The organism is Agromyces sp. NPDC060279 (genome assembly GCF_042726785.1).
Classification (GTDB): domain Bacteria; phylum Actinomycetota; class Actinomycetes; order Actinomycetales; family Microbacteriaceae; genus Agromyces.
Genome location: NZ_JBHXBK010000003.1, coordinates 166,487 through 279,186 on the forward strand (window position 1 = coordinate 166,487; position 112,700 = coordinate 279,186).

At 72.2% G+C, this 112,700-nt stretch carries 107 protein-coding genes and 1 pseudogene (2 of these 108 running past the window's edge); 29 read left to right on the forward strand and 79 right to left on the reverse strand.

Annotation, left to right across the window (positions count from 1 at the left end):
- The 6 genes from ACFWE1_RS11890 to ACFWE1_RS11915 all read left to right on the forward strand — a co-directional run.
- Positions 1–97, forward strand: the 3' end of a protein-coding gene (locus ACFWE1_RS11890; RefSeq protein WP_376933646.1) for a DsbA family protein. Its footprint begins 569 nt before the window's first position; only the last 97 of its 666 coding nucleotides appear in the window; its start codon lies beyond the left edge, outside the window; it ends in the stop codon at positions 95–97.
- A complete protein-coding gene (locus ACFWE1_RS11895) occupies positions 94–264 on the forward strand; it encodes a hypothetical protein (protein ID WP_376933647.1) in 171 nt (56 codons plus the stop codon). The genes ACFWE1_RS11890 and ACFWE1_RS11895 overlap by 4 nt, the downstream gene beginning before the upstream one ends.
- Positions 265–335: 71 nt before the next feature.
- Positions 336–899: a PadR family transcriptional regulator gene (locus tag ACFWE1_RS11900; protein WP_376933648.1), complete on the forward strand. Its 564-nt coding sequence runs from the start codon at positions 336–338 to the stop codon at positions 897–899.
- Between the two features lie 4 nt (positions 900–903).
- On the forward strand, positions 904–2,634 hold the full coding sequence (locus tag ACFWE1_RS11905) for an ABC1 kinase family protein (RefSeq protein ID WP_376933649.1): 1,731 nt from the start codon (positions 904–906) through the stop codon (positions 2,632–2,634).
- 20 nt (positions 2,635–2,654) lie between these two features.
- Positions 2,655–3,995 carry an SWIM zinc finger family protein gene (locus ACFWE1_RS11910; protein WP_376933650.1) on the forward strand — a complete coding sequence of 447 codons (1,341 nt, stop codon included), beginning with the start codon at positions 2,655–2,657 and terminating at the stop codon, positions 3,993–3,995.
- Positions 3,992–7,276: a hypothetical protein gene (locus ACFWE1_RS11915; RefSeq protein ID WP_376933651.1), complete on the forward strand. Its 3,285-nt coding sequence runs from the start codon at positions 3,992–3,994 to the stop codon at positions 7,274–7,276. The genes ACFWE1_RS11910 and ACFWE1_RS11915 overlap by 4 nt, the downstream gene beginning before the upstream one ends.
- Before the next feature lie 35 nt (positions 7,277–7,311).
- Here ACFWE1_RS11915 and ACFWE1_RS11920 read toward each other — a convergent pair whose 3' ends face one another.
- Both ACFWE1_RS11920 and recO read right to left on the reverse strand, forming a co-directional pair.
- Positions 7,312–8,118 carry an isoprenyl transferase gene (locus ACFWE1_RS11920; protein WP_376933652.1) on the reverse strand — a complete coding sequence of 269 codons (807 nt, stop codon included), beginning with the start codon at positions 8,116–8,118 and terminating at the stop codon, positions 7,312–7,314.
- Positions 8,115–8,912 carry a DNA repair protein RecO gene (gene recO, locus ACFWE1_RS11925; protein WP_376933653.1) on the reverse strand — a complete coding sequence of 266 codons (798 nt, stop codon included), beginning with the start codon at positions 8,910–8,912 and terminating at the stop codon, positions 8,115–8,117. The genes ACFWE1_RS11920 and recO overlap by 4 nt, the downstream gene beginning before the upstream one ends.
- 98 nt (positions 8,913–9,010) lie before the next feature.
- On the opposite strand from recO, the gene ACFWE1_RS11930 reads away from it, so the two are divergent.
- A complete protein-coding gene (locus ACFWE1_RS11930) occupies positions 9,011–9,679 on the forward strand; it encodes a trimeric intracellular cation channel family protein (protein WP_243570852.1) in 669 nt (222 codons plus the stop codon).
- 117 nt (positions 9,680–9,796) lie between these two features.
- On the opposite strand, the gene leuA is transcribed toward ACFWE1_RS11930, so the two are convergent.
- The 13 genes from leuA to hrcA all read right to left on the reverse strand — a co-directional run bounded on the left by leuA (position 9,797) and on the right by hrcA (position 23,075).
- Positions 9,797–11,569 (reverse strand): 2-isopropylmalate synthase, encoded by a 1,773-nt coding sequence (gene leuA / locus ACFWE1_RS11935; RefSeq protein ID WP_376933654.1) that lies wholly within the window; start codon positions 11,567–11,569, stop codon positions 9,797–9,799.
- A 220-nt stretch (positions 11,570–11,789) separates the two neighbouring features.
- Positions 11,790–13,187, reverse strand: coding sequence for an FtsX-like permease family protein (locus ACFWE1_RS11940; protein ID WP_376933655.1), 1,398 nt, complete (start codon positions 13,185–13,187; stop codon positions 11,790–11,792).
- Positions 13,187–13,948 (reverse strand): ABC transporter ATP-binding protein, encoded by a 762-nt coding sequence (locus tag ACFWE1_RS11945; protein ID WP_376933656.1) that lies wholly within the window; start codon positions 13,946–13,948, stop codon positions 13,187–13,189. The genes ACFWE1_RS11940 and ACFWE1_RS11945 overlap by 1 nt, the downstream gene beginning before the upstream one ends.
- Positions 13,949–14,048: 100 nt before the next feature.
- A complete protein-coding gene (locus tag ACFWE1_RS11950) occupies positions 14,049–14,708 on the reverse strand; it encodes a response regulator (RefSeq protein ID WP_376933657.1) in 660 nt (219 codons plus the stop codon).
- The gene (locus tag ACFWE1_RS11955) at positions 14,705–15,898 is read right to left on the reverse strand and encodes a sensor histidine kinase (RefSeq protein WP_376933658.1); all 1,194 of its coding nucleotides are present in this window, start codon (positions 15,896–15,898) and stop codon (positions 14,705–14,707) included. The genes ACFWE1_RS11950 and ACFWE1_RS11955 overlap by 4 nt, the downstream gene beginning before the upstream one ends.
- Positions 15,899–16,004: 106 nt before the next feature.
- Positions 16,005–16,898: a GTPase Era gene (gene era, locus ACFWE1_RS11960; protein WP_376933659.1), complete on the reverse strand. Its 894-nt coding sequence runs from the start codon at positions 16,896–16,898 to the stop codon at positions 16,005–16,007.
- Positions 16,891–18,204: a hemolysin family protein gene (locus ACFWE1_RS11965; protein WP_376933660.1), complete on the reverse strand. Its 1,314-nt coding sequence runs from the start codon at positions 18,202–18,204 to the stop codon at positions 16,891–16,893. Before ACFWE1_RS11965 ends, era begins: the two co-directional genes overlap by 8 nt.
- A 2-nt stretch (positions 18,205–18,206) precedes the next feature.
- A complete protein-coding gene (gene ybeY / locus ACFWE1_RS11970) occupies positions 18,207–18,668 on the reverse strand; it encodes an rRNA maturation RNase YbeY (protein WP_243568487.1) in 462 nt (153 codons plus the stop codon).
- Positions 18,669–18,675: 7 nt separating this feature from the next.
- Positions 18,676–19,770 (reverse strand): PhoH family protein, encoded by a 1,095-nt coding sequence (locus ACFWE1_RS11975; protein ID WP_376933661.1) that lies wholly within the window; start codon positions 19,768–19,770, stop codon positions 18,676–18,678.
- 4 nt (positions 19,771–19,774) lie between these two features.
- Positions 19,775–20,134, reverse strand: coding sequence for a histidine triad nucleotide-binding protein (locus tag ACFWE1_RS11980; RefSeq protein WP_189086477.1), 360 nt, complete (start codon positions 20,132–20,134; stop codon positions 19,775–19,777).
- Between the two features lie 24 nt (positions 20,135–20,158).
- Positions 20,159–20,893 (reverse strand): 16S rRNA (uracil(1498)-N(3))-methyltransferase, encoded by a 735-nt coding sequence (locus tag ACFWE1_RS11985; RefSeq protein WP_376933662.1) that lies wholly within the window; start codon positions 20,891–20,893, stop codon positions 20,159–20,161.
- A 1-nt stretch (position 20,894) separates the two neighbouring features.
- On the reverse strand, positions 20,895–21,995 hold the full coding sequence (gene dnaJ / locus ACFWE1_RS11990) for a molecular chaperone DnaJ (protein ID WP_376933663.1): 1,101 nt from the start codon (positions 21,993–21,995) through the stop codon (positions 20,895–20,897).
- Between the two features lie 57 nt (positions 21,996–22,052).
- Positions 22,053–23,075: a heat-inducible transcriptional repressor HrcA gene (gene hrcA / locus ACFWE1_RS11995; protein WP_376933664.1), complete on the reverse strand. Its 1,023-nt coding sequence runs from the start codon at positions 23,073–23,075 to the stop codon at positions 22,053–22,055.
- 181 nt (positions 23,076–23,256) lie between these two features.
- Between hrcA and ACFWE1_RS12000 the strand changes: the two genes are divergently transcribed.
- Together ACFWE1_RS12000 and ACFWE1_RS12005 are read left to right on the forward strand one after the other, a co-directional pair.
- Positions 23,257–23,664, forward strand: coding sequence for a DUF4870 domain-containing protein (locus ACFWE1_RS12000; RefSeq protein ID WP_243568492.1), 408 nt, complete (start codon positions 23,257–23,259; stop codon positions 23,662–23,664).
- Positions 23,665–23,799: 135 nt separating this feature from the next.
- Positions 23,800–24,219 carry a DUF4870 domain-containing protein gene (locus tag ACFWE1_RS12005; protein WP_376933665.1) on the forward strand — a complete coding sequence of 140 codons (420 nt, stop codon included), beginning with the start codon at positions 23,800–23,802 and terminating at the stop codon, positions 24,217–24,219.
- A 79-nt stretch (positions 24,220–24,298) separates the two neighbouring features.
- Here ACFWE1_RS12005 and hemW read toward each other — a convergent pair whose 3' ends face one another.
- The 3 genes from hemW to lepA are packed head-to-tail and all read right to left on the reverse strand — an operon-like array spanning position 24,299 to position 28,055.
- Positions 24,299–25,522, reverse strand: coding sequence for a radical SAM family heme chaperone HemW (gene hemW, locus ACFWE1_RS12010; RefSeq protein ID WP_376933666.1), 1,224 nt, complete (start codon positions 25,520–25,522; stop codon positions 24,299–24,301).
- 3 nt (positions 25,523–25,525) lie between these two features.
- The gene (locus ACFWE1_RS12015; RefSeq protein ID WP_376933667.1) at positions 25,526–26,170 is read right to left on the reverse strand and encodes a DUF1990 family protein; all 645 of its coding nucleotides are present in this window, start codon (positions 26,168–26,170) and stop codon (positions 25,526–25,528) included.
- A gap of 10 nt (positions 26,171–26,180) precedes the next feature.
- The gene (lepA, locus tag ACFWE1_RS12020; RefSeq protein WP_376933668.1) at positions 26,181–28,055 is read right to left on the reverse strand and encodes a translation elongation factor 4; all 1,875 of its coding nucleotides are present in this window, start codon (positions 28,053–28,055) and stop codon (positions 26,181–26,183) included.
- An 80-nt stretch (positions 28,056–28,135) separates the two neighbouring features.
- On the opposite strand from lepA, the gene ACFWE1_RS12025 reads away from it, so the two are divergent.
- The 4 genes from ACFWE1_RS12025 to rpsT all read left to right on the forward strand — a co-directional run bounded on the left by ACFWE1_RS12025 (position 28,136) and on the right by rpsT (position 31,197).
- Positions 28,136–29,350 (forward strand): sensor histidine kinase, encoded by a 1,215-nt coding sequence (locus tag ACFWE1_RS12025; protein WP_376933669.1) that lies wholly within the window; start codon positions 28,136–28,138, stop codon positions 29,348–29,350.
- Entirely contained in the window at positions 29,347–29,988 is a 642-nt protein-coding gene (locus ACFWE1_RS12030; protein ID WP_376933670.1) for a response regulator, read from the forward strand. The genes ACFWE1_RS12025 and ACFWE1_RS12030 overlap by 4 nt, the downstream gene beginning before the upstream one ends.
- Positions 29,989–29,990: 2 nt before the next feature.
- Positions 29,991–30,788, forward strand: a complete 798-nt coding sequence (locus ACFWE1_RS12035) for an alpha/beta fold hydrolase (RefSeq protein ID WP_376933671.1) — start codon at positions 29,991–29,993, stop codon at positions 30,786–30,788.
- A gap of 148 nt (positions 30,789–30,936) precedes the next feature.
- A complete protein-coding gene (gene rpsT, locus ACFWE1_RS12040) occupies positions 30,937–31,197 on the forward strand; it encodes a 30S ribosomal protein S20 (RefSeq protein ID WP_189086488.1) in 261 nt (86 codons plus the stop codon).
- A gap of 258 nt (positions 31,198–31,455) precedes the next feature.
- Here the strand turns inward: rpsT and holA are convergent, their stop codons facing one another.
- The 9 genes and pseudogenes from holA to ACFWE1_RS12085 form a co-directional block, all read right to left on the reverse strand.
- Positions 31,456–32,484, reverse strand: a complete 1,029-nt coding sequence (gene holA / locus ACFWE1_RS12045; RefSeq protein WP_376933672.1) for a DNA polymerase III subunit delta — start codon at positions 32,482–32,484, stop codon at positions 31,456–31,458.
- Between the two features lie 430 nt (positions 32,485–32,914).
- Positions 32,915–34,612 (reverse strand): annotated as a pseudogene (locus ACFWE1_RS12050) (ComEC/Rec2 family competence protein); the annotation flags it as partial.
- Positions 34,613–34,989: 377 nt separating this feature from the next.
- Entirely contained in the window at positions 34,990–35,712 is a 723-nt protein-coding gene (locus ACFWE1_RS12055) for a helix-hairpin-helix domain-containing protein (RefSeq protein ID WP_376933673.1), read from the reverse strand.
- Positions 35,713–35,842: 130 nt separating this feature from the next.
- Positions 35,843–38,419, reverse strand: a complete 2,577-nt coding sequence (leuS, locus tag ACFWE1_RS12060) for a leucine--tRNA ligase (protein WP_376933674.1) — start codon at positions 38,417–38,419, stop codon at positions 35,843–35,845.
- Between the two features lie 77 nt (positions 38,420–38,496).
- Positions 38,497–39,885: an aminodeoxychorismate synthase component I gene (gene pabB / locus ACFWE1_RS12065; RefSeq protein WP_376933675.1), complete on the reverse strand. Its 1,389-nt coding sequence runs from the start codon at positions 39,883–39,885 to the stop codon at positions 38,497–38,499.
- 58 nt (positions 39,886–39,943) lie between these two features.
- The gene (gene cydC / locus ACFWE1_RS12070; protein ID WP_376933676.1) at positions 39,944–41,614 is read right to left on the reverse strand and encodes a thiol reductant ABC exporter subunit CydC; all 1,671 of its coding nucleotides are present in this window, start codon (positions 41,612–41,614) and stop codon (positions 39,944–39,946) included.
- Positions 41,601–43,241 carry a thiol reductant ABC exporter subunit CydD gene (cydD, locus tag ACFWE1_RS12075; RefSeq protein ID WP_376933677.1) on the reverse strand — a complete coding sequence of 547 codons (1,641 nt, stop codon included), beginning with the start codon at positions 43,239–43,241 and terminating at the stop codon, positions 41,601–41,603. The genes cydC and cydD overlap by 14 nt, the downstream gene beginning before the upstream one ends.
- 1 nt (position 43,242) lies before the next feature.
- Positions 43,243–44,247: a cytochrome d ubiquinol oxidase subunit II gene (cydB, locus tag ACFWE1_RS12080; RefSeq protein ID WP_376933678.1), complete on the reverse strand. Its 1,005-nt coding sequence runs from the start codon at positions 44,245–44,247 to the stop codon at positions 43,243–43,245.
- A gap of 12 nt (positions 44,248–44,259) precedes the next feature.
- Entirely contained in the window at positions 44,260–45,672 is a 1,413-nt protein-coding gene (locus ACFWE1_RS12085; RefSeq protein ID WP_376933679.1) for a cytochrome ubiquinol oxidase subunit I, read from the reverse strand.
- Between the two features lie 122 nt (positions 45,673–45,794).
- Here ACFWE1_RS12085 and ACFWE1_RS12090 point away from each other — a divergent pair, with 122 nt between their 5' ends.
- The 3 genes from ACFWE1_RS12090 (at position 45,795) to ACFWE1_RS12100 (ending at position 47,964) form a co-directional block, all read left to right on the forward strand.
- Positions 45,795–46,172, forward strand: a complete 378-nt coding sequence (locus ACFWE1_RS12090; RefSeq protein ID WP_376933680.1) for a BlaI/MecI/CopY family transcriptional regulator — start codon at positions 45,795–45,797, stop codon at positions 46,170–46,172.
- 3 nt (positions 46,173–46,175) lie between these two features.
- Positions 46,176–47,102 carry a M56 family metallopeptidase gene (locus tag ACFWE1_RS12095; RefSeq protein ID WP_376933681.1) on the forward strand — a complete coding sequence of 309 codons (927 nt, stop codon included), beginning with the start codon at positions 46,176–46,178 and terminating at the stop codon, positions 47,100–47,102.
- 112 nt (positions 47,103–47,214) lie between these two features.
- Entirely contained in the window at positions 47,215–47,964 is a 750-nt protein-coding gene (locus ACFWE1_RS12100; protein WP_376933682.1) for a DedA family protein, read from the forward strand.
- A 27-nt stretch (positions 47,965–47,991) separates the two neighbouring features.
- On the opposite strand, the gene ACFWE1_RS12105 is transcribed toward ACFWE1_RS12100, so the two are convergent.
- From ACFWE1_RS12105 to ACFWE1_RS12125, 5 genes are all read right to left on the reverse strand, one after another.
- Positions 47,992–48,921 carry an ABC transporter substrate-binding protein gene (locus tag ACFWE1_RS12105; protein WP_376933683.1) on the reverse strand — a complete coding sequence of 310 codons (930 nt, stop codon included), beginning with the start codon at positions 48,919–48,921 and terminating at the stop codon, positions 47,992–47,994.
- A complete protein-coding gene (locus ACFWE1_RS12110) occupies positions 48,918–49,661 on the reverse strand; it encodes an ABC transporter permease (protein ID WP_376933684.1) in 744 nt (247 codons plus the stop codon). Before ACFWE1_RS12110 ends, ACFWE1_RS12105 begins: the two co-directional genes overlap by 4 nt.
- Complete coding sequence (locus ACFWE1_RS12115) at positions 49,658–50,350, reverse strand: ABC transporter permease (protein ID WP_376933685.1); 693 nt, start codon at positions 50,348–50,350, stop codon at positions 49,658–49,660. Before ACFWE1_RS12115 ends, ACFWE1_RS12110 begins: the two co-directional genes overlap by 4 nt.
- Entirely contained in the window at positions 50,347–51,159 is an 813-nt protein-coding gene (locus tag ACFWE1_RS12120) for an ABC transporter ATP-binding protein (RefSeq protein ID WP_376933686.1), read from the reverse strand. The genes ACFWE1_RS12115 and ACFWE1_RS12120 overlap by 4 nt, the downstream gene beginning before the upstream one ends.
- 97 nt (positions 51,160–51,256) lie before the next feature.
- The gene (locus ACFWE1_RS12125) at positions 51,257–51,919 is read right to left on the reverse strand and encodes a TetR family transcriptional regulator (RefSeq protein ID WP_376933687.1); all 663 of its coding nucleotides are present in this window, start codon (positions 51,917–51,919) and stop codon (positions 51,257–51,259) included.
- Between the two features lie 115 nt (positions 51,920–52,034).
- On the opposite strand from ACFWE1_RS12125, the gene ACFWE1_RS12130 reads away from it, so the two are divergent.
- Positions 52,035–53,120 carry an App1 family protein gene (locus tag ACFWE1_RS12130; protein ID WP_376933688.1) on the forward strand — a complete coding sequence of 362 codons (1,086 nt, stop codon included), beginning with the start codon at positions 52,035–52,037 and terminating at the stop codon, positions 53,118–53,120.
- A gap of 36 nt (positions 53,121–53,156) precedes the next feature.
- Here ACFWE1_RS12130 and ACFWE1_RS12135 read toward each other — a convergent pair whose 3' ends face one another.
- The 24 genes from ACFWE1_RS12135 to ACFWE1_RS12250 form a co-directional block, all read right to left on the reverse strand.
- Entirely contained in the window at positions 53,157–54,215 is a 1,059-nt protein-coding gene (locus tag ACFWE1_RS12135; protein ID WP_376933689.1) for a quinone-dependent dihydroorotate dehydrogenase, read from the reverse strand.
- A 41-nt stretch (positions 54,216–54,256) separates the two neighbouring features.
- Complete coding sequence (gene nrdR, locus ACFWE1_RS12140) at positions 54,257–54,730, reverse strand: transcriptional regulator NrdR (protein ID WP_189086504.1); 474 nt, start codon at positions 54,728–54,730, stop codon at positions 54,257–54,259.
- A 36-nt stretch (positions 54,731–54,766) separates the two neighbouring features.
- Positions 54,767–56,077, reverse strand: coding sequence for a histidinol dehydrogenase (hisD, locus tag ACFWE1_RS12145; RefSeq protein WP_376933690.1), 1,311 nt, complete (start codon positions 56,075–56,077; stop codon positions 54,767–54,769).
- A 43-nt stretch (positions 56,078–56,120) separates the two neighbouring features.
- Positions 56,121–59,591 carry a DNA polymerase III subunit alpha gene (gene dnaE, locus ACFWE1_RS12150; protein ID WP_376933776.1) on the reverse strand — a complete coding sequence of 1,157 codons (3,471 nt, stop codon included), beginning with the start codon at positions 59,589–59,591 and terminating at the stop codon, positions 56,121–56,123.
- Positions 59,592–59,726: 135 nt separating this feature from the next.
- Positions 59,727–60,647 carry an RluA family pseudouridine synthase gene (locus tag ACFWE1_RS12155; RefSeq protein ID WP_376933691.1) on the reverse strand — a complete coding sequence of 307 codons (921 nt, stop codon included), beginning with the start codon at positions 60,645–60,647 and terminating at the stop codon, positions 59,727–59,729.
- A complete protein-coding gene (gene lspA, locus ACFWE1_RS12160; RefSeq protein ID WP_376933692.1) occupies positions 60,647–61,297 on the reverse strand; it encodes a signal peptidase II in 651 nt (216 codons plus the stop codon). The genes ACFWE1_RS12155 and lspA overlap by 1 nt, the downstream gene beginning before the upstream one ends.
- On the reverse strand, positions 61,287–61,973 hold the full coding sequence (locus ACFWE1_RS12165; RefSeq protein WP_376933693.1) for a DivIVA domain-containing protein: 687 nt from the start codon (positions 61,971–61,973) through the stop codon (positions 61,287–61,289). The genes lspA and ACFWE1_RS12165 overlap by 11 nt, the downstream gene beginning before the upstream one ends.
- Positions 61,974–62,097: 124 nt before the next feature.
- Positions 62,098–62,415: a YggT family protein gene (locus tag ACFWE1_RS12170; RefSeq protein ID WP_376933694.1), complete on the reverse strand. Its 318-nt coding sequence runs from the start codon at positions 62,413–62,415 to the stop codon at positions 62,098–62,100.
- A gap of 6 nt (positions 62,416–62,421) precedes the next feature.
- Positions 62,422–62,910 carry a cell division protein SepF gene (locus tag ACFWE1_RS12175; protein ID WP_243568521.1) on the reverse strand — a complete coding sequence of 163 codons (489 nt, stop codon included), beginning with the start codon at positions 62,908–62,910 and terminating at the stop codon, positions 62,422–62,424.
- 33 nt (positions 62,911–62,943) lie between these two features.
- Positions 62,944–63,615: a YggS family pyridoxal phosphate-dependent enzyme gene (locus tag ACFWE1_RS12180; protein ID WP_376933695.1), complete on the reverse strand. Its 672-nt coding sequence runs from the start codon at positions 63,613–63,615 to the stop codon at positions 62,944–62,946.
- A complete protein-coding gene (gene ftsZ, locus ACFWE1_RS12185) occupies positions 63,612–64,817 on the reverse strand; it encodes a cell division protein FtsZ (protein WP_376933696.1) in 1,206 nt (401 codons plus the stop codon). The genes ACFWE1_RS12180 and ftsZ overlap by 4 nt, the downstream gene beginning before the upstream one ends.
- 181 nt (positions 64,818–64,998) lie before the next feature.
- Complete coding sequence (locus ACFWE1_RS12190; RefSeq protein WP_376933697.1) at positions 64,999–66,063, reverse strand: FtsQ-type POTRA domain-containing protein; 1,065 nt, start codon at positions 66,061–66,063, stop codon at positions 64,999–65,001.
- 13 nt (positions 66,064–66,076) lie between these two features.
- Positions 66,077–67,480, reverse strand: coding sequence for a UDP-N-acetylmuramate--L-alanine ligase (gene murC, locus ACFWE1_RS12195; RefSeq protein ID WP_376933698.1), 1,404 nt, complete (start codon positions 67,478–67,480; stop codon positions 66,077–66,079).
- Positions 67,481–67,566: 86 nt separating this feature from the next.
- A complete protein-coding gene (locus tag ACFWE1_RS12200) occupies positions 67,567–68,646 on the reverse strand; it encodes a glycosyltransferase (RefSeq protein WP_376933699.1) in 1,080 nt (359 codons plus the stop codon).
- Entirely contained in the window at positions 68,643–69,911 is a 1,269-nt protein-coding gene (gene ftsW / locus ACFWE1_RS12205; protein ID WP_376933700.1) for a putative lipid II flippase FtsW, read from the reverse strand. The genes ACFWE1_RS12200 and ftsW overlap by 4 nt, the downstream gene beginning before the upstream one ends.
- Complete coding sequence (murD, locus tag ACFWE1_RS12210; protein ID WP_376933701.1) at positions 69,874–71,409, reverse strand: UDP-N-acetylmuramoyl-L-alanine--D-glutamate ligase; 1,536 nt, start codon at positions 71,407–71,409, stop codon at positions 69,874–69,876. Before murD ends, ftsW begins: the two co-directional genes overlap by 38 nt.
- Positions 71,409–72,503 carry a phospho-N-acetylmuramoyl-pentapeptide-transferase gene (gene mraY, locus ACFWE1_RS12215; RefSeq protein WP_376933702.1) on the reverse strand — a complete coding sequence of 365 codons (1,095 nt, stop codon included), beginning with the start codon at positions 72,501–72,503 and terminating at the stop codon, positions 71,409–71,411. The genes murD and mraY overlap by 1 nt, the downstream gene beginning before the upstream one ends.
- Positions 72,500–73,912, reverse strand: coding sequence for a UDP-N-acetylmuramoyl-tripeptide--D-alanyl-D-alanine ligase (gene murF / locus ACFWE1_RS12220; protein WP_376933777.1), 1,413 nt, complete (start codon positions 73,910–73,912; stop codon positions 72,500–72,502). Before murF ends, mraY begins: the two co-directional genes overlap by 4 nt.
- On the reverse strand, positions 73,909–75,453 hold the full coding sequence (locus tag ACFWE1_RS12225) for a Mur ligase family protein (protein ID WP_376933703.1): 1,545 nt from the start codon (positions 75,451–75,453) through the stop codon (positions 73,909–73,911). The genes murF and ACFWE1_RS12225 overlap by 4 nt, the downstream gene beginning before the upstream one ends.
- A gap of 13 nt (positions 75,454–75,466) precedes the next feature.
- Positions 75,467–77,236, reverse strand: coding sequence for a peptidoglycan D,D-transpeptidase FtsI family protein (locus tag ACFWE1_RS12230; protein WP_376933704.1), 1,770 nt, complete (start codon positions 77,234–77,236; stop codon positions 75,467–75,469).
- Positions 77,237–77,258: 22 nt separating this feature from the next.
- A complete protein-coding gene (locus tag ACFWE1_RS12235; RefSeq protein ID WP_376933705.1) occupies positions 77,259–77,834 on the reverse strand; it encodes a hypothetical protein in 576 nt (191 codons plus the stop codon).
- Positions 77,831–78,784, reverse strand: coding sequence for a 16S rRNA (cytosine(1402)-N(4))-methyltransferase RsmH (gene rsmH / locus ACFWE1_RS12240; protein WP_376933706.1), 954 nt, complete (start codon positions 78,782–78,784; stop codon positions 77,831–77,833). The genes ACFWE1_RS12235 and rsmH overlap by 4 nt, the downstream gene beginning before the upstream one ends.
- A gap of 104 nt (positions 78,785–78,888) precedes the next feature.
- Entirely contained in the window at positions 78,889–79,320 is a 432-nt protein-coding gene (gene mraZ / locus ACFWE1_RS12245) for a division/cell wall cluster transcriptional repressor MraZ (protein ID WP_243568533.1), read from the reverse strand.
- A 345-nt stretch (positions 79,321–79,665) separates the two neighbouring features.
- Positions 79,666–80,055: a DUF3040 domain-containing protein gene (locus tag ACFWE1_RS12250; protein ID WP_243568534.1), complete on the reverse strand. Its 390-nt coding sequence runs from the start codon at positions 80,053–80,055 to the stop codon at positions 79,666–79,668.
- Positions 80,056–80,128: 73 nt separating this feature from the next.
- Here ACFWE1_RS12250 and ACFWE1_RS12255 point away from each other — a divergent pair, with 73 nt between their 5' ends.
- Complete coding sequence (locus ACFWE1_RS12255) at positions 80,129–81,241, forward strand: polyprenyl synthetase family protein (RefSeq protein WP_376933707.1); 1,113 nt, start codon at positions 80,129–80,131, stop codon at positions 81,239–81,241.
- 30 nt (positions 81,242–81,271) lie between these two features.
- Here the strand turns inward: ACFWE1_RS12255 and ACFWE1_RS12260 are convergent, their stop codons facing one another.
- Positions 81,272–81,610, reverse strand: a complete 339-nt coding sequence (locus ACFWE1_RS12260) for an Rv2175c family DNA-binding protein (RefSeq protein WP_376933708.1) — start codon at positions 81,608–81,610, stop codon at positions 81,272–81,274.
- Between the two features lie 191 nt (positions 81,611–81,801).
- Here ACFWE1_RS12260 and ACFWE1_RS12265 point away from each other — a divergent pair, with 191 nt between their 5' ends.
- Together ACFWE1_RS12265 and pknB are read left to right on the forward strand one after the other, a co-directional pair.
- Positions 81,802–82,950 carry a LysM peptidoglycan-binding domain-containing protein gene (locus ACFWE1_RS12265; protein WP_376933709.1) on the forward strand — a complete coding sequence of 383 codons (1,149 nt, stop codon included), beginning with the start codon at positions 81,802–81,804 and terminating at the stop codon, positions 82,948–82,950.
- 90 nt (positions 82,951–83,040) lie between these two features.
- Positions 83,041–84,945, forward strand: coding sequence for a Stk1 family PASTA domain-containing Ser/Thr kinase (gene pknB / locus ACFWE1_RS12270; RefSeq protein WP_376933710.1), 1,905 nt, complete (start codon positions 83,041–83,043; stop codon positions 84,943–84,945).
- 126 nt (positions 84,946–85,071) lie between these two features.
- On the opposite strand, the gene ACFWE1_RS12275 is transcribed toward pknB, so the two are convergent.
- The 3 genes from ACFWE1_RS12275 to ACFWE1_RS12285 all read right to left on the reverse strand — a co-directional run bounded on the left by ACFWE1_RS12275 (position 85,072) and on the right by ACFWE1_RS12285 (position 88,232).
- The gene (locus ACFWE1_RS12275; RefSeq protein ID WP_376933778.1) at positions 85,072–86,400 is read right to left on the reverse strand and encodes a class II 3-deoxy-7-phosphoheptulonate synthase; all 1,329 of its coding nucleotides are present in this window, start codon (positions 86,398–86,400) and stop codon (positions 85,072–85,074) included.
- A gap of 121 nt (positions 86,401–86,521) precedes the next feature.
- Positions 86,522–87,211, reverse strand: a complete 690-nt coding sequence (locus ACFWE1_RS12280; protein ID WP_376933711.1) for a lysophospholipid acyltransferase family protein — start codon at positions 87,209–87,211, stop codon at positions 86,522–86,524.
- Between the two features lie 55 nt (positions 87,212–87,266).
- Positions 87,267–88,232 carry an ROK family glucokinase gene (locus tag ACFWE1_RS12285; protein ID WP_376933712.1) on the reverse strand — a complete coding sequence of 322 codons (966 nt, stop codon included), beginning with the start codon at positions 88,230–88,232 and terminating at the stop codon, positions 87,267–87,269.
- 150 nt (positions 88,233–88,382) lie between these two features.
- On the opposite strand from ACFWE1_RS12285, the gene ACFWE1_RS12290 reads away from it, so the two are divergent.
- Positions 88,383–90,215, forward strand: coding sequence for an AMP-dependent synthetase/ligase (locus ACFWE1_RS12290; protein ID WP_376933713.1), 1,833 nt, complete (start codon positions 88,383–88,385; stop codon positions 90,213–90,215).
- Between the two features lie 63 nt (positions 90,216–90,278).
- On the opposite strand, the gene def is transcribed toward ACFWE1_RS12290, so the two are convergent.
- Both def and ACFWE1_RS12300 read right to left on the reverse strand, forming a co-directional pair.
- Positions 90,279–90,770, reverse strand: coding sequence for a peptide deformylase (gene def, locus ACFWE1_RS12295; RefSeq protein ID WP_376933714.1), 492 nt, complete (start codon positions 90,768–90,770; stop codon positions 90,279–90,281).
- A 73-nt stretch (positions 90,771–90,843) separates the two neighbouring features.
- A complete protein-coding gene (locus ACFWE1_RS12300) occupies positions 90,844–94,248 on the reverse strand; it encodes a pyruvate carboxylase (protein ID WP_376933715.1) in 3,405 nt (1,134 codons plus the stop codon).
- A gap of 83 nt (positions 94,249–94,331) precedes the next feature.
- Here ACFWE1_RS12300 and ACFWE1_RS12305 point away from each other — a divergent pair, with 83 nt between their 5' ends.
- Positions 94,332–95,204 carry a ParA family protein gene (locus tag ACFWE1_RS12305; protein ID WP_243568542.1) on the forward strand — a complete coding sequence of 291 codons (873 nt, stop codon included), beginning with the start codon at positions 94,332–94,334 and terminating at the stop codon, positions 95,202–95,204.
- A gap of 56 nt (positions 95,205–95,260) precedes the next feature.
- On the opposite strand, the gene ACFWE1_RS12310 is transcribed toward ACFWE1_RS12305, so the two are convergent.
- The 5 genes from ACFWE1_RS12310 to ACFWE1_RS12330 all read right to left on the reverse strand — a co-directional run bounded on the left by ACFWE1_RS12310 (position 95,261) and on the right by ACFWE1_RS12330 (position 98,259).
- Complete coding sequence (locus ACFWE1_RS12310; RefSeq protein WP_376933716.1) at positions 95,261–95,815, reverse strand: MerR family transcriptional regulator; 555 nt, start codon at positions 95,813–95,815, stop codon at positions 95,261–95,263.
- 109 nt (positions 95,816–95,924) lie between these two features.
- Positions 95,925–96,617, reverse strand: a complete 693-nt coding sequence (locus ACFWE1_RS12315) for a MerR family transcriptional regulator (RefSeq protein WP_376933717.1) — start codon at positions 96,615–96,617, stop codon at positions 95,925–95,927.
- Positions 96,614–97,027 carry an FHA domain-containing protein gene (locus ACFWE1_RS12320; protein WP_243570858.1) on the reverse strand — a complete coding sequence of 138 codons (414 nt, stop codon included), beginning with the start codon at positions 97,025–97,027 and terminating at the stop codon, positions 96,614–96,616. Before ACFWE1_RS12320 ends, ACFWE1_RS12315 begins: the two co-directional genes overlap by 4 nt.
- 116 nt (positions 97,028–97,143) lie before the next feature.
- Complete coding sequence (locus ACFWE1_RS12325; RefSeq protein ID WP_376933718.1) at positions 97,144–97,740, reverse strand: CDP-alcohol phosphatidyltransferase family protein; 597 nt, start codon at positions 97,738–97,740, stop codon at positions 97,144–97,146.
- Positions 97,741–97,809: 69 nt separating this feature from the next.
- The gene (locus ACFWE1_RS12330; RefSeq protein ID WP_376933719.1) at positions 97,810–98,259 is read right to left on the reverse strand and encodes an NUDIX domain-containing protein; all 450 of its coding nucleotides are present in this window, start codon (positions 98,257–98,259) and stop codon (positions 97,810–97,812) included.
- 49 nt (positions 98,260–98,308) lie between these two features.
- Between ACFWE1_RS12330 and ACFWE1_RS12335 the strand changes: the two genes are divergently transcribed.
- Positions 98,309–98,689 (forward strand): RNA-binding S4 domain-containing protein, encoded by a 381-nt coding sequence (locus ACFWE1_RS12335; protein ID WP_376933720.1) that lies wholly within the window; start codon positions 98,309–98,311, stop codon positions 98,687–98,689.
- An 18-nt stretch (positions 98,690–98,707) separates the two neighbouring features.
- Entirely contained in the window at positions 98,708–99,001 is a 294-nt protein-coding gene (locus ACFWE1_RS12340; protein ID WP_376933721.1) for a GNAT family N-acetyltransferase, read from the forward strand.
- Between the two features lie 13 nt (positions 99,002–99,014).
- Here the strand turns inward: ACFWE1_RS12340 and ACFWE1_RS12345 are convergent, their stop codons facing one another.
- On the reverse strand, positions 99,015–99,848 hold the full coding sequence (locus ACFWE1_RS12345) for a hypothetical protein (protein WP_376933722.1): 834 nt from the start codon (positions 99,846–99,848) through the stop codon (positions 99,015–99,017).
- A 143-nt stretch (positions 99,849–99,991) separates the two neighbouring features.
- Here ACFWE1_RS12345 and ACFWE1_RS12350 point away from each other — a divergent pair, with 143 nt between their 5' ends.
- Both ACFWE1_RS12350 and ACFWE1_RS12355 read left to right on the forward strand, forming a co-directional pair.
- Positions 99,992–100,402: a YchJ family protein gene (locus tag ACFWE1_RS12350; protein WP_376933723.1), complete on the forward strand. Its 411-nt coding sequence runs from the start codon at positions 99,992–99,994 to the stop codon at positions 100,400–100,402.
- Positions 100,403–100,565: 163 nt separating this feature from the next.
- The gene (locus ACFWE1_RS12355; protein ID WP_376933779.1) at positions 100,566–101,273 is read left to right on the forward strand and encodes a GTP pyrophosphokinase family protein; all 708 of its coding nucleotides are present in this window, start codon (positions 100,566–100,568) and stop codon (positions 101,271–101,273) included.
- Between the two features lie 6 nt (positions 101,274–101,279).
- Here the strand turns inward: ACFWE1_RS12355 and ligD are convergent, their stop codons facing one another.
- The 4 genes from ligD to soxR form a co-directional block, all read right to left on the reverse strand.
- On the reverse strand, positions 101,280–102,311 hold the full coding sequence (gene ligD / locus ACFWE1_RS12360; RefSeq protein WP_376933724.1) for a non-homologous end-joining DNA ligase: 1,032 nt from the start codon (positions 102,309–102,311) through the stop codon (positions 101,280–101,282).
- A 10-nt stretch (positions 102,312–102,321) separates the two neighbouring features.
- The gene (locus ACFWE1_RS12365) at positions 102,322–102,807 is read right to left on the reverse strand and encodes a nitroreductase/quinone reductase family protein (RefSeq protein ID WP_376933725.1); all 486 of its coding nucleotides are present in this window, start codon (positions 102,805–102,807) and stop codon (positions 102,322–102,324) included.
- Between the two features lie 72 nt (positions 102,808–102,879).
- Positions 102,880–103,788 (reverse strand): lytic transglycosylase domain-containing protein, encoded by a 909-nt coding sequence (locus ACFWE1_RS12370; RefSeq protein WP_376933726.1) that lies wholly within the window; start codon positions 103,786–103,788, stop codon positions 102,880–102,882.
- A gap of 173 nt (positions 103,789–103,961) precedes the next feature.
- Positions 103,962–104,477, reverse strand: coding sequence for a redox-sensitive transcriptional activator SoxR (gene soxR / locus ACFWE1_RS12375; protein WP_376933727.1), 516 nt, complete (start codon positions 104,475–104,477; stop codon positions 103,962–103,964).
- 57 nt (positions 104,478–104,534) lie between these two features.
- On the opposite strand from soxR, the gene fdxA reads away from it, so the two are divergent.
- On the forward strand, positions 104,535–104,858 hold the full coding sequence (gene fdxA / locus ACFWE1_RS12380) for a ferredoxin (protein WP_376933728.1): 324 nt from the start codon (positions 104,535–104,537) through the stop codon (positions 104,856–104,858).
- Positions 104,855–105,358, forward strand: a complete 504-nt coding sequence (locus ACFWE1_RS12385; RefSeq protein WP_376933729.1) for a flavin reductase family protein — start codon at positions 104,855–104,857, stop codon at positions 105,356–105,358. Before fdxA ends, ACFWE1_RS12385 begins: the two co-directional genes overlap by 4 nt.
- Before the next feature lie 169 nt (positions 105,359–105,527).
- Here the strand turns inward: ACFWE1_RS12385 and rlmN are convergent, their stop codons facing one another.
- Genes rlmN through ACFWE1_RS12400 form a run of 3 tightly spaced genes read right to left on the reverse strand, consistent with a single transcriptional unit; the run spans position 105,528 to position 108,232 of the window.
- Positions 105,528–106,721 (reverse strand): 23S rRNA (adenine(2503)-C(2))-methyltransferase RlmN, encoded by a 1,194-nt coding sequence (rlmN, locus tag ACFWE1_RS12390; protein ID WP_376933780.1) that lies wholly within the window; start codon positions 106,719–106,721, stop codon positions 105,528–105,530.
- A 54-nt stretch (positions 106,722–106,775) separates the two neighbouring features.
- A complete protein-coding gene (locus tag ACFWE1_RS12395; RefSeq protein ID WP_376933730.1) occupies positions 106,776–107,567 on the reverse strand; it encodes an ABC transporter ATP-binding protein in 792 nt (263 codons plus the stop codon).
- Positions 107,564–108,232 (reverse strand): FadR/GntR family transcriptional regulator, encoded by a 669-nt coding sequence (locus ACFWE1_RS12400; RefSeq protein ID WP_376933731.1) that lies wholly within the window; start codon positions 108,230–108,232, stop codon positions 107,564–107,566. The genes ACFWE1_RS12395 and ACFWE1_RS12400 overlap by 4 nt, the downstream gene beginning before the upstream one ends.
- Before the next feature lie 282 nt (positions 108,233–108,514).
- Between ACFWE1_RS12400 and ACFWE1_RS12405 the strand changes: the two genes are divergently transcribed.
- Positions 108,515–110,221, forward strand: coding sequence for a 2-isopropylmalate synthase (locus ACFWE1_RS12405; RefSeq protein WP_376933781.1), 1,707 nt, complete (start codon positions 108,515–108,517; stop codon positions 110,219–110,221).
- 87 nt (positions 110,222–110,308) lie between these two features.
- Here the strand turns inward: ACFWE1_RS12405 and ACFWE1_RS12410 are convergent, their stop codons facing one another.
- The 4 genes from ACFWE1_RS12410 to ACFWE1_RS12425 all read right to left on the reverse strand — a co-directional run.
- Positions 110,309–111,055, reverse strand: a complete 747-nt coding sequence (locus ACFWE1_RS12410; RefSeq protein ID WP_376933732.1) for an SDR family oxidoreductase — start codon at positions 111,053–111,055, stop codon at positions 110,309–110,311.
- Between the two features lie 214 nt (positions 111,056–111,269).
- Positions 111,270–111,683 (reverse strand): hypothetical protein, encoded by a 414-nt coding sequence (locus ACFWE1_RS12415; RefSeq protein WP_376933733.1) that lies wholly within the window; start codon positions 111,681–111,683, stop codon positions 111,270–111,272.
- Complete coding sequence (locus ACFWE1_RS12420; protein WP_376933734.1) at positions 111,668–112,129, reverse strand: hypothetical protein; 462 nt, start codon at positions 112,127–112,129, stop codon at positions 111,668–111,670. Before ACFWE1_RS12420 ends, ACFWE1_RS12415 begins: the two co-directional genes overlap by 16 nt.
- Positions 112,130–112,303: 174 nt before the next feature.
- Positions 112,304–112,700, reverse strand: the 3' portion of a protein-coding gene (locus ACFWE1_RS12425) for a CueP family metal-binding protein (protein WP_376933735.1). 248 nt of this gene lie beyond the right edge of the window; the window shows 397 of its 645 coding nt (coding positions 249–645); the start codon falls outside the window, past its right edge; the stop codon is at positions 112,304–112,306.

Sequence of the window (112,700 nt, forward strand, 5' to 3'; positions counted from 1 at the left end):
CGACGGCAAGTACGGCGTCTCCGGCGCCCAGCCCGCCGAGGTGTTCGGCCAGGTGCTCACCCAGGTGGCCGGCGAACGGGACGGGGCGGTCGCGTGACCGCGGCCGACGGGTCGACTGCGGTGGTCGCGGCCGATGCCTCGGCCGGTGCGCCCGCCGAGGCATCCGCCTCGCCGTTCACGATGGTGCCCGGCGCCCCCGGCGCCATGGTCTGCGAGGGCGACGTCTGCTTCGTGCCCGGCACCGACGCCGCCGCCGCCGAGTAGTCGACCCCTTCCCTCGCCGAGCCGAACGATATATCGTTGAGTATCGTTCGTAGCTCAGCATGGAGGTCACCATGAACGGACAACGCCCGAGCGGCGGATTCAGCGGCACCGGGTTCCCCGGCGACGGCCCCGGCCAGCTGCTCTGGGAGGCGATGTCACAGCTGCGCTCCTCCCTCGACCCGCGCGGCGGCGCCTCCCGCATGGCCCGCGGCGACGTGCGCCAGGCGGTGCTCGTGCTGCTCGCCGAGGAGCCGATGCACGGCTACCAGATCATCCGCGAGATCGAGGAACGCAGCGGCGGTCACTGGAAGCCCAGCGCCGGCTCGGTCTACCCGACCCTGCAGCTGCTCGCCGACGAGGGGCTCATCACGGCCGAGGAGCTCCGCGGCCGCAAGACCTACTCCCTCACCGACTCGGGGCGCGCCGAGGCCGAGGCGAACGCCGATCGGCCCGTTCCCTGGGAGTCGGGCACCCGCGGCGCGGCCCCGCACGCGGCGCTGTCCAAGGCCGGCATCGAGCTCGCCTCCGCGGCCGCCCAGCTCGGCCGCACCGGCACGCCGGAGCAGCTCGAGCAGGCGGTGCGCGAACTCGACGACACCCGCCGGCGGCTCTACTCGATCCTCGCCCAGGGCTGACCGGGTGACGCCGCGCGTCGTCGGCGACGAGCGCGCCCGGCGCGCCCGCTCGCGCCGCATCCTGCGCTTCGCCGCCCGGCAGCTCGTGCAGCTCTGGTGGTTCGAACTCGCGCTGCCGAGGCTCGGCCTCGGCAGCATCGCCGAGCGCACCCGCGCCGCACGCATGCAACGGCTCGCCGCGCGCTTCCGCGGTCTCGCGGTCGAGCTCGGCGGTCTGATGATCAAGGTCGGCCAGTTCCTCTCCTCCCGGCTCGACGTGCTGCCGCCCGAGATCACCTCCGAGCTGGAGGGGCTGCAGGACGAGGTGCCCGCGGTCGCCTTCCCCGAGATCCGGGCGCTCGCCGAGCAGGAGCTCGGCGCTCCGCTCGGCGCGGTGTACGCCGCCTTCGACGAGACGCCCGTCGCCGCGGCCTCGCTCGGCCAGGCGCACCGCGCCCGGCTCGCCGCGCCCGACGCCGAGGACGCCGGCTTCCCCGAGGTCGTCGTGAAGGTGCAGCGCCCCGGCATCGACCGCATCGTCGCCGTCGACCTCGCGGCGCTCCGCCGCATCGCGGGCTGGCTGCGCCGGGTGCGGATCGTCGCCGACCGGGTGGATGCCCCGGCCCTCGTCGAGGAGTTCGCGCAGACGAGCCTCGAGGAGATCGACTACCTGCACGAGGCGGCCAACGCCGAACGCTTCGCCGAGTCGTTCGCGGAAGATCCGAGGGTCGACGCGCCCGCCGTCGTCTGGGCGCGCACGACCCGCCGGGTGCTGACGCTCGAGGACGTCACCGCGATCAAGATCAACGACACGGCGGCACTGCGCGCGGCGGGAATCGACCCCTCGGCGGTCGCCCACGTCTTCGCCGAGGTGATGTTCGACCAGGTGTTCACACACGGCTTCGTGCACGCCGATCCGCACCCGGGCAACCTCTTCGTCACGCCCGGCGCCGCCCCGGACCCGTCGGCTCCCGCAGGGGACTCCGCCACGCCCGCCTGGCGGCTCACCTTCGTGGACTTCGGCATGATGGCCGAGGTGCCCGCCGAGCTCCGCAGCGGGCTGCGCACCCTCGTGATCGCCGTCGCCGCACGCGACGGCCGCGGCATGATCGAGGCCGCACGGGAGATCGGCGTGCTCCTGCCGAGCGCGGACACCGGCGAGCTGGAGCGCGCGCTCTCCCAGTTGTTCGACCGCTTCGGCGGCATGGGCTTCGCCCAGCTGAAGGACGTGGACCCGAGGGAGTTCCGGGAGTTCGGCGAGGAGTTCGGCGACGTCGTGCGCTCCCTCCCTCTGCAGCTGCCCGAGCACCTGCTGCTCCTCATCCGGGCCATGGCGCTCACCTCCGGCATGTGCAGCGGGCTCGACCCCGAGTTCAACGTCTGGGACGCGGTCGAGCCGTATGCGACGCAGCTGCTCCGCGAGGAGGGCGGCGGAGTGGCCCGCGGCTTCGTCGACCAGGCGATGTCGAGCGCCGGCATCCTCTGGGGGATGCCGCAGCGGCTCGACTCGGTCGTCACGAAGGTCGAGCAGGGCCGGCTCTCCTTCGATACCTCGCGCCTCGAGCGGCGCCTCGACCGGCTCGAGGGCGTCGCCCGGCGGGTGGTGTCGGCCGTGCTGTTCGCCGCCCTCCTCATCGGCGGCGCCGTCCTCGTGGCGCCGAGCCCGGCCCTCGGCTGGACCCTCGTCGGGCTCTCCGTGCTGCCGCTGCTGCACGCGCTGCTCGCCGGGTTCTTCGCCCGGCGCGGCCCGCGCTAGCGCTCGGCTAGGCTGCCTGCATGGGGCATCGCGGATTCGCGTCGGCGTCGGCGGCGACCGCGAATGGGCTCGCCCTCGCGCTCGCCCCGGGCCTCGCGCCAGACGGCCCCGATCCGCGACCGAGCTTCTTCCACGGCTTCGCCACCGAGCCGCAGCTCGTCGCCCGCGGCCTGCTGACCCTCGCCGACCTCACCGCCACCCGGTACTTCAAGTACACGCCGACGACCCAGCGCGACCCGGTGCTGACGGCCCACGGCGACCGCCTTCGCGCCGAGGTCTTCTCGGCCTGCAACAGCGTCTACGCCCGACTCGACCTGCTCGCGAGCGGGCTCGACGGCGGCGAGGTGTCGCACGGCACGACGAACGTCGACCTCGGGCTCGCGACGAGGCAGGCCCTCACCGCGGTCGGGCGCTCCGAACTGTTCCACCTCGACGTCGGCGTCGACGGGCTCGCGCTCTCGACCCCGCAGGCGACCGCCGTCGAACGCCCGGTCGAGATGCCGGCCCGCTGGATCCCGGCGTTCGGCAACGTGGCCGAGCTGCATCGCCGCCTGCGCCCCGCGTTCGAGCTGGACCGCCCGGGCGCCCGGGCGCTGCTCGGCTCGCTCCCGGCGACGACGGCCGCGGGGGCGAGCGGCTGGCTCACCCCGACCCCGAGCGGGGCCAGGCTCGCCCCGCGCCGAACCGGCAGCGCGGTGCACGTGCAGGGACTGCACCGGCTCGCCGCACTGAAACGACTGCTCCCCCACGTGCAGGGGCTCGCCGTGTACGGTCCGGCGGACGGCGAGCCGGGGCCGACCGCCGTCGAGGTCTCGCTCCCCCACGCGCGCCTGCTCCTCGGACTCACCGTCGAGTCGTGGCGGGGCTTCTCCGGGGAAGGCTCGCTCGTGAGCGCCCTCGCACCCAAGGACGTCGCCGAGCACGCCGCGCTGCTCTCGGCCCTCCTGTCCTTCGAGCCGGTGATCGACGTCGAGCGGTTGCAGCGGGAGTCCGGGCTCGGCCGCGCCCAGACCGAGTCCGGCATCGCGGTGCTCGCCGCCTCTGGCCGCGTCGGCTGGGACGTGCGGACCGGCGCGTACTTCCACCGCGAGCTTCCTGAAGACCCCGAACGCGTCACGCGAGACCACCCGCGGGTACGAACCGCGCGGCGTCTCGCCGCCGAACGGCGCGTCGCGCCCGCCGAGGCCCCCGACGAGTGGCTCGTCGAGGGCGGGAGCGCTGGGGATCCCGTGCAGTACCTCGTGCGGATCGCTGAGGACGGCGGCCGATGCAGCTGCACCTGGCAGCTCGGTGGCAGCCGCGACCGAGGACCCTGCGCGCACGTGCTCGCCGTCCGCATCCTGATGGAGGAGACCGTATGACCGACGCCCTCGCCCGCTCGCTCGAAGTGTTCCGCGAGCTCGGCTGGGACGGCGCCCCGCTCGCCGACGCGCCCACGCTGCCGATCGGCACCGAGGCGCAGCAGCGAGACGCGCGCGCCGGGCTCCGCCGCGGCGACTGGACGGAATGGGCCGAGCACGACGGTGGCTTCGCCCGGGTCTCCCTCGTCGGCGAGACCGACCACGGGATGCTCGCCCTCTTCGCGATCCGCACCGGCGTCGACGCCAGGCGGGCCGAGGACGTGCTCGGCGGCGCCGGCACGGTGCCCGACGAGCTCGCCGCCGAGGTGCTCGCAACCCGCGGGCCCGAGTTCGCGACGGCGTTCATCGCCCGCGCCTGCCGTTCGAACCGGCGCGCCTGGGAGCACTCGACTTCGGTGCACGCCGGACGCGCGGTGCGGCTCGTGCACCACCACGATCTCCCGGTGCCCGAGAGCGTCGAGTACCTGAAGGACTGGTCCGTTTACGCAGCGCTCGCCCTCGGCGAGGAGGCGGAACTCTTCCCGCAGGACCGCGGCGCGATCGACGCCGAGCTGCTCCGCCCTCGCTTCGCCGAGCACGTCCGCGTCGGTATCGCGGTCGGCGCCCCGGCGACCGGCCCCTTCGGGCGCGCGGTCGCAGCGGGGGTCGTGGCAGGCTGGATCGCGCGCGACGAGGCGGTGGCCCTCGTGCTCCTCGCACTGGATGCGGCCCAGCGCCCGGGAGACCGGAAGGCCTGGGCCGGCACGCTCGTCGGAGCGCTCGCCCTGAGCGACACCGAGCTCGTCGCCCACGCCGGCTCCCTGCTGGGCGCGCTGAGCCACGCCGAGGCGCCAGTCGTCGTCGCGCTCGCGCCCGCCCTCATCGAGCACGGCGAGGAGGACGACGCAGCCGAGGCGGTATCGCTCGCCCTCACGACGAAGCCCAAGGCCGCCCGGCGCGCGGTCCTCGACGCCGCAGCCCGGCGCCGCCGGCCGCTCACCGGCACGGCGGCCGAGACGGTCCGTCCCGCCCTCGCGGCCGTGGCGGACGGGCGGGACGCGGGCCTCGCGAAGTCCGCGGCGGCGTTGCTCGCGCGCTGGGGCCTGACCGCCGAGGCGCCGGGGGCACCTCCCGTCGATGCGCCGCCCGTCGCCTGGGGTGCCACGCCGCCGCTCTGGGAGGTGCCAAGGTTCACCCCGGCGCCGGCGACGGTCGAGGCGCTGTCGGCCGCCGCCGAACGGCTCGCCTCCCGCCCCGAGAACGCCATGGACCTCGAAGTGGATCGCTTCCTCGAGCTCGCGAACGCCGTCGCCCGCAGCGATCCCGATCGGGCGCGCCTCGCCCTGCGCGGATTGAAGCCCGGCTGGCGCGCCGGCGTCGGAGCCGTGGCAGACTGGGTGGCCGAAGCGCCGATCCGCTCGCTCGACCGCCTCGTCGGACCCGGCGGCGAAGACTGGCGCCGCGACGTGCACTACCCGCCGGCGACCGCCCGTGAGGCCGCCGTCGCGCAGCGCCTCGGCGAGGTGCCGACGCTCCTGTCGACCCCGAGCTGGGACGACCTCCGGATCGACCCCGAGGAGCTGCTCGCCCGCCTGCGCGCCTACCGCGACGCCGACGCCGCCGCGAGCGAGGCCGACCTGCTGCTCGCCCTGCTCCGGGTCGAGCGCTCGCTCGTCACGCCGGCGCAGCTCGACGAGCTCGCCACGCTCGAGGTGCCGGTGCTGCTGCAATCCGGCGAGCGGATGGCGAGCGACGCGGGCCCCGCCGCTCGCGCCTACCTGCTCGACCCGCTCCGCGAGCCGGCACTCGTGCGGGACGAAGACGGCGACTGGTCGCGCGCCGAGACGGCCCTCCCGGCCTCGCTCAGCGGATTCCCGCCGCGGCTCGACCCGAGCCGCTACGGCTGGGGCTCCCCGGTCGAGCTGCCGGGCTGGGGCGACGGCACGCACTCGGGCGATTGGCTGGAAGCGGCGAGCGGGTACACCTGGCGTCAGCTCGCCCGCCGGGCCCGACCGTTCGGACCACGCCAGGCCGCTGCGCTGATCGGCGGACTCCGCTCACCGCACGAGCAGGCCGCCGGCGACATGTTCGAGGCCGTGCTGGAAGCTTGGGAGCGCGGCCTCCTCGTCCCGGGCGTGGCCGATCTCCGGCTCGTCGACCGCGGCGGCCCGAGCGGCGCGGCGCAGCTCGCCCGCGTCGCCGGAGAGCTCGCCGAGGCCGGACTGGGATCGCTCGTCTGGCCGCTCCTCGACAGCACCGTCGAAGCCTCGCTCGCCGGGGTCCGGCTGATCCCGGGCACGGCGGAGCTCGTCGAGGCGATCGACGCCCTCCTGCCCTCCGCGCAGGCCGCCGTCGCCGCGGGAGTCGCCGAGGCATCCGTGCTCGAACTGCCCGGCACCCGCGCGCTCGCCGCGCGAAGCGGCTCCTCGCGCGCCGTCGCCGCGGCCCGTGCGGTCGTCGCCCGCCTCCCCGAGGCGAGCGAGCACGCCGCTCCCCCTGCGACGGAGACGGAACCCGCGATCGACCTCGACGACGTCTGGCCGGCCGGGGACGGCGAGGGCGTCGCGATCGACGACGGCGTCGAGCCGGGTGCGACGGTGCTGACCCGAGGCTCGAAGCGCTTCGTGCCGCTCGAGTTCGCACTCGCCGAAGATCCGGGCGTGCGCTACCGCGCGCTCATGCCGTGGGCCTACGCCCTCGACCGCGAAGGGCAGCTCGACGCCGAGACGGTCGACGGCGACGAGCGGCGGTGGATCGAGTGGGACGAGGCCGCGGGCCGCCTCTCCGTCTCCGAGTTCCGCGATCGCAGCACCGGCGGGACCGGCCCCCGCAGCGACGGGCTCGAACCGCCGCTCACCTCGCTCATGGTCGCGGTCGTGCTCGCCTCGCTCTGCTCGGACGTCGAGTCGCGCTACAGCGTCGATGCGATGGTGGCGGCGCGCAAGTTCTCCGCGGCCTCGGTGCGGCTCGCCGCCCGACGGCTCCTGCCGCTGCCCGAGCTGACGCCCGCGCGCATGATGGGCTCGATCGAGCGCGAGCTGCGCGCGCTGCCCGTGCTCTGGCCGCTGCTCACCGAATCGGTGCGCTTCGCGGCGGCACAGCCGAAGCCACCGGCCTGGCTGAACCGGGTGCTCGACGTCGCCCTGCTGCGCGCCCCGGTGCTGCGGGCCGCGGCATCCGCCGGGCGGATCCCCGCGGACGACGCCGCCTGGCCCGGTCTCGCCGAGCTCGCCGGCCGGACGGGCTCGTCCGCCGCGCTCGGGAAGGCCCGCACCCTCCTCGCGGAGCTCGGGCTCGGCTGAGCCCGCAGCCGGCGAGCCGGCGAGCCGGCGACAGGCTACTCGGCGCTCGGGGCGTCGACCGCGCCGCCGAAGCGCCGGGTACGGCGGGCGTACAGCTCGATCGCGCGCCAGAGATCGACGCGGGAGAAGTCCGGCCAGAGCGTGTCGAGGAACACCATCTCGGCGTACGCCGACTGCCAGAGCAGGAAGTTCGAGGTGCGCTGCTCCCCGGAGCTGCGCACGAAGAGATCGACGTCGGGCATGTCGGGCTGGTACAGGCGCTTCGCGATCTGTTTCTCGCTCACGGCGGAGGGCCGGAGACGCCCGGCCGCGACGTCGTCGGCGATCGCCCGGACCGCATCCGTGATCTCGTTGCGCCCGCCGTAGTTCACGCACATCGTCAGCGTGAGCACGTCGTTGCCCGCCGTCAGCCGCTCGGCGAACTGCAGCTCCTCGATGACCGACTTCCAGAGCCGGGGCTTGCGCCCCGCCCAGCGGATGCGCACGCCCCACTCGTTCAACTGGTCGCGCCGGCGGTGCAGCACGTCGCGGTTGTAGCCCATCAGGAAGCGCACCTCGTCGGGGCTGCGCTTCCAGTTCTCGGTCGAGAAGGCGTAGACCGAGAGGTGCTTCACCCCGATCTGCACGGCGCCGGCGACGACGTCGAGCAGCGCCGCCTCGCCCGCCTTGTGGCCTTCGATGCGGGTGAGGCCCTGGCGGTTCGCCCAGCGGCCGTTGCCGTCCATCACGACCGCGACGTGCTCGGGCACGGCGCCGCGCGGCAGCTCCGGCGGGTAGAGGCCGGTCCAGTCGATGGGGCGGTACGGCACCGCATCGCGGTGCGTGTAGGGCTTCGGGGTCACGGGGTTCCTGTCTGGGCTGGTGCGCCGCGCGCCGTACGGTCGGTCGCCGCGCGGACGGCCGGCTCGTCGGCGTCTCGGCTGACGTGCGGCAGGGAGCGGAGCCCCCGCTCGAGGTGCCACTGGGCGTAGGCCGCGACGATGCCGGAGGCCTGGTTGCGGTCGCGCTCGGGCGCCGACTCGGCGCGCGCCCAATCCCCCGTCAGCAGCGCGCCGAGGAGCGCGATCGTCGAACGCTCGATGCGCGGCGAGCCGGGCGGCGCGCACTCGTCGCAGACGATGCCGCCGAGCTGCACCACGACCGCGCGGTGCTCACCGGGCCTCGCGCAGCGGGAGCAGTCCTCGAAGCTCGGCGCCCAGCCGGCGAGGGCGAGGGCGCGCAGCAGGTAGGAGTCGAGCGTCAGGCCCGGGCCGTGCTCGCGCCGGGCGAGCGATCGCAGCGCCCCGACGAGCAGCAGGTACTGCTGCAGCGACCCCTCGGCCTCGGTGACGCGGTCGGCCGTCTCGACCATCGCGTTCGCGGCGGTGTACGCCGCGTAGTCCTGCGAGATCTCGGCGCCGTAGGAGCCGAGCGACTCCGCCTGGGTGATCACGTCGAGCGTGCGACCCTCGTAGAGCTGCAGGTCGGCGACCATGAACGGCTCGAGCCGCGCCCCGAACTTCGACGCGGTACGGCGCACGCCCTTCGCGACCGCGCGGATCTTGCCGTGCCGCCGCGAGAGCAGCGTGACGATGCGGTCGGCCTCACCCAGCTTGTGGGTGCGCAGCACGACGGCTTCATCTCGATACACGGGCACCAGACGATTCTCCCACCTCGGGCCCGACGAACCGCCGGAACACGGGGCCATCCGCGGCATCCGCTTGCGAGAATAGGCGGGTGGAGACCTCGCAGTTCATGATCCCGCTCTGGCTGGACCTCACCGCCGTCGGGCTCGGCGGCGTGCAGGGCGCGCTCTTCGCGTCCGGTTTCCGCGGTGAACGCCGGCTCGACCTGCTCGGTGTCGCGATCGTCGGCATCGTGATGGGCTTCGGCGGCGGTGTCATCCGCGACCTGCTGCTGAATCAGCCGATCGGCGCGCTGCAGAGCAACTGGTACCTCGTCACGGCGGTCGTCGCGTCGCTCGTCGGCATGCTGCTCGCCGGCCCCCTCTCCCGGCTGAACGGGCTCATCGTCGGCCTCGACGCCGTCGTGATCGGCATGTTCGGCGCGTTCGGCACCTCGAAGGCGCTCGGCCTCGGTCTGCCGATCCTGCCCGCGGTGTTCGTCGGCGTCGCCGCGGCCGTCGGCGGCGGCATCCTCCGCGACATGCTGATGAGCCTCCCGGTCGCGATCATGCACGTCGGCTCGCTCTACGCGGTCGCCGCGGCGGCCGGATGCCTCGTGCTCGTCGTGCTCGACCTCTTCCACGTGCCGATCTTCATCGCCGGCATCGCCTGCGTCGTCGTGACGAGCATCATCCGCTGGCTGGCCGTGATCTTCGACCTCTCGCTGCCGGAGCAGCGCATGCTCAACCGCCGCAAGGTCGCCACCGAGACCGGCGTGCTCCCCGTCATCCGCCGCTGACCGCCCGCCCAACACCGAGTTGCCCGACTTTCATGAAAGTCGGGCAACTCGGGAAACGGCGAGTCGCCCGCGTCCGGGCGGACGCGGGCGACTCGGACGGACGGCCCGTGAACTCGCTCAGACCGCGGCGAGCTCCGCCTCGGGCTCGACCGCGACGCCGCGCAGCGCCCGGTTCACCGAGGACACCACGGCCTTCAGCGAGGCGGTCGAGATGTCCGCGTCGATGCCGACGCCCCAGAGCACCCGCCCCTCGACCTCGAGCTCGACGTACGCGGCCGCCACGGCGTCGCCGCTCGCGGCGAGCGTGTGCTCGACGTAGTCGCGGAGCTTCACCTGCACGCCCTCGGCACCGAGCACCGCGAGGAACGCCGAGATCGGCCCGTTGCCGCTGGCGTCGGCGTCGACGCGCTCGGCGCCGTCGCGGAGGCCGACCCGCACGTTCACGATGCCGTCGAGGTCGCTCTCCGTGCGGAGGCTGAGCAGCTCGAAGCGGCCCCACTTCTCGTCGGGGCGCGACTCGGGCGCCGGAAGGTACTCGTCGGTGAAGATGCGCCAGATCTCGTCGCTCGTGACCTCGCCGCCCTCGGCGTCGGTCTTGGCCTGCACGACGCCCGAGAACTCGATCTGCAGCCGGCGCGGCAGTTCGAGCGCGTGGTCGCTCTTCAGCAGGTACGCGACGCCGCCCTTGCCCGACTGCGAGTTCACCCGGATCACGGCCTCGTAGCTGCGGCCCAGGTCCTTCGGGTCGACCGGCAGGTAGGGCACCGCCCACTCGAGCTCGTCGACCGTGACGCCGGCCGCCTCGGCCTTCGCCTCCATCGCCTCGAAGCCCTTCTTGATGGCGTCCTGGTGCGAGCCGCTGAACGCCGTGTAGACGAGGTCGCCCGCCCAGGGGCTGCGCTCGTGCACCGGCAGCTGGTTGCAGTACTCGGCGGTGCGCTTGATCTCGTCGAGGTCGCTGAAGTCGATCTGCGGGTCGATGCCCTGCGTGAACAGGTTGATGCCCAGCGCGACGAGGTCGACGTTGCCGGTGCGCTCGCCGTTGCCGAAGAGGCAGCCCTCGATGCGGTCGGCACCGGCGAGGTAGCCGAGCTCGGCCGCCGCGATCGCCGTGCCGCGGTCGTTGTGCGGGTGCAGCGAGAGGATCACGTTCTCGCGGTGCGCGAGGTGTCGGCTCATCCACTCGATCGAGTCGGCGTACACGTTCGGCGAGGCCATCTCGACCGTCGCGGGCAGGTTGATGATGACCTTGCGCTCGGGCGTCGGCTCGAACACCTCGAGCACCTGGTTGCAGACGTCGACCGCGAACTCGAGCTCGGTGCCGGTGTAGCTCTCGGGCGAGTACTCGTAGTAGACGGTCGTGCCGGGGATGGTCGACTCCATCTCGCGGCACTTGCGCGCGCCGTGGAGCGCGATGTCGATGATGCCCTGCCGGTCGGTGCGGAAGACGACCTCGCGCTGCAGCACGCTCGTCGAGTTGTAGAGGTGCACGATGGCCTGCTTGGCGCCGGCGATCGCCTCGTAGGTGCGCTCGATGAGGTGGTCGCGGGCCTGCGTCAGCACCTGGATGGTGACGTCGTCGGGGATGGCGCCGTCGTCGATGAGCTGACGGACGAAGTCGAAGTCGGTCTGGCTCGCGCTCGGGAAGCCGACCTCGATCTCCTTGTAGCCCATCTTCACGAGCAGCTCGAACATGATGCGCTTGCGCTCGGGGCTCATCGGGTCGATGAGGGCCTGGTTGCCGTCGCGGAGGTCGACCGCGCACCAGCGCGGCGCCTCGGTGATGCGCCGGTCGGGCCAGGTGCGGTCGGGCAGCTCGACGCGGAGCTGCTCGTGGTACGGACGGTACCGGTGCACGGGCATCGGGGACGGCTTCTGGGTGTTCTGCATGGTGCTCTCTTCTCGCTTCAGTCCGGTGGCAGCCGACGACGAACTCCGCAGCGAGGGAGGCCTAGAACGAGGACTCGCTGCGGCAGCTAAGGAGAAGCAGGCCGTGAAGCACGGAACCAGGGTAGCACCGCGACGGAGAAGGGCGGAACCGGAGCGTCCCCCACGGAGCCCCGGTCCCGCCCGGCGGGCACCCCCCTGGTGCCCGGTCTGATGGCCGCGCTCAGTCGGTCGCGAGTGCGACGACCGGCGAGACGCGCATCGCGCGCCGCGCCGGCGCGATCGAGGCGATCGCCGTGAGCAGGCCGGCGGCGACGATCAGGATGCCGATCATCGCCCACGGGATGCCCGGGAAGACGAACACCGGCTGCCCCTGCGCCCCGCCGAGCAGCGCCTGCGCGCCCGCCCAGCCGTAGACGAAGCCGAGCACGAGCCCGGTGAGCGTCGCGGCGACCGTGAGCGCGGCCGCCTCGGCGACGATCATGCCGCGCAGCTGCCGCGCCTCGAAGCCGAGCGCCCGCAGCAGGCCGAGCTCGCGAGTGCGCTGCAGCACGCTGAGCGAGAGGGTGTTCACCATGCCGATCGCGGCAATGAGCGCGCTGAAGCCGATGAGCACCGCGAAGATCGCGATGGTCACGTTGAGCATGCCTTCGACGCCCGCGAACACCTCGGGCTGCGCCTCGATCGCCGCGTGGATCATCGCGCGGTAGGACTCCATCGTGACGGAGAAGGTGGTGACGAGGGTGACGCCGATCACGAGGCCGATCGTCATCCGGGAGGCGCGCTCGGGATTGCGCACCGCGTTCTCCGCGGCGATGCGGGCCGCCGGCGAGCGGCCGAACAGCCGCCCCACGAGCCGGAGCACCGGCGGCATGACGACGTGCGCGGCGAGCACGACGCCGGAGAAGGAGAGGATGCCGCCGAGCAGCCCGATCAGCACGCCCTCCGGCCGGACCAGCCCGACGACGATGCCCACGGCGAGCAGCACCGTGCCGAGCACGATCAGCACGACGGCCGCGATGTTCCGGCCGCGGCGGCGGACGAGCTCCTCGCGGTCGGACTCGACCGCCTGCCCGATCGCCTCGATCGGGCGCACCCGCAGCACGCGGCGCGAGCCCACCCAGGAGGCGAGCCAGGTCGTCAGCACGACGGCGATGGCGGGCAGCAGCACCGACGCGTTCAGGTACTGGTAGTCGACCGCGGGCATGACCCCGGTCGCGACCGCGACCCGCTCGAGACCGAACGCGGCGAGCGTGCCGAGCAGGATGCCTGCGGCCGCGCCGGCGAAGCCGACGGCGAGGCCCTCGCGGGCGATCCGGCCGCGCTCGGCGCGCGCCGAGGAGCCGATGAGTCGCAGCAGGGCGATGAGCCGGGTGCGACCCGCGACGACCGTGGCCACGGTGTTCGAGGTGACGATCGCGCTGACGTAGATCGCGATGACGATGAACACCCACGCCACGACCGGCAGCATGAGCGCCACCGTGTCGCTCTCCCCCGTGACGGAGTCCGCGGCGATCGCGACGGCGAGCATCCCGGTGACGTGCAGCAGCAGCACGCCGAAGGTGCCCGCGAGCAGCGCCACGAGGAACGTGGGGATCTGGTCCTTCAGCCGGGCGCGCATCAGGCCGCGGTTTCCATCGAGAGCATGAAGGAGGCGATCTCCTCCGGCGTCGACCGGCCGGCGTCGCGGACGATCCGCCCGTCGGCGAGGTAGAGGATCCGGTCGGCATGGCTCGCGGCGATCGGGTCGTGGGTCACCATCGCGATCGACTGCCCGTAGCCGGCGCTCGCCCCGGCGAGGAGCCCCAGCACCTCGCGCCCGGTGCGGGAGTCGAGGTTGCCCGTCGGCTCGTCGGCGAAGACGAGGTCGGGCCGGGTGGCGAGCGCGCGGGCGATCGCGACGCGCTGCTGCTGGCCGCCGGACAGCTCGTGCGGCCGGTGGCCGAGGCGGCTCGTGAGGCCGAGCACCTCGTAGAGCTCCTCGATCCACATCCGCTCGTCGAGGCTGGGCTTGCGCCCGTCGAGCTCGAACGGCAGCAGCACGTTGCCGCGCACGTCGAGGGTCGGCACGAGGTTGAAGGACTGGAAGATGAAGCCGACGCGGCGGCGGCGCAGCACGGTCAGGGCGCTGTCGGGCAGCGAGGTGATCTCGGTGTCGCCGAGCCACACCTGACCCGAGCTCGGGGTGTCGAGGCCGGCCATGATGTGCATCAGCGTCGACTTGCCGGAGCCCGACGGGCCCATGATCGCGGTGAACTCGCCGCGGCGCAGCCCGAGGGAGACGTCGTCGAGTGCGGTGACCTGGCCGGAGCCGCTGCCGTAGCGCTTGCCGAGGGTGGCGACGCGGGCGATGAGGCCGAGGTCTGAGGGTTGGATCTGCATGACTTCGACGCTACGGACCGGGCCCCGCCCCGGTCATCCGGCCGGCGGATGGTCCGCCGTCATCCTGCAGGATGACCGGCGGCCGGCGGCAGGATGACGTTCAGAGCTCGTGCTCGTACGCGAAGACGACGAGCTGCACGCGGTCGCGCAGCCCGAGTTTCGCGAGGATGCGGCTGACGTGCGTCTTCACGGTCGCCTCGCTCAGGAACTCGCCCGCGGCGATCTCGGCGTTCGAGAGCCCCTTGGCGGCGAGGGCGAAGATCTCCCGCTCGCGCGGCGTCAGCTCGTCCCAGGCGGGCGGCGCCGGGCTGCGCTCGCTGCCCCGGCCGGCGTGCGCGATGAGGTTCCGGGTCGCGTTCGCCGCGATCACGGCGTTGCCCTGGTGCACCGTGCGGATGGCGGCGAGGAGGAACTCCGGGTCGGCGTCCTTCAGCACGAAGCCGCTCGCCCCCGCGCGGATCGCGCGTGCCGCGTTCTCGTCGAGGTCGAAGGTGGTGAGCACCAGCACCCGCGGCGCCGGGTAGCCGCCGCGGTCGGCGTCGGCGAGGATGCGCTCCGTGGCGGCGATCCCGTCGAGCACCGGCATCCGCACGTCCATGAGGACGACGTCGGGCCGCGCCCGGTTCGCGAGTGCCGCGCCGGCGGCGCCGTCGGCGGCCTCCCCGGCGAAGGAGAGGTCGGGCTGCGACTCGATGAGCATGCGGATGCCGGCGCGGAACAGCGCCTGGTCGTCCACGAGGCAGACGCGGATCTCGGTCATCTGGTGCTCCCCTGCTGGGCCGGGATCCGGGCGATCACCCGGAACCGGTCGTCATCGGTCTCGATCGTGAGCTGTCCCCCGGTCAGTTGGGCGCGTTCGCGCATGCCCGGGATGCCGTGCCTGGCGCCGCGGGCGCCGACGGGTTCGGCGTCGGGCCGCACGTGGTTCGTGACGGTGGCGACGACGCCGGTCCGATCCCAGTCGAGCACGACGTCGACGGGCCGGCCGGCGTCGCCGTGCCTGAGCGCGTTCGTCAGCGCCTCCTGCACGATGCGGTACACGGCGATCTGGTGGCCGGTGCCGAGCTCGATCCGCGGGCCGCGTTCGACGAGCTCGACCTCGAGCCCGGCGGCGCGCAGCTGGGCGAGCAGCTCCTCGAGGTCGTCGAGCACGGGCTGCGGGGTGTCCGTCTCGGCGTGGCGCAGTTCGGCGAGGAGCATCCGCACGTCGCCGAGCGCGCCGCGGGCGACGCCCGCGATGGTGCCGAGCGCCTCGACGGCCGTCTCCGGCCGGGTGCGCGCGGCGAAGCGGGCGCCGTCGGCCTGGGCGATCACGACGGCGAGCGAGTGCGCCACGACGTCGTGCATGTCGCGGGCAATGCGGTTGCGCTCCTGCTCCACCACGTAGCGGTACTCGGCCAGCTCGCGCTCGCGGAGCGCGACCTCCTCGCGGCGGCGGATCTCCCGCGAGTCGCGGACGGCGCGCACGAGCAGGCCGGCCGTCCAGCTCAGGACGAGCACGGAGATCGCCGCGATGAAGGTCACGCCGAGCCAGAGCGTCAGCGCGACCGCGTTGTCGGGTGCGAACAGGAATTCGCTCTGGCCGAGCGCCGGCTTCAGCAGCCCGAGGTAGAGCGTCGCGACGACCGAGCCGACGCCGGCGGAGACGAGGCCGAGCCACTTCACGATGGGCGCGCCGTGCGCGGCGGTCGAGTACAGCACGCCGAGCACGGCGATGTCGTAGAGCTGCAGCTCGCGCAGCGTCCCCATCTGCACGAGCGCGGCGATCCAGGCGACGCCGAGCGACCAGCCCGGCGAGAGCCGGCGCACCGCGAGCGCTCCCGCGAAGCCGGCGAGGGCGAGCAGGTCGAAGGCGTTGCCGAGCAGCGCGAGGGGCAGCGAGACGAGCGCGAAGACGGCCGCGAGCACGATATCGGTCGTCAGGCGACCGCGGCTCAGAGTCGTGCGCATCGAACCACCGTACGCCCAGCTCCCCCGGCGGTCACGCCGATCCGGCCGGAATCATCCTGCAGGCGGACGGCCGCGGCATCCGCCGGTCCGCCGAGCGCGCGCGAGCTCAGAATCCGAGCCGGCCGAGCTGCTTGGGGTCGCGCTGCCAGTCCTTCGCGACCTTGACGTGCAGGGCGAGGTAGACCTTGCGGCCGAGCAGTCGCTCGATCTCGACCCGGGCCGCCGCCCCGACCTCCTTCAGCCGGGCGCCGCCCTTGCCGATGATGATGCCCTTCTGGCTGTCGCGTTCGACGACGACGTTCGCGTAGATCTCGACGAGGTCCTTGTCCTCGCGCTCGACGAGGTCGTCGACCGTCACCGCGATCGAGTGCGGCAGCTCGTCGGAGACGCCCTCGAGCGCGGCTTCGCGCACGAACTCGGCGATGCGCTCGGTCACGTCCTCGTCGGTCGTGGTCTCCTCGGGGTACAGCGGATGGCTCGACGCCGGCATGAGCGTCAGCAGCTCGTCGACGAGCACCTCCAACTGCTCGCCGCGCGGGGCGGACACCGGCACGATCGCGTCCCACTCCCGCAGGCCGGAGACGGCGAGCAGCTGCTCGGCCACCTTCGCCTTCGAGGCCGCGTCGGTCTTCGTGACGATCGCGACCTTCTTCGCGCGCGGGTATTGCTCGAGCTGCTCGTTGATGAAGCGGTCGCCGGGGCCGATCGGCTCGTTCGCCGGCACGCAGAAGGCGATCACGTCGACATCGCCGAGCGTCGTCTGCACGAGGGCGTTCAGCCGCTCGCCGAGCAAGGTGCGCGGCCGGTGCAGCCCCGGCGTGTCGACGAGGATGAGCTGGCCGTGCGGCCGGTGCACGATGCCGCGGATGGCCCGGCGCGTCGTCTGCGGCTTCGAGCTCGTGATGGCGACCTTCTCGCCGACGAGCGCGTTCGTGAGCGTCGACTTGCCGACGTTCGGCCGGCCGACGAAGGAGACGAATCCTGCACGGTACTCAGTCACGGTGGTGCTCCTGTTCTGCGTCGCCGAGGAAGGCGGCCCTGGCGTCGATGAGGGCCGCGTCGGCCGAGACCAGCACGGTCGAGATGCGCCGTCGTCGGCCCTCGGTGCGCTCGGCCTCGAGCTCGAGGCCGCTCGTCGACGCGCGGTCGCCGCGCTGCGGGAGACGGCCGAGCGCCTTCGCGAGCAGGCCGCCGACGGTGTCGACGTCGTCGTCGTCGAGCTCCAGGCCGAACAGCTCGCCGAGCTCGTCGACGGCGAGCCGCGCACTCACCCGGTACCGGCCGTCGCCGAGCGCCTCGACCTCGGGGGTCTCGCGGTCGTACTCGTCGGAGATGTCGCCGACGAGCTCCTCGATCAGGTCTTCCATGGTGGCGAGCCCGGCGATGCCGCCGTACTCGTCGACGACCATGGCGAGGTGGTTCGAGGTGGTCTGCATCTGCCGGAGCAGCGCGTCGGCCTTCATCGAGTCCGGCACGAACTCGGCCGGCCGGGCGAGCTGCCCGACCGTGAGGCTCTCGGCGTCGAGCGGTCGTTCGAAGCCGAGCTTCGCGAGATCGCGGAGGTAGAGGATGCCGGTGACGTCGTCGGAGTCGAGCCCGATCACCGGGATGCGGGAGTAGCCCGCGCTCAGGAACACGCTCATCGCCTGCTGCAGGTGCGCCGTCGCGTCGATCGTGATCATGTCGGTGCGCGGCACCATGACCTCGCGCACGACGGTGTCGTTGAACTCGAAGATCGAGTGGATGAGCTCCCGGTCGCCCTCCTCGAGCACGTCGAGCTCGGTCGCCTCGTCGACCATGCTGAGCAGCTGCTCCTCGCTCGAGACGCCCGCGAAGCGGATCCGGCCGGGCGTGACCCGGTTGCCGAGCTGCACGAGCGCGCCCGCGAGCGGGCCGAGCAGCACCCGGAGGAAGTGCACGAGCGGCGCCGTGAGCCGCAGCACCGTCGGGGCGTGCACGCGCCCGACGCTGCGCGGACTCGCGCCGACGAGCACGAACGAGACCGCCGTCATGATGAGCGCCGACCAGAGCAGCACGAGCCACGGGTTGTCGAGGAAGCTCGCGAAGGCGAGGGTCACGAGCACCGCCGCCGTGGTCTCGGCGAGGATGCGCATGAAGTTCACCGCGTTGACGTGCGCGCCGGTGTCCTCGGCGATGGCGGCGAGCGAGCGCTTCGCCCGGGACCCCTCGGCGAGCTCGGCGATGTCGGCGCGCGAGCTCGAGGCGATCGCGGAGTCGACGGCGGCCATCAGGCCGCCGAAGGCCACGAGCACGAAGGCGGCGACGAGGAAGTACCAGGGTTCCATCGTCAGCGACGTCGCTCCTGCATGGCGAAGCCGACGAGGATGTCGCGCTGGATGCCGAACATCTCCTTCTCCTCGGCGGGCTCGGCGTGGTCGAAGCCGAGCAGGTGCAGGATGCCGTGCGCGGTGAGCAGCAGCAGCTCGTCGGTCAGCGTGTGCCCGGCGGTCTTCGCCTGTGCTTCAGCGACCTGCGGGCACAGCACGATGTCACCGAGGAGCCCGGGCGGGGTCGGCTGGTCCTCGGTGCCCGGGCGCAGCTCGTCCATCGGGAAGCTGAGCACGTCGGTGGGGCCCGGCTCGTCCATCCACTGCACGTGCAGCTGCTCCATGGCGCCCTCGTCGACGAGCACGATCGCGAGCTCCGCGTCGACGTGCACGTGCATCGCGTCGAGCGCGTAGACGGCGAGCCGCTGGATCGCGGCCTCGTCGACCTCGATCGCCGACTCGTTGTTGATCTCGATGCTCATGCCTCGCTCACTTCGCCTTTCTCGGCAGGTGGTCTCTGGGGCCGCCGCCCGCGACGCGCCCGCGGCGCTCGGCGCGGTTGGCGAACTCGCGGGCCTCGGCCCGCTCGTAGCGCTGCGCCTGCTGGCGCTGGTCGAACTCGGTGTACGCGTCGACGATGCGGCCCACGAGGGTGTGCCGTACGACGTCGTCGCTCGTGAGGCGCGCGAAGGCGATGTCGTCGATGCCGTCGAGGATGCGCGTGACGATGCGCAGCCCGGACGCCCCGCCCGGCAGGTCGATCTGGGTGATGTCGCCCGTGACGACCATCTTCGAGCCGAAGCCGAGTCGGGTGAGGAACATCTTCATCTGCTCGGGCGTGGTGTTCTGCGCCTCGTCGAGCACGACGAAGGAGTCGTTCAGCGTGCGGCCCCGCATGTAGGCGAGCGGGGCCACCTCGACGGTGCCCGAGGCGAGCAGCTTCGGCACGAGCTCGGGGTCCATCATCTCGTTGAGCGCGTCGTAGAGCGGCCGCAGGTAGGGGTCGATCTTGTCGGTGAGCGTGCCGGGCAGGAAGCCGAGCCGCTCGCCCGCCTCGACCGCCGGCCGGGTGAGGATGATGCGGCTGACCTCCTTGCGCTGCAGCGCCTGCACGGCCTTCGCCATCGCCAGGTAGGTCTTGCCGGTGCCCGCCGGGCCGATGCCGAACACGATGGTGTGCTCGTCGATCGCGTCGACGTAGGCGCGCTGGCCCTCCGTCTTCGGCCGGATCTGCTTGCCCCGGCTCGATACGATCACCTGTCCGAGCAGCTCCGAGGGGCGCGCGCCCGGGTCCTGCTCGAGGATGCGGGCCGAACTCGTCACCTCGGTCCTCGTGGGGTCCTGGTTCTGCCGCACGAGCGCCAGCAGCTCCTCGATGAGGCGCCGGGCGCGGAGCCGCTCGGCCTCCTCGCCGCGCAGCGAGATCTGGTTGCCGCGGACGTGCACGGTGACGCCCGGGTACTCGCGCTGGATCTGCGCGAGCAGGCGGTCCTGCGGGCCGAGCAGACGCACCATCTCGATGCCGTCGATGTGCAGCAGTTCTTCGTCGGGGCGGGGACGCTCGTCGGCGCCCTGGTCATTCATCGGCTCAGCCGGCAAGCGTGCGCTCCTCGAGGCCCCCGGCGAGGACGTGCGCATGCACGTGGAACACGGTCTGGCCCGCGCCCGCGCCGGTGTTGAAAATCAGTCGGAACTGGCCGTCGGCCAGCTCGTCGGCGACGCCGCGCGCGACCTCGACGAGCTCCGCGAGGAGTCCGGGGTCGCCGGCGGCGAGCTCGACGACGTCGCGGTAGCGCCCCTGCTTCGGGGTGACCACGACGTGGACGGGCGCCTGCGGCGCGATGTCCCGGAACGCGATGACCCGTTCGGTCTCGGCGACGATCGTCGCGGGGATCTCACGCGCGGCGATGCGCTCGAAGACGGTGGGGTCAGCGGCCTGGGCGGTCATGGGTCCATCGTAGCGACGGATGCCTCACCACCGCCCGAGCCGGGCGCTGAGCAGCGCGATCGCGGCGGGCCCGGCGGTCGAGGTGCGCAGCACGGTCGGGCCGAGGCGGACGGGCTCGGCGCCGGCCGCGGTGAGCCGGGCGAGCTCCTCGGGGGCGACCCCGCCCTCCGGCCCCACGAGCAGGGCGAGCGGCCGCTCGTCGAGCTCCAGCTGCGCGAGGCCCTGCTCGGCGGTCGGCTCGAGCACGAGCAGGCGGGTGCCGGCGAGCAGTTCCGGCAGCCGCGCCGTCGGCGTCGCCGCCATGACCTCCGGCACCCAGGCGCGGATCGCCTGCTTGCTCGCCTCGCGGGCGATCGTCGCCCAGCGCTGCCGCCCCTTCTCGGCCTTCGCACCGTCCCAGCGCGACACGGAACGCGCCGCGGACCACGGCACGATGCGGTCGACGCCGAGCTCGGTGGCGGCCTGGACGGCGAGCTCGTCGCGGTCGCCCTTCGCGAGGGCCTGCACGAGCACGAGCGCGGGGTCGGCCGGCTGCTCGCGCCGGGCCTCGTCGACCTCGATCGTGAGCTCGCCCTGGCCGCTCTCGAGCACCGGGCCGGACACGACCGTGCCGCGCCCGTCGCCGATCGCGATCCGCTCGCCGAGGCGCACCCGGGCGACCTGGACGGCGTGGCGCGCCTCCTGCCCGCCGAGCCGCACGACGTCGCCGGGGCCGATCGCCGTCAGCTCCGCGCCCTCGTCGAGGTAGAGACTCGCCATCTCAGCCGAGGAACCGGTCGCGGAGCTTCGCGAAGAGCCCCTGCTGGAAGTGCGCGAGCTCGGGCGCCTTCTGCTTGCGCGCGGCGGCCAGCTTCTCGACGAGCTCGCGCTCCTTGCCGGAGAGCTTCGTCGGGGTGACGACGTGCACGCCGATGCGGAGGTCGCCACGACCGTTGCCGCGGAGCCGCGTGACGCCGCGGTCCTTGACGGTCAGCACCTCGCCCGACTGCAGTCCCGGCTTCAGCTCGAGCTCGACGTCGCCGTCGAGGGCGTGCACCGTGGCGCTGGTGCCGAGCACGGCGTCGGTCATCGCGACCTCGAGCGTGCAGAGCAGGTCGTCGCCGTCGCGGCTGAAGACCTCGTGCGTCTTCACCTTCATCTCGAGGTAGAGGTCGCCGTTCGGGCCGCCGGCGGGACCGGCCTCGCCCGAGCCCGGCATCTGCAGCCGGAGGCCCGTGTCGACGCCGGCGGGAATGTCGACCGGCACGGTGCGACGAGCCCGGACCCGGCCCTGCCCCTGGCAGGTCACGCAGGGCGTGGCGATGATCGTGCCGTAGCCGCGGCAGGAGCCGCAGGGGCTCGCGGTGACGACGTTGCCGAGCAGCGAGCGCACGGTGCGCTGGATCTGCCCGGTGCCGTGGCAGATGTCGCACGTGACGGGCGAGGTGCCCGGGGCGCAGCAGCTGCCGTGGCACGTCTCGCAGACGACCGCGGTGTCGACCTCGAGCTCGCGGTGCGTGCCGAAGATGACCTCCTCGAGGCCGAGCTCCACGCGGATCAGCGCGTCCTGCCCGCGTTCGCGCCGCGAGCGCGGCCCCCGGCTCTGCTGGCCGCCGCCGAAGAAGGTCTCGAAGATGTCGCCGAAGCCCCCGAAGCCGGCCTGGCCGCCGAAGCCGCCCTGCCCGCCGAGGTCGTACTGCTGGCGCTGCTTCGGGTCGGAGAGCACGTCGTAGGCGTGCGTCACCTCCTTGAAGCGCTCGGACGCCTCGGCGCCCGGGTTGACGTCGGGGTGCAGCTCGCGGGCGAGCCGGCGGTAGGCCTTCTTGATCTCGTCAGGGGTGGCGTCGCGGGAGACGCCGAGGACCTCGTAGTGGTCTGCCACGGAGGGCGGTTCCTTTCGATGGGTGCCGGGGTGCGGCTGGTCGATGACGGCGGCGGGTCAGTGCTCGCCGAGCGTGCGGGAGAGATAGCGCGCGACCGCGCGGACCGCCGCCATGCTCGTGGTGTAATCCATGCGGGTCGGGCCGACGACGCCGAGCCGCGAGACGTCGCGGCCGGCCACCGCGAACGAGCTCGCGACGACCGAGGTCTCGGCGAGGCCGAAGGGGGCGTTCTCGCGACCGATGCTGACGGCGACGCCGTGCTGATCGGACGCCATCTCGCCGAAGAGCTTCAGCAGCACGACCTGCTCCTCGATGGCCTCGATCACTCCGAGGATGGAGCCGGCGAAGTCCTGCTCGGTGCGCACCAGGTTCGCGGCGCCGGCGACCACGAGGCGGTCGCCGCGCTGGACGCGGGCCTGCTCGGCGAGGGTGGTCGCGAGCGTGTGCAGCACCTGCGCGTGCCGCGGGTCGACCGCGGGCACCTCGCCTGAGAGCGCCTGCGCGGCCTCGGCGAGGGTGCGCCCGGCGGCGAGTTCGTTGAAGCGGGCCCGGAGCGAGGCGAGCGTCTGCTCGTCGACCGGCGAGCCGAGCTCGGCGACGCGCTGCTCGACCTGGCCGGAGTCGGTGATGAGGATGCAGAGCACCCGGTCGGGCGCGAGCGCCACGAGCTCGACGTGGCGCACCCGCGAGTTCGCGAAGCTCGGGTACTGCACGACGGCGAGCTGGTTGGTGAGCTGCGCGATCAGCCGCACGGTGCGGGCCAGGAGCTCGTCGAGGTCGCTCGACTCGCCGAGGAAGGTCTCGATGGCGTGGCGCTGGGCCTGGCTCAGCGGCCGCAGCTCGCTCAGCTGGTCGACGAAGACGCGGTAGCCCTTGTCGGTGGGGATGCGCCCGGACGAGGTGTGCGGGGCCGCGATCAGCTCCTCCTCTTCGAGCAGGGCCATGTCGTTGCGGATCGTCGCGGCCGAGACGCCGAAGGCGTGCCGCTCGACGATCGTCTTCGAGCCGACCGGCTCGCGGGAGGCGACGTAGTCCTGCACGATCGCGCGGAGCACGGCGAGCCCTCGATCGGAGACCATCAGCCCCACCTCCCGTCCATTGGCACTCGTCTTCTTCGAGTGCCAATCCTATCGCGACATCCTGCGCCGCGGGCATTGCGACGCCCCACGGGCGGCGCTACGGTGATCCCGAGTCCGCGCGCCGTCCCCCGAACGGGTCCGTACGAGCCGCGGCCGATCCCCAGCCCCGAAAGGCATCGCCATGACCGACCCCAACGCACAGACGCCCGACCCGAACGTGCCGCCCCAGCAGCCCGTGCCCCCGCAGCCGGCCGCCGCAGCCGGGCCGCTCCCGCAGGACCAGGACATCCAGTGGGCCTCCTTCGCCCACCTCGGCGGCATCCTCGGCTTCCTGCCCTCGCTGATCATCTGGCTCGTCTTCAAGGACCGCGGCCAGTTCACCAACGTCGAGGCGAAGGAGGCCCTGAACTTCCAGATCACGATGCTCATCGGCTACGTCATCGGCGCCGTGCTCTCGATCATCCTCATCGGCGGCCTCATCTCGCTCGCCGTCTGGGTGATCTCCATCGTCTTCTCGATCATCGCGTTCCTGCGCGTGAAGGACGGGCAGCACTACCGCTACCCCTTCGCGCTCCGGCTCATCAAGTAGTCGAACTCGGCCGATCCAGGCCGCAGCAGCACCGGCGGCGCGCCGGACGGGCCCTTCCGTCCGGCGCGCCGTTTCTGCCACCATGGAGGCGTCCGACCATCCCACCGCGCAGGCGGTGCAGCCAGGAGGCCTTCCATGACCGACGTGCCCACCCCACCGACCCCGCCGACGCCGCCGCCTCCCGGCCCGCCGGCTCCCCCGCCCGGCAGCCCCTACCAGCAGTCGCAGCCGCTCAACCCGGCCGACGAGAAGCTCTGGGCGACGCTCGTGCACATCGGCGGCATCTTCTTCGGCTTCATCCCGGCGCTGCTCGGGTACCTGCTGCTGAAGGACAAGGGCCCGTTCGTGCGCGCGCACACCGCGACGGCGCTGAACTTCCAGCTCACCATGCTCATCGCGAGCATCGTCGGCGGCATCCTGACCATCGTCATCATCGGCTTCTTCGTGATCCTCGCCGTCGCCATCGTGGTGATCGTGTTCAGCATCATCGCGGCCATCAAGGCGAACCAGGGCCAGCCCTACGTCTACCCGATGTCGATCAAGTTCGTGAGCTGATCACCGCATCCTCGAATCGCCCGTCTCCCCCGCGGAGGCGGGCGATTCGGCGTTCCGGCCCGATCGGAGCCCGCGCGACTCAGCCGAGCAGACGCCGGACCACGGCGTCGGCGAGCAGCCGTCCGCGGCGAGTGAGCGTCAGCCGGCCGGCGAGCGCCGCCCTCGGCTCGACGAGCTCGTCGGCGATGAGGCCGGCGATCGCCGAGCGCCCCGGCTCGGGGAGCGAGGCGATCTCGAGCCCCTCGCGGATCCGGGTGCCGAGCAGCACCCGCTCGGTCTCCCGCGTCGCCGCGTCGAGCGTCTCCCGGCCGACCGCCGGAGAGACGCCGGCGGCGATGCGGTCGGCGTACGCGGCCGGGTGCTTCGCGTTCCACCAGCGCACGCCGCCGACGTGGCTGTGCGCGCCGGGCCCGACGCCCCACCAGTCGTCGCCGCGCCAGTACCCGAGGTTGTGCTGCGAACGGTGCGCCTCGCCGCGAGCCCAGTTGCTCACCTCGTACCAGCCGAAGCCAGCCTCGGCGAGCAGCTCGTCGGCGAGCTCGTACATGTCGGCGGCGAGGTCGTCGTCGGGGGCGGCGAGCTCGCCGCGGCGCACCTGGCGGGCGAGCTTCGTGCCGTCCTCGACGATGAGCGAGTAGGCACTCAGATGGTCGGGCTCGGCGGCGATGGCGGCCTCGAGACTCGTGCGCCAGTCCACCAGGCGCTCGCCCGGCGTGGAGTAGATCAGGTCGAGGCTGACGTCGAGCCCCGCTTCGCGCGCCCAGGCGACGACGAGCGGCACCCGCGCGGGGTCGTGCGTGCGGTCCAGGGTCGCGAGCACGCTCGGCACCGCCGACTGCATGCCGAACGAGACGCGGGTGAAGCCGCCGTCACGGAGCTCGGCGAGGTACGCGGCATCCACCGAGTCCGGGTTCGCTTCCGTGGTCACCTCGGCACCCGGGCGGATGCCGAACTCGCGGCGTGCGGCCGCGAGCATCTCGACGAGCTGAGCGGCGGGCAGCAGCGTCGGGGTGCCGCCGCCGAAGAACACGGTGCTGAGCTCGCGGGCCGGCAGACCGGATGCCTCGAGCGCCGCCGCGCCGAAGCGCAGTTCCCCGATCGCCTGTCCTGCGTAGTCGGCCTGCGCGACGCCGCGCAGCTCGGTCGCCGTGTACGTGTTGAAGTCGCAGTACCCGCAGCGCACGCGGCAGAAGGGCACGTGCACGTACAGCCCGAGCGCACGCTCGGCGACGCCGTCGATGGTCTGGGCGGGCAGCAGCCCGTCCGCCGGCGCGGGATCGCCGATGGGGAGCGGTCCGGCCACGGCTCAGACGAAGGCGGGGTGCAGCGCGCGCAGCTCCCGCTGGGTGAGCTCGCGGCGGCGGCGGCGCACGGCGGGGGCCACGACGGCGCGGGCGCCGCCCGCCGTCTGCAGCGCCGAGCGGATCGTGAGCCAGACGCTGTCGTCCTCGCGGTGCTCGAGCACGAACGACTCCTCGCCGCTCTCCTCGCCGTCGGCGGTCGTGCCGTAGGCGAAGCCGATGCGGTCCGGCTCGTCGATGACGTAGACGACGAGCACGTGCGTGTCGTGGTGCCCGAAGCGGCGCTGCGAGCGGAGCGTCGCGGTCATCCCCGCAGCGAGGTACGGTGTGCCGTCGGCGGCGAAGCGCTGCTCGGTGTGCGGCTGGGCGCCGGCGGCGGGCGCCCCCTCGACGTCGTAGGCGATGCCGGTGTACTGCGTGCCGGTGCCGGCGGTCACGTCGAGCACCTCGAGCCCGGCGCCGCGCTGGACGCCCCAGGTCATCAGTTCTTCCGCGGCCTTCTCGAAGCGCTCCCGCCCCGAGCCGATCTTCACGCTGTCCTCCGCCGGGCGGTAGCCCGCCGGCGGGTAGCGGAGGAGATCGGGGGCCTGGGTGGCCCCGATCGCCCCGTACGTCACCGACTGGTCGGTGAACGAGCTCCGTCGCTTCATGACGCGCTCCCTACTTCTTCTTGGAGTCCTTGGACTCGGTGTCTCCCGAGAGCGCGGCGATGAACGCCTCCTGGGGGACCTCGACGCGCCCGACCATCTTCATGCGCTTCTTGCGCTCCTTCTGCTTCTCGAGGAGCTTGCGCTTGCGGCTGATGTCGCCGCCGTAGCACTTCGCCAGCACGTCCTTGCGCATGGCCCGGATGGACTCGCGCGCGATGATGCGCGCGCCGATCGCCGCCTGGATCGGCACCTCGAACTGCTGGCGCGGGATGAGCTCGCGGAGTCGCCCGGTCATCAGCACGCCGTACGCGTAGGCCTTGTCGCGGTGCACGATCGCGCTGAAGGCGTCGACCTGCTCGCCCTGGAGCAGGATGTCGACCTTGACCAGGTCGGCCGCCTGGTCGCCGGACGGCTCGTAGTCGAGCGAGGCGTAGCCGGCGGTCTTCGACTTCAGCTGGTCGAAGAAGTCGAACACGATCTCGCCGAGCGGCATGTCGTAGCGGATCTCGACGCGGTCCTCACCGAGGTACTCCATGCCGAGCAGGGTGCCGCGGCGCGACTGGCACAGCTCCATGATCGTGCCGACGTAGTCCTTCGGCGCGAGGATCGCGGCCTTCACCATCGGCTCGCGGACCTCGGCGATCTTCGCGCCGGTCGGGAACTCGCTCGGGTTCGTCACCGTGACGGTCTTCTTGTCCTCCGTCGTGACCTCGTAGACCACCGAGGGCGCGGTCGCGATGATGTCGAGACCGAACTCGCGGCGGAGCCGCTCGGTGACGATCTCGAGGTGCAGGAGGCCAAGGAAGCCGGCGCGGAAGCCGAAGCCGAGGGCGACCGAAGTCTCGGGCTCGTAGACGAGCGCGGCATCCGAGAGCTTCAGCTTGTCGAGCGCCTCGCGCAGCTCCGGGTAGTCGCTGCCGTCGATCGGGTACAGCCCCGAGAAGACCATCGGCAGCGGCTCGGTGTAGCCGTCGAGCGCATCGGCCGCGGGCTTCACCGCGGTCGTGACCGTGTCGCCAACCTTGGACTGGCGGACGTCCTTCACGCCGGTGATCAGGTACCCGACCTCGCCGACGCCGAGGCCCTTGCTGGGGGTGGGCTCGGGCGCGCTCACCCCGATCTCGAGGATCTCGTGGGTCGCCTTCGTCGACATCATCTGGATGCGCTCGCGCGGGTTCAGCTGCCCGTCGACCATGCGCACGTAGGTGACGACGCCGCGGTAGCTGTCGTAGACGGAGTCGAAGATCATCGCGCGCGGCGGCGCGTCGGCGTCACCGACCGGGGCGGGGATGCGCTGCACGACGCGGTCGAGGAGCGCCTCGACGCCGAGGCCCGTCTTGCCCGAGACCTTCATCACGTCGTCGGGCGAGCCGCCGATGAGGTCGGCGAGCTCGCGCGCGTACTTCTCCGGCTCCGCGGCGGGCAGGTCGATCTTGTTCAGCACGGGGATGATCTCGAGGTCGTTCTCGAGCGCCAGGTAGAGGTTCGCGAGGGTCTGCGCCTCGATGCCCTGCGCGGCGTCGACGAGCAGGATGGCGCCCTCGCAGGCGGCGAGCGAGCGGGAGACCTCGTAGCTGAAGTCGACGTGCCCGGGGGTGTCGATCATGTTGAGCGCGTACGCGACGTCGCGCCCGCTCTCGTCGGCGACGGCCCACGGCATGCGCACGGCCTGGCTCTTGATGGTGATCCCGCGCTCGCGCTCGATGTCCATGCGGTCGAGGTACTGCGCCCGCATGTCCCGGTCGGAGACGATCCCGGTGATCTGCAGCATGCGGTCGGCGAGGGTCGACTTGCCGTGGTCGATGTGCGCGATGATGCAGAAATTGCGGATCAGCGCAGGGTCGGTGGCAGCAGGCACCGGCGGGTTCACAGCTCTCGGAGACATCGATCGATTCTCCCATGACTTCGGGTGCGACTTTCGACGGATGCCCCGGTCAGGCCGCCGAGGCTACGCTGGGGCCCATCATGGCCGTGCTCGAAGCCCCCGTCGACGAGCGGGTGCAGCCCTCCGCGCTGCGCCCGGTCTTCATCGCGCTCCGCGCGGGACTCCACGTGCTCGTGGTCGGGCTCGCCCTCTTCGTCGTCGTCCGGGCGCTCGTCGCCGACGATGGCCTGGAGGTGCCGGTCACGGTGCTCGCGATCGTCTTCCTCGCCTGGTACGGCGCCGGCGTCGCCGCCGCGCACCGGCACCTGCCGGTGTGGGCGCGCGTGCTCTGGCTCATCGGCCTGCTCGCGCTCTGGGCCGCGCTCAGCGTGCTCACCCCCGACGCGGCCTTCCTCGCGTTCCCGCTCTTCTTCCTCGAGCTGCACGTCCTCGCCGCCTCGATCGCCGTGCCGCTCGTGATCGTCACCTTCGCGATCTCCGTCGCGAGCACGACGATGCACCTCGGCTTCGAGCCGGGTAGCATCCTCGGCCCGCTGATCAGCGCCGGCGTCGCGATCGTCATCGGACTCGGCTATCGGGCCATGGCGCAGGAGACGAGGGAGCGCCAAGCGCTGATCCTCGATCTCATGGCCACCCGTGAGGAGCTCGCCGCGGCCAGCCGGGAGGCGGGCACGAAGGCCGAGCGCGAGCGGCTCGCCCGCGAGATCCACGACACCGTCGCGCAGGGCCTGTCGAGCATCCAGATGCTGCTGCACGCGGCCGAGCGCGACGTGCAGGACGAGCGCACCCGGGAGCGCCTGGAGCTCGCCCGCGAGACGGCGGCGGAGAACCTCCAGGAGACTCGGCGCTTCATCCGCGAGCTCACCCCGGCCCCGCTCGACGGCCGCGGACTGCCGGCCGCCCTGCAGCGCCTCGTCGACTCGGCGAACGCGCAGGCCGAGCAATCGGGCGCGGCGGTGCGCGCGAGCTTCTCGACGAGCGGGGAGCCGGCCCCGTTGCCCATGGCGGTCGAGGCGACGCTCCTCCGCATCGCCCAGGGCTCGCTCGCGAACGTCGTCGGCCACGCCAGGGCCACGCACGCCGAGCTCACGCTGAGCTTCCTCGGCGACGAGGTCGCGCTCGACGTCGTCGACGACGGCGTCGGCTTCGACCCCCGCAAAGCCGAAGCGGGCGACGGCTTCGGGCTCCCCGCCATCCGGCGCCGGGCGGAGCGGCTCGGCGGCACCGCCGACGTCGAGTCCGCGCCCGGCGAGGGCACCGCGGTCGTCGTGCGCATCCCGGTGGTGCCGTCGTGATCCGCCTCATGCTCGCCGACGACCATCCCGTCGTCCGCGCCGGCATCCGGGCGATGCTCGAGGCCGACGCCGAGCTCGTCGTCGTCGCCGAGGCGGGCACCGCGGCCGAGGCGGTCCGCCTCGCCCGTGAAGCCGGCGAGGGCGGCGAGGGCGGCGTCGATCTCGTGCTGATGGACCTGCAGTTCCCCGGCGAGCTGCAGGGGGCGGAAGCCACCCGGCGCATCCGCGCCCTCCCGCACCCGCCACGGGTGCTCGTGCTCACGAACTACGACACCGACGCCGACATCCTCGGCGCGATCGAAGCGGGAGCCAGCGGCTACCTGTTGAAGGACGCGCCGCCCGAAGAGCTCCTCGCGGCGGTGCGGCTCGCCGCGGCCGGCGAGACCGCGCTCGCCCCGGCGGTGTCCTCTCGGCTCGCCGCCGCCGACGGCGCCGAGCAGCGGCTCACCGCCCGCGAAGCCGAGGTGCTCACGCTCGTCGCCGAGGGCCGGTCGAATCGCGAGATCGGCCGGGCGCTGTTCCTCAGCGAGGCGACGGTGAAGAGCCACCTCGTGCACATCTTCACGAAGCTCGACGTCGGTTCGCGCACGGCCGCGGTGGCGCGGGCCCGCGAACTCGGCGCGATCCGCGCGGGCTGATCGTGGTCCGCGCGCGCGTCGTGCTCGTCCACGGCATCCGCACCTCCGCCACGATGTGGCGTGCACAGCTCGAGGCGCTCGCGCGCTACGACGTCGACGCGGTCGCGATCGACCTGCCCGGGCACGGGCGCCGGATCGACGAGCCGTTCACCCTGGACGGCGCGGTCGCCGCGATCGCCGACGCGCTCCGGGTCGACGAACACGCGGATGGCCCGGATGGGGCGGCGGAGCCGACGCCCGTGCCGCGGCTGCTCGTCGGGCTGAGCCTCGGCGGCTACCTCGCGATCGAGACCGCGGCGAGGCATCCGGAGCTGCTCGACGGCCTCGTCGCCGCCTCGTGCGGCACCCGTCCTCGCGGCCTCGGCCTCCGCGGCTACCTCGCCCTCGCGGACGCGATCGGCCGGCTGCCGGACCGCGGACGCGCGCTCAACGACGGCTTCGTGCGCCTCATGCTCTCCCCCGCCGCAGCGCACGACGTGGTCGCCGGCGGCGTGGCCCTCGACGTCATGCGGCCGACGCTCCGCGCCGTCGGCACGATCGACCTCGAAGCGGCGCTCGGCGCGGTGCGCTGCCCGGTCTGGCTCGTGAACGGGCAGCTCGACCACTTCCGGCTCGAGGAGCGCCGGCTCGCCCGCGCGGTGCACGACGGACGTCTCGTGGTCGTTCCCGGCGCCAGCCATCTCGTGAGCCTGAGCCGCCCGGAGGCGTTCAGCGCCGTCGTGCTCGACGCGGTGGCCGAGCTCGAGCGCCGCGCGGCGGTCCGTCGCCGTGCCGCGCGGGGCCCCCGATCGACGGCGTGAGTCGCACCGCTCGCTTTGGTGCCGCCCACTGAGAACTGGTATCGTTGCCTGTTGGCTTGCGTGTGGGTCCCACCCCGCACGAAACGTCGCGGCGGCCCCTCTACCGCTCGCGGCACATCCCGTACCGCACGACAACGAAAGAATCCACGTGGCAAACATCAAGTCGCAGATCAAGCGCATCCGCACCAACCGCAAGGCCGAGGAGCGCAACAAGGCCGTCAAGAGCGAGCTCAAGACCGTCGTCCGCGCCGCGCGCGAGGCGATCGCCGGTGGCGACAAGGACAAGGCGACCGCCGCCGTTCGCGTTGCGAACCGCAAGCTCGACAAGGCCGTCTCGAAGGGCGTCATCCACAAGAACCAGGCCGCGAACCGCAAGTCGGCGATCGCGAAGCAGGCCGCCGCGCTCTGACGCGCAGCAGCACCCACGAAGGCCCCGCTCCGGCGGGGCCTTCGTCGTTCCCGCCGACGCCGGCTGCGTCGCACCGGTACCGCCGCCGCGACTACTGCTGCCGCCGGCTGACGAGTCGCACGACGAAATGCCCCGTGCGCCAGCCGAAAGGGCGCCCCGGGTGTTTCGCCGTGCGACTCGCGGATGCCGCGAAACAGGCGCGGGCGGGCGGATGCCGCATTGGGCGCGGACGGGCAAGGGGGCCCGGGCGGGCGTGGCTCAGGCGCGGCCGCGGGAGGCGATGACGCCGATGAGCCGCTCGAGGGCGAACACGGGGTCGCGCTCGGCGCCCTTCACGGCGGCGTCGGTCGCCGCGAGCGCTTCGATGGTGCGCGCGAGACCGGCGTCGTCCCATCCGGCGAGGTCGCGGCGGGCACGGTCGACCTGCCACGGGGCCATGCCGAGCGACGACGCGAGCTGCGCTCCGCCGCCGCGCGCCCCGGACACCTTCGCCATCGTGCGCACCTTCATCGCGAACGCCGCGACGATCGGCACCGGGTCGGCCCCGCTGTCGAGGGCGTGCCGAAGGGCGATGAGCGCTTCGCCATGCCGACCGGCGATCGCGGCGTCGGCCACGGTGAACGCCGTGGTCTCGACCCGGCCGCCGTAGTACTTGGCGACGAGCTTCTCGTCGATATCGCCCGGGGCGTCGGCCATGAGCTGCCGGCACGCGGCCGAGAGCTCGGCGAGGTCGTCGCTGAACGCGCCGACGAGGGCCCGCAGCGCGCCGGGGCTCACCTTCCGGCCGGCGCTGCGGAACTCGGTCGCGGCGAAGTCCTGCTTCTCGGCGTCCTTCTTGAGTTCGGCGCAGACGATCTCGATGCCGCCGCCCGAACCCGCCCGGATGGCGTCGAGCAGCTTCTTGCCGCGCTGCCCGGTGCGGTGCCGGAGCACGAGCGTGGTCGACTCCGCCGTCTGCTCGAGATAGTCGAGCGCGTCGAGCAGGAAGTCGTCGCTCGCCTTCTCGACGCCGGAGACGCGGATGAGCCGCGGTTCGCCGAACAGTGAGGGGCTCGCGAGCGTCAGCAGCTCGCCCCGGCGGTAGGCGTCGGCCTCGAGGTCGCTGACCTCGAGCGCGGGATCCTCGGCGCGGAGGAAGTCGCGGAGCATGCCGATCGCCCGCTCGGCCAGCACGTCTTCGGGCCCGGCGACGAGCACCACCGGCGCCGGGCGGACCGCGTTCCACGCGAGCTGCGGGATGGCCGCCTTCGCCTTCGGTGCGGCACGTGCCGCGGTGCGTGCCGCCACTGTCTCCTCCTGCCCGGCGGAATGCGCCGGCTCGACCTCCAAGTCTACGGCCGAGTCTACGGACGGCCGCCGTCATCCCGGGCTGCCGGGCGGCGCTCGGCGCCCCCGCCCCGGATGCCGGCCCCGCATCGCCGCGCTCGCTCCAGAGGCGGAGCCCCACACCGTCGGTGCCGACGAAGACGGTGCCCAGCAGATCGGTGCGCGCCGGGCGCACGCGGAGGCGTTCGAGCAGTTCGAGCAGCGAGGCCGTCGGATGCCCGTAGCCGTTGTCGGCGCCGACGCCGATCAGGCCGAGTACCGCTCCCAGGCGTGCGTACAGCGCCTCGTGCTGGTCGGCCGAGCCGTGGTGGGCCACCTTCACGAGCTCGAACGCACCGGCCCGCTCGGCCTCGAGCTGCTGCGCGAGGCCGATCTGCGCCGTCTCGCCGAGATCGCCCAGCAGCAGCACACTCGCCTGCGGCCCGTCGACGGCGAGCACGACGCTCGCGTCGTTGCCGGGCCTCGTTCCGGCCTCGGGCCAGAGCACTCGCCAGCTCAGCCCGTCGAGTTCGCCGTTCCTGCCGGCTTCGGCCTCGACCGCCTGGACCCCGCGCTCGACGAGCGGAGCGAGCGCCCGGCGCGAACGGGCCCCGTCGGGCGGGCCGTGCAGCACGGCGTCGACTCGATCGGCCACGGCCGGCACTCCCCCGACGTGGTCCAGATCCCAGTGCGTGAGCACGAGCAGCCCGACGCGATCGACGCCGGCGAGCTCGAGGCAGCGCCCGAGCGCCGCCGGCTCCGGGCCGGTGTCGACGAGCATCGTTCGCCCGCCGGCCCTGAGCAGCACGGCGTCGCCCTGCCCGACGTCGCAGGCCACGACGAACCAGTCGGCCGGTCGCAGCAGCCCGGGCAGCACCCGGGTGCCGAGGGCCCCGCCGACGGTGCCGGCGATCACGAGGAGCACGAGGGCCAGCGAGAGCGCCGCCAGTGGGCGCCGCTGGCGGCGCCCGAGCACGAGCCGCAACGCGACCGCAGTGGTGACGAGCAGCAGCGCCGCGCCCGGTGCACCCGGCGGCCAGGGCAGTTGCGCGAGCGGCATGTTCGAGGCGGCGTGCGCGAGGGCCGCGATCCAGCTGGCGGGGAGCCAGGCGAGCTGCGCGAGGGCGTAGCCGACCGAGGGCACGAACGGCAGGACGAGGCAGGCGAGCAGGCCCAGGACCGTGCCCGCAGGTGCCGCCGGCGCGGCCAGCAGGTTCGCCGCGACGCCCGCGAGCGGGATGCTGGGCTCGAGGAGCACGAGGATCGGCTGGCAGGCGAGCTGCGCCGCGATCGGAACCCCCAGCACGACCGCGAGCGGTGCCGGCATCACGCGAGCGAGTCGCGAGGCGAGCGGCGGGGCGAGCAGGATCAGGCCGCCCGTGGCCGCGACCGACAGCGCGAAGCCGTAGTCCCCCGCGTACCAGGGATCGGCCACGAGGAGCACAATCACCGCCGTCGCGAGCGCCGGCGTGCCGCCGCCCCGTCGTCCGCGGGCGAGCGCCACGAGCAGCACGACCGCCATGGCCGCGGCGCGGACGACGCTCGCCTGCGGCGTCACGAGCACCACGAAGCCCAGCAGCGCGCCGATCGCGATCGCCACCCGGGCCCAGCGCGGCGCGCGGCACCGGGCCGCGAGCCAGAACGCGGCGGCCGTGATGATCGCGCAGTTCGCGCCGGACACCGCGGTGAGGTGGGTGAGCGAACTCGCCTTCATCGCGGCGTTCAGCTCATCGCCGACGGCACGCTCGTCACCGACTGCCAGCCCGGGCACGAGCGCGCCGCCGTCGCCGCCGAGTTCAGTGGCGGCATCCACGAGTCCGGCACGCAGCGGGAGCGCCCACGCGGCCCACCAGGGCGGCGGCGCGATGCGGTCCACTGCGCCGCCGCGCAGCCGCAGCGCTGCCCGCTCCGAGGGCGGTTGCGGCGCAGCCCGGGCATCGAAGGCGAGCCGCGAACCGAGTCCGATGCGAGCGGCATCCGCCTCGAACTCCGCGACCACCGGCAGCGGCCGCACCGCTTCGCCCTCGACCTCGAGCAGTCGCGCCGGCACCCGTAGCCGCTGAGACACCGGCACCCCCGGATCGGCTTCGGATTCGGGGGCGAACTCCATCGCCGCCGTGGCGAACGAGGCGTCGCGCGGAGCTCCGACGAGTTCGACGACGACCTCTGCCGAGGCCGGCCTCCCCTCCGCGAACGGTCCACGGTCACGCTCCGCCAGGGCCACGCCGGCGCTCGTCGCGACCACTGCGGCCGCCGCTGCCGCGACGAGCGCCAGGGCCGCCGCCGGCCGCCGCCAGCGCAGCACGGCGAGCAGGGCGGCGCACGCCGTCGCCCAGCAGGCCGACGGGGCGATCCAGGCTTCGACCCCGAGCTCCGGCAGGCGCACCGCCACCCAGCCGACGGCCCAGGCCACGAGCGCGGGCAGGACGAGGCGCAGATCGCGCACGGCGGCGCCTTCACCCAGCGGCGCTGGGGGCGAGCCGCTGCTCACAGGGCGACCCGGTCGACGAGCCCGGCGAAGACGGCGTCGCCGATGCCGGCGACCTCGAGCAGCTGTTCGACGCTCGTGAACCCGCCGTTCGCCGCCCGCCAGTCGAGGATCCGTTGGGCGAGCGCCGGCCCGATGCGCGGCAGCGTGTCGAGTTCGGCGAGACCCGCCGTGTTCAATCGCACCACGCCGGCGGCGGCACCGGGCTCGCCGGCGGCTCCGCTCGCGCCGCCGGCCGCCCCGGACTGCGGCGGCGGCACCTCGCCGGGTCGCGGGACGAGGAACTGCTCACCGTCGGCGACGGGGCGCGCGAGGTTCACCCCGCCGGCGTCGGCCTCGGCCGTGAGCCCGCCCGCAGCGGCGATGGCGTCGACGACGCGCGCGCCGGGTTCGAGCTCGACGAGGCCGGGCCGGGCGACGGCGCCGAGCACGTGCACGAGCAGCACCGGCGAGGCCGGGGCCCCGGTCAGCCCGGCCCCGGGAGCCGCTCCGGCCGCCGCCTCGTCGCCCGCCGTCGTCTCGTCGCCGAACTCGAGCGAACCGGCATCCCCACCGCCCGAGCCGGTGAAGGAGAGCAGCGCAGCCACCGCGAGCGCCACGAGGAACACGACGACCGCCGCGCCGACGGCGATGCGGGTGCGCACCCCCGCCCGACGGGCCGACGGCGCGAGCAGCGCCAGCGCGTCGTCTTCGGGCTCGGCGCCGCTCGGGAGTCCAGGCATGCGACGACGCTACGGTCGACCGCCCCGCGCGGGACGCCCCCAGGAGGAGTCGGTGAGCGCGTGGGCTGCCCGCGCCGCCTGTGGAGGAGGGCCGGAGCGGGCTCGGGCGCGCCGCCCGAGCCTCGCCCGGCTATCCCCGCGTCGCGATGTTGACGAGCTTCGGCGCGCGCACGATGACGTTCACGATCTCACGCTCGCCGATCGCCCGGGCGACCGCGGCCGAGTCGCGCGCAAGGCGCTCGAGCTCCTCGCCGGACACCTTCGGCGAGACCTCGAGCCGGTCGCGCACCTTGCCGTCGACCTGGACGATCGCAGTGACCCGGTCCTCCACGAGCAGCGCCGGGTCGGCCTTGCGCCACGGCACGAGCGCCACCGACGGCTCGTAACCGAGCCGCTGCCACATGTCCTCCGCCGTGAACGGCGCGAACAGATCGAGGATCATCGCCGTCACCTCGGCGGCCTCGCGGACGGCGGCATCGGCCGGGCCGGGGCCCTGATCGATCGCCTTGCGGGTCAGGTTCACGAGCTCCATCAGGCGCGCGACGATGACGTTGAACTTGTACGACTCGGCCAGCCCCGGGGCATCCGCCAGCAGACGGTGCGAGGCGCGCCGCAGCGCCCGATCGCCCGTCGACCAGTCGACCTCGGGGGCGCTCGTCACGTCGTGCGCGATGCGCCAGGCCCGCGCGAGGAACTTGGCGGAACCCACCGGCGACACGTCGGCCCAGTCGATGTCGTCCTCCGGCGGGCCGGCGAACGCCAGCGTGACACGGAGGGCGTCGGTGCCGTGCGCGGCGAGCTCGGAGGCGAACTCGACGAGGTTGCCCTTGGACTTCGACATCTTCGAGCCGTCCATGAGCACCATGCCCTGGTTCAGCAGGGAGGTGAAGGGCTCGGTGAAGCGCAGGTAGCCGAGGTCGAACAGCACCTTCGTGATGAAGCGCGAGTACAGCAGGTGCAGGATCGCGTGCTCGACGCCGCCGACGTACTGGTCGACGGGCGCCCACTTCTCGGCCTCGGCCGGGTCGAAGGCGCGCGTGTCGTCGTTCGCGTTCAGGTACCGCAGGTAGTACCACGAGCTGTCGACGAAGGTGTCCATCGTGTCGGAGTCGCGCTTGGCCGCGCCGCCGCACTTCGGGCAGGTGACGTTCACCCACGCCTCGGCCGCGCCCAGCGGGCTCGTGCCCTTCGGCTTCAGGTCGAGGCCCGCCGCGTCGGGCAGCCGCACGGGCAGCTCCGACTCGGGCACCGGCACCTCGCCGCAGTCGGCGCAGTGGATGATCGGGATCGGCGTGCCCCAGAAGCGCTGACGGGAGATCAGCCAGTCCCGCAGGCGGAAGTTCTTCGCGGCGCGGCCGGTTCCGCGCTCGTCGAGGATCTCGATGGCCCGGCGGATCGCGTTCGACTTCGACAGCCCGTCGAGCGGGCCGGAGTTGATCAGCCGGCCCTCGCCCGTGAGCGCGACGCCGGTGGACGCCGGGTCGAGCGGCGGCAGCTCGTCGGGCTCGATCGCGTTGCCGTCGGCGTCGGTCGGGATGACCGGGATGACGCCCGTGACCGGCGCGTTCGTGTCGACGACGACGCGCACCGGCAGCTCGAAGGCGCGGGCGAAATCGAGGTCGCGCTGATCGTGCGCGGGCACCGCCATGATCGCGCCGTGACCGTAGTCGGCCAGCACGTAGTCGCTCGCCCAGATCGGCAGGCGCTCGCCGTTCAGCGGGTTCACCGCGTAGCGCTCGAGGAAGACGCCGGTCTTCGGCCGGTCGGTCGCGAGCCGGTCGATGTCGCTCTCGGCGCGCACGGACTCGAGGTAGCCCTCGAAGTTGCGCTGCACCTCGGCGGAGGCGCCGGCCGCGAGCTCCGCGGCGAGCGGGGAGTCGACGGCGACGACCATGAAGGTCGCGCCGTACAGCGTGTCGGGCCGGGTGGTGAACACGGTGACGCGCTCGTCGCGGCCCTCGATCTCGAACTCGACGTCGGCGCCCGAGGAGCGGCCGATCCAGTTGCGCTGCATCGAGACGACCTTCGACGGCCAGGTGCCCTCGAGCTGGTTGAGGTCGTCGAGCAGCCGATCGGCGTAGTCGGTGACCCGGAAGTACCACTGCGTGAGCGCCTTCTTCGTGACCACCGCGCCGCAGCGCTCGCAGTGCCCGTCGACGACCTGCTCGTTCGCGAGCACGGTCTGGTCGTTCGGGCACCAGTTGACCTGACCGGCCTTGCGGTACGCGATGCCCTGCTCGTAGAGCTTCAGGAACAGCCACTGGTTCCACTTGTAGTACTCGGGGTCGCTCGTGTGCAGCTCGCGCGACCAGTCGAAGCTCGGCGCGTACTGGCGGAACGAGCGCTTCTGCTGCGCGATGTTCGAGTAGGTCCACTCGCGCGGATCGGCGCCGCGCTTGATGGCGGCGTTCTCGGCCGGGAGGCCGAAGGAGTCCCAGCCGATCGGGTGCAGCACGTCGAAGCCCTGGTGGCGCCAGTAGCGGGCGGAGATGTCGCCGAAGCCGAACGCCTCGGCGTGACCCATGTGCAGGTCGCCGGAGGGGTACGGGAACATGTCGAGCACGTACTTGCGGGGGCGGGTGTCGCCCTCGCGGCCCGCGCGGAAGAGCTCGAGCTCCTCCCACACCGGAAGCCACTTCTCCTGGATGGCGGCGAAGTCGTAGGCGTCGGCGTCGGGGCGCGGCACGGATTCCTGCTCGTTGACCACGTGACTCTCAATCGTGCGTATCTGCGGGGGTGGGGATCGCGGGCGCAGCGGAAGCGCGCTCGATGCGAGCCTCCAGCCTATTCGATCGCGGCCTCGGGGGCGGCGCCCAGGGCGTCGAGCAGCGCGCGGGCCTTCACCCGGGTCTCCTCGACCTCCTCGTCCGGCACGGAGAGCGCGGTGATGCCGCCGCCGGTGCCGATCGACGCGCCCGTCGGAGTCACGACGATCGAGCGGATCACCATCGCGAGGTCGGCGCCGCCGTCGACGGAGATGGTGCCGAAGGCGCCCGAGTAGACGCCGCGCTCCCCCGCTTCGAGCTCGTGCAGGATGCGCATGGCGCTCTCCTTCGGCGCCCCGGTCATCGAGCCGGCGGGGAACGCCGCGGCCACCGCGTCGACGGCGCCGAGCCCGGGGCGGAGCCGCGCGGAGACGGTGGAGACGAGCTGGTGCACCTGCGGGTACTCCTCGACCGTATGCAGGCCGCTCACGCGGACGCTGCCGAGCTCGGCGATGCGCGAGAGGTCGTTGCGCATCAGATCGACGATCATGAGGTTCTCGGCCCGCTCCTTCTCGCTCGCGAGCAGCTCGGCACGGAGGGCGGCGTCACGGTCCGGGTCGGGATGCCGGGGCCGAGTGCCCTTCATCGGCTTCGTCGAGACGAGGCCGCCGGGCTCGACGAGCAGGAACTGCTCGGGCGAGGCGCTGACGAGGGCGGTCCCGTCGAAACGGAGCAGCCCGCCGTGGTGGCTCCGGCTCGTGCGGCGGAGCCGCCGGTACAGCTCGACGGGGTCGAAGCGCCCGTCGACGTCGATCCGGTTGGTGAGGCAGAGCTGGTAGGCGTCGCCCCGGGCGATCGCCTCCTGAGCGGCGCGGATGCGTCGGCGGTACGCCGCCGCCGAGTGCCGCCAGCGGGGCGCGGCGACCGCGCCGTCGCGCGCGGCGGGCACGGGATCGGAGGAGGCCGCCCGTTCGGGCAGCGCGGCGATGGCGGCGGCGGTGCGCTCGAGCCAGGATGCCTGGGCCGCGACGAACGCGGGATCCGCCTCGTCCTCGAGCCACTCGAGACGCATCGTCCGGGTGGCGTGGTCGAAGACCACGGCGCGCTCGGCGAAGAAGAAGGCGGCCGCCGGCGTGCGGGTCGGCGCGGCGGGCAGGCCGAGCGCGCGAGCGCCGAACTCGTAGCCGAACCAGCCGATCCAGCCGAGCGGCGTGGCGCCCGCGGCGGCGTCGGTCGGATCGCCGAGCTCGGCGCGGAGCTGTGCGAAGACGTCCGCGGGCGGGGTGTCGTCGCCCGCGACGAGCATCGCGGCGCCGTCCCGCGGCACGGCGACCACGCTCGTGCCGGAGCTCACGTCGATGCCGGAGTCGAGCCATGCGGACACCGGGGCGTCGCCGGCGAGCTCGAGGTGCACGAGCTCCGGGTCGCGCCACCCGGGCAGCGGTCGTCGACGGAGGCGTCGGGGCATCCCCTCAGCTTACGGCGCACGCGCGCGGGGCCGCGCCCGCTCCCGCCCCGTGCGCGGCTCAGCCGAGCACGAGCTCGCGGTCGACGAGCCCCGCCGCGACCGGCGTGTGCGAGATGAGCACGACGGAGCGGCCCGATGCCGCGTCGAGCAGCTCTGCGAGCAGGGCGTCCGCCCGCGCGCGGTCGACGCTCGCGGTCGGCTCGTCGAGCACGAGGACGTCGAAGTCCGCGAGCATGGCCCTGGCGAGCGCGATCCGGTGGGCCTGGCCGCCCGACACGAGCGCGCCGCGCTCCCCGACGGGCGCGTCGAGCCCGCCGCGCTCGCGCATCCACTCGCCGAGGCCGACACGATCGACCACTGCCTCGAGCTCGGCGTCGCTCGCGGTGTCCCGGGCGAAGATGAGGTTCTGCCGGATGGATTCGTCGAAGAGCCAGGGCCGCTGCTCGACGAGCCCGATGCGGTCGCGCAGCCGGTGGGCGTCGAGCTCGCGCGCCTCGATGCCGTCGACGCGGTAGGAACCGCCGTACTCGAGGAACCGGACGAGCACGTGGGCGAGCGTGGTCTTGCCGCTGCCGCTCGGGCCTCGCACGAGCACGCGCTCGCCCGGGTCGAGCACCAGGTCGATCGGCTGGAGGGCGCTCGGCCGCCCGGTCTCGGACGCCCCGGGCCAGTCGGCATGCACGCCGTGCAGTTCGAGCCTCGGCGCGGGTCCGCCGGCCGGCAGTACGCGCGGCGCCTCCGCGGGCACGGGGAGCTCCGGCGGCACCTCGGCCGGCACCGCACGGGCGACCCGCTCCGCCGCCGAGCGCGCGACGCGCCACGCCGCTGCCGCGGGCGGGATCGCCGCCGCCACCTCGGCGACGGCGAGGGGCACGAGCGCGAGGATCGCGAGCGTCGGCCCGTCGATGGCGCCGTTCGAGAGGACGGGGGCCGCGAGCCAGAGCGCGACGGCCGCGCCGATGCCGCCCATCGCCGCGACGGCGGCGGCCACGGCCCCGGCGGCGACCGCCCGCGCCCGCGAGACGCGTCCCAGTCGGCGGGCGAGGCCGTCGATGTGGTCGAGATCGGCGTCGGCGGCGCCGTACGCGAGCAGCAGCTCCCTCGTGCGGAGGTGTTCGACGACCGCCTGTTGGAGGCGGCCGCGCAGCGGGGCGAGCTCGCGGTCGGCCCGCGCACCGGCGCGGTGCTGGGCGAGAAGCGCGAGGCCGATGCCGGCCACGAGGACGAGCGCGAGCCCGGCCGCCGCGCCGGGCGCGAGGAACGCGATGCCGGTCACCGCGGCGACGAGCACCACGAGGGCGCTCACGACGGGCTGCACCACGCGGAGGGCGAGGTTCTGCAGCTCGTCGACATCGCCGACGAAGCGGGCGAGCAGCTCGCCGCCTCGGGTCGCCGGCACGCCGTCCGGGGCGACCGGCAGCATCCGCTCGTACACGCCGGCGCGGACGGCGGCGAGCTGCCGGAACGCCGCATCGTGCCCGGCGAGCCGTTCGAGGTAGCGGAACACCGCGCGGGAGAGCGCGAATGCCCGCACCCCGACGATGCCGAGCGAGAGGAAGAGGATCGGCGGCTGCTCGGCCGCTCGTGTGATGAGCCAGGCGCTCGCGGCGAGGAGCGCGACGGCCGAGCCCCCGGAGGCGATGCCCGCGAGCATCGCCGGCAGGAGCCGCGGGATCGGCGGCATCGCCTCGCGCAGCACGCGACGGGTGGCGGGATCACTTCGCGACACGAGCGGCCTCCCGGAGCTCGACGGTGCGGTCGGCGGCGGCGACGAGCGCGGGGCGGTGGCTCGCGACGAGCACTGCGACGCCGTTCTCAGCGAGCCGGCGCACGGCGGCGGCGAGCCGGGCCTCGTGTCCGACGTCGAGCGCCGAGCTCGGTTCGTCGAGGACGAGCAGCCGAAGTCCCTCGGCGCGGGCGCGGTGCCAGGCCCGGGCCACCGCGATCCGCTGCTGCTGGCCGCCGGAGAGCCCCGCGCCGTCGGCGCCGACCGGGTGCCCGGCGTCGAACCCCACGGCCAGTTCAGCGAGCGCCTCCTCGAGCAGCGATTCGGGCGCGTGCTCGCTGCCGAGGCGGACGTTCGACGCGACGGTGCCCGCGCGCAGCAGCGGCTGCTGGCCCGCCCAGGCCACGCGCGGCCGGGCCGCCGGCCCCGCGGGGACGCCGTCGACCCAGGCCTCACCATCCGCCTCGGCGAAGCCGAGCAGCGCGGCGATGAGGCTCGACTTGCCCGCACCGCTCGGCCCGACGAGGGCGACCACCTCGCCCGGCGCCAGTTCGAGGTCGACGGGAGCGGCGACGGCACGGCCGTCGCGCAGCGCCGCGAACCGCTCCAGCCGGAGCACCGCGGTCCCGCCCGACCGCGCCGAGTCGGGCGCCGTCGCGGTGCGTGCGGCCGAGGCATCCGTCCGCTCCCCCGCCTCGAAGCGGTCGAGCGCCTCGCCGGAGGCTTCGAGGCCCTCGGTCGAGGCGTGGAAGGCGGCCCCGACGTTCCGCAGGGGCAGGAACACCTCCGGTGCGAGCACGAGCACGAAGAGTCCCGCCAGCAGGCCCATCTCCCCCGAGACGAGGCGCAGGCCGATCGACACGGCGACGAGCGCGATCGACAGGCTCGCCCCGAACTCCAGCACGAAGCCGGAGAGGAAGGTCACCCGCAGCACGCGCATCGTCTTGCCGCGGTAGGCGTCGGTGGCGCGCCGGATGCGGCCCAGCTGGCGCTCCGCGCGGTTGAAGACCACGAGCGTGGACAGGCCGCCGACGATCTCGAGGAAGGCGGTGGAGAGCTGCTGCAGCCCCTCCCACTGCCGCTGCTGGACCTGCTTCGTGGCCAGGCCGATGAGCGCCATGAAGATCGGCAGCAACGGCAGCACGATGACGAGGATGAGGCCGGAGAGCGGATCGGCGAGCCAGACCGCGACGAGCAGGATCGGCATCGCGACCACCGTGAGCACGAGCTGCGGGAGGTAGCGCCCGAAGTAGTCGTCGAGCGCGTCGAGCCCCGGTCCGAGCAGCGTCGCGAGCCTGCCCGTGCCGGCGGGCGCGCCGACGCCGCGATCAACGGATTCCAGCACCGCCCGGCGGAGCTCGGCCTTCACCCGCACCGCCCCGGCGGCGCCGGACCACTCCCACACCCACGCCGCGAGCGCGCGGACCACGACGCAGCCGACGAGCAGCAGCATCGCCCAGCCGAGCTCCGCCAGCGGGACGCCGGCGACGAGATCGGTCACGAGTCGGGCGAGCGCGTACGCGAAGCCGATGACGGCGACGGCCTGGACGAGCGCCACCGCGCCGCCCGCGGCGAGGAACCCGCGGGCGGCGCCGGAGCGTCGGATGAGGCGAGGGTCGAGCGGTTTCACGTCAGTGCGCGGCCGCCTCGATGGTCTGCCTGGTGACGCGCTTGCGGAAGATCCAGTAGGTCCACGCCTGGTACGCGAGCACGAGCGGCAGGAAGATCAGCGCGGTCCAGCTCATGAACGTGAGCGTATAGGGCGTGCTGGAGGCGTTCGCGATCGTGAGGCTGTTCGCCGGGTCGTTCGATGCGGGCATCACCTCGGGGAAGAGCGCGGCGAAGAGCCCGATCACGGCGGCCGCAATCGTGAGCGCCATGAGCCCGAAGGCCAGGCCCTCCTTCCCGCGCGTGTTCGCGAGCACGCCGCCGATGAGGGCGACGGCCGCCACGGCCGCCAGCGCCCAGAACCACGCGGAGCCCTGCGCGACGCCCGTCCACAGCAGGAACGCGGCGGCGACGACGATCGTGATGACGCCCGCCTTCGTCGCGAGGCGCTTGGCCCGGGCCCGCAGCTCCCCCTCGGTCTTCAGCGCGATGAACACGGCGCCGTGCGTGAAGAAGAGCAGCAGCGTCGTGGCGCCGCCGAGCAGGGCGTACGGGTTCAGCAGGTCGAAGAGCGTGCCGATGTAGTTGTGGTCGGCGTCGAGCGGCACGCCCTGCACGATGTTGGCGAAGGCAACGCCCCAGAGCAGCGCCGGCACGGCCGAGCCGACGATGATCATGCGGTCGAACCAGGCCTTCCACTGCGACTCCGGCCGCTGGTGCCGGTACTCGAAGGACACGCCGCGCGCGATGAGCGCGAGCAGGATGAGCAGCAGCGCGAGGTAGAAGCCGGAGAACAGCGTCGCGTACCACTCGGGGAAGGCCGCGAACAGCGCGGCGCCGGCGACGATCACCCAGGTCTCGTTGAGATCCCAGACGGGGCCGATCGTGTTGATCATGACCCGGCGGTCGGTGTCGTCCTTCGCGAGGAAGGGCATGGTCATGCCGACGCCGAAGTCGAAGCCGTCGAGCACGAAGTAGCCGACGAAGAGGAAGGCGACGATCCAGAACCAGAGCACGGCGAGATCCATGACGAACTCCTTCTAGTAGACCGTCGAGGGCTGCTCGACGCGTCCGGTCTCGGGGTCGGGGGCGCCGATCTCGGGCGGCCCCTTCCTGACGGCGCGGATGATGAGGCGCACTTCCACGACGGCGAGGATGCCGTAGATCAGCGTGAAGGCGGTGAGCGAGATGAGCACGTCGAGGCCCGTGACGTTGGGCGACACCGCCGACTCCGTGAACATCTGGCTGAAGACGATCCAGGGCTGCCGGCCCATCTCCGTGAAGACCCAGCCGACGATCATGGCGCCGAGGGAGAGCGGGAAGCTCCAGATGGCGACCTTCCACACCCACTTCTGCTTCGGCATCCGGCCCTTGCGGGTGAGCCACAGGCCGACGACCGCGACGAGGACGTGCGCCATGCCGAGCCCGATCATCCAGCGGAACGCCCAGTAGGTGACCCAGATGATCGGCGTGTAGTCGCCGGGGCCCCACAGCTCGGTGTACTGGGCCTGCAGGTCGTTGATGCCTTCGACGCAGCCGTCGAGGCTGTGCGTCGACAGCAGCGACAGAAGGTAGGGCACGCGGATCGAGAAGAGCTCGTTCGTGCCGTCCGGCGTGCCGAGCGTGAAGATCGAGAAGGAGGCGTCCGCGCCGCACACGGTGTCGTAGGTGGCTTCGGCCGCGGCCATCTTCATGGGCTGCGTCGCGACCATGGCGAGGCTCAGCTGGTCGCCGAAGAAGGTGGTCAGCGCGCCGGAGACCACCATCGCCCAGAGCCCGAACTTCAGGGCCGGACGCATCGTGTCGAGGTGCTGGTTGCGCGAGAGGTGCCACGCGGCCGCCGTGATGATGAGCCCGGAGGACACCATGAACGCCGCAGCGATGGTGTGCGGGAACGCCGCGAGGGCCACGGGGTTCGTCAGCACCGCCCAGATGTCGACGAGCTCCGCCCGGCCGCGCTCGGCGTTCACCTCGAAGCCGACGGGGTTCTGCATCCAGGCGTTCGCCGCGATGATGAAGTACGCCGAGACGATCGAGCCGACCGCGGTCACCCAGATGGTGGCGAGGTGCAGCTTCTGCGGCAGGCGGTTCCAGCCGAAGATCCAGAGCCCGATGAACGTCGCCTCCAGGAAGAAGGCGAGCAGGCCCTCGAGCGCGAGCGGCGCGCCGAAGATGTCGCCGACGAAGCGGGAGTACTCCGACCAGTTCATGCCGAACTGGAACTCCTGCACGATGCCGGTCACGACACCCATGGCGAAGTTGATGAGGAAGATCGAGCCGAGGAACCGGGTGATGCGCAGGTACTCCACCTTCGCCGTGCGCACCCAGGCGGTCTGGAAGATGGCCGTGGTCGTGGCGAGACCGATGGTGAGCGGCACGAACAGGAAGTGGTAGACGGTGGTCAGACCGAACTGCCACCTGGCCAGCAAGAGCGGATCGAGCAGATCATTCACAGGGTGCCCCCTTCGCGGCCGTCCGGGCCCGAGCGGATGACTTCTACACTTCGTAGAAGCCTGCGGCACCCATTCTTCTACTCGATGTAGAAGAAGTGCAAGTCACGCAGTACGATGAAGCAATGGCAGGTCTTGGCGAGCTCGAACGAGCGGTGATGGAAGAGCTCTGGACGAGCGATGCCGCACTCACGGCCAAAGAGGTGCGCGACCGGCTCGTGCTCACCGGTTCCGAGAGCGGCCGCTCCCCCGCGACGACCACGGTGCTCACCGTGCTGTCCCGGCTCGAGCGCAAGGGATTCGTCTCCCGCTCGCGCGACCAGCGCCCGCACCGCTACCGCGCCCTGCTCAGCCGGGCCGAGCACACCGCGGAGCTCATGCACGAGGTGCTCGACTCCTCGCACGACCGCGACGGCGCACTCGCGCGCTTCGTCGGCACCGTCACCGCCGGCGAGGCGCAGACCCTCCGCCGCCTCCTCGACGAGCTCAGCGCCCGGCGCTGACCCATGCTCGTCGTCGCGGCCGTGCTCGCCGCCCTCGCGATCACCCTCGCGTGGCCGGCCCCGCTTGCCCTCGCGAGCGCCGCGTGGCCGGCCAGAGCACCCGCGCTCGCCCTCGCCCTCTGGCAGGCCATCGCCCTCTCGGGCGGCCTCGCCATGATCGGCAGCCTGCTCGCCTTCGGCGCCTCGGCCTCGGGCTCGCTCCTCGCCGGCCTCCACGATCTGCTCCCCCACCTCGTCGACGGGCCGATCCCCGAGCACTACGGCGTGTTCGAGATCGCGGCGCTCACGCTCGCCGCCGGACTGGCCGTGCACCTCGCGCTGAACCTCGCGCTGACCGCGGTGTCGGCGGAGCGGGAGCGGCGTCGCCAGCACCAGCTCATCGATCTGCTGAGCGAGCCCCTGCCCGGTCAGCCCGGCACCAGGGTGCTCGCCCACCCCGTGCCGCTCGCCTACTGCGTCCCGGGCCTGCGCACGGCGACGGTGCTCACCGACGGCCTCATCGGCGCGCTCGAAGAGGACGAGCTCGCCGCGGTCGTGGCGCACGAACGCACCCACCTCGAGCAGCTGCACCACCTCGTGCTGCTCTCCTTCCGCGCCTGGCACAGCGCACTGCCCTGGTTCCCGATCGCGAATCGCGCCGAGCGCGCCGTCTCCACGCTGACGGAGATGCTCGCCGACGACGGCGCCCGGCGCACGACCGGGGCCGAACCGCTGCGCCGGGCGGCCGAACGCCTCGGCGCCGATGCGGAGCCCTTCGCCTACGCGGACGCCGGCGGCGTCCGACCCGACCCCGACCTCCTCGAAGCGCGGCTCCGCCGCCTCGAGGAGCCCGTCCAGCCGCTCCCCCTCGTCGAGCGCGCGGGAATCGTGGCGACGGCGGTCATCCTCGTCGCGACGCCCATCGTCTCGATGTTCGCCATCCTCGGCTGAGGCCCGGGCCGCCGCACGCCGCACGCCTCACCCCGCGGTACGGGGCGCACCCCCGGGTGATCACTCCCTGGTCGGATGTCCTCCCCAGCCGCGGCCCGTAGGCTCGGTCACGATGAACGAGCTGCTCGATTGGATCCTCGACACCGTCCAGAGCGTGGACCCGGTGCTGCGCACCGTGCTGGCGGGGATCGGCATCATGCTCGAGACCTCCGTGCTCATCGGCCTCATCGTGCCCGGCGACACGGTCGTCATCGTCGCCTCGACGGCGATCGAGAACGGCACGCAGTACGTGGCGATGCTCGTGACGGTCATCGTCGGCGCACTCCTCGGCGAGACGATCGGCTTCGTGCTCGGCCGCTGGTTCGGCCCGCGCATCCAGCACTCGCGGCTCGGCCGGCGCATCGGCGAGGCGAACTGGCAGCGGGCGCAGCGCTACCTCGACCGGCGCGGCGGGCCCGCGGTGTTCATCTCGCGCTTCCTGCCGGTGCTGCACTCGCTCGTTCCGCTCACCGTCGGCATGAGCACGATGAGCTACCGCCGCTTCCTCGCCTGGACCGCGCCCGCCTGCGCGATCTGGGCCGCGGCGTACACGACGGTCGGCTGGGTCGCGGCGGGCAGCTACCGAGAGCTCAGCCGGGAGCTGCACTGGGCCGGCTACGTCTTCGTGGCCGTCATCGCGGTGTTCCTCGTCGTCGTCTGGATCGCGAAGAAGCTGATCCTCCGCTCCGAGGCCCGCCACCTCGACGACGACGCGGTGCTGGGCGACGCGGTCGTAGGCGGGGCGAGCTCGGCGGACGGAGCCGTCCTGCGCGACGGCGAGGCGGGCCCGCGCACGACGGAGGGGCCGGAACCCCGGGCGTGACCCGGGACTCCGACCCCTCTGCGAAGCTCAGAACAGCGACTTCTCGGCCAGCCAGTCCTTCGCGATCTGCGCCGCCGACTGCTGCTCGTTGACGCTCAGCGAGTTCAGCGCGACGAGGTCCTCGGGGGTGAGCGCCGCGCTCACCGTGTCGATGACCTTCGCCATCTCGTCGGTGACCTTCTCGCTCACCACGGGCACGACGTTCGAGGCGAGGAAGAGCCCCTCGGGGTCTTCCAGCGTCACGAGATCGTTCGCGGCGATGTTCGGGTCGGCGCTGAAGATGTTGACCATCTGCACCTGATCGTCGACGAGCGCCTTGAGGGTGAGCGGGCCGCCGTTGTCCTCGATCGGCGTGAAGGCCACGTCGACGCCGTACACCGACTTCAGCCCCTCCGGCCCGTACGGCCGGGTTGCGAGCTCGGAGTTTCCGCCGAGCGTGATCTTCGAGGTGACGTTCTTCAGGTCGGCGAGACTCTTCACGTTATTCGTCTCGGAGAACGTCTTGGTGACGTTGTACGAGTCCTGGTCGGTCGCGGGCGACTGTTCGAGCACGCGCAGCCCGTCGGGCAGCGCGCCCTCGAGCGCGGTGTAGACGTCGTCGCTCGTGGTCGCCGTGGTGTCGGGCTCGAAGAACTGCAGCAGGTTGCCGGTGTACTCGGGGAAGACGTCGATCGAGCCGTCCTCGATCTCGGGCATGTAGACCTCGCGCTGCCCGATGCGGAACTGGCGGTCGACCGTGAAGCCGTTCTCCTCCAGCGCCTGCGCATAGAGCTCGGCGATGATCTCGTTCGAGTAGTAGTCCTGCGAGCCGATGACGATGGTGTCGCCACTTGAGCCGCCCGGCGAGGACGATTCCTGGAGCGGGTCGCCGCCGGAGGCGCAGCCCGCGAGGGCGGTCATCGCGCCGACGGCGACGGCCGCCAGGGCGATGCGGAGGGTGGTGCGTGCCGTGTTCATACTGGATTCCCTTCGGTGATGGTGCGTCGGGCAGGGGTGCGCGTGCGCGCCGGCTCGCCGCCCGTGCGGGCGGAGCGGGCGAGACGCACCCCGGTCGGAGTGACGAGGCGCTGCAGCAGGGCGAACGCGCCGTCGACGACGAGGGCGAGCAGGATGACGAGGAGGGAGGCGCCGAGCATCTGCGCGTAATCGCGCGTCTTCAGCCCCTCGAAGATGAAGCGGCCGAGGCCGACGTCGGCTAGGTAGGCGACGAGCATCGCGGTGGCGATGACCTGCAGCGCCGCCGAGCGGATGCCGCCGACCACGATGGGCAGCCCGATGGGCAGCTCGACCTTGCCGACGATCTGCGTCTCGCGCATGCCCATCGCGCGGGCCGCGTCGACGGTGCGCCGGTCGACCGATTCGAAGCCCGCGTAGGCGCCGGCGAGCAGCGGCGGGATGGCGAGGATGACGAGCGCGAGCACGGGGGCGCGCAGGCCGATGCCGAGCCAGAGGCCGAAGAGCGTCAGCACGCCGAGCGTGGGCAGTGCGCGGAGCCCGCCCGACACCATCACGGCGAGCTGCTTGCCCCGGCCGGTGTGGCCGATCAGCCCGCCGACGGGGAGGGCGATGACGGCGGCGATGACGAGCACGACCGCGGAGACCGCCAGGTGCTGGAGCAACCGCGCCGCGATGCCACTCGGCCCGCCCCAGTTGGCCGGGTCGAGCAGCCAGGCGATCGCGTCGGCGAAGAGGTTCATGCCGGCTCACCCGCCTCGATCTGGGCGGCTTGCGACGAACTGCGCCGGCCGGGGGCCGCCCGTCGCGCCCAGGGCAGCAGCAGCCGACCCGCGAGCACGCTCAGCGCATCGAGCACGAGGGCGAGCGACATCGTCGCGACGATGCCCGTGACGATCTCTGCCACGATGCCCCGCTGGAACCCGTCGGTGAACAGGCTGCCGAGGCTCTGCACGCCGATCACGGCGCCGACGGTGACGAGGCTCACGGTGCTCACGATCACGACGCGGAGCCCGGCGAGCAGCACGGGCCCGGCGAGCGGCAGCTCGACCGCCCAGAACCGGCCGACGGCGGAGTAGCCCATGGCGGTGGCCGCGAGCCGGGTGTCGGGCGACACCGCGTCGAAGGCGTCGGCGGCCGTGCGGACCATGACCGCGACGCCGTAGAGCGTCAGCGCGACGACGAGGTTCAGCGGCGAGCGGATGCCGAAGCCCGTGATCGCGGGCAGCGCGATGAACAGCGCGAGCGAGGGGATCGCGTAGAGCACCCCGCAGAGCGTGAGCAGCACCCCTCTGGCCCACCGTTGCCGGTGCGCCAGGTAGCCGATCGGGATCGCGATCACGAAGCTCAGTATGATCGCCGGCACCGACAATGCGAGGTGCACGAGCAGCAGCTCGCCGACGAGGCCCAGGTTCTGGACGAGCCAGTTCACGGTTCGAGGACTCCCGCCGGTCGGCCGTCCTCGTCGACGACGACCCTGCGGCCGTCGACCTCCTCGAGCCGCAGGCGGCGGCGTCCGCGGTCGGCGCCGACGAAGCCGCTGACGAAGTCGTCGGCGGGGCTCGCGAGGAACTCGGCCGGCTCGCCGGACTGCACGACCCTGCCGCCGGTGCGGAGCAGCACGACCTGGTCGCCGAGGAGGAACGCCTCGTCGATGTCGTGCGTGACGAACACGACGGTCTTGCCGAGCTCACGCTGCAGCCGGCGGAGCTCCTGCTGCAGTTCCTGGCGCACGAGCGGGTCGACGGCACCGAACGGCTCGTCCATGAGCAGGATGTTGGGGTCGGCGGCGAGGCCGCGTGCGACACCGACGCGCTGCTGCTGCCCGCCCGAGAGCTGTGCGGGGTACTTCTGCGCGAGCGAGGCATCCAGCCCGACCGTCTCGAGCAGTTCCATGGCCCTGGCGCGCGCCGTCTGGCGGCGCGTCCCCGTGAGCAGCGGCACCGTCATGACATTGTCGAGCACGGTGCGGTGCGGCAGCAGGCCGGAGTTCTGCATGACGTAGCCGATCGAACGGCGCAGGCGCACCGGGTCGACCGTGGCGACGTCGGTGCCGTCGATGAGCACGGCCCCGCTGCTCGGGTCGACCATCCGGTTGATCATGCGCAGCAGCGTGGTCTTGCCGGAACCGGAGGTGCCGACGAGCACCGTGGTCGTGCGGGGCGGGACGACGAGGTCCACACCCCCGACCGCGACCGTGCCGTCGGGATACTGCTTGGTGACGCCGCGGAACTCGATCATGTTTCGCTCTCCCCCGCCCGGTGGGTCCGAACGCGAGGACCAGCCAAACATCATTCCGGCCGGCGGGCAACGCCTCCATCGGCGCGGCGCGGGTGCACTATGCTGCGGACTCGACCCTGCGACGTCCGTCGAGCGCGCCCTCGAGGTACTCCCGGACGACCCGCTTGGCCTCACCGAGGTAGCGCTCGTCGCCGGCGGGGTCGCGCATGAACGCGCGGTTCACGAGCGAGTCGACGAGCTCGATCGCGACGCCGAGCCGGAACCGCAGCTCCTCCCCGTCGCCCGACTCGCCGAACTCGGCCTCGATGACGCGCGCGAGCCGGTCGGCGAACTCGGGCTCGATGCCGTCGTCGCTGAGCTCGCGCTCCGAGCCGTGGATCACGCTGAAGCCCGGCTCGTCGCGGTACAGGTCGATGCACGCGTCGACGGCCAGCTCGACCGCGTGCCACCAGCCGTCGAACGTCGTGCCGTCGAAGAGGTCGGCCACCCGCTCGCGGTAGCGCCGCACGGAGCGCTCGCGGAGCGCGTGCAGCACCGCGACGCGGTCGGGGAAGTAGCGGTACACCGTGCCGATGGAGGCGCCGGCTCGCTCGGCCACCATCTGCGTGGTGAGCCGCTCGAAGCCGATCTCGTCGACGATCTCAGCAGCGGCGTCGAGCAGCGCATCGAGGCGCTGCGAGCTGCGACGCTGGGTCGGTTCGGTACGGACGGCACGCTTCCGAGCGTGGTCGGTACCGAGGATCAGGTCGACGTTCGACACGAAACCTCCTTGGACTTGCCTGGCTACTTTACCTGCCCGCCGGAGCCGCTCCGACCGCAGGGACGGCGCGCGCCGCGGTTCGACCCCGTCCGCACGGGCATGACAGACTGAGGGGATGCCGGCGAGCCCCCCACCCCCGCCCGGACCCCCCGAACGGACGGCCCGGCACGGCGCCGCACGCTTCGAGGACTGGGTGCACGAGGTCAGGGAGCGGTTCGCGAGGCGCCGCGGGCACGTCCCGACGGTCGTGCCCTACACGGGGTACGGCTCGACGGACTGGGTCCGCGTGTTCTGCCGGGTCCTCCTTTCGAAGCCCCGCAGCGGTGACGAGCCGAGCGGCCGCCGGCGCCGTCGCCCCGGCCAGGAGAGCATCCGCGGCTGGCGGAGCTTCACGAGCGTCCCCGTCGGCGACGTTCCGGTCGTCATCCGCATCGGCGAGGTCCGCATCGAGGTGCTCGCCGACCGCGGCGGCGTGGTCGATACGAAGATCCCGGTCGAGCTCGCGCCCGGCTGGCACCGCGCCGTGCTCTCGACCGAGGGCTCGGCGGAGGTCGAGGCGCCGATCCTCGTCGTCTCGCCCGACACCGACTTCGGCATCATCTCCGACGTCGACGACACCGTCATGGTGACCGCGCTCCCCCGCCCGCTCGTGGCGGCCTGGAACACCTTCGTGCTGGCCGAGCACGCCCGCATCCCGACGCCCGGCATGGCGGTGCTCTTCGAGCGGCTCGCGCGCTCGCATCCGGGCGCCCCGGTGATCTACCTCTCGACGGGGGCGTGGAACGTCGCGCCGACGCTCACGCGCTTCCTCTCGCGCAACCTCTTCCCCGCCGGCCCCCTGCTCCTCACCGACTGGGGGCCGACGCACGATCGCTGGTTCCGCAGCGGCCGCGCCCACAAGGAGCAGAACTTGCGCCGGCTCGCCGAGGAGTTCCCAGGCATCCGCTGGCTGCTCATCGGGGACGACGGCCAGCACGACGAGGAGCTCTATGCGAGCTTCGCCGAGGACCACCCCGATCGCGTCGCCGCCGTGGCGATCCGACGGCTCTCCACGGGCGAGGCGGTGCTCGCCGGCGGTCGCACGAAGACGGGCGAGCACGACGACGGCATCCCGTGGGTCTCCGCCAGCGACGGGTCCTCGCTCGCCGATCGTCTGGCCGAGGCCGGCGTGCTCACCGGGCGTGGCGGCACCGACGCCTGAGCCGGATCGGCGCGCCGACGCGGCTCGGCACGGGGCTCAGCGCGAACGCGGCCCGGCCTGCTCGCGCGAACGACGGAACCGGAGCAGCCCGCGATTCACCTGCCGCGCCCAGAACGGCCCCCGGTAGATGAACGCCGAGTAGCCCTGCACGAGCGTCGCACCGGCGTCGAGCCGGTCCTGCACGTCGGCTGCCGTCTCGACGCCGCCGACGGAGACGACGCAGAGCTCCGCGGGCACCTCCGCGCGGATGAGCCGGAGCACCTCGAGCGAGCGGGCCGCGAGCGGGGCGCCCGAGAGGCCGCCGGCGCCCTTCGCCTCGACCTCGGCCGCCGGGGTCTTCAGCCCAGCGCGGGAGATCGTCGTGTTCGTCGCGATGATGCCGTCGAGGCCGAGTCGCAGCACGAGCGCGCAGATGCGGCGCACCTCTTCGTCGGCCAGGTCCGGGGCGATCTTCACGAGGAGCGGTGTGCGCCCGGCGGCCGCGCGCACGGCCTCGAGCAGCGGCGCCAGGGCGTCGAGCTCCTGCAGTCCGCGCAGCCCCGGCGTGTTCGGCGAGCTGACGTTCACCACGAGGTAGTCGGCGAAGGGGGCGAGCACGCTCGCGCTGCGCTCGTAGTCGGCGACGGCGTCCTCGACCGCGGTCACCCGGCTCTTGCCGATGTTGACGCCGAGCACGGGCCGGTGGGTGCGTCGGGACAGCCGTGAGAGACGGCCGGCCGCGGCATCCGCACCGCCGTTGTTGAAGCCCATCCGGTTGATCAGGGCCCGGTCTGCGACGAGGCGGAACAGCCGCGGGCGCTCGTTGCCGGGCTGCGCGATCGCGGTGATCGTGCCGACCTCGACGTGACCGAAACCGAGGTTGCCGAGCCCGCGCACGGCGAAGCCGTCCTTGTCGAAGCCCGCCGCGACGCCGAAGGGCGAGGGGAAGCGCAGCCCGAGCGCCTCGACCGCGAGCGCGGGGTCGGGGGCGGTGAACCGCTCGACGAGGCGCCCGAGGCCCAGGGTCGGCAGCGCGCGGATCACGCGGAAGGCGAGGTGGTGCGCGTCTTCGGGGTCGAGCTTCGACAGGAAGAGCGAGAAGAGGAGTCGATACATGCCGCAGCCAGGCTACCGGAGCCGACGCGCCGCTCCGCGCGTCACTCCACGGGGCGTGCCGGCAGCCGGCCGTGCTCCTCGCGCAGCTGCGCGATCGCGGCGTCGAAGTCGTCGAGCGACTCGAACGCCTGGTAGACGCTCGCGAAGCGCAGGTAGGCGACCTCGTCGAGCTCGCGCAGCGGCGGCAGGATGGCGAGGCCGATGTCGTTCGCCTCGATCTGCGAGGCGCCCGTCGAGCGGATGGTCTCCTCGACCTTCTGCGCCAGCACGGCGAGATCGGAATCGGTCACCGGACGGCCCTGGCACGCCTTGCGCACGCCCAGCACGACCTTCTCGCGACTGAACGGCTCGACGACGCCGGAGCGCTTGATGACCACAAGGCTCGCGGTCTCGGTGGTGGAGAAGCGGCGACCGCATTCCGGGCACTGCCGACGACGTCGGATCGAGAGTCCGTCGTCGCTCGTGCGGGAGTCGATGACACGCGAATCTGGGTGGCGGCAGAACGGGCAGTACATGGTGTGCCAAGCCTACCCCCGGGCCGGCGGGCGGGCTCAGCCCTCGGGGAACCGCGCCGTCACGGCCTCGCCGTGGGCGGGCAGGTCCTCCTCGGCGGACAGCGCGGCGATCACCGGTGCGACCTCCCGCAGCGCCCGCTCGTCGTACCGGACGATCTGCTGCGGCCGCAGGAACGTGGCCGCCGACAGCCCGGCGGCGTGCCGCGCCTGGCCGCCCGTCGGCAGCACGTGATTGGAGCCGGCGGCGTAGTCGCCGAGGCTCACGGGCGAGTACGGGCCGAGGAAGATCGCCCCGGCGTTCTCGATGCCGGCGAGCACCGCGTCGGGTTCGCGCACCTGGATCTCGAGGTGCTCCGGTCCGAAGGCGTTCGCGAACGATGCGGCCTGCTCGAGGTCGTCGACGAGCACGAGGGCCGACTGCGCCCCGCCGAGGGCCGCGAGCACGCGTTCGCGGTGCTTCGTCGCCGCCGCCCTGACGGCGAGCCGTTCGAGCACCCGCTCGGCGAAGACCTCGGAGTCGGTCACGAGCACCGAGGCGGCGAGTTCGTCGTGCTCGGCCTGGCTGATCAGGTCGGCGGCGACGAAGTCGGCGTCGGCCGCCTCGTCGGCGATCACCAGGATGTCGGTGGGCCCCGCCTCCGCGTCGATGCCCGTGACCGCGGCGACGACCCGCTTCGCGGCCGCGACGTAGACGTTGCCAGGGCCAGTGACGCGCTGAACCGGATCGAGCCCGAGCTCGTCGACGCCGTAGGCGAAGGCGCCGATCGCGCCCGCGCCGCCCATCGCGTACACCTCGGTGATGCCGAGGAGCGCGGCGACGGCGGCGACCGTCGGGTGGATGCGGCCGCCGTGCGCGGCCTGCGGCGGCGAGGCGAGGGCGATCGAGGCGACCCCGGCGGCCTGCGCGGGCACGACGTTCATCACGACGCTCGAGGGGTAGACGGCCTTGCCGCCGGGCACGTAGAGGCCGACGCGGGCGACCGGCTGCCAGCGCTGCTCCACGACGGCGCCGTCGGCGAGCACGGTGCGCTCGGGCGCGGGCACCTGCGCCGCGCTCGCCGCGCGGACGCGCTCGACGGTCGACTCGACGGCGCGCCGGATCTCGGGGTCGAGCGCGTCGAGCGCCTCGCGCAGCTCCGACTCCGGCACGCGGATCGCCGGCGGGCGCACCCGGTCCAGCCGCTCAGCCTGGGCGAGCAGCGCCTGCTCGCCGTGCTCGCGGACCTCCTCGACGAGCGTGCGCGCGGTCTCGAGCGCGGCTGACACGTCGGTGGCGGCACGGGGCACGAGCGCGAGCAGCTCGCGCTGGGTCGGACGGGTTCCGCGGAGATCGATCGTTCGCAGCATCAGGGCTCCAGCCTAGCGAGGCCGGGGCCAGAGACCGCGCGGCTCAGCTCAGGCAGTTGGGGCCGAGCAGGCTCTTCAGCTCGCCGTAGAAGTCGGCCGTCACTCGCACGGGATGCGGCACCTCGAAGACGCGCGCCGTTCCGCCCTTCAGGAGCCGGAGCCGCACCTCGGTGTCGCCGCGGTGCCGCGCCAGCACCTCGCCGAGCGCCGTGATCGTGTCGGTCGTCGCGCGCACGTCCTGCAGCGAGATCATCACGGGCCCGGTCTCGTCGCCCTGCCCGAGATCGGGGGTGAAGACGCTGAAGGCGTGCAGGTTCATGCCGTCGTCACGCATGCTGACCCGGCCGCGGACGACCGCGATCGAGTCGGCCTGCAGCCCCGGGGCGAACTCCTGGTACGCCTTGCCCATGAACATGACGGTGATCTCGCCGGAGAAGTCCTCGACCTGGATCATGCCGTACTGGTTGCCGGAGGACTTCGCGATGCGGTGCTGCACGCTCGTCACGAGACCGGCGACCACCACGGTGTCGCCGTCCTGCGTGTGCTCCGAACTCATGAGGTCGGCGATGCTCGTGGAGGCGTGCTTCGCGAGCGGCACCTCGAGGCCGGCGAGCGGATGGTCGGAGACGTAGAGCCCGAGCATCTCGCGCTCGAACGCGAGCTTGGTGCTCTTCGGCCACTCGGGCCGCGGCGGCACCTGCGAGGTGGACTCGGAGCGTTCGCCCTCGTCGAAGAGGTCGTCGAAGTTGAAGCCGGCCTGACCCGTCGCTTCGACGCGCTTCGTCGCCACGGCGCCGTCGACCGCCGATTCGTGCGTCTCGATGAGCGCGCGCCGGGTGTCGCCCAGCGAGTCGAAGGCGCCCGCCTTGATCAGCGACTCGACCGTGCGCTTGTTCGCCACCTGCAGCGGCGACTTCTTCAGGAAGTCGTGGAACGACTCGAAGCGGCCCTTCTCGTCGCGGGCGGCGCGGATCGCGTCGACGACGTTGAACCCGACGTTGCGCACCGCGCCGAGGCCGAAGCGGATGTCGTCCCCGACGGCGGCGAAGAAGCCGATCGACTCGTTCACATCGGGCGGCAGCACCTTGATGCCCATGCGGCGGCACTCGTTGAGGTAGAGCGCGAGCTTGTCGCGGGCGTCGCCGACGCTCGTGAGGAGGGCGGCCATGTACTCGGCCGGGTAGTGCGCCTTGAGGTAGGCCGTCCAGTAGCTCAGCACCCCGTACGCGGCCGAGTGGGCCTTGTTGAACGCGTAGTCGGAGAAGGGCAGCAGGATGTCCCAGAGCGTCTTGATCGCGGCCTCGGAGTAGCCGTTGTCGAGCATGCCCTGCGAGAAGCCCGCGTACTGCTTGTCGAGCTCGGACTTCTTCTTCTTGCCCATCGCGCGGCGGAGGATGTCGGCCTGACCGAGCGAGAAGCCGGCCACCCGCTGCGCGATCGCCATCACCTGCTCCTGGTAGATGATGAGGCCGTAGCTCGTCTCGAGGATGTCCTTCAGCGGCTCGGCGAGCTCGGGATGGATCGGCGTGATCTCCTGCAGCCCGTTCTTGCGGAGCGCGTAGTTCGTATGCGAGTTCGCGCCCATGGGGCCGGGCCGGTACAGCGCGATGACCGCCGAGATGTCTTCGAAGTTGTCGGGCTTCATGAGCCGCAGCAGCGAGCGCATCGGGCCGCCGTCGAGCTGGAACACGCCGAGCGTGTCGCCGCGCGACAGCAGCTCGTACGCCGGCTGGTCGTCGAGCGCCAGGTCTTCGAGCACCGGGCGGAAGCCCCGGTTCGCCTCGATGTTGTCGAGCGCGTCGTCGATGATCGTGAGGTTGCGCAGCCCCAGGAAGTCCATCTTGATGAGCCCGAGCGACTCGCAGGCGGGGTAGTCGAACTGCGTGACGATCTGGCCGTCCTGCTCGCGCTTCATGATCGGGATGATGTCGATCAGCGGGTCGCTCGACATGATCACGCCGGCCGCGTGCACGCCCCACTGGCGCTTCAGGTTCTCGAGCCCGAGGGCGGTGTCGAAGACGGTGCGGGCCTCGGGGTCGGTCTCGATGATCGCCCGGATGTCGCCCGCCTCCTTGTAGCGCGGGTGCTCCTTGTCGACGATGCCCGAGAGCGGGATGTCCTTACCCATCACCGCCGGCGGCATCGCCTTGGTGAGCTTCTCGCCCATCGAGAAGGGGAAGCCGAGCACGCGCCCCGAGTCCTTCAGCGCCTGCTTCGCCTTGATCGTGCCGTAGGTGACGATCTGCGCGACGCGCTCCTCGCCGTACTTCTCGGTCACGTACTTGATGACTTCGCCGCGACGACGCTCGTCGAAGTCGACGTCGAAGTCGGGCATCGAGACGCGGTCGGGGTTCAGGAAGCGCTCGAAGATGAGGCCGTGCTGGAGCGGGTCGAGGTCGGTGATCTTCATCGCGTAGGCCGCCATCGAGCCGGCGCCGGAGCCGCGGCCCGGGCCCACCCGGATGCCGTTCTCCTTCGACCAGTTGATGAAGTCCGCGACGACGAGGAAGTAGCCGGGGAAGCCCATCTGGCTGATGACGCCGACCTCGTAGTCGGCCTGCTTGCGGACGTCGGCCGGGATGCCGTTCGGGTAGCGCAGGTGCAGCCCCTTCTCGACCTCCTTCACGAACCAGCTCTCCTCGTTCTCGCCCTCGGGAACGGGGAAGCGCGGCATGTAGTTCGCGCTCGTGTTGAACTGCACGTCGCAGCGCTCGGCGATCGCGAGCGTGTTGTCGCACGCCTCGGGGTGGTCGCGGAAGAGGTGGCGCATCTCGGCGGCGGTCTTCAGGTAGAACTCGTCGGCGTCGAACTTGAAGCGGTTCGGGTCGTCGAGCGTCGAACCGGACTGCACGCACAGCAGCGCGGCGTGGCTCTTGGCGTCGTGCGCGTGCGTGTAGTGCAGGTCGTTCGTCGCGACGAGCGGGAGCCCGAGGTCTTTCGCGAGCCGGAACAGGTCGTCCATGATGCGCTTCTCGATGCCCAGACCGTGGTCCATGATCTCGCAGAAGAAGTTCTCGCGACCGAAGATGTCGCGGAACTCGGCGGCCGCCTTCACCGCCTCGTCGTACTGGCCCAGGCGGAGCCGGGTCTGCACCTCGCCGGAGGGGCAGCCGGTCGTGGCGATGAGCCCCTTCGAGTAGGTCTGCAGCAGCTCGCGGTCCATGCGGGGCTTGAAGTAGTAGCCCTCGATCGAGGCCCGGCTCGAGAGCCGGAACAGGTTGTGCATGCCCTCGGTCGTCTCGGAGAGCAGCGTCATGTGCGTGTACGCACCGGAGCCGGAGACGTCGTCGCCGCCGCCGTCGCCCCAGCGCACACGGGTCTTGTCGCGCCGGTCGGTGCGCGGCGTGAGGTACGCCTCGGTGCCGATGATCGGCTTGATGCCGGCGTCGGTCGCCTGCTTCCAGAAGTCGTAGGCGCCGAACACGTTGCCGTGGTCGGTGACGGCCACGGCGGGCATCTCGTGCCCTTGGGCGGCCTTGATGAGCTCCCCGATTCTCGCGGCGCCGTCGAGCATCGAGTACTCGGAGTGGACGTGCAGATGAACGAAGGAATCGGCGGCCACGGGGCTCCTCATCGGGTGGTGCTGCTGGTGGATCTGGGGTGTGCTGCGAGTCTACGGCGACCCTCCCACACCGTGGGCGGCGACGGCTCAGTCGGCGCGCAGGAGCTCGAGCGCGCGGGCGAGATCGGCCGGGTACTCCGACTCGTACGTCGCCCACTCCCCCGTGCCGGGGTGGGTGAAGGCGAGCTGCTTGGCGTGCAGCCACTGGCGCTCGAGCCCGAGCCGGGCCGAGATCGTGGGGTCGGCGCCGTACATCGCGTCGCCGACGCAGGGATGCCGCTGCGCCGCCATATGTACGCGGATCTGGTGGGTGCGCCCGGTCTCGAGGTGCACTTCGAGCAGCGACGCGGAGGGGAAGGCCTCGAGCGTCTCGTAGTGGGTGACCGCGTGCTTGCCGTCGGCGACGACCGCGAACTTCCATTCGGAGCGCGGATGACGGCCCACGGGCGCGTCGATCGTGCCGACGAACGGGTCGGGGTGCCCCTGCACCACCGTGTGGTAGATCTTCTCCACCTCGCGGTCGTGGAAGGCGCGCTTCAGCGCCGTGTAGGCCCGCTCGGACTTCGCGACCACCATGAGCCCGCTCGTGCCGGCGTCGAGGCGGTGCACCACGCCCTGCCGCTCCGGCGCACCGGAGGTCGAGATGCGGAAGCCCGCCGCGGCGAGGGCGCCGACGACGGTCGGCCCGGTCCAGCCGAGCGAGGGATGCGCGGCGACGCCGGCCGGCTTGTCGACCACGACGAGTTCGTCGTCGTCGTGGACGATGCCGAGCTCGGGCACCGCGATCGGCTCGACCTCGAGGGTGCGCGGCGGCTCCCAGCTCACTTCGAGCCAGGCTCCGGCGCGCAGGCGGTCGGACTTGCCGGCGACCGCGCCGTCGAGGAGCACGCCGCCGGCCGAGGCGACCTCGGCCGCCTGCGTGCGCGAGAAGCCGAGCAGCTTCGCGAGCCCCTGATCGACGCGCGCGCCCTCGAGCCCGTCCGGGACGGGCAGGGAGCGGTGCTCCATCAGGACTCGCTCGGTCGGGGCGCCGAGAGGCTGGCCCGCGGCCCGGCCTCGGTCTCGCCCCCTGGCTCGGCATCCGCGCTCGTCTGGGGCTCGGCCGCGACGGACTCGCTCGCCTTCGCGCCCTTCGGCCGACGCTCCTCGCGTGAGCCGTCGAGCCCGATGCCGCGGATCGTCAGGATCATGAACAGCGCCATGCTCGACACGATCGAGATGTCGGCGACGTTGTAGATCGCGGGGAGCATCCACGGCGTCGAGATGAAGTCGACGACATGGCCGAGCCCGAAGCTCGGCTCACGGAACAGCCGGTCGGTCAGATTGCCGAGCACACCGCCGAGCAGCAGCCCGAAGACCATTGCCCAGGCCACCGACTTGATGCGCCGAGCGAACCAGATGATGAAGGTGATGACGCCGGCCGCGAGGATCGTGAAGATCCAGGTCATCCCGCTCGCGAGCGAGAACGCCGCACCCGGGTTCCGCACGAACTGGAACTCGAGCACCTGCCCGAGCACCTGGACCGTCTCGCCCTCGGTGAGGTTCGAGACGACCAGGTACTTGCTCAGCTGGTCGAGGCCGTACGCCACGACGGCGGCGCCGGCCAGGACCAGGAGTGCGGTGGTGGTGCCGACCTTCGCGCTGCGCTCAGGCGCCAAAGCCCTGGAAGGTGGGCGCCGGCTGCTCGCCCTGCGCCGAGGCGCTCACGGGGGCCGAGAAGCCCTGGTTGCCCGAGACCTGCACCGGCGAGGCGGTGTCGAGGTCGCGCAGCTGACCCTCGATGTAGCTCTTCAGCTTCTGGCGGTACTCGCGCTCGAAGACGCGCAGCTCGTCGACCCGCTTCTCGAGCGCGACGCGCTCCTGGTCGAGGATGCCGATCTGCTGGCGCTGCTTCGCCTCGGCCTCGGCGACGAGACGGGCCGCGGTCGCGTGCCCCTCGGCGATGAGCGCGTCGCGCTTCTCGACGCCCTCGCGCACGTGCTCCTCGTGGAGCCGGCGGGCGAGCTGGAGGAGGTTCGTCGTCGACGTCTGCTCGTCGAGCTCCGACTGCGGGGTCGGCTGCTGCGTCGGCACGGCGACGGTGGCCGGCTGCGAAACGGGCTCGGTGAACGCGGCGGGCGCGGGGGCCGCCGGCGCCGGCGCCGCCGGCTGGTCGGAGGTGCGGGCCTCTGCGGCGGCGAGGCGCTGACGCAGCTCCTCGTTCTCCTGGTTCAGTCGGCGCAGCTCGACGACCACCTCATCGAGGAAATCGTCGACCTCGTCCTGGTCGTAGCCCTCACGGAACTTCGTCGCCTGGAAGCGCTTGTTGACCACATCTTCCGGAGTTAGCGCCATGGCTGCTCACCCTCAAATCTGTCGAAACTGTCGAACTGTCGGATCACGTTCAGGTTACGGTACCACCCGCGTTCGGGCGACCGCAGGGCCGATCGTCTCGGCCTGCAATGCTCGCAGGAGATCGTCAGCCAGCGAGCGCGGTGACCTGCGAGAGCCAGGAGACCACGGTCATCGCCACGATGACGATGAGCATGGCCAGGCTCCACGCCAGGTCGAGCGCCACGGGACCGAGGCGCAACGGCGGCACGAGCCGCCGGAAGAACTTGATGAGCGGATCGGTGATCGTGTACACGGCCTCGACCACGACCAGCCAGCCGCCGCGCGGCCGCCAGCTGCGGTTGAAGGTGCGCACGAGATCGAGCACGAACCGCCCCCACATCACGAAGAAGTAGATGAGCAGCAGCGTCGAGAGGATGCTCCAGACGACGGAGAGGGCGCCCACCGCCGGCTACGCGCGCGTGAAGAACGACGCATCCACGTCGTCGTCGGCCTCGCCGCTCTCGCCGGAGATCACGACGTGCGCCGGCGAGAGCAGGAACACCTTGCTCGTGACGCGCTCGATCTTGCCGGAGAGGCCCTGCGAGAGCCCGCTCGCGAAGTCGATGAGGCGACGGGCGTCGTTGTCGGACATCTGCGACAGGTTGATGATCACTGGCACCCCCTCGCGGAAGGACTCGGCGATCACCTGGGCGTCGCGGTACTGGCGCGGATGCACCGTGAGAATCTCGTTCATCTCCACCTGGGGGGCGACCGGCTGGATGTGCTGCTTGCGCAGCGGCGTCACCGGCGCCTGCTTCGGGGCGGCAGCCGCGACGGGCGCGGCCTGGGCGGGTGCAGCCGGGGCCGCCGCTGCGGCCTGCTGCTGGGGAGCCTCGGTCTCGAGCTCCTCGTCGGCGAGGCCGAGGTAGACCATGGTCTTCTTGAGCGGGTTCGACATCGCTGCCCTCCGGTGTTCTTCGTCTCTTCGAGGTTAACCGCGCTCCGGGCGATTCCCCGTGATTGCGGTACCGATGCGCAGGTGTGTCGCACCCTCGGCGATCGCATCGGCGTAGTCGTGCGACATCCCCATCGACAGCGCGCCCGCCTCGGGGGCGAGCCGCTGCACGCGCTCGGAGAGCTCGCGGACCCTGGCGAACGCAGGCCGCGCCGGTTCGTCGAGCGGCGCGACGGCCATGAGGCCGAGGAGCCGCAGCCCAGGCGTCGCGAGCACGTGCTCCACGAGCGGCTCGAGCTCGGCGGGAGCCACGCCCCCGCGGCCCGGGTCGTCGGTGAGGTTGAGCTGCACGAAGCAGTCGACGCTCGTCTCCTCCGAGCGCAGCACGTCGACGAGGGCGGCCCGGTCGATCGAGTGGATGACCGAGGCGTACGCCCTGACCTGCCTGGCTTTCTTGCTCTGCAACTGCCCGACGAAGTGCCAGCGGAGCTCGAGCTCGGCGAGCTCCGCCGCCTTCACCTGCGCCTCCTGGTGCCGGTTCTCCCCCACGTCGCGCACCCCGAGCTCGAAGAGCTCGCGCACGAGCGAGGCGGGATGGAACTTCGTCACGACGATCGTCGTGAGCTCCTCGGGCGAGCGGCCGACCGCGGTCGCGGCATCCGAGATGCCGGCACGGACCGCGGTCAGCCGGTCGGCGAGCTCGCTCACTTCAGGAAGTCGGGGATGTCGAGGTCGTCGCCGTCGTCGTCGAAGGCCGGGTCGGAGACGATCTGGTCGGCGGTGCTCGCGGTGGTCTCCGACGAGCCCCAGCTCGCCGTCTCGACGAGCTCGTCGATGTCGATCTCGGCGATCGGGTCGCCGGGCTCGCCCGAGCCGAGCACCCCGGCCGCTCCGACGGCCGCACCGACCGCCGCGGGGACGGCGGTCTGCTGACGCGCCTCGACCGCCTGCTTCGGCTGCGGCTCTCCCCCGTCGAAGCCCGCGGCGATGACGGTGACGCGCACCTCGTCGCCGAGGGTGTCGTCGATGACGGCGCCGAAGATGATGTTCGCCTCGGGGTGCACGGCCTCCTGCACGAGCCGCGCGGCGTCGTTGATCTCGAAGATGCCGAGGTTCGAACCGCCCTGGATCGAGAGCAGCACGCCGTGCGCCCCGTCGATGGAGGCCTCGAGCAACGGACTTGCGACGGCGAGCTCCGCCGCCTTGATCGCCCGATCCGCCCCTCTCGAGGAGCCGATCCCCATGAGCGCGGAGCCCGCGCCCTGCATGACGCTCTTCACGTCGGCGAAGTCGAGGTTGATGAGGCCGGGGGTTGTGATGAGGTCGGTGATGCCCTGGACACCGGCGAGGAGCACCTGGTCCGCGGTCGAGAACGCCTCGAGCATCGAGATGCCGCGGTCGCTGATCTCGAGCAGCCGGTCGTTCGGCACCACAATGAGGGTGTCGACCTCTTCCTTCAGGCGCGCCACGCCCTGCTCGGCCTGCGTCTGCCGGCGCTTGCCCTCGAAGCTGAACGGCTTGGTGACGACACCGATCGTGAGCGCGCCGATCGACTTCGCGATGCGCGCGACGACCGGGGCGCCGCCGGTGCCGGTGCCGCCGCCCTCGCCCGCGGTCACGAAGACCATGTCGGCGCCGGCGAGCGCCTCCTCGATCTCCTCCGCGTGGTCCTCGGCCGCACGACGGCCGACCTCGGGATCGGCGCCGGCGCCGAGTCCGCGGGTGAGGTCGCGACCCACGTCGAGCTTGACGTCGGCGTCACTCAGCAGCAGCGCCTGGGCATCGGTGTTGATGGCGATGAACTCGACGCCGCGCAGGCCCAGCTCGATCATGCGGTTGACGGCGTTGACGCCGCCGCCGCCGATGCCGACGACCTTGATGACGGCGAGGTAGTTCTGGTTTGTCGACATGTTCGGCCTTCCCTGGGAACCTTGAACCTCAAGTCGAAGGTTAAAGTTTTGCTGAGTATGCAATTCCTGAGAACGACGGTAGGTCCCCCGCCCCGCCTGCGCGACGACGACACACCGCGTGTCGCGAACGGATGGCCCGATTCGTGCTCCCCAGCACTGAATCCGCCCCGTCGACGCCGGATCAGTCGGTGACGGGGCTCGTCGGCGCCGAGACGTCGTACAGGCCGACCGAGTCCGGAGCGGCGTTCTTCATCAGCCCAGCGAGCACGACCGCCTTCAGCGCCGAGTCCTCAGCGCTCCCCCACACGACCGAGGCGCCGCTCGAGAGCTCGAGGCGCACGTCGTCCGCCGTCTCGGCGGTGACCCGCACGAGCTGGCTCCGGATGTCGTCCGGCAGCGCGCGCACGACGCCGGCCGCCGCGCGGAACCCGGCCCCGTTCGTCGCGCCGGCCTCGATGAGCGGCTGGCCCTCCGGGCGTTCGGCCGGGCGGTCGATGACGACGCCGGCGGCGTCGACAAGCTCGAGCCCCTCGGCTCCCTGCACCACGCCCACCGGCGTGCGCTCGGTGATGCGGACGATGAGCGTGCCGGGCGGCACCAGTTCGGTCGAGTAGGTCTCGATGAGCGGGAAGGCACGGAGCGCGGTGTTCACCTCGCCGGAGCCGATGAGCGGCAGCGGCGTGCCCAGCTCGCCCTCGAAGGCGGCCTGGATCTGCTCCGGTGGAATCCGGGAGGCGCCCTCGACGCGCACCTCGCGCAGCGCCATGGCCGGCGAGTAGGCGATGGCGAGCACCCCGCCGACGAAGAGCGCCGCAGCGCCGATCCCGATCAGCCACGCCCGCCGGCGACGACGCGTGTGCGCCGTGAACCGGCGGACCTCGCGGCGCTCGTAGCTGCGCCTCGCGCGCTCGGCCGCGGCCAGCGCCTTCCGCGCCGCCCGGGCCTCCGCGGCGGCCGAGGCGGCGGGCGACGGACGCTCGGGCTCGGATGCCGGCGCGTCGGCGTCGCCGCGCTCCACAGGGTTCGAGGCCGGCGGCGCCACGAGCGGCGCGGTGCCGAGCGGGACCGTCGCGTTCGGATCGCCGCCGACGACGGGCACGGGTGCGGTGACGGCATCCGGCTCGATGCGCTCGACGCCGCCCCGCCGGAGCGAGACCGGCGCGGGCGCCCGCGGCTCGCTCGGCGCGGGCCGGTCACGACCGGGGCGCGGCGCACGCGGCCCGTCGAACCCCTGCGGCCGCTTCACACGAGCCCCGAGTTCACCCGCGCTGCCGCTCGAGCGAGGCGAGCAGCTGCGGGACGATGCGGTAGACGTCGCCGCAGCCGAGGGTGATCACGAAGTCGCCGTCGCGCGCGATCTGCGCCGTGTGGTCGGCGGCCTCCTGCCAGTCGGCGATGAACGCCACCCGCTCGGCGTCGTCGAAGCGCTCGCTCACGAGCGCCCCGGTGACGCCGGGGACCGGGTCCTCCCTCGCGCCGTAGACGTCGAGCACGACGGTCTCGTCGGCGTACTGCTCGAGCACCTCGGCGAACTCCTTGGCGAAGGCCTGCGTGCGGCTGTAGGTGTGCGGCTGGTGCACCGCGATGATCCGCCCATCGCCCACGACCGTGCGTGCGGCCGCGAGGGCCGCGGCGACCTCGGTCGGGTGGTGGGCGTAGTCGTCGTAGACGCTGACCCCGCCGACCGTGCCGTGCAGCTCGAATCGGCGGCCGGTCCCGGCGAAGCCGGCGATCCCGTCGAGCGCGAGCTGCGGGTCGAAGCCGAGGCCCACCAGCACCGCGAACGCGCCGGCGGCGTTGATCGCGTTGTGCCGGCCGGGGACGCGCAGCCGGGCCCGGTACTCGGCGCCGCGGTAGCTCAGCGCGAAGGCGACCGGGCCGTCGGTCTCGATCGAGTGCACGCGCACCGTCGCCCCCTCGGCCTCACCGAAGCTCACGATGTTCGCGTGCGAGAGCCGCTCGGTGACGCGGAGCGCACCGGCGTCGTCCGAGGAGATCACGACGAGCTCGCGCGCCCGGTCGGCGAAGTCGACGAACGCCTGCTCGAAGGCCTCGCGCGAGCCGTAGTGGTCGAGGTGATCGGGGTCGACGTTCGTGATGAGCGCGACCGAGGTGTCGTAGAGCAGGAAGGAGCCGTCGGACTCGTCGGCCTCGACGACGAACAGTTCGCCGTCGCCCGCGGCCGCGCTCACGCCGAGCCCTTCGATGACCCCGCCGTTCACGAAGTTCGGCCGGGCGCCGAGCGCCAGCAGGCCGGTGACGATCATGCCCGTCGAGGTCGTCTTGCCGTGCGCGCCCGCGACGGACACGAGCCGGCGGCCGCCGATGAGCGCCGCGAGCGCCTGCGAGCGGTGCAGCACCGGCACCCCGCGCTCGAGCGCGAGCTGGTACTCGGGGTTGTCCTGCCAGAGCGCACCGGTCACGACGACGGTGTCGACATCGTCGGGGAGGTTGGCCGCGTCGTGGCCGATGGCGATCTCCGCGCCGAGCTCACGCAGCGCCTGCACGTTCGCCGAGTCCCGCACGTCGGACCCGGTCACGCGGTGCCCGTCGCCGAGCACGAGTCGCGCGATGCCGCTCATGCCGGAACCGCCGATGCCGACGAAGTGCACGTTGCCGAGCTCGGCGGGGATCTCGGTGGAGGGGTCGGGCTTGATCGTCACGTCGGGTGGCTCTTCCTCGCTGGTCGGTGTTCTCGGGAGCTCGGTGCTCCCCCTTCCACGTTACGCGCCTTCCGGCGCGGCACGGCTCAGGCGTGCGGCTCGAGCGCCGCGTCGATGAGCGAGACGAAGCGCTCGGTGCCGTCGCGGAAGCCCGTGCCCAGCGCGAGCCGCCCCATCTCCCCGATGCGCTCGCGATCGGCGAGGAGCGGCAGCACCTCGGCGGCGAACCACTCGGGCGTGAACTGCGCGTCGTCGACGAGGATGCCGCCGCCAGCCGAAACCACGCCGGCCGCGTTGAAGCGCTGCTCGCCGTTGCCCACGGGGTACGGCACGTACACGGCCGGGATGCCGAGCGCCGAGAGCTCGCTGACGGTCGCCGCCCCCGCGCGCGACACCGCGAAGTCCGCGAGCGCGAGCGCGAGGTCCATCCGGTCCGCGTAGGAGACGAAGCGGTAGCCCTCGACGCCGGGGTCGCTGGCCTCGGCGGTGCCGCCCGCGATGTGCAGCACCTGCCAGCCCGCGTCGACGATCCGCCGGGCGGAGTCGACCATCGTGCCGTTGATCCGGCGCGCGCCGAGCGAGCCCCCCGTGGCGAGCAGCACCGGCGCCGCGGCATCCAGCTCGAAGTACGCGGCGGCCTCGGCTCGCGCAGCCGAACGGTCGAGCCGCTCGATCTCGCGGCGGAGCGGCATGCCGACCACCTGCGCGCCGCGCAGCGGCGTGCCGGCGAAGGCCACGCCGACGCCGGCCGCCCAGCGTGCGCCGAGGCGGTTGGCGAGGCCGGGGCGGGCGTTCGCCTCGTGGATGACGACCGGCACGCCCGCGCGCCGCGCCGCGAGGTAGGCGGGCGTCGAGACGTAGCCCCCGAAGCCGACGACGACGTCGACGCCGTGCTCCGCGATGAGGTCCCGAACGATGCCGATCGAGCGGCCGAACGCGCGCGGGAAGCGCAGCGCCGCCCCGTTCGGGCGCCGCGGGAACGGCACCTTCGGGATCGTGAGCAGGCGGTAGCCGCGCTGCGGGACGAGGCGGGCTTCGAGGCCCTCCGCGGTGCCGAGCACGAGCACGACCGAGTCCGGCTCGCGTTCGCGAAGCCGGTCGGCGACGGCGAGCAGGGGGTTCACGTGCCCGGCGGTGCCTCCGCCGGCGAGGAGGTAGACGGTCATCGCGCGGCACCCGCCGTCGCCGGGGCGCCGGAGCGCAGCCAGCGGCCGCTGCCGCCGCCGTCGGGGTTCCGCGCGACCGAGAGCACGATGCCGATCGCGAAGAGCGTCGTGAGGAGCGCGGTGCCTCCAGCGGAGACGAGTGGGAGGGGGACGCCGAGGACCGGGAAGACGCGGAGCACGACACCGATATTGACACACGCCTGCACGATGACCCACACCATGACCGAGGCAGTCGCCGCCTTGCCGAACGGCGTGCGCGCCCCCCGCAGCACCCGGGCGAAGGCGATCGCGAGCAGCACGAACATGGCGATCACGACGATCGCGCCGATCAGGCCGAGCTCCTCGCCGATGATCGCGAAGATGAAGTCGTTCGCCGCGGCGGGCAGCCACGACCACTTCGCCGCCGAGTTGCCGAGGCCGACGCCGAAGACGCCGCCGTTCGCGAGGGCGAAGGTGCCGTGCTGGATCTGCCAGCACGCGTCGACGTCGACCTTCGTGCAGCTCTCCTGCACGAAGCTCATGATGCGCTTCATGCGGTTCTCGCTCGAGAAGGCGACGATCACGAACAGCAGGGCGGCCACGAGCACCGGGCCGATGAGCAGGCGGATCCGGATGCCGACGAGGAACAGCGCCCCGATCAGCATGGCGCCCATGATCATGACCGTGCCGAGGTCGCCGCCGAGGAGCACGAGCCCGATGGAGCCGCCGCCGACGAGCAGGATGGGCAGCACGCCGTGCACGAAGTCGCCGAGCTGCGCCTGCTTCTTGGTCACGATGAGGCCGAGCCACATGACCATCGAGACCTTGATCATCTCCGAGGGCTGGAACTGGAACCCGGCGATCGAGATCCAGTTCGTGTTGCCGCCGACCTCGACGCCGAGGGGCGTGGCCACGACGAGCAGCTGCATGAGGCACGAGACGGCCATGGCCGGCCAGGCGAGCAGCATCCACACGCGCTGCGGCATGCGGCTCGCGAGCAGCATGACGGGCACGCCGACGGCCGCGAACGCGGCCTGCCGGCCGATCTGCACGAAGGCGCCGCCGTCCTCGATGCGCGACTCGACCACCGAGGAGGAGAGCACCATGACGAGGCCGAAGACGACGAGGAAGAGCGTGGTGCCGAGCAGGAGGTAGAAGTCGCCGGACTCGACCCGGAGCACCCGCCCGAAGCGGATCCGGGCGGCCGCCATCCCGCGCGGCTCGGCCGGGGCCTCGGTGCTGCCCGGCTCAGTCCTCGTCGGCTCGGGGGTCGGCTGGGGTGCCATCGGCATCCGCCTCACCTCCCAGCATCGCTCTGACCGCTTCGTGGAACCTGCGACCGCGGTCCGCGTAGTCGGTGAACTGGTCCATCGACGCCGCCGCCGGCGCGAGCAGCACGGTGTCGCCCTGCTCGGCCACCGAGGCCGCCAACGCGACCGCCTCGGGCATCACGTTCTCAGTGTCCGGCGCGACGACCTCGAAGAGCGGCAGTTCGGGCGCGTGTCGGCGGAACGCCGAGACCAGCTCGTCGCGGGCCTTGCCGATCACGATCGCGGCGCGGAGCCGGCCGACGTGCGCCGCGACGAGCGAGTCCGCGTCGACGCCCTTCAGCAGGCCGCCCACGATCCACACCACCCGGCCGAAGGCTTTCAGCGAGGCCTGGGCCGCGTGCGGGTTCGTCGCCTTGGAGTCGTCGATCCAGCGCACGCCGCCGGCGATCGCCACGGTCTCGATGCGGTGCGCGTCGAGCCGGAACTCCCCCAGCGCGTCGTGGATGATGCCGACCGGGACGCCGGCTGCGCGGGCGAGTGCCGCGGCGGCAAGGATGTTCTGCACGATGTGCGGGGCGTCGAGGCCGCGGGGCTCGAGTTCGGCGACCGTGATGATCTCGAGCGCCGTGCTGCGGCGGTCGTCGAGGAACGCGCGGTCGCAGAGGATCCCCTCGACGACGCCGAAGTCGCTCGGCCCGGGCACGTCGAGCCCGAAGCCGATGGCGCGTGCGCCCTCCTCGACCTCCGCCTCCTCGACCATGAGCCGGGTCGCCTCGTCGGCGCGGTTGTAGACGCAGGCGATCCTGGTGTTCGCGTAGACCTTGGCCTTCGCGTCCCGGTAGCCGGCGAAGGAGCCGTGCCAGTCGAGGTGATCGTCGGCGAGGTTCAGACAGACGCTCGCGAGGGGGTGCAGTGCGCCGGGCCCGTCGGTGGGCACGTGGTGCAGCTGATAGCTCGACAGCTCGACCACGAGCACGTCGAAGCCCTGCGGGTCGCGCACGGCGTCGAGCACGGGCACGCCGATGTTGCCGCACGGTGCCGCGCGCAGGCCGTTGGCGGCGAGGAAGGTCGCCGTCAGCTGCGTGGTGGTCGTCTTGCCGTTCGTGCCGGTCACGAGGATCCACTCGGCGGCCTCGACCTTGTCACGGACGCGCCAGGCCAGCTCGATGTCGCCCCAGACCGGGACGCCCTCGGCCGCCGCCCACTCGAGCACGGGATGGTCGGGGTGGAACCCGGGCGAGGCGACGAGGAGTTCGGGCGCGAACTCGCCGAGCTCGGCGGGCACCGTCTCGAGCGGATCGGTCACGAGGCGGGCGCCAATCACCTCGAGGATGCGTGCGCGGTCGTCGTCGCGCGCCGGGGCGAGCACGAGCACCTCGGCGCCGAGCTCGGTGAGGGTGTCGGCGACGGCGAAGCCGGTGACGCCGAGCCCGAGGACCGCGACCCGCAGGCCGCTCCAGTCGGCGTGCCAGCTGGTCAGCCCGGCGAGTCGTTCGGCGGTAGGGGGCGCCATCAGCTCTGCAGCCATTCGAGGTAGAAGCTGCCGACGCCGGCGGCGACGAGGAGCCCGCCGATGATCCAGAACCGCACCACGATGGTGACCTCGGCCCACCCCTTCAACTCGAAGTGGTGATGGATCGGACTCATCAGGAAGATCCGCTTGCCGTGCGTGAGCTTGAAGTACGCCCGCTGCACGATCACCGACCCCGTCTCGATCACGAACAACCCACCGATCAGCACCAGCAGCAGCTCCGTACGACTCACGATCGCCAACGCCGCGAGCGCACCGCCGAGCGCCAGCGAACCGGTGTCGCCCATGTAGATCTTCGCCGGGTTCGTGTTCCACCACAGGAAGCCGATGAGGCCGCCCACGATCGCCGTCGCGACGATCGCGAGATCGAGCGGGTCACGCACCTCGTAGCAGCGGTACGCGTCGGCCTGATTGAGGTTCGGGTTCGAGCAGGCCTGGTTGAACTGCCAGAACCCGATCACGACGAACGACCCGATCGCGAGGATCGACGCCCCACCGGCGAGCCCGTCGAGCCCGTCGGTCACGTTCACCCCGTTCGACGCGGCCGTCGAGATCAGACAGATCCAGACCACGTACAGGATCGTCCCCGCGATCGTGCCGAACACCATGAAGTCCAACGGCAGATCCCGGATGAACGAGATCTTCGTATCCGCCGGCGTCGTGCCCTGCGCATTCGGGAACTGCAACGCCAACAACGCGAACGTGCCCGCCACCACGACCTGCCCGGCGACCTTCGCCCACCCCCCCAGGCCCAGGCTCTGCTTCTTCCGCGTCTTCAAGAAATCGTCGATGAACCCGACCACCCCGAGCCCGACCATCATGAACAGCACCAGCAACGCCGACGCCGTCGCACCCTCACCGCTCAGCAGCGTCGCCCCGAAATACCCGAACAGGGTGCCCAGGATGAAGATGATCCCACCCATCGTGGGCGTGCCCCGCTTCACATGATGCGACTGCGGCCCATCGTCACGGATGAACTGCCCCCACCCCAAACGCACGAACAACCGGATGAACACCGGCGTCAGAAAGAGCGTGAACGCGAGCGACAACGCCCCGGCAGTCAGTAGTGCTCTCACGAGAACCATTCTCCCAATCGGTCGCCGAGGTGTCGCAGCCCCGCAGCGTTCGAAGACTTCACGAGGATCGTGTCCCCGGGGCGCGCCTGCGCGGTGACGAGTTCGAAGGCCTCGTCCTGCGTCTCCACGAAGGCGGACTCGCCGTCCCACGAGCCTTCGTTGATGGCCGAGATGTGCAGCCGCCTCGCCCCCTGGCCGACGACCACGAGCTGGGAGATGCCGAGCCGCACCGCGAGCAGGCCGATCCGGTCGTGCTCGTCGCCGGAGAACTCCCCCAGCTCGCTCATCTCGCCGAGCACGGCGAAGGTGCGGGCGCCGTCGCGCTTGACCTGGGCGAGCGTCTTGAGCGCGGCGGACATCGAGTCCGGGCTCGCGTTGTACGCGTCGTTGATGACCGTGATGTCGTCGCGGCCGCCGAGCACCTCCATGCGGCCGTGCTCGGCCAGCGTGACGGATTCCAGCGCGGAGACGATGCCGTCGAGCGGCACCCCGAGCTCTCGCGCGGCGGCGATCGCGGCGAGGGCGTTCATGATGTGGTGCTCGCCGAGCACCCCGAAGGCGACCGTCGCGGACTCGCCGCCCGGCACCGTGACGGTGAAATCGGTGCCCCGGGCGTGCACGCGGATGTCGCTCGCTCGGACGTCGGCGTCGTCGCCGAGCCCGAAGCGGACCACGCGGGCGCGGGTGAGCTCGGCCATCGGGGCGACGCGGGGGTCGTCGGCATTCAGCACCGCGACATCCGTGTCGAGCAGCTCGGTGACCATCTCGCTCTTCGCTCGGACGGTCTGCTCGATGCCGCCGAACTCGCCGGCGTGGGCGAGGCCGACCTTCAGGACGATGCCGATGTCGGGGCGGGCCATCCGGATGAGCCGGGCGATCTCGCCGACCCCGGAAGCGCCCATCTCGGCGACCAGGAACTCGGTCGACTCGGTGAGTTCGAGCATCGTGATCGGCGCACCGACCTCGTTGTTGAAGGACTTGCGGGCGGCGACCGTCTCTCCGACGCGCTCGAGCACGGTGCGCAGCAGGTTCTTCGTCGTCGTCTTGCCGTTCGAGCCCGTCACGCCGACGATGCGGAGGCGCCCGAGCGCACGCACGCGCGCGACGACCTCGGTGGCCAGCCGGCCGAGCGCCTCGACCGAGTCGTCGACGACGATCTGCGGCACCTCGACCGGCTGCGGCTCCTCGACGACGAGCAGTGCAGCGCCCGCGTCGACGGCCGCGGGCACGAAGCGGTGCCCGTCGTCGAACTCGCCGCGCTTGGCCACGAACACGCCGCCCGCGACGACCTCGCGCGAGTCGGTGGTGACCGCGCCGTCGACCCGGTCTTCGGCAGAGGATCCGCGTGCTGGCAGGCGGAGTTCTCCGCCGACCGCCGCGGCGATCTCGGCAAGGCTCAACGCGATCACGCGGGCCACCCCGCTTCGCGGAGGGCCGCTCGGGCATCGTCTCTGGCGGAGTACGGGATCTTCTCGCCCTTCACTTCGTGGTAGTCCTCGTGCCCGGGTCCGGCGTAGAGGATGGCGTCGCCCTCGCCGACGAGTCCGAGCGCCGTGCGGAACGCGGCTCGCGGGTCGGCGACTTCGTGGATCTCGCGGTCGGGCACGGCCGCGAGGGCGCCGGCGATGAGCGCGGCGCGGATGGCCGCCGGGTCCTCCCAGCGGGGGTGGAAATCGGTGATCACGAGCGCATCGGCGCCGCGGGCGGCGATCGCGCCCATCTCGGCGCGTTTCGTCGTGTCGCGGTCGCCGTCGGCGCCGAACACCATCACGAGACGGCCGGGGGTAAATCGGCGGATGGCGCCGAGCGTCTGCAGGAAGGCGTCGGGGCTGTGGCCGTAGTCGACGTAGACGAGCGGCCCCTGTTCGCCCGAGATGCGCTCGGCGCGACCGGGGATGTACGCGCTGATGCCGCCGTCGCGGTCGAGCGCCGCGGCGATCTCGTCGAAGGCGTAGCCCGCCTCGACGAGCATCACGATCGCGAGCGCGGCGTTCGCCGCCATGTACCAGCCGACGATCGGCACGGAGGTCTCGAGCCGGCCCGCCGGCCCCTCGAGCACGAACGAGGTGCTCGCCGCCAGTTCCTCGCCGACGGTCATCCGCCACTCCGCCTCGACCTCGGGGCTCGTCGTCAGCGTCGTGACCGGGATGCCGGACTCGCGTGCGAGCCGGCGGCCCCACTCGGAATCGACGGTGACGACGCCGCGGCGGGCGCGATCGGGCTGGAAGAGCGCCAGCTTCGCCGCGAAGTACTCGTCCATCGAGGCGTAGTCGTCGAGGTGGTCGTGGCTCAGGTTCGTGAAGCCGACGACATCGAACACGAGGCCGTCGACGCGGTGGCGGCTGAGCGCCTGCGCGGAGACCTCGATGCCGAAGGCGCTGGCGCCGAGCTCCGCGGCGCGGGCGAGCAGCGCGTGCAGCTCGCTCGCCTCGGGGGTGGTGAGCGCGCTGACGACCGCTTCGTCGCCGATGCGGCGCTCGGCCGTGGACGTGAGACCGGAGACGACGCCGAGCTGACGGAGGATGCCGTCGAGCAGGTACACGACGCTCGTCTTGCCGTTGGTGCCCGTCACGCCGAAGAGCGTCGCCGGGTTGTCGGCCGTGCCGTGGATCCAGGCGGCGATCTCGCCCAGCGCCGCCCGCGCGTCGTCGACCACGAGCACGGGCAGGCCCGCAGCCGCGGCGCGCCCGGCACCGTCCGCGTCCGTGAGGAGCGCGACCGCTCCGTGAGCGGCCGCATCCGCGGCGTAGTCCGCACCGTGCGCGTGGCGCCCGGGCACGCCGACGTAGAGGTCGCCCGGCTGCACCGCGCGGCTGGAGAGGGCCACGCCGGTCGCCTCGAGTCCGTCGAGATCGCCGCGCACCACCAGATCGAACTCCTCCGCGAGCTCGCGGAGCGATCTGGGATTCGGGTGCTGCGGCCGGAGTGCCGTGGGAGGCGTGCCGGTCACGAATCCAACTTTCTCACCAGCTTGCTGGCAGTTCGGGCGCCGGGGCGCCGGATGGAACCGTCCGATACTTCTTCAGCACCTGGCTCATCACGTCTCGGAAGACGGGAGCGGATGCGGCGGACGAGTTCATCTTAACCGCATCGAAGATGCTCACCGAAACGACGTACTGCGGATCGTCGGCCGGCGCATAGCCCGAGACCGAGACGAGGTACTCGCTGCGGTACCCGCCCTGACCGTCCGCGACCTGCGCGGTTCCCGTCTTCGCCGCGACCCGGTAGCCCGGGATGTTCCACTGGTCCGCCAGCCAGCCCTCGAGGTACACCCGCTCGAGCATGGCGGTCGTCTCGTCGGCCGCCTTGGCCGAGACGACCTCGCGGGGCGTCTGGTCGGGCTTGCCGGTGACCGTGCCGTCCGCGTCCGTGCAGCCCTGCACGAGCTGCACCGGCATCCGCACGCCGTGGTTCGCGAGCGTCTGGTACGAGCTCGCCACCTGGATCGCCGTCGTCGTGAGGCCCTGGCCGAACATCGTCGCGTACTTCGTCTGGTCGTCGGTGGCCCAGTAGTCCGGCCCGCCGTTCAGGTCGCCCGGTTCCTCCGCCGGGAATCCGACCTCGCTCTTGGCGCCGAGCCCGAAGTCGAGCATGTCCTGGTAGCGCTGCTCGTCGCTCACCCGCTCGCCGAACTGCGACATGCCGGTGTTCGAGGAGTCGATGAGCACGCCGGTGAGGGTGAGCCGCTCGTCGTCGTGGTAGTCGGAGTCGTTGATGTCGGCATTGCCCGGGGTGATCCGGTACGGGGCGACGACCCCGCTCGTGGGGTCGGCCTGCCCGGCGTCGATGACCGAGGCCGCCGTGAGCGCCTTGAATGTGGACCCGGGCTCGAACGGGGCGGAGAAGGAGCGCGAGCCGCGGTCCTCCACCTCCGTCGAGGCCGGGTCGTTGGGGTCGACGGTGGGCACGTCGGCGACGGCCAGCAGTTCGCCGGTCTTCGCATTCATGACGGTGACCATGCCCCACTCGGCGCCGACCTCGGCCACCCGCGCGGCGAGGATGCGCTGCACCTCCCACTGCAGGTCCGCGTCGATCGTGAGCTGCACGGTGCCGCCCGGCTGCGCCTCCTTCACGGTGCGCTCCGTGCCGGGGATGTCGACCCAGTCCTTCAGCGAGTGCAGCGAGGTGACGGTGCCGTCGACGCCGGCCAGGCACTGGTCCTGCGCCGCCTCGAGGCCGCCGGCCGGCTCGCCGTCGTCGTTGACCCAGCCGAGCAGGTTGCCGGCCACGGCGCCGTTCGGATACGTCCGCCCGGGATGCTCCTGCGAGTACACCCAGGGCACCTTCAGCGCGCTGACGCGATCGTAGGCGGCCACGTCGACCTGCTTCGCGAGATAGGCGAAGTCCGAGTCGGCGTCCTCGGCGAGGCTCTGCTCGATCACGGCGGTGATCTGGGCGGCCGGGATGCCGAGGGCCGCGCCGAGATCGGCCGCGTTCTTCGCGAGCTGGCCGGGGTCCTCTGCCTCGCGCGCCTTCGCCTGTTTCGGCGAGAGCGTGATGTCGTACCGCATGACCGAGTCGGCGAGCACGGTGCCGTTGCGGTCGACGATGTCGCCGCGGGCGCCGTACACGGTGCGAGAGTCGCTGCGCACCTGCTCGGCCTCGGCGTTGTACTCGTCGGCGCGGACCACCTGGATCTCGACGAGCTTCACGACGAACACCGCGACGAAGGCGATGAGCAGCGCCCCGGCCACGATCACGCGCCGCATCGGATACCGGCTCGTCTGCTTCATGCCTGGAGTGCCCCCTGGTGGATCAGTGCGTGTCCGGAGTGGGCAGTGCCCCCGGCGGGACGAGCTGGGTGTCGCTGCCGGCGGGCGCCCCCGCACCCGTTCCTCCGGTGGCATTCTGACTCGTCGCCGGCTGGTTCACGAGCGGCACGTCGGTGATCAGCGAATTCGGGACGAGCGGCCCGGAGTCCGCCGCATCGGACCCGGCCGCCTGCGGCTGGCCGAGCACGGCGCCGTCCGACAGGCGCAGGTAGACGGGCGTCGTGTTCGGCACCATGCCGAGCTCCTCGGCGTTGCGGGCGAGGTTTTGCGGCGACTGCAGCGCGTCGAGCTCTTCGGCGACGATCTGACGATCGCGCTCGAGCTTGGTCTGCTGCACCCGCAGCGAGTCGAGCTCGTAGGCGCCCTGCGTCATCGCGACGGAGATCACGAGTTGCGCGGCCGCCACGAGGATGATCGCGCCGAGCGCGATGATGGCGTAGGCGATCCGCGGCTTGCGCCGCCGGACCGCGTCGGGAACCAGCCGGAGCCGCCGGGCCGGCGCCTCGGCGGGCGCGCCGCGAAGCGGTGCGGGCAGGGTCTGGGCGGCCACAGCGCTCATCTGGCCCTCCTCACTCGTTCTGCGGCGCGGAGGCGCACCGGCTTGGCACGGGGGTTCTCGGCCTGCTCCGCCTCGCTCGCGAGCTCGGCTCCGCGCACGAGCAGCCGGAACTGCGGCTTGTGCTCGGGCAGCTCCATCGGGAGGCCGGCCGGCGCGGTCGAGCTCGACGCCGCCTGCAGTTCCCGCTTCACGAGCCGGTCCTCGAGGGACTGGTAGGAGAGCACCACGATGCGGCCGCCGACGGCGACCGCGTCGAGCGCGGCCGGGATGGCGGCGGCGAGCACGGAGAGCTCCTCGTTCACCTCGATACGCAGCGCCTGGAAGACCCGCTTGGCCGGGTGACCCTGGCGCTGGATCGCCACCGGAGTCGCGTCGTGCAGGATCTGCACGAGCTCGCCCGATCGGGTGATGGGGTGCTCGGCCCGCGCGCGGACGATGGCTCGGGCGTAGCGGGCCGCGAGCTTCTCCTCGCCGTAGTCGAGGAAGATGCGGCGCAGCTCGTCCTCGTCCGCCTCGGCGAGCACGTCGGCCGCCGTGCGCCCGCGGGACGGGTCCATGCGCATGTCGAGCGGGGCGTCCTTCGCGTAGGCGAAGCCGCGCTCGGCCCGGTCGAGCTGCAGCGAGGAGACGCCGAGGTCGAACAGGATGCCCTGCACCTCGTCGAAGCCCTCACCGCGGATCGCCTCGGTGATGCCGTCGTAGACGGTGTGCACGAAGCGCGCGCGGTCGCCGAACGCGGCGAGCCGCTCGCGGGCGATCGCGAGCGCCTCGAGGTCGCGGTCGAGTCCGATGACGGTGAGCTCGGGGAAGCGCTCGAGGAAGGCGCGGCTGTGCCCGCCCATGCCGAGCGTGGCGTCGACGAGTACGGCGCCGGGCGCCTCGAGGGCGGGGGCGAGCAGCTCGACCGTGCGGTCGAGCATGACTGGGGTGTGGATGCGATCGAGGTCCATGTTCCTTCTCCGGTCCCGAGAGCCCCGGGTCCTGATCCCCATCCGTGACCCTGATGCGGGGAAGTGCACCAGGCGCAACGGCTGGGAGTCAGCGCCCGAGGAGCTCAGAAGAGCCCCGGGATCACCTCCTCCGCGGTCTCGGCGAACGCCGCTTCCTGCTCGGCGAGGTACTCCTGCCATGCCTCGGCGTCCCAGATCTCGACCCGGCTGCCCGCGCCGATCACGGCGAGGTCGCGGTCGAGCCCTGCGTAGCCGCGGAGCGTGGCGGGGATGGTCACGCGGTGCTGCTTGTCGGGCGTCTCGGCCGAAGCGCCCGACAGGAACACGCGCATGTAGTCACGGGCCTGCTTGCTCGTGACGGGGGCCTGGCGGATCTTCTCGCTCATCTGCTCGAACTCGCGAGCGCTGAAGACGTAGAGGCACCGCTCCTGGCCCCGGGTGAGGACGAGGCCGTTGGAGAGCTCCTCGCGGAACTTCGCGGGCAGGATGATGCGCCCCTTCTCGTCGAGCTTCGGCTCGTACGTACCGAGAAACATCCCCCACCCCCTTTCCTCCGGCCAGGATCCAGGTGGCCCCACTTTACTCCACTCTCATCCCCGATTCAATGAATTCGGCCCCGATGACCATCCCGTGTTCGAAGAGAAGCCCGGAAAATCAACGATCTTCGGCGTGGTGGGAAGTGGAGGAAAGAACGCACGATGTGGGGGCTTTCGGGCGCGCCGAAGCGCCGGACGGCGTGCTCACGCCCGGCTGGACCGCCGATTCAGCGCGTCAGGGCGTGCCCGGACGGGCATCCGGGCACGAAAAAGCGGGCCGATCGTGTCGATCGGCCCGCGAGTGGTGCGAAGTGGAGGAGTGCGGTGGAGGCGGCGTCGAACCGCTCAGCCCTGCCCGTCCTGACGGCGGTCCCAACGGTCGTTGAGCCGGTCCATGAAGCCCGCCTTCGGGCGGGACTGCCCGGGCCGGCGCGCGGCGTCGACCGGATCGACCGGCGACGGCTGGCCCGCCCCTCGACGGGAGCGGGTCATCGAGAACAAGACGCCGGCGAACATCGCGGCGAAGCCGAGGATGCCGACGACGGGGATCTGGAGTGCGACGCCGGCGATGAGCGCGCCGATGCCGACCAAGGCGATGAGCACACCGATCGTCAACCGTCGGTAGTCCACCCCACCTCGTCGACCGCCGACCGCCTGCACGAAATCGGCGTCGTTGCGGTAGAGATTGCGCTCCATCTCTTCGAGAAGGCGCTGCTCCTGCTCTGAAAGCGGCATCTCATTCCCCTCTTTCGGGATCAACGCATCCTACGTCGATTCTAACGCCGCTGCGCCTCGCTAGGCTAGGCGGGTGGCACACGGTTCCCGACTGGTCGACCTGGTTCACGATCGGATCGAGGATTTCCTCGCCGACCGTACCTCCATTCTCGATGCCGTTTCGGGCGACCTCGCCCCACTCGGCGCATTCTCGAAGCGCTTTCTCAGCGGGGGCAAGCGCTTCCGGGCGCTGTTCTGCTACTGGGGATGGGAGGCCGTCACCGGCGGCTCCTTCGACCCCTTCGACGGCCCCGATTCCCGCGACCGCTCCCCCGTCATCTCGGCGGCCGCCTCGCTCGAGCTCTTCCACGCCGCGGCGCTCGTGCACGACGACCTGATCGACAATTCGGACACCAGGCGCTCCGCACCGAGCGCGCACCGGCTCTTCGAGCGGCTGCACGGCGAGTCCGGCTGGGTCGGCGACGGCGAGCAGTTCGGCCGTTCCGCGGCCATCCTGCTCGGCGATCTGCTGCTCGGCTGGAGCGACGAGCTGCTCGACGAGGGCCTCGAACTGCTCGAGCAGCGGGCGGACGCCCGCGCGGCCAGGGTCGAGTTCATGCGCATGCGCACCGAGGTGACGGCGGGGCAGTACCTCGACGTCCTCGAGGAGCACGCCTGGATCGCCCAGCCCGACGAGGAGCAGCAGCTCCGTGCCGAGCGGGTGATCGTCTACAAGGCCGCGAAGTACAGCGTCGAAGCCCCGCTCGCCATCGGTGCAGCGATCGGCGGCGCCACAAAGGAGCAGGCGGCCGCGCTCCGCGCCTACGGGCTTCCGCTCGGCATCGCCTACCAGCTGCGCGACGACCTGCTCGGCGTGTACGGCGACCCCGAGCTCACGGGCAAGCCCGCCGGCGACGACCTCCGCGAGGGCAAGCGCACGATGCTCATCGCGATCGCGCGGGAACGGCTCGCGCCGAGCACCCGCCGGCTGCTCGACGAGCTGCTGGGCGACCCCGAGCTCGACGAGACCCAGGTGCGCATGCTGCAGCAGACGCTCAGCGACTGCGGCGCGGTCGACGAGATCGAGGCGCTCATCACCCGCCAGCTGCAGTCCGCGACGGCGGCCCTCGCCGAAGCGCCCATCAGCGAGCACGCCCGGGCCGAGCTCGGTGCGCTCGCCCGCTCCGTCGCGAAGCGGGTCAGCTGAGCGCTCGCCGCATCAGGAGCGGATGCCTCGTCAGGCGAGCGCCTGCGCGACGCGGCGCACCTCCGCCTTGCGGCCGGCGCGCAGTGCCGCGATCGGCGTCGTCCCGAGGCTGTCCTCTTCGCCGAGCAGCCAGTCGAGGGCTTCGGCGTCGCTGAAGCCGGCATCGTGCAGCACCATGACGGTGCCGTGCAGCTCCGGCATCGGTACGCCGTCGCGGAGGAAGTCCGCGGGCACCTTCAGCACCCCGTCGACGCGGCGGGCGAGCAGGTGGCGCTCGTCGATCAGTCGCCGCACCCGACCGGGCGAGACGTCGAGCAGTTCGACGAGCTCGGGGACGGTCAGCCACTCGGACGCAGTTGATTCGCTCACGAAGAACAGCCTGCCACGTCGCGGGCCGCTCGTGTCGGAGTCCGGTCCCGCGCCACGCGGGCGAGGGGTTTGACTCGCCCTCTCCCCTGTGCGACCGTGACGAACAGCCGGTGATCCATGCCGACGAGGGGAACCACATGACGACACGGCCCGAACCGGAATTCGAGCGGGGGCCAGATCAGGGAGCCTCGGTGTCGCGGCCGAGCCTCCGCTCACGCGCGATCGCCCTGCCCATCGCCGTGATGAGCTCCATCGCCGTGGCGCTCGGCTTCGCGCAGCCCGCCGACGCTGCGCCCCAGCCGCCCAAACGGCTCGCGAAGGGCAAGGCGACCGCCACCGGAACGGGCGGCGCCCGAACCGTCGCGGGCGCCGTGCCCGCCGAGGTCACCGTCGCCGACGGCGATACGGTCTCGGGCATCGCGGAGCGCTACGGCCTATCGACCGCCGAGCTGCTGGCCGCGAACGGCCTCGGCTGGTCAAGCCTGATCTTCCCGGGGCAGCGCCTCGTGCTGCCGGGCGGCGCACCGCGGGCGAGCGAGCCCGCCCCGGAGATCGCCAGGCACACCGTCGTCGCCGGCGACACCATGAGCGGCATCGCCGAGCGCTACGGCGTCGACCTCGCCCAACTGCTGAGCGCGAACGGGCTCGGGCGCGAGAGCCTGATCTTCCCCGGACAGCAGGTGGTCCTGCCCCTCGCCGGCACGGCCTCCGCCCCGTCGGCGCCGGCCGAGCCGAGCCCGGCGGCGGAACCGCCGACGCAGGTCACCGTCGCCGAGGGCGACACCGCGTGGGACCTCGCCGAGCGCCTCGACGTCGACCTCGACGCCTTCCTCGCCGCGAACCGACTCGGCGCCGACCCGGTGCTGCAGCCCGGGCAAGTACTGACGGTCCCGCGCCCCGCGGCCGTCGCGCTCGTCGCCTCCGTGAGCACCGTCCTCACCGACGAGATGCGGCAGAACGCCCAGCTCATCGTCGACATCGGCCGAGCGCTCGGGGTGCCCGACCGCGGCATCGTGATCGCGCTGGCCGCGGCGGCGCAGGAGTCGGGCCTGCGCAACGTGCGGCACGGCGACCGCGACTCGCTCGGACTCTTCCAGCAGCGGCCGAGCCAGGGCTGGGGCACGCCGGAGCAGGTGCTCGACCCGGTCCGCGCGACGAGCGCGTTCTACGGCGGCGCCGCGAATCCGAACCCCGGCGTCACCCGCGGCCTCCTCGACATTCCCGGCTGGGAATCCCTGAGCGTGACGGAGGCCGCGCAGGCCGTGCAGCTGAGCGCGTACCCGAGCTACTACGCCAAATGGGAGGCGCAGGCGACGGCCTGGCTGAGCGAGCTGGGCTGACCCCTCGTTCGGGTCACGAAGGGGTTTCGATCCGCGTCGCCACGGCGGTTCGAACCGGAAACGGCATACGCCGCTTCGTAAACTTCTACGGTGACCACTGCGCCCGTCGACCCGATGCTCGGCCGTCTCATCGACGGCCGGTACCAGGTGCGCTCGCGGATCGCCCGCGGCGGCATGGCGACCGTCTACCTCGCCACCGATCTGCGGCTCGAGCGCCGCGTGGCGATCAAGATCATGCACGGCCACCTCGCCGACGACAACACCTTCAAGACCCGCTTCGTGCAGGAGGCCCGGTCCGCGGCGCGGCTGGCGCACCCGAACGTGGTCAACGTCTTCGACCAGGGCCAGGACGCCGACATGGCCTACCTGGTCATGGAGTACCTTCCCGGCATCACGCTGCGCGACCTGTTGAAGGACTATCAGCGGCTCACGCCCGAGCAGACCGTCGACATCATGGACGCCGTGCTCGCCGGCCTCGCCGCCGCGCACAAGGCCGGCATCGTGCACCGCGATCTCAAGCCCGAGAACGTGCTTCTCGCCGACGACGGGCGCATCAAGCTCGGCGACTTCGGGCTCGCCCGCGCAGCGAGCGCGAACACGGCGACCGGGCAGGCGCTGCTCGGCACGATCGCCTACCTCTCCCCCGAGCTCGTCACGCGCGGCGTCGCCGACGCCCGCAGCGACATCTACGCCGTCGGCATCATGATGTACGAGATGCTGACGGGTGAGCAGCCGTACGTCGGCGAAGCCCCGATGCAGATCGCGTACCAGCACGCCAACGACCAGGTGCCGACGCCGAGCTCCAAGTTCTCGGGCGTCCCCCCTGAGCTCGACGAGCTCGTGCTCTGGGCGACCGCTCGCGACCCCGAGCAGCGTCCCGCCGACGCCCGGGCGATGCTCGATCGGCTGCGCGAGGTCGAAGGCGCCGTCCGGGGCGTCGCCGGCCCCGTCCCCGAGCTCTACCAGCCCACCATGGTGCTGGCCGACGCGACGGCCACCGCGGAGACGCGGGTCCTGCAGCCGCCCTCGGCTCCGGTCCCCACCGCTGTCGCCGACCCCGAGCAGCAGGGCGAGGAGTCCGCCGCGCTCACCGCGCGCGCCGCCCGGCGCAAGCGCAAGGGGTACTGGCTGTTCGCCCTCGTGCTGCTCCTCGCCGGTCTCGCCGGCGGGACCGGCTGGTACTTCGGCGCGGGTCCCGGCTCGCTCGCCGCGGTGCCGAAGGCCGCCGGTCTCGAGCCCGCTGCCGCGCAGGCGCTGCTCGAAGACGCGGGCTTCGAGGTCGAACAGGGCGAACGGTACGACCCCGAGATCGCCGCTGGACTCGTCTCCGGCACCGACCCCGGCCCCGGCGCGCAGGCGCGACGGGGCTCCGTGGTCACGATGCTCGTCTCCCTCGGCCCGCGCATCCTCGAGGTGCCCGACGTGATCGGTCAACCGCAGGCCGACGCGCGAGCCGCGCTCGGCGAGTTCGCCGTCGCGGACGACGTGGTGCAGCAGTTCAGCAGCGAGATCGACGCCGGCGCCGTGATCGCGCTGCTCGACGGCGAGGGCAACGCGCTGCCCGCCGAGTACCCGGAGCGCGGGGCGATCACGCTCGTCGTCTCGCTCGGCGCGGTCCCCGACGTCACCGGCATGTCCATCGGCGAGGCCGAGGCCACGCTCTCCGAGGTGAACCTCGAGCTCGTGCAGGGCGACCCGCAGTTCAGCGACGACGTCGACGTCGACGTCGTGATCAGCGCGGAGGCGCAGAACGACCCGATGCGCCCCGGCGACAGCGTGCTCGTGGTCGTCTCGAAGGGGCCCGACCTCGTCGAGGTGCCGAACGTGATCACCGGTCAGACGGTCGCCGAGGCACGAGCCCAGCTCGAGGCGCTCGACTTCACCGTGACCTCCAACGTGCCCGAGTTCCTCGAGGGCGCCGTCGTCGCCGCGAAGCAGAGCGTCGCCCCCGGCGACCGCATCAAGCGCGGCAGCGAGATCTCCGTCAACTTCTGAGCCGCGACCGACGTCTGAGCCGCGACCGGCTTCCGAGCCGAGGCATGCGGTCGCGGCATCCCCGCCGCCGCATGCGGAACGGCGGCGCCCCGCCGAAGCAGGACGCCGCCGCTCGTGCCGTCGCGCTCAGCGCGAGCCGAGCTCCTCGGCCACCAGGAAGGCGAGCTCGAGGGACTGCATGTGGTTCAGGCGCGGGTCGCAGAGCGACTCGTAGCGCGTCGCGAGCGTCGCCTCGTCGATGTGCTCGGAGCCGCCGAGGCACTCGGTCACATCGTCGCCGGTGAGCTCCACGTGGATGCCGCCGGGGTGGGTGCCGGCGGCACGGTGCGCTTCGAAGAAGCCCTTGACCTCGTCGACCACGTCATCGAAACGACGGGTCTTGTAGCCGGTGGGGGTCGTGATGCCGTTTCCGTGCATGGGGTCGGTCACCCAGAGCGGCTGCGCATCGGACTGCTTGATCGCCTCGAGCAGCGGCGGCAGGGCCTCGCGGATGCGTCCGGCGCCCATGCGGGTGATGAAGGTCAACCGGCCCGGCTCGCGGTTGGGATCGAGCTTCTCGACGAGCTCGAGCATCGTCTCGGGCGTCGTCGTGGGGCCGAGCTTCACGCCGATCGGGTTGCGGACGCGCGAGAGGAAGTCGACGTGCGCGCCGTCGAGCTCTCGCGTGCGCTCACCGATCCAGATGAAGTGCGCGGAGGTGTTGTAGGGCGTGCCCGTGCGGGAGTCGATGCGCGTCATCGGCCGCTCGTAGTCCATCAGCAGACCCTCGTGGCCCGTGTAGAACTCGGTGCGCTTGAGCTCGTCGAAGTCGGCCCCGCAGGCGTCCATGAACTTCACCGCGCGGTCGATCTCGCGCGCGAGCTTCTCGTACCTGGCGTTCGCGGGGTTGGCCGCGAAGCCCTGGTTCCACTGGTGCACCTGCCGCAGGTCGGCGAAGCCGCCCTGGGTGAAGGCGCGGATGAGGTTCAGCGTCGATGCCGCCATGTGGTAGCCCTGCAGCAGCCGCCGCGGGTCGGCGGCGCGCGACTCCGGCGTGAAGTCGTAGCCGTTCACGATGTCGCCGCGGTACGCCGGCAGGGTCACGTCGCCGCGCGTCTCGGTGTCGCTCGAGCGGGGCTTCGCGAACTGCCCCGCCATGCGGCCCATCTTCACGACCGGCATCGACGCGCCGTAGGTGAGCACGACGGCCATCTGCAGCAGGGTCTTCACCCGGTTGCGGATCTGATCGGCCGTGGCCCCGGCGAAGGTCTCGGCGCAGTCGCCGCCCTGCAGAAGGAAGGCCTCGCCGCGGGAGGCGCTGGCCAGCCGCTCGCGCAGCATGTCGACCTCACCGGCGAAGACCAGCGGGGGCAGCGTGGCGAGCTCGGCCGAGGCAGCAGCGGCGGCTGCGGCGTCCGGCCACTGCGGCTGCTGCTTGATCGGCAGGGTGCGCCAATAGTCGAGGCCCGCGATCACATCGGGATCTGCGTTCACGAAGGGCTCGACGAGCTGCTGCACTGGATGTCCTGGAGGGTCGGGCGCGCGGTCGCGCGCGGGTACGAAACGACGCCGCGCTGCGCGGCGTCGTAGGACGAGCCTACCGCGCCTCGGAGGCCCGTCGTTCCTTCACCGAACTCGCGTAGACGTCCACGTATTCCTGCCCGCTGAGCTCGCGCAGCTCGTAGACGAGCTCGTCGGTCACGCTGCGCAGCACGAAGCGGTCGCTCTCGAGCCCGTGGAAGCGCGAGAAGTCGAGCGGATCACCGATCACGATGCCGATGCGCCGCACCTTCGGCAGCCGCGTGCCGATCGGCATGACCTCGGCGGTGCCGATCATCGCGACGGGCACGACCGGCGCGCCCGACTCGAGCACCATGCGGGCGACTCCGGTGCGTCCGCGGTACAGCTTCGCGTCGGGGCTGCGGGTGCCCTCGGGGTAGATGCCGAGGATGCGGCCCTCGCTGAGCACGCGGAGCCCGGTGTTCAGGGAGGCCTCGGAGGCCTTGCCGCCGCTGCGGTCGATCGGCAGCTGGCCGGTGGCTTGGAAGAAGAGCTTCGTGGCCCAGCCCTTGAGCCCCCGCCCGGTGAAGTACTCGCTCTTCGCGAGGAAGACGACCGGCCGGTCGACGACGAGCGGCAGGAAGATCGAGTCGATGAAGGAGAGGTGATTGGAGGCGAGGATGACCGGACCGTTCGCGGGGATCTTCTCGAGGCCGACGACCCAGGGGCGGAAGATCGCGAGGAGCACCGGCCCCACCACGATGTGCTTCATGATCCAGTAGAACACCCGAGCTCCCCGTCTCGTCCTTCGCGCCCGCCCCGGGCGGAGTCCAGCCTAGCGATCAGGCGTGCTGCTCGACCCACACGCGCGCGAGGTCGGCGGCGCCGACGACGCCGGCGTCGTTCACGAGCTCGGCGATCACGAAGTCCGGTTCGGGGTGGTAGCCCCGCGCGGGCAGGTGCTCGAGGTAGGCCTCGCGGATGGGCTGCAGCAGCAGCTCGCCGGCGACCGCGACCCCGCCGCCGAAGACGAAGCGCTGCGGGTCGAGCACCGCCGAGAGGCTCGCCGCCGCCTGCCCGAGCCACTGGCCGAGCTGGCGCAGCGCCGTGAGCGCGCCCGGGTCGCCGGCCTCGATGAGTCCGCCGACGAGCGCGCCGTCGAGTTTGCCGTGCTCGGCGCGGGTGCGGGCGAGCGCCTGGCCGATGCCGCCCGCGTCGGCGATCTCGCCGGCCATGCGCAGCAGTGCCCGCCCGGAGCCGTACTGCTCGAGGCATCCGTGCTGGCCGCAGCCGCAGGCGATGCCGCCGGGCACGAGCCGGAGGTGGCCGAGCTCGGCGCCGGCGCCGAAGCCGCCGCGGAAGAGGCGGTCGCTCGCGACGATCGCCCCGCCGACGCCCGTGCCGATCGTGAGCATCACCATGTCGCTCACGAGCCGTCCGGCGCCGAAGCGGAACTCCGCCCAGCCCGCGGCGTTCGCGTCGTTGTCGACGACGACGGTGCCGCCGACGCGGGCCTCGAGCTTCTCGCGGAAGGGCTCGTTGCGCCAGTCGATGTTGGGTGCGTAGTAGACGGTCGACTGCGCCGCGTCGATGAACCCGGCGGCGGCGACCCCGACGGCGTCGATGCCGCCTGCCGCGTGCTCGTCCGCGCGGAGCCGCCCGATCATCGCGACGACCTCGTCCTCGACCGCGCGCGCATCGCCCGCCGGCGTCGGCACGCGGTCCTGCGCGACGATGGTGCCGAGCTCGTCGACGATCGCTCCCGCGATCTTCGTACCGCCGATGTCGATGCCGATCGCGTGCGCCACGAGGCCGCCTTTCAGGGGGAACGGGAAGGTTCACGCCGCCGCCGAACGCCTGGGCGCGCGCGGGCAACGACTAGAGTGTAGTCAACCCAACGCCGAGGCCCGAGACGTGCGTCGACGCGCGAAGGCCTCCCCGGTGCCGAAGGAGCTGCCGTGACCGAATTCGCAACGCCCGCCGTTGTCGCCGCCGACCCGCATGCGAACACCACCGACCTCCTGGTCGAACGCGTGCGCGCCACCCCCGACGCCGCGTTGTTCTCGCTGCCGACCGCCGACGGGGGCTGGTCGCCGGTGACGGCGAAGGAGTTCCACGCGCAGGTGATCGCCCTCGCGAAGGGGCTCGCCGCCGCCGGCATCCAGCCCGGCGACAAGATCGGCCTGATGTGCAAGACCCGCTACGAGTGGACGCTCATCGACTTCGCCGTGTGGTTCGCCGGCGCGGTGCTCGTGCCCGTCTACGAGACGAGCTCCCCCGCGCAGGTGCGGTGGAACCTCAGCGACTCGGGCGCCATCGCCATCATCGTCGAGACGCCCGACCACTTCAGCCGCTTCGACGAGGTGCACCCCGAGCTGCCCGCCGTGCAGCACGTCTGGCAGATCGACCTGGGCGACCTCGACAAGCTCGCCGCGTCGGGCGGCTCCGTCTCCGACGAGGAGATCGAACGTCGCCGCACGATCGCCAACGCCGACGACATCGCCACCCTCATCTACACCTCGGGTTCGACCGGCAAGCCGAAGGGCTGCGTGCTCACCCACGCGAACTTCGTCGAGCTGTCGCGCAACTCCGCGGTCGCGCTCGACGAGGTCGTGCTCGACCCGAACGGCGCGTCGACCGTGCTGTTCATCACCCTCGCCCACGTCTTCGCGCGCTTCATCGCGGTGCTCTGCGTGCACGCCGGTGTGCGCGTCGGCCACCAGCCCGACACGAAGCAGCTGCTGCCCGCGCTCTCGAGCTTCAAGCCCACGTTCCTCCTCGCCGTCCCCCGGGTCTTCGAGAAGGTCTACAACGTCTCCGAGCAGAAGGCCGAGACCGGCGGCAAGGGCAAGATCTTCCGCGCCGCCGCCGAGACCGCCGTCGCGTACTCGACGGCGCTCGAGCAGGGCTCGGTGCCGTTCGGCCTGAAGCTCCGCTTCCGCCTCTTCGACGCGCTCGTCTTCAAGAAGCTCCGCGCGGCGCTCGGCGGCAACGTCAAGTACGCGGTGTCCGGCTCCGCGCCGCTCGGCGCCCGCCTCGGGCACTTCTACCACGCCCTCGGCATCGCGATCCTCGAGGGCTACGGCCTCACCGAGACGACCGCTCCCGCCACGGTGAACCTGCCCACGCGCTCGAAGATCGGCACCGTCGGCCCCGCGCTGCCCGGCGTCGCCCTGCGCCTCGCCGACGACGGCGAGATCCAGGTCAAGGGCGTCAACGTCTTCAAGGAGTACTGGAAGAACCCCGAGGCGACCGCGGAGGCCTTCGACGGCGAGTGGTTCAAGACGGGCGACATCGGCTCCTTCGACGACGAGGGCTTCCTCACGATCACGGGGCGCAAGAAGGAGATCATCGTCACGGCCGGCGGCAAGAACGTCGCGCCCGCCGCGCTCGAGGACCCGATCCGCGCCAACCCGCTCGTCGGACAGGTCGTCGTCGTCGGCGACAAGAAGCCGTTCATCTCGGCGCTCGTGACGCTCGACCCGGAGATGCTGCCGGTCTGGCTGAACAACAACGGCGAGGACGCCGGCATGAGCCTCGACGAGGCGGCGGCGAACGAGGCCGTCCGCGCCGAGGTGCAGCGGGCGATCGACGCCGCGAACGAGCTCGTCTCGCGTGCCGAGTCGATCCGCAAGTTCACGGTGCTGCCGCTCGAGCTCACCGAGGCGAGCGGTCACCTGACGCCGAAGCTCAGCATCAAGCGCAACGTGATCCTGGAGGACTTCGCCGGCGAGATCGAGGCGATGTACTCGGGCGCCCCGGCGACCGAGGGCATGTCCGCGATCAGCTGAGCTCGAGGACCGCGAAGGGGGCGCCGCGATCCGCGGCGCCCCCTTCGTCGTTCGTCCGGCGACTCAGAACCAGTCGGACTCGCGCACCTCGCGCATCGCGACCCGGCGCTCCGCCGGCTCGAGGCGGTCGAGGTAGAGGATGCCGTCGAGGTGGTCGGTCTCGTGCTGCAACGCCTGCGCGAGCACCCCGGTGCCCTCGACCACGATCTCCTGGCCGTCGAGGTCGATGCCGCGCACCCGCGCATACGGGTGGCGCGGGGTGTCGTGCCAGAGCCCGGGCACCGAGAGGCAGCCCTCGCCGGTCGGTTCCTTCTCGCCGCGCACCTCGACGAGCTCGGGGTTCAGCACGTAGCCGATCTTCCCGTCGACGTTGTAGCTGAACGCGCGGAGGTTGACGCCGATCTGCGGGGCCGCGACGCCGGCGCGCCCGGGCAGCTTCACCGAATCGAGCAGGTCCGCGACGAGGCCCCGGACGCCGTCGTCGATGGTCTCGATCGGCGCGGACCGGGCCTTCAGCACGGGATCGCCGAAGACGCGGATGGGACGTTCAGGCACGGGGGCTCCATTCCAGGCCCGCGGCAGGCGGGCGTTGCGAGCGTTCAGGTGGGCGGCGACAGCGTATCGCGACTCAGGCGGGCCGGACGACGACGAGGAGGTCCCCCGCCTCGACCTGCTGCGTCTTCGGGATCGCGACCCGGTCGACCACGCCGGCCACGGGAGAGGTGATGGCCGCCTCCATCTTCATGGCCTCGATCGAGGCCACGGCCTGGCCGATCTGGATCTCGGTGCCCGGCTCGACCTGGAGCGTGACCACGCCCGAGAACGGCGCGGCGACGTGGCCGGGCTGCGAGGCATCCGCCTTCTCCGCGGCGCGGGTGTCCACCGTGATGGAGCGGTCGCGCACGAAGACCGGGCGGAGCTGGCCGTTCAGGATGGTCATGACGGTGCGCATGCCCTTGTCGTCGGCCTCGCCGATCGCCTCGAGGCCGGCGTAGAGCCGGACCCCCTTGTCGATCTCGATGACGTGCTCGCCGCCGGAGCGCAGCCCGTAGAGGTAGTCGGCCGTGTCCACGACCGAGAGGTCGCCGAAGAGCTCGCGGATCTGCTCGAACTGCCGGGTCGGTGCCGGGAACAGCAGCGTGTTCAGCATCGCGCGGCGGCCGGCGGAGTCGCCCTCGAGGGCGGCGCGCTGCGACTCGTCGAGCTCGGCCACGCCGATGCGCACGTCACGGCCGGCGAGCACCTTCGAGCGGAAGGGCTCGGGCCAGCCACCCGGCAGATCGCCGAGCTCGCCGGCCATGAAGCCGACGACCGAGTCGGGGATGTCGTACTTCTCGGGGTTCGCGGCGAAGTCGGCCGGGTCGGCCTTCACCGCGGCGAGGTGCAGCGCGAGGTCGCCGACCACCTTCGACGAGGGGGTCACCTTCGGCACGCGGCCGAGGATCTCGTTCGCCGCGGCGTACATGTCCTCGATCAGCTCGAAGTCGTCGGCGAGGCCGAGCGCGATCGCCTGCTGGCGCAGGTTCGAGAGCTGACCGCCGGGGATCTCGTGGTGGTACACGCGGCCGGTGGGGCCGGGCAGCCCCGACTCGAACGGACGGTACAGCCGGCGCACGGCCTCCCAGTAGGGCTCGAGGTCGGAGACCGCGTCGAGCGAGATGCCCGTGTCGCGCTCGGTGTGCGCGAGCGCGGCGACGAGTGAGGAGGCGGACGGCTGGCTCGTGGTGCCCGCCATCGGCGCGCTCGCGACGTCGACCGCGTCGACGCCCGCCTCGGACGCGGCGAGCAGCGTGGCGAGCTGCCCGCCCGCCGTGTCGTGGGTGTGCAGGTGCACCGGCACGTCGAAGCGCTCGCGGAGCGCCCGGACGAGCTTCGCGGCCGCGGCCGGGCGGAGCAGCCCCGCCATGTCCTTGATCGCGAGCACGTGCGCCCCGGCGCCGACGATCTCGTCGGCGAGACGCAGGTAGTAGTCGAGCGTGTAGAGGTCTTCGGCCGGGTCGAGCAGGTCGCCCGTGTAGCAGAGCGCGACCTCGGCGACCGAGTGCCCGGTCTCGAGCACCGCATCGATCGCGGGGCGCATCTGGGCGACGTCGTTCAGCGCGTCGAAGATGCGGAAGACATCGACGCCCGTCGACGCGGCCTCGCGCACGAAGGCGTCGGTCACCTCGGTGGGGTACGGCGTGTAGCCCACCGTGTTGCGGCCGCGCAGGAGCATCTGGATCGCGACGTTCGGCAGCGATTCCCGGAGCGAGGCGAGCCGCTCCCAGGGGTCCTCGCCGAGGAAGCGCAGGGCGACGTCGTAGGTGGCCCCGCCCCAGGCCTCGACCGAGAGCAGCTCGGGCGTGAGCCGGGCCACGTACGGCGCGACGGCAATCAGGTCCTTCGTACGCACGCGCGTCGCGAGGAGCGACTGGTGTGCGTCGCGGAACGTCGTCTCGGTGACCGCGAGCGGCGTCTGCGCGCGCAGCGCCGCGGCGAACCCCGCCGGCCCGAGCTCGAGCAGCCGCTGGCGCGAGCCCTCGGGTGCGGGCTGGGAGAGGTCGAGCTTCGGCAGCTTGTCGACGGGGCGCACCGAGATCGGCGCCGGCCCGTTCGGCTGGTTGACGGTCACGTCGGCGAGCCAGTTCAGGATCTTCGTGCCGCGGTCCTTGGAGACGCGGCCGCGCAGCAACTGCGGGCGCTCGTCGATGAAGGAGGTGCTGAGGTCGCCAGCGACGAAGGCCGGGTCGTCGAGCACGGCCTGCAGGAACGGGATGTTCGTGGAGACGCCGCGGATGCGGAACTCGGCGAGGGCGCGCTTGGCCCGGGCGACGGCGGCCGGGTAGTCGCGACCGCGGCAGGTGAGCTTCGCGAGCATCGAGTCGAAGTGCGGGCTGATCTGCGCACCGGGGTTCACCGTGCCGCCGTCCAGGCGGATGCCGGCGCCGCCGGGCGAGCGGTACGTCGTGATCTTGCCCGTGTCGGGGCGGAAGCCCGAAGTGGGGTCCTCGGTCGTGATGCGGCACTGCAGGGCCGCCCCGCGCAGGCGGATCTCGTCCTGGTGCAGACCGAGGTCGCCGAGGGTCTCCCCCGCGGCGATGCGCATCTGCGCCACGACGAGGTCGACGTCGGTGACCTCTTCGGTCACCGTGTGCTCGACCTGGATGCGGGGGTTCATCTCGATGAAGACGTGCTCGCCGGCCCGCTCGCCCGCGGTGTCGAGGAGGAACTCGACCGTGCCCGCGTTGACGTAGCCGATGGAGCGGGCGAAGGCGATCGCGTCGCGGTAGAGGGACTGCCGCACCTCGTCGGAGAGGTTCGGCGCCGGGGCGATCTCGATGACCTTCTGGTGGCGCCGCTGCACGGAGCAGTCGCGCTCGAAGAGGTGCACGGTCTCGCCGCTCGCATCGGCGAGCACCTGCACCTCGATGTGACGGGGCCGGAGGACGGCCTGCTCGAGGAACATCGTCGGGTCGCCGAAGGCGCTGTCGGCCTCGCGCATCGCCTCTTCGAGCGCCGGGCGCAGCTCCTCGGGCGTGTTCACCCGGCGCATGCCGCGGCCGCCGCCGCCGGCGACGGCCTTCGCGAAGATCGGGAAGCCGATGGCCTCGGCCTCGCCGACGAGCCAGTCGAGGTCGCGCGACGGCGCAGTCGACTTCAGCACGGGCACGCCCGCCGCGATCGCGTGCTCCTTCGCCGTGACCTTGTTGCCGGCCATCTCGAGCACCTGCTTGGGCGGGCCGATGAACGCGATGCCGGCCTCGGCCGCGGCCTGGGCGAGCTCGGGGTTCTCGGAGAGAAAGCCGTAGCCCGGGTAGATCGCGTCGGCGCCCGACTCCTTGGCCACCCGGATGATCTCCGAGATGTCGAGGTAGGCGCGGACCGGATGGCCCGGCTCACCGATCTGGTACGCCTCGTCGGCCTTCAGACGATGCAGCGAATTGCGGTCCTCGTAGGGGTAGACCGCGACGGTCTTCGCACCCACTTCGTTCGCCGCGCGGAACGCGCGGATGGCGATCTCGCCACGATTCGCAACCAGGATCTTCGTGAACATGCAGGCCTCTCGGTCAGCGGGCTGCGGACGCGCACAGCGAACGCTGAGCAATCCATCGAGTCATAACGGTAACGTATCTGTTCGTGCACGTTCTTTCGGTCAGCTCCCTCAAGGGCGGCGTCGGCAAGACGACGGTCACGCTCGGTCTCGCCTCTGCGGCGTTCGCCCGAGGCATCCGGACCCTCGTCGTCGACCTCGACCCGCAGTCAGACGTGTCCACGGGCATGGACATCCAGGTCGCCGGTCACCTGAACGTCGCCGACGTCCTCGCCTCCCCCAAGGAGAAGATCGTCCGCTCGGCGATCGCCCCGAGCGGCTGGGCCAGGCAGAACCCCCAGTCGACGATCGACGTCATGATCGGCAGCCCGTCCGCCATCAACTTCGACGGCCCGCACCCGTCGATCCGCGACATCTGGAAGCTCGAGGAGGCGCTCGCGAACGTCGAGGCCGACTACGAGCTCGTCCTCATCGACTGCGCGCCCTCGCTGAACGCGCTCACGCGCACCGCGTGGGCCGCGAGCGACCGCGTCGCCGTCGTGACCGAGCCCGGGCTCTTCTCCGTGGCCGCCGCCGACCGCGCCCTGCGGGCGATCGAGGAGATCCGCCGCGGTCTCTCCCCCCGACTGCAGCCGCTCGGCATCATCGTGAACCGCGCGCGCGTGCAGTCGCTCGAGCACCAGTTCCGCATCAAGGAGCTGCGCGACATGTTCGGCCCGCTCGTGCTGAGCCCCCAGCTGCCCGAGCGCACCTCGCTGCAGCAGGCGCAGGGTGCAGCCAAGCCGCTGCACATGTGGCCCGGCGAGAGCGCCGAGGAGATGTCGGCGAACTTCGACCAGCTGCTCGACCGGGTGCTGCGCGCGGCGCGCATCGGCGACGCCGGGGCCCCCGAGTCGGCGGCGACGCCGATCGCAACGGGTGCGGTGCCGCGGGCCGAGCTCGAGGCGCCCTCCGCCTGACGCGCGGCGCCGGCGCGTGCCGGTGACGGCGCGCACTCCATCGGTGCGCGGCGCGCTCAGGAGATCTTGCGCGCCTTCGCCCCGCGACGGGCGGCGAGCTCGTCCATCGGGTCGGACGGCTGGGTGTCCAGCTCGACGAGGGTCGACTCCACCTCGCGGAGCACCTTGCCGACGGCGATGCCGAACACGCCCTGTCCGCGGTTCACGAGGTCGATGACCTCGTCGTCCGAGGTGCAGAGGTAGACGCTCGCGCCGTCGCTCATGAGCGTGGTCTGGGCGAGGTCGTGCACGCCGGACTCGCGGAGCTGCGTGACCGCGGTGCGGATCTGCTGCAGCGAGATGCCGGTATCGAGCAGGCGCTTCACGAGCTTCAGCACGAGGATGTCGCGGAAGCCGTAGAGGCGCTGCGAGCCGGACCCGGCCGCGCCGCGCACCGTCGGCTCGACGAGCTGCGTGCGGGCCCAGTAGTCGAGCTGGCGGTAGCTGATGCCGGCGGCTCGCGCGGCGATCGCCCCGCGGTAGCCGGTGCCCTCGTCGTGCTCGGGGAGTCCGTCGGTGAACAGCAGGCCGAGGTCGTACCGTGCGCGTTCGCTCCGATCGAGCTCGCTCATCCGTCACCCCTCACTCTGGCCGTTCCACGGCCGGACGACTCCCACGCTACCGACCCCGGGGGTCGGCGCCAAACACATCGGGCCGAACGTCACGGCGTGTCGCGACGGCTCAGTGCGAGAGCCGCGCGACGGCCGCCCGCAGCGCCAGCTCGTGCACCGTCTGGAGCTCGCCGGCGAGCTCGCGGGCCCGCTCGCCGGAGCGCGCCTTGCCGGCCGGATCCGCGCGTCGCTCGGGCGTGATCGCGCGCTCGATGAGCGCCGCCTCGCGCTCGGCGGCCACCCGGACGCCGCGGAGGTGCCGCGGCTCGATGCCGACGGATCGCAGCGCCACGAGCGAGCGGAGCAGCGTCAGCGCGTCGTCGCCGTACACCTCGGCCGGGGCGAGGAGCGAGACGGCGATCGCGTCGTCGAGCAGCTGCTGCGTCGCGCCGGCCGCCTCGATCAGTTCGCGCCGGCTGAGACGCCGGGCCCCGCCGAGGTGCACGGCGGCGCTCGTCGCGCCCGGAAGGGCAGGGGTCTCGCCGCGATCGATCGCATCGAGGTGCTCGCGGATGACCTTGAGTGGGAGGTACTGATCGCGCTGCAGGGACAGCACGATGGTGATGCGCTCGACGTCGGCCTCGGCGAACTTGCGATAGCCGGCGGCGGTCCGCGCGGGCGTGACGAGCCCGCGCTCCTCGAGGAAGCGGAGCTTCGACGGAGTCAGCTCGGGGAACTCCGGCTGGAGGCGGGCGAGAACCTGCCCGATACCGAGGAGCGGCGCACGGCCGCTCGCACCCGCGGATGCCGCGGTGGGGGTCACTCGCCGCTCGCCGGCACCAGGTCGCGGCGCGAAGCGTAGAAGGTGAGCCGGAACTTGCCGATCTGGACCTCGGCGCCGTCGGCGAGCAGTGCCGTCTCGATGCGCACGCCGTCGTAGTAGGTGCCGTTCAGCGAGCTCAGGTCCTTCACCTCGAACGCCGTCCGGTGCCGGACGAACTCCGCGTGCTTGCGCGAGACGGTGACATCGTCGAGGAAGATGTCGGCGTCGGGGTGGCGGCCCACGGTCGTCACCTCGGTGTCGAGGAGGAACCGGGCACCGCTGTTCGGGCCGCGACGCACGATGAGGAGGGCTGACCCCGAGGGAAGCGCGTTGATCGCCTCCTGCTCCTCGGGCGTCACGTCGGTGTCGACCGCGGCGAGTTGCGCCGCCGCCTCCCGGCTGAACCCGATGGTCGTGTCGTTCGCGTTGCCGCGGAGCTCGTTCGACGAGGTGTTGGTCGTCGGCTCCGAGCCCTGCGTGTTGTCGTTGTCCGCCACGGCGTACCTCCCGCATCCAGCGTATCGGATCAGGGCCGTGGCGCCACCCGCGCTGCGCGCACCGCGCGAGCCGTCTCGATCGCGTAGATGACCCCCGCCCACCAGTAGAGGAACGCGCCCCAGAGGGTGATCGCCCAGCCGACGGGCTCGCTGACCGGCTGCACCACCGGGAAGGCGAGGCCGAGCATGATGACCGGCAGGCCGAAGAAGAGCGCGAAGGTGGCGACCTTGCCGAGCTGGTGCACCGGGAGCGGACCGTAGCCGTGGCTCGCGAGCACGACGCCCAGGATGAGCAGGAACACGTCGCGGGCGACGATGACCACGACGATCCACCAGGGGACGAGCCCGCCCGCGGCGAGCCCGAGGAGGGCCGCGAAGATGTAGAGGCGGTCGGCGGCCGGATCGAGCAGCTGGCCGAGTCGGGTGACCTGGTTCAGCCGCCTGGCGAGGTAGCCGTCGGCGAGATCGCTGAGGCTCGCCACCACGAGCACGACGAGTGCGCCGATGTACTCGTGCAGCACGAGCAGCACGAGGAAGACGGGCACGAGGGCGAGGCGCAGCATGCTGAGCACGTTCGGGATCGTCCAGACCCGCGTACTCAGTTGCCCCTCGTGCTCCCCCGTCACGCGTCCGATCCTAGCGACGGGCGCCGACCTCGCCGGGCGAACGGACAGCGCGGCGCGAAGCCCGGGGGTTCAGAGCTGCGACGCGAGCCCCGGCCAGGCCTCGGCGAACCTCGGGTGCAGCGGGAGCTCGGCGACGGCCTCGATCGGCGTCCAGCGCAGCTCCAGGCTCTCCGGGTCGGCGATGACCGGATCGAAGCGGCGGCGGGCCGTCGCGACGACCGTCGTGTACGACCAGTAGCCGAGGTCGAGCACCGAGGTGAAGCGCACCTCCACCAGCCCGGCGGGCACGCCCGCCTCCTCGCCCGCCTCACGGACGGCGGCGTCGACCGCCGACTCGTGCTCGTGCCGGGCGCCGCCCGGGATCCCCCAGGTGCCGCCGAAGTGGCTCCACTCGACGCGGTGCTGCAGCAGCACCTCCCGCTCGGGACTCGTGATGAGCAGGCCGGCCGCGCCGAACCTGCCCCAGTACCTCGCCCCGTCGGGGCCCTCGACCCACGCGTCGCCGCTCGTTCCGCTCACCCGTCCAGCATCTCGCACTCGGCGCCGGAGAGCGACGTAGGCTGGGCGGGTGCCCGCTCCCGAGACCGCCCGCATCGACGCCTGGCTCTGGGCCGTGCGGCAGTTCAAGACCCGCTCCGCCGCGACGGCGGCCTGCCGGGCCGGCCACGTGCGGCTGAACGGCGAGCGCGCGAAGGCGGCGCAGTCGGTGCGGCCGGGCGACGAGATCCGGGTCCGCATCGAGGGCTTCGACCGCATCCTGGTCGTCCGGGGCATCCTCGTGAAGCGCGTGGGCGCTCCGCTCGCGGCCGCGGCGCTCGAGGACCGCACGCCCCCGCGGCCGCCGCGCGAGCTCACCGCGCAGCTGCCCGTGCGCGACCGCGGAGCGGGGCGGCCGACCAAGCGCGACCGCCGCGAGCTCGAGCGCCTGCGCGGCGAGCGGCCGCTCTGAGCGGCGTAGCCTGAGGGCATGGGAACCGAGATCCGGCACGAGCCCGAGCAGAGCCGCTACGCCCTCCGCGTCGACGGACAGCTCGCGAGCGTCCTCGACTACCGGCGGCTCGGCGACTCGATCGCCTTCGTCCGGACGTTCACGAACCCGCCGTACCGCGGCTCCGGCCTCGCGGGCGACCTCGTCGCGTTCGCCGTCGACGACGTCGAGGCGACGACGTCCGCACGCATCGTGCCGAGCTGCTGGTACGTCGAGGAGTGGTTCGACCGGCATCCCGATCGGCGCCACCTGCTCGAGTCGCGGGCGAGCTGAGCGGGACCTGCGCTCAGTACCAGTTCATCGACTGCGAGTGCCCCCAGGCGGCGCACGGCGAGCCGTACGCGCGCTGGATGTAGTCGAGGCCCCAGGAGATCTGGGTGGCGGCGTTGGTCTCCCAGTCGCTGCCGGCGCTCGCCATCTTGCTGCCGGGCAGCGCCTGCGGGATGCCGGTCGCGCCGCTCGAGTCGTTGTAGGCGGTGTACGACCAGCCCGACTCCTTCTGCCAGAGCGAGGAGAGGCACTCGAACTCGCCGTCGCCCCAGCCGTAGCGAGAGGCGGCGAGGTCGCGGGCGGTGGCGCGGGCGCCGTCCGGCGTGTTCGCGCGGGCGAGCGCGGCGGCCTGCTCTGCGAGGACGCGGTCGTGCTCGGCCGCGAGGGCGCTCGTCTTCTCGGCCTCGGCTCGCGTCTGGGCGGTCAGGCCGACGATCTCGTCGATCGGCAGCTCCTCGTAGTCGCCGAGCGAGGCCACGGCCGCGGCCAGCCCGCTCGTGTCGACCTTGCCGTCGGCCGCGGTGAGCGTCGCGGTCGCGACGGCCAGCGTGTCCTTGGCGCTGCCCTGCGCGCGTGCCTTGGCGACGCCGGCGTAGGCGCCGAGCTGGCTCGAGTCGAGCGAGTTCTGGGCGCCGAGCGCCTCCGTCTCGGCGATGCGCTGGCGGCTGTCGGCGGCGCCCTGCACGGCGAGGCCGGTGCCGGCGACGAGGCCGGCGGCGACGATCGCGCCGGCGACGGCGATCAGGCGGCGCCGGCCGGTCCGACGGGCGCGCAGCGAGCGACGCGTCGGGCGGGGGTCGGGGGTTCGGGGGCTGGGCTGGGCGTGGGGGTTCTGAGTATTCGTTCGCATAGCGGTGCTGCGCCGGCGGGTCGGTGTTCGGGGGATCCCGAGGGCCGGGCACAAGTCAGCCACTCTGCACGGCGTTTCTGAACAGTTCCTCAGTTGTCCCTGAGCAGACGGTGTGCGCGGCGCCCGGCCGCGATACTGGAGGGATGCCGAACCGGGCCACCCTCCACCTGCCGTCCGATGCCGCGTGCCCGTGCGGGAACGGGGCGTACGGGAGTTGCTGCGGCCCCGCGCTCGACGGCAGTTCGGCGCCGGCGACCGCCGTCGCGCTCATGCGCTCCCGCTACACCGCGTTCGCTCTCAGCGATATCGACTACCTGCTGCGCAGCTGGGACGCCGCGACCCGGCCCCGCGAGCTCGCCCTCGACCCCGACACCGAATGGCGCCGGCTCGTCGTCATCGACGTCGTCGGCGGGACCCCCGAGGACGAGACGGGCATCGTCGAGTTCCGCGCGGTCTTCCGGGACGCCGACGGCCGCGGCGAGCTGCACGAGCGCAGTCGCTTCGTGCGGCGCGGCGACGGCTGGCGCTACCTCGACGGCGAGCATCGGGACTGAGCGCCTGACGCCGCCGCGTCCAGCAGGGTCAAAGCAGATCCCGAGGTTCGCTCCGTAGGGTGAGCCCGTGACCTCAGCCGAGAGCAGCCCGTTCGACTCCGCCCCGGTGCCGTTGCCCGTTCCGATCACGACGCCCTCGGCGTCCGACGCACCGGAGTCGCCGATGCTGACCGACCGGGCGCAGCGGGCGCTCGACACGATCGACGGCCAGACCCTCGAGGAGATGCGCGCGCTCCGAGACGAGACCGAACGGTTCATGCAGCGCTACAAGTTCGGCATGGACGAGGTCATCACCAAGCTCTCGATCCTCCGCGAGGAGTTCAGCCAGGCCCACGACTACAACCCCATCGAGCACATCTCGAGCCGGCTGAAGTCGCTCGACAGCGTGATCGAGAAGATGTCGCGCAAGGGCGTCGAACCGAGCTTCGAGGCCATCAGCCGGACGATCACCGACATCGCCGGCGTCCGGGTCACCTGCAGCTTCGTCTCCGACGCGTACCGGATCTACGAGCTCCTCGTCGCGCAGCGCGACATCCGCGTGCTCCAGGTGAAGGACTACATCGCCGAGCCCAAGCCGAACGGCTACCAGAGCCTGCACGTGATCGTGGAGGTGCCGGTCTTCCTCTCCACCGGCGCGCATCCGGTGGTCGTCGAGGTGCAGATCCGCACGATCGCGATGGATTTCTGGGCCAGCCTCGAGCACAAGATCTACTACAAGTACGACCGGCAGGTACCGCAGGAGCTCCTCGACGGGCTCACCGACGCGGCACGCACCGCCTCGGAGCTCGACACCCGCATGGAGCGACTGCACCGCGAGGTGCACGGCGACCCGCGCGCGACGGCCAGGCTGCGCCGCTCCTCGCTCGCCTGAGGGCCGCTACTCCCCCGGCTCGGGCTTTCTCGCCCGGCTCGGCTGCACCCTCGGCGGTTCGCCGGGCATCTTCGGGAAGTCGGGCGGGAACGGCAGCTCGCCGAGCCCGTCGTCGAGATCGCGCTGCCACCACTCGAGGAGCGGCGCGAGGTCGCCCGCCTCCTCGTGCATCCGCGCCCAGGGATCGCCGACCGTGCGGAGGCGTTCGGGCACGGTGCGTACGGTGAGGGATGCCGGATCGACGTGCTCGAGCTCGTCCCACTCGAGCGGACAGGACACAGCGGCGTGCGGGAGCGCCCGCGGACTGTAGGCGCCCGCCATGGTTCGGTCGCGATTGGCCTGGTTGAAGTCGATGAACACCCGCTGCCCGCGCTCCTCCTTCCACCACGCGGTGGTGAGCTGCTCCGGCATCCGCCGTTCCAGCTCGCGCGCGAGCGCGATGACCGCGTGCCGCACCTCGAGGAACTCGTGCTCCGGGCGGATCGGCGCGAAGACGTGGATGCCCCGGTTGCCGCTCGTCTTGACGAAGCCGGTGAGGCCGAGCTCGGCGAGCAGCCCCCGCAGCGCGAGCGCTGCCGGCACCGCCTCCGCGAAGCCGGTTCCCGGCTGCGGGTCGAGGTCGATGCGCAGCTGATCGGGGCGGTCGCTGTCCTCCGCGCGGGACGCCCAGGGGTGGAACACGATCGTGTTCATCTGCGCCGCCCACACGGCGGCGGCGGGCTCGTCGATCACGAGCTGCGGGTGGCTGCGCCCGCTCGGGTAGGTGACCGGCACGGCGCGCACCCACTCGGGCGCCCCCTTGGGCGGGTTCTTCGAGTAGAACTGCTCGCCCTCGATGCCTTCCGGGAAGCGCTGCAGCGAGACCGGCCGGTCGCCGTTCGCGGCGACGAACGCCTCGCCGACCGCGACGAGGTACTCGGCGAGCTCGCGTTTCGTGATGCCGGGCTCGGGCCAGAGCACGCGGCCGGGACTGGAGATCCGCACGTCGCGATCGCCGTGCGGGCCGGGGACGGTGAGAACGACCGCGTCGGAGGCCATGCCTGCGACGCTACCGCACGGGCTGCAGGCGGAACAGTCGCACGACCCGTCCCGACTCCCGCTCGTAGCCGCGATACCCGGGCCACTGCCGCTCGATGAGCGCCCAGACCGCGTCGCGGTCGGCGTCGGCCACGGGAAGCGCTCTGACCCGCATCGCCCGGCCCCGGACGAGGATCTCCGCGTCCGGATGGGCGAGCAGGTTGTAGGTCCAGGCCGGATGCCGCTGCCTGGCGAAGCTCGTCCCCGCGACGATCGCCCGGCCGTGGCCGTCGGGGGTGTACATCAGCTCCGTCTCCCGGATCTCGCCGCTGCGCGCTCCGGTCGAGCGAAGCACGAGCGACGGCACGAGCAGCGCGCTCAGCTGTACCCGGCGGCCCGTGAGCCGGGCCAGGAGGCGCTCGATGCGCGGCAGGACCACCGGCGCGACGGCGCGGAAGACGGGGGTGCGGGTCAACGGGGCGACGACGGCCCTGACGAGTTCGACGGTGCGCGGCACGAGCCTATTCTGCCCGGGGACGCGGAACGGGCCGGGGCGATCGCCCCGGCCCGCGTGTCGCTCAGCGAGCGATCAGTACCAGCCCTGTGCGTTGAACGAGTCCCAGGCGCCGCACGGCGTGCCGTAGCGGCCCGAGATGTAGGACAGGCCCCAGCGGATCTGCGTCGCCGGGTTCGTCTCCCAGTCGTCACCGAAGGCGGACATCTTGCTGCCCGGCAGCGCCTGGGGGATGCCGTACGCGCCGCTCGGGTTCGCCGCATCGGTGCGCCAGCCGGACTCGTGGTTCCAGAGCTCGACGAGGCAGCCGAACTGGTCGGCGCCCCAGCCGTGCTCGGAGGCCATGATGTCGCGGGCGATGGCCTGGGCCTCGCTCGGGTTCGACGGGGCCGACGGCCGCGACGACTCGCTCGAGCCGGAGTCGGCCGAGGCGGCCTCCTCGGCGGCGGCGGCTTCGGCGGCGGCCTTCGCCGCGGCCTCGGCGGCGGCCTTCTCCGCGGCGACGCGGTCGAACTCGGTGACCTTGCCCTTCACCTCGTTCGCGACGGCGGTGGTCTCGGCGGCGAGCTCGAAGACCCGCTCGGGTGCGAGCAGCTCGTACTGGCCGAGGCTGGCGGCGGAGGTGTTGAGGGCTGCGGCGTCGACCTTGCCGTCGGCCGCGGAGATGGTGGCGTGCGCCACGCTCAGGGTGTCCTTGGCCGTCTTGACGGCGCGCGCCGAGAGGATGCCGGCGTGCGAGCTGAGCTGCTCGACATCGAGGTTGGCGGCGTCCGCGAGGGCCGCGGTCTCGGCCACCCGGTCGTTCTGCGCGGCGACGGCCGACTGGACGGCGAAGCCGGTGCCGACCATCGCCCCGACGGCGACGACCGCGCCGGCGGCGAGGAGGTAGCGCGTGCGCTGGCTGCGGGTGCGGCGTCGTTCGGCGCGGCTCGGCAGCGACTCTGAAGTTGTGGTGGGGGTGTTCTCGCGGTTCTGGTTCTGCATGTCTCTCACGTGCGCTTCGGTGGTGCTGCCCACCGCGGCGCGGGTCATCGTCTCGGGTACAGGGGGGTCGCCGGAGCGAAGTGGGTAGTTTTGCGAGAGTTACTCCACGAACCCTTGGGGTTTCCTGGGAAAGTTATGTGAAATGCCCCCGTTCGGGGGTCGAAAATCCCCGGTCAGACGTCGATGTCGGCGTCGGCGCGCTCGAGCTCGGGATCGAGCCGGCGCGGGCCCGCACCGTCTTCACCGAGCGCGTCGTCGGGGTTCAGCAGGGCGCAGGCCTTCATCGAGAGGCAGCCGCAGCCGATGCATCCCGTGAGCTCCCGCTCGAGCCGCTCGAGCCCGCGCCGTCGCTCGACGAGCCGGCGCTTCCACTGCCGGGACGCCCGCTGCCACTCCTCGTGACTCGGGGTGCGGTCGAGCGGCACGTCGCCGAACCCCTCCTGCACATCGGAGAGCGGGAGCCCGAGCCGCTTCGCGACCGCGATGAGCGAGACCCGGCGGAGCATGTGCCTCGGATAGCGGCGCTGGTTGCCGGCGGTGCGCACGGAGGCGATGAGCCCGAGGTCCTCGTAGAAGCGGAGCGCCGACGCCGCCACGCCGGTGCGCCGGCTCATCTCGCCGATAGTGAGCAGCTCGTCGGGCTCGTGATGCACCGGGGCCGTCGAGCCCGGCTCCACCTCAGGCGTCATGTGCGTTTCCTCGCTCCGTTTTGACTTCAAGCGTACTTGAAGTCTTACGGTGGAACCATGACGTACGTGATCGCCCTGCCCTGTGTCGATGTCAAGGACAAGGCGTGCATCGACGAATGCCCGGTCGACTGCATCTACGAGGGCGAGCGATCGCTGTACATCCACCCCGACGAGTGCGTCGACTGCGGCGCGTGCGAGCCCGTGTGCCCGGTCGAGGCGATCTACTACGAGGAAGACCTGCCCGACGAGTGGGCCGACTACTACAAGGCGAACGTCGAGTTCTTCGACGAGATCGGCTCGCCCGGCGGCGCCGCCAAGGTCGGGATGATCGCCTACGATCACCCTGTGGTTGCCGTCCTCCCCCCGCAGGCGCACGAATGAGCGAGGCGCCCGGCCTCGTCGACGCCTACAAGCTCGCGTTCCGGCACCATCCCGCCGGCGTCGCCCTCATCACCGCCGCGAGCGCGACCGGCCCCGTGGGGCTCACCGCCTCCTCGGTCGCCTCGGTCGCGATCGATCCGACGGTGCTCTCCTTCTCCGTCACCCGGGCGACCGGTTCCGCCGGGGCCCTGCTCGGCACCGACGGCGTCGTCGTGCACCTCCTGGGCGAGCATCAGGCCGAGATCGCCGAGGTGTTCGCCCGCTCCGGTGCACCGCGCTTCACGACGGAGCAGGGCTGGTCCCGCTTCGAGACCGGTGAGCCGTGGCTGCCGGACGCCCCGGCCGCGCTCCGTTGCCGCATCCTCGAACGCACGCCGGTCGGCAGTTCCACACTCGTGCTCGCCGAAGTCGTCGAGGTGCGCCTCGGCCCCGCGGCGACGCCGCTCGTCTACCGCGACCGCACCTTCTTCAGCCTGGTGGGAGCGACGCCGCTGCCATGAGCGAGACGCCCAGACCTTCGAAACCCCGCCGGCGCCGACGACGCATGTCGACCGCCCGGCTCGCCGTCGTCGCCCGCCGCTGGGGGCTCCTCGCCCTCATCGTGCTGACGGCGATCGGCGCGCTCGTGCAGTTCCTCCTCCGCTGAGCCGATCGGCCGCGGATCACGGCTCAGCCGTCGGCCGCGGCGAGCTGCCCGCAGGCGCCGTCGATCTCCTTGCCGCGGGTATCGCGGATCGTGGTGGGGACGCCGGCCGCCTCGAGCCGTCGCACGAACTCCTGCTGCACCGCCGGCTCCGAGGCGGTCCAGATGGAGCCCGGCGTCGGGTTCAGCGGGATCGGGTTCACGTGCACCCAGCCGCGCCCGCGCTCGTTGAGCTTCTCGGCGAGCAGGTCGGCGCGCCAGGCGTGGTCGTTCATGTCCTTGATCAGGGCGTACTCGATCGAGACGCGACGCCCCGTCTTCTCGAAGTACTCGCGGGCCGCATCGAGCGCCTCGTCGGCCTTCCAGCGCGAGTTCACCGGGATGAGCTCGTCGCGGAGCTGGTCGTCGGGGGCGTGCAGGCTGAGCGCGAAGGTCACCGGCAGGTCCTCGGCGGCGAGCTTGCGGATGGCCGGCACGAGGCCCACGGTCGACACCGTGATGCCGCGGGCGGACATGCCGAGGCCGTCGGGCGCGGGGGCGAGCATGGTGCGCACCGCCTGCATGAGGCGGGCGTAGTTCGCGAGCGGCTCCCCCATGCCCATGAACACGATGTTCGAGACCCGGTCGGGCGTGTGGTCGCCGAGCTTGCGGCCGCCGAGCTCGCCGCGGGCGAGCGCCGCGTTCGCGAGCACGACCTGCTCGACGATCTCCGCCGCCGACATGTTGCGGGTGAGGCCCGCCTGCCCCGTGGCGCAGAACGGGCAGTTCATGCCGCAGCCGGCCTGGCTCGAGACGCAGAGGGTGATCCGGCCCGGGTAGCGCATGAGCACCGACTCGACGAGGGCGCCGTCGTGCAGCTTCCAGAGGAACTTGATGGTGTCGCCGTTGTCGGTCGTGAAGCGGCGCACCTCGGTGAGCAGCGGCGGCAGCACGGTGCGGACGAGCTCGTCGCGGGATGCGGCCGGCAGGTCGGTCATCTCGGCGGGGTCGTTCGTGTGGTGCACGAAGTAGTGCGTCGCGAGCTGCGAGGCCCGGTAACCGGGGAAGCCGAGCTCGGCGACGTGCGCCTTGCGGTCGGCCGGCGGGATGTCGGCGAGGTGCACGGGCGGCTTGCCGCGCTTGGGTGAGGCGAACTGGAGCATCGGGCGCCCATCGGGGCCCTTCTTCTGCTCCCAGCCCTCGGTCGCCGGGCGGACCTGCGGTCGGCGCACGGGGGTCATGGTGGAATCGCTCGCGTTCGTCACCCTCCAAGGGTACGCGGCCCCGGCCTCCCGTCAGCGCATGCGCGCGGCGCGGGCCGACCAGCGGCCGCCGTCGTGGCCGACGACGATCGGATGCTCGAAGGCCCGGGAGATCACCTCGGTGGTCACGACCTCGGCCACCGGCCCGGAGGCGACCGTCTGGCCGTGCGAGATCGCGATCGCGTGCGTCGTGCTCTCCGGCAGCTCCTCGAGGTGATGGGTGACGAGGATGGTGGACAGCTGCGGTGCCCGCTCGGCGAGCGCGTCCACCGTCTCGAGGAACTGCTCGCGCGCGGCGACGTCGAGCCCCGTGGTGGGCTCGTCGAGCAGCAGCAGGCTCGGCTCGGCGATGAGTGCCCGTGCGATGAGCGCCCGCCCCCGCTCGCCCTGCGAGAGGGTCGGCCAGATCGCGTCGCGCCGGTGCTCGAGGCCAAGCTCAGCGATCACCCGACGGGCGGCGTCGAGCTGCTCCGGCGCCGGGACCCAGCGCATGGGTGTCTCGATCGTGCCGGTGAGCCCGGTGAGCACGACCTGCGTCACGGTGAGCGGGGAGCGGAGCGGATGCCGCGGATTCACGTGCCCGATGTGCCGGCGGAGCTCCTGCAGCTCGACCCGACCGAGCCGGGCGCCGAGCACGTCGACGGTGCCGGAACTCGGGAAGGTGACGGCACCGCAGAAGCCGAGGATGGTGCTCTTGCCCGCTCCGTTCGGCCCGAGCAGCGCCCAGCGCTCCCCCTGCTCCACGCGGAGGTCGATGCCGTCGAGGATCTGCCGGCCGTCGCGGCGGAAGGTGACCGCGGCGAGCTCGAGAACGGGCGCCGTCACGCGAGCGCCGCCTTCATCGCGCCGAGGTGGCTGCGGCTCTCCCGCGCGGCGCCGTCGCCGTCGCGCTCGGCGATGCGCTCGGCGAGCCGCTCGTGCGCGCCGTGGTCGGCGTCGTCGCCGAACTCGCCGCGGAGGCGGAGCATCTCGACCATCGCCTGTCGCATGCGCGGGGTGAAGCCGTCGAACAGCTCCGTCAGGATCGGGTTGTGCGCCGCGGCGACGATGCTGCGGTGGAAGCGGGTGTCGGCGTCGACGTGGTCTTCGACCTCGGCTCGGTTCGCCGCGCGGTCGTCGAGGGCGCGACGGATGGCGCGGAGGTCGCTCGGGGTGCGGCGCTCCGCGGCGAGCGCGGCGGCCTCGGCCTCGATCGCGATGCGGGCCTCGATGACCGAGACGAGATCGGCGCGGCGCAGCACGGCGTCCCATTCCTCGGGGACGTCGAGCGCGGTGACGAAGACGCCGGCGCCCTGCCGGGAAGCCAGGACGCCTCGGCCGGCGAGCTGACGGATGGCCTCTCGGACGGTGGAGCGGCCGACGCCGAGCTGAGGTGCGAGGGTCGTCTCGCCGGGCAGCTTCTGCCCGAGCTCCCACTCGCCGGCGCGGATGCGCTGGAGCAGCAGCTCCGCCGCCTGGTCCGCGAGCGGCGCGCGCTTCACCTGTTCCATCGACCCGCCTCTCTACTTGTCTGAGGAGTCGTGGTACAGTCTAGCCATGTTCGCGCGCGGCCTCCTTCTTCCCCGCCACGTCGGGGCCTAGCCGGGCCGGCTCCCCGACGTGGAGCCGCTTCGCGTGCCGGTCGATCCCGTCGAACAGAAGGACCCGCCATGACCGGCAGCACCGCAGCACCCGCCACTCCCGCCCCGTCGACGCCGTTCGGCCGCTTCGACTCCCCCGCCGGGCCGATCCCGCCCGACGCGCCGCACTGGAACCGCCAGCGGCACTCGCAGATGCCGTCCCACCGCTACCTAGACGTCACCCAGCGGGTGGAAGTCCCGCTCCGCGATCGCGAGTGGCCGGGTCGCCGGCTCACCGCAGCCCCGCTCTGGGTGCCCGTCGATCTCCGCGACGGCAACCAGGCGCTCGCCGAGCCGATGGACCCCGCACGCAAACGCCGCTTCTTCGAGCTCATGGTGGCGATGGGCTACACCGAGATCGAGGTCGGCTACCCCTCTGCCTCGCAGACCGACTACGACTTCGTGCGCCTCATCGCCGAGTCCGAGCTCGCCCCGGAGCACGTCACGATCGTGGTGTTCACCCCGGCGCGGCGCGACCTCATCGAGCGCACCGTGGACTCGATCCGAGGCATCCGGAACCCCGTCGTCATCCACCTCTACACCGCGACCGCCCCGATCTGGCGCGACGTCGTGCTCGGCCGCGACCGGGCCGAGCTGCTCGAGCTCATCCTCGCGGGCGGCCGCGATGTGCTCGAGTTCGCGGGCGCGCTGCCGAATGTGCGCTTCGAGTTCTCCCCCGAAGTGTTCAACCTCACCGAACCCGACTATGCGCTCGAGGTATGCGACGCGGTGACGCAACTGTGGGACGCGAACCCCGAACGGCCCGTCATCCTGAACCTGCCGGCGACCGTCGAGATCGCGACGCCGAACGTCTACGCCGACCAGATCGAGTACATGGACCGGCACCTGGCCAGGCGCGACGGCGTCATCCTCTCGGTGCATCCTCACAACGACCGGGGCACCGGCGTGGCCTGCGCGGAGCTCGCCGTGCTCGCCGGGGCCCAACGCGTGGAGGGATGCCTCTTCGGCAACGGCGAGCGCACCGGCAACGTCGACCTCGTCACCCTCGCCCTCAACCTGCACGCACAGGGCGTCGACCCGATGATCGACTTCTCCGAGCTGGACGAGATCCGCCGCACGGTGGAGCACTGCAACCGGATCGAGGTGCACCCGAGGCATCCGTACGCCGGCGACCTCGTGCACACCGCGTTCAGCGGCACGCACCAGGACGCCATCAGGAAGGGCTTCGCCGAGCACCGCGCGAGAGCGGCCGCCGAGGGCCGGTCCGAGCGCGAGATCGCCTGGCGGGTGCCGTACCTCCCGGTCGACCCCGCGGACCTCGGCCGCAGCTACGACGCGGTGATCCGGGTGAACTCGCAGTCCGGCAAGGGCGGCACCGCGTACCTGCTCGAGCGGGAGTTCGGCCTCGAGCTGCCGAGACGACTGCAGATCGACTTCGCTCGGCATGTGCAACGCGTCGCGGACGAATCGGGCGACGAACTCGACGCCGAGCGCCTCTGGTCGCTCTTCGACGCGGTGTACCTCGGCGGAGCGACGACGCCGAGTGCACGGGCGGTTGCGCTCCACGGATTCGAGATCGACGAGACCGACGGGGTGCGCCGGACTCGGATCGTGCTGGAGCGGGACGGGACCCGCACCGAGCATGTCGCCGAGGAGGTCGGGCCGGTCGAGGCGCTCGTCACGGCGCTCGCCGGACTCGGGATCGCGGTGGAGGTGATCGGGCTGCACCAGACCAACCTCAGCGAGGGCACAGGCAGCGACGCCCTCAGCCTGCTCGAGTTCCGGCATCCCGACGGCGCCCGCTGGGCGGCTGGACGGGCCGCCTCCGTGGTGGGCGCCAGCTTGGCGGCGGTCGTGCTCGCGGCGAACTCCATTGCGGACGAGCTCGCCCGCGTCTGAGATCGCGCGCCTCCGGACGGAGCGCGCGGCCACCGTCGGCGTGCTCGGGGGTTCGGACCGGGCGGGACGTCCCGCCCGGTCCACCCCTCAGAGCCGGAAGCCGAGCGCGAGCGAGGCGCCGGACGGCCCCGCGGTGTGGCCGCCGTCGACGACGAGCTCCGCTCCGGTCGTGTAGCTGGTGCGGTCGCTCAGGAGATAGACCACGGCCCCCACCAGCTCCTCCGGTTCGCCGACTCGCCCCATGGCCGCGGGCGGATAGCCACCCTCGCCCAGCGTGACCCCGGTCGGCGCGGTCATCGGCGTGAAGATGACGCCGGGGTGCACCGAGTTGACCCGGATCCGCTCAGCCGCGAGCTCCACCGCTGCGACCTTGGAGAGCCCCCGCACCGCCCACTTCGCCGCTCCGTAGGAGCCCGAGGCCGCCATGCCGACCATCCCGGCGATGGAGGAGATGTTCACGATCGATCCGCCGCCGGCGCGACGCATCGCCGGGACCACGTGCTGCATGCCGAGCTGCACGCCGACGAGGTTCGTCTCGATGACTCGGCGGAACGAGTCGAGGGTCTCGTCGACGACCGGGACCCCGGGCGCACTGATCCCGGCGTTGTTCACGAGACCGTGCAGCGCACCGTACTCCCCCTCGGCGACGGCGACGGCCTCGGCCCAGGACTCGGGCTGCGTCACGTCGAGGCGCACGAAGCGCGCACGCTCACCGAGTTCGTCCGCAACGGCCTGCCCCTGCTCCTCGAGCAGGTCGCCGATGACGACCGAGCCGCCGGCCGCGACGATCCCTCGCGCGTATACCTCGCCCAGCCCCCGAGCGCCGCCGCTCACGATGACCACTTTCGATTCGAGTTCCAACTCGCATCCGCTCTGTTCAGCGACGCTCCGCCCCAGTCGGGGGTCGATTGGTCGCCCTCCCATGCTGACACAGCCGGGATGCCACGCCATCACCACGAAGCGCATGCGCTGGAGGCCGTGTGTGCGTTCCTGCCCGCAGGAGGTCGCCATTTGGAATGCCATGAATGCGACGGGAGCGCTCGGCCGCTCAGCCGTGGTGCGGCCGCCCCTCGCAGTCCGCCGCGTCGACCCAGTCGCCGTCGCCCACTTCGACCTCGAGCTCGGCGGTCATCGCCGCGCTCGGGATCACTGCCACTTCGACGGAACCGGGCTCGAGCACGTTCGCCTCGCTCGAGCAGATCGCCACGATCGTCCACGCCGCGTCCTCACCGCGGTCGAACGCGTACGAGGCGGACAGGCCGACGCGCGGCGAAGCATCCTGAATGAGCAGCTGCACCTCGTCGCCGACGGCACCGGTCAAGCGGTCGAGCGACGCCCCCAGGAGCTCCGACGGCGTGAGCTCGGGTTCAGGCGCGCAGCCCGCCACCGCGAGGGTCGCGGCGATCGCGACGACCGCTGCGACCCTCGGGGTGGTGCGGCGCGCGCTCAGCGCGTGCCGCACGCGATCCGCGTGGCGTAGGGGTTGAACGCGGTCAGGGTGCCGCTCGTCTTGGTGGTGACGACCCCGTGCGCGGACTCGGACTTGCGGACCTGGTAGCTGTACTTCGTCCCCATCTTGCGCGCCTTCCAGCTCGTGTTCGCCGGCAGGGCCGGCGATGAGCAGGCGACCGTGGTCGAGATCGAGCCGCCGGCGCCGATGCTGAGCCCGGACGCGACTGCGCCGCGCGTCACCCCGAGGCTCAACTGGATGTCGCGCGAAGCGCTCTTGCCACTCGTGATGGTGCAGGTGCCACCCGCCGAGCGGATCAGACACGAACCGATCACTTGCGAACCGATCTGATTCGTCGACTTCTTGACGTTGATGATCTGGAAGCTCTGGATCGCCTGCGCCGCGGTGGTGCCCGTGAAGGTCAACCCGAACGCCGCAACCACCGCGGTGAGCCCCATGAGGAGCGTCTTCTTCGACATCTGCACTGATCTCCTGACTCTGCGACCCGATCGCCTTCTGGACCGGGTTCGCTCTGTTTCTAATGCATATTCACCCCCAGCTCAATCACCTCGGGTGTTTCTACCTCTCTTTCCTGCGCGAGAGAGACGCAGGAGCGCCACTTCCGTGACGATTCACCCCAGCCGCATCGTCGTGACGCAGCTCGCCGCATCGAGAGCGGACGTATCGACCGTCGCCGTCGACGCCCCGCCGGCGGCGTCCTCGATCCGCACCTCGATCTGCGCACCCCGGGGCAGCCAGAGGCCGATGAAGCCGTTGTCGAAGCTCGTGCGCACGTCGTCGAGGACCGTCTCCCCCGTCGCCGCGTCGACCGCGACGACGCGGAACTCCTCGTTGGGAAGCTCGCCGAGGCAGGTGGTGAGGCTGTGGAAGACGCAGTCGTGGGTCTGCGAGCGGTACGGGGCGATCGAGACGTAGAACTCCTCGGGCATCGGCAGCGCGAGCTCCCGGTCGGCGTCGGAGAGCACGAGCACGTCCGGGCGCACGGAGGCGAGCAATCCGGTGGGACGC

Excerpts from the sequence above, each read along its gene's own strand:
- ACFWE1_RS11900 (WP_376933648.1), top strand. The coding sequence starts at position 336 with ATGAACGGACAACGCCCGAGCGGCGGATTCAGCGGCACCGGGTTCCCC.
- ACFWE1_RS11910 (WP_376933650.1), top strand. The coding sequence starts at position 2,655 with ATGGGGCATCGCGGATTCGCGTCGGCGTCGGCGGCGACCGCGAATGGG.
- ACFWE1_RS11915 (WP_376933651.1), top strand. The coding sequence starts at position 3,992 with ATGACCGACGCCCTCGCCCGCTCGCTCGAAGTGTTCCGCGAGCTCGGC.
- ACFWE1_RS11930 (WP_243570852.1), top strand. The coding sequence starts at position 9,011 with ATGATCCCGCTCTGGCTGGACCTCACCGCCGTCGGGCTCGGCGGCGTG.
- leuA (WP_376933654.1), bottom strand. The coding sequence starts at position 11,569 with ATGCAGAACACCCAGAAGCCGTCCCCGATGCCCGTGCACCGGTACCGT.
- ACFWE1_RS11940 (WP_376933655.1), bottom strand. The coding sequence starts at position 13,187 with ATGCGCGCCCGGCTGAAGGACCAGATCCCCACGTTCCTCGTGGCGCTG.
- ACFWE1_RS11945 (WP_376933656.1), bottom strand. The coding sequence starts at position 13,948 with ATGCAGATCCAACCCTCAGACCTCGGCCTCATCGCCCGCGTCGCCACC.
- ACFWE1_RS11950 (WP_376933657.1), bottom strand. The coding sequence starts at position 14,708 with ATGACCGAGATCCGCGTCTGCCTCGTGGACGACCAGGCGCTGTTCCGC.
- ACFWE1_RS11955 (WP_376933658.1), bottom strand. The coding sequence starts at position 15,898 with ATGCGCACGACTCTGAGCCGCGGTCGCCTGACGACCGATATCGTGCTC.
- ACFWE1_RS11965 (WP_376933660.1), bottom strand. The coding sequence starts at position 18,204 with ATGGAACCCTGGTACTTCCTCGTCGCCGCCTTCGTGCTCGTGGCCTTC.
- ybeY (WP_243568487.1), bottom strand. The coding sequence starts at position 18,668 with ATGAGCATCGAGATCAACAACGAGTCGGCGATCGAGGTCGACGAGGCC.
- ACFWE1_RS11975 (WP_376933661.1), bottom strand. The coding sequence starts at position 19,770 with ATGAATGACCAGGGCGCCGACGAGCGTCCCCGCCCCGACGAAGAACTG.
- ACFWE1_RS11980 (WP_189086477.1), bottom strand. The coding sequence starts at position 20,134 with ATGACCGCCCAGGCCGCTGACCCCACCGTCTTCGAGCGCATCGCCGCG.
- ACFWE1_RS11985 (WP_376933662.1), bottom strand. The coding sequence starts at position 20,893 with ATGGCGAGTCTCTACCTCGACGAGGGCGCGGAGCTGACGGCGATCGGC.
- hrcA (WP_376933664.1), bottom strand. The coding sequence starts at position 23,075 with ATGGTCTCCGATCGAGGGCTCGCCGTGCTCCGCGCGATCGTGCAGGAC.
- ACFWE1_RS12000 (WP_243568492.1), top strand. The coding sequence starts at position 23,257 with ATGACCGACCCCAACGCACAGACGCCCGACCCGAACGTGCCGCCCCAG.
- ACFWE1_RS12005 (WP_376933665.1), top strand. The coding sequence starts at position 23,800 with ATGACCGACGTGCCCACCCCACCGACCCCGCCGACGCCGCCGCCTCCC.
- ACFWE1_RS12015 (WP_376933667.1), bottom strand. The coding sequence starts at position 26,170 with ATGAAGCGACGGAGCTCGTTCACCGACCAGTCGGTGACGTACGGGGCG.
- lepA (WP_376933668.1), bottom strand. The coding sequence starts at position 28,055 with ATGTCTCCGAGAGCTGTGAACCCGCCGGTGCCTGCTGCCACCGACCCT.
- ACFWE1_RS12025 (WP_376933669.1), top strand. The coding sequence starts at position 28,136 with ATGGCCGTGCTCGAAGCCCCCGTCGACGAGCGGGTGCAGCCCTCCGCG.
- ACFWE1_RS12055 (WP_376933673.1), bottom strand. The coding sequence starts at position 35,712 with ATGCCTGGACTCCCGAGCGGCGCCGAGCCCGAAGACGACGCGCTGGCG.
- pabB (WP_376933675.1), bottom strand. The coding sequence starts at position 39,885 with ATGCCCCGACGCCTCCGTCGACGACCGCTGCCCGGGTGGCGCGACCCG.
- cydB (WP_376933678.1), bottom strand. The coding sequence starts at position 44,247 with ATGGATCTCGCCGTGCTCTGGTTCTGGATCGTCGCCTTCCTCTTCGTC.
- ACFWE1_RS12090 (WP_376933680.1), top strand. The coding sequence starts at position 45,795 with ATGGCAGGTCTTGGCGAGCTCGAACGAGCGGTGATGGAAGAGCTCTGG.
- ACFWE1_RS12095 (WP_376933681.1), top strand. The coding sequence starts at position 46,176 with ATGCTCGTCGTCGCGGCCGTGCTCGCCGCCCTCGCGATCACCCTCGCG.
- ACFWE1_RS12100 (WP_376933682.1), top strand. The coding sequence starts at position 47,215 with ATGAACGAGCTGCTCGATTGGATCCTCGACACCGTCCAGAGCGTGGAC.
- ACFWE1_RS12105 (WP_376933683.1), bottom strand. The coding sequence starts at position 48,921 with ATGAACACGGCACGCACCACCCTCCGCATCGCCCTGGCGGCCGTCGCC.
- ACFWE1_RS12110 (WP_376933684.1), bottom strand. The coding sequence starts at position 49,661 with ATGAACCTCTTCGCCGACGCGATCGCCTGGCTGCTCGACCCGGCCAAC.
- ACFWE1_RS12120 (WP_376933686.1), bottom strand. The coding sequence starts at position 51,159 with ATGATCGAGTTCCGCGGCGTCACCAAGCAGTATCCCGACGGCACGGTC.
- ACFWE1_RS12130 (WP_376933688.1), top strand. The coding sequence starts at position 52,035 with ATGCCGGCGAGCCCCCCACCCCCGCCCGGACCCCCCGAACGGACGGCC.
- ACFWE1_RS12135 (WP_376933689.1), bottom strand. The coding sequence starts at position 54,215 with ATGTATCGACTCCTCTTCTCGCTCTTCCTGTCGAAGCTCGACCCCGAA.
- nrdR (WP_189086504.1), bottom strand. The coding sequence starts at position 54,730 with ATGTACTGCCCGTTCTGCCGCCACCCAGATTCGCGTGTCATCGACTCC.
- hisD (WP_376933690.1), bottom strand. The coding sequence starts at position 56,077 with ATGCTGCGAACGATCGATCTCCGCGGAACCCGTCCGACCCAGCGCGAG.
- dnaE (WP_376933776.1), bottom strand. The coding sequence starts at position 59,591 with ATGCTCGACGGCGCCGCGAGAATCGGGGAGCTCATCAAGGCCGCCCAA.
- ACFWE1_RS12155 (WP_376933691.1), bottom strand. The coding sequence starts at position 60,647 with ATGGAGCACCGCTCCCTGCCCGTCCCGGACGGGCTCGAGGGCGCGCGC.
- ACFWE1_RS12165 (WP_376933693.1), bottom strand. The coding sequence starts at position 61,973 with ATGGCGCTAACTCCGGAAGATGTGGTCAACAAGCGCTTCCAGGCGACG.
- ACFWE1_RS12175 (WP_243568521.1), bottom strand. The coding sequence starts at position 62,910 with ATGTCGAACCCGCTCAAGAAGACCATGGTCTACCTCGGCCTCGCCGAC.
- ftsZ (WP_376933696.1), bottom strand. The coding sequence starts at position 64,817 with ATGTCGACAAACCAGAACTACCTCGCCGTCATCAAGGTCGTCGGCATC.
- ACFWE1_RS12200 (WP_376933699.1), bottom strand. The coding sequence starts at position 68,646 with ATGACCGTCTACCTCCTCGCCGGCGGAGGCACCGCCGGGCACGTGAAC.
- ftsW (WP_376933700.1), bottom strand. The coding sequence starts at position 69,911 with ATGGCACCCCAGCCGACCCCCGAGCCGACGAGGACTGAGCCGGGCAGC.
- murD (WP_376933701.1), bottom strand. The coding sequence starts at position 71,409 with ATGGCGCCCCCTACCGCCGAACGACTCGCCGGGCTGACCAGCTGGCAC.
- ACFWE1_RS12230 (WP_376933704.1), bottom strand. The coding sequence starts at position 77,236 with ATGAAGCAGACGAGCCGGTATCCGATGCGGCGCGTGATCGTGGCCGGG.
- ACFWE1_RS12235 (WP_376933705.1), bottom strand. The coding sequence starts at position 77,834 with ATGAGCGCTGTGGCCGCCCAGACCCTGCCCGCACCGCTTCGCGGCGCG.
- rsmH (WP_376933706.1), bottom strand. The coding sequence starts at position 78,784 with ATGGACCTCGATCGCATCCACACCCCAGTCATGCTCGACCGCACGGTC.
- mraZ (WP_243568533.1), bottom strand. The coding sequence starts at position 79,320 with ATGTTTCTCGGTACGTACGAGCCGAAGCTCGACGAGAAGGGGCGCATC.
- ACFWE1_RS12250 (WP_243568534.1), bottom strand. The coding sequence starts at position 80,055 with ATGCCGCTTTCAGAGCAGGAGCAGCGCCTTCTCGAAGAGATGGAGCGC.
- ACFWE1_RS12300 (WP_376933715.1), bottom strand. The coding sequence starts at position 94,248 with ATGTTCACGAAGATCCTGGTTGCGAATCGTGGCGAGATCGCCATCCGC.
- ACFWE1_RS12310 (WP_376933716.1), bottom strand. The coding sequence starts at position 95,815 with ATGAGCGAGCTCGATCGGAGCGAACGCGCACGGTACGACCTCGGCCTG.
- ACFWE1_RS12340 (WP_376933721.1), top strand. The coding sequence starts at position 98,708 with ATGGGAACCGAGATCCGGCACGAGCCCGAGCAGAGCCGCTACGCCCTC.
- ACFWE1_RS12345 (WP_376933722.1), bottom strand. The coding sequence starts at position 99,848 with ATGCGAACGAATACTCAGAACCCCCACGCCCAGCCCAGCCCCCGAACC.
- ACFWE1_RS12350 (WP_376933723.1), top strand. The coding sequence starts at position 99,992 with ATGCCGAACCGGGCCACCCTCCACCTGCCGTCCGATGCCGCGTGCCCG.
- ACFWE1_RS12355 (WP_376933779.1), top strand. The coding sequence starts at position 100,566 with ATGCTGACCGACCGGGCGCAGCGGGCGCTCGACACGATCGACGGCCAG.
- ligD (WP_376933724.1), bottom strand. The coding sequence starts at position 102,311 with ATGGCCTCCGACGCGGTCGTTCTCACCGTCCCCGGCCCGCACGGCGAT.
- ACFWE1_RS12370 (WP_376933726.1), bottom strand. The coding sequence starts at position 103,788 with ATGCAGAACCAGAACCGCGAGAACACCCCCACCACAACTTCAGAGTCG.
- soxR (WP_376933727.1), bottom strand. The coding sequence starts at position 104,477 with ATGACGCCTGAGGTGGAGCCGGGCTCGACGGCCCCGGTGCATCACGAG.
- fdxA (WP_376933728.1), top strand. The coding sequence starts at position 104,535 with ATGACGTACGTGATCGCCCTGCCCTGTGTCGATGTCAAGGACAAGGCG.
- ACFWE1_RS12385 (WP_376933729.1), top strand. The coding sequence starts at position 104,855 with ATGAGCGAGGCGCCCGGCCTCGTCGACGCCTACAAGCTCGCGTTCCGG.
- rlmN (WP_376933780.1), bottom strand. The coding sequence starts at position 106,721 with ATGACCCCCGTGCGCCGACCGCAGGTCCGCCCGGCGACCGAGGGCTGG.
- ACFWE1_RS12400 (WP_376933731.1), bottom strand. The coding sequence starts at position 108,232 with ATGGAACAGGTGAAGCGCGCGCCGCTCGCGGACCAGGCGGCGGAGCTG.
- ACFWE1_RS12405 (WP_376933781.1), top strand. The coding sequence starts at position 108,515 with ATGCCGTCCCACCGCTACCTAGACGTCACCCAGCGGGTGGAAGTCCCG.
- ACFWE1_RS12420 (WP_376933734.1), bottom strand. The coding sequence starts at position 112,129 with ATGGGGCTCACCGCGGTGGTTGCGGCGTTCGGGTTGACCTTCACGGGC.